Source organism: Chryseobacterium candidae, from assembly GCF_004916905.1.
GTDB classification, from domain to species: Bacteria; Bacteroidota; Bacteroidia; order Flavobacteriales; family Weeksellaceae; genus Chryseobacterium; species Chryseobacterium candidae.
The window spans coordinates 1-115343 of the sequence record NZ_SDLV01000003.1; the positions used below are offsets into that span (position 1 = coordinate 1).

The window sequence follows — 115343 nt, forward strand, 5'->3', positions numbered from 1 at the left end:
TAAACAGCTGGATAGCAAGGTGAAAAATTTTAAACATTTGTTTGGAAGATCAGGTGGGTGGGTTGGAGGGTGGGAGCGTTGGAGAGGGTGAGAGGGGGTGATTCCGGATGCAAGATGCGGGGTTTTGGTGCCGAATGATCAAAATATGGTCTATAGAATTATGAGAATAGCTTTTTTAAATTAATAACCTATATATAGGTTTTGGCTAAACCTGAATTAAGGGGTTCTTTTTTGCTAAACGGGATTCCTTCGACGAAGCTCAGGATTATACACCGCTCCTATTGAATAGGTATAAGGAACCACAGATGACACAGATGGACACAGATAAGATGTTTGCTTTTATATTATATATAGAGTAATAGGATTTAGCTCCTATACCCATAATTAATTAAAATGCTTAGCCTCAGCTCTGCAGGACACGGCTAATACTAACTGCTAAAAAAAGTCTTAGATATTATCCTGTCATATTACTTCCTTTAAGACTCTCGTAAAGAAGTTGGGATTCCTACGGAATGACACAATGGGAATAGAAATTTATGATCATTCCCCCGAAACCCACATCATCCATCATCCATCATCCATCATTCATCATTCATCATTTATCATTTATAACTCCCCCCCTAGCCCTGATAGAAATGGTTACCCCGCAGCTTGCGTGGGAGAGTCGGTGGGTTGGAGCCTGGGAGACCCTTCGACTTCGCTCTGGGTGACAGCCTGGGAGAGCATGGCGCGAGGAGTAGGAATGGAGAGCAGGAAAAAGATCCCCCAAAAAAAGTTGGAGAGTTGGAGAGGGTTCGGGAGTTGGAGGACAAGAGGGTTGAAGATAAAAGAGCGTAAGACGCCTGGTGATGGAAGAATAAAAAAAGAAATAGGAAATAGTGAGAGTGTTTCTGGGAGTAAAAAAACATTCCGTAAGAGTCCTGTATATAAGGGACTCCTACGGAATGGGATAAAACAAAGTTATATTTTTTAGTTCAGAACGTATGATGTTCCGTCTCTTCCGTCTTTTAATTCGATACCTTCTGCAAGCAATTTGTCTCTGATCTGATCTGAAAGCTCAAAGTTTTTGGATTTTCTTGCCTGATTTCTCAGTTCGATCAAAACTTTTAGGGTCTGATCAAGCTTTTCATTGTTATTCTCTTCCACGGTTTGTAATCCCAGAACGTCAAAGATAAATGCATTGAGTGTAGTTTTCAAATCTTCAAGATCTGCAGTTGAGATTGTTTCTTTACCATCATTTAAAGCAAAGATGTATTTCACTGCTTCAAACAGGTGGGCAATCAGTATTGGTGAATTGAAATCGTCTGTTAAAGCTTCATAGGCTTTATTTTTCCACTCTTTCAGGCTGAAACCGGATTGTTTTGAATCATCTGGAGTAATAGAATTCAATACTTTCACTGCTTCCATTAATCTGATGAATCCTTTTTCACTGGCCATCATGGCATCGTTTGAAATATCCAGAACGCTTCTGTAGTGCGCCTGCAGGAAGCAGAAACGTACAATTGAAGGGTGGAAAGGTTTTTCAAAGAAGTCATTATCTCCGGTAACCAACTGCATTGGAAGGATATAGTTCCCTGTAGATTTGCTCATACGCTGAGAATTCATCGTCAGCATATTGGCGTGCATCCAGTAATTTACCGGTGCGGCATCGTTACAAGCTTTCCCTTGTGCAATTTCACATTCGTGGTGAGGGAATTTAAGGTCCATTCCTCCTCCATGGATATCGAATGTTTCACCCAAATATTTTGTACTCATTGCAGTACATTCCAGATGCCATCCCGGGAAGCCTTCTCCCCAAGGGGAATTCCATCTCATGATGTGAGCAGGGGATGCTTTTTTCCATAATGCAAAATCCTGTGGGTTTTTCTTTTCACCCTGTCCGTCAAGGTCTCTGGTATTGGCGAAAAGCTCTTCTATATTACGTTTTGAAAGTTCACCATAGTTCAGTCCTCTTTTGTTGTATTCTAATACATCAAAGTATACTGAGCCGTTGCTTTCGTAAGCAAAGCCTCTTTCAATCAGTTTTTGCGTTAATTCTATCTGCTCTACAATATGTCCTGTTGCTGTAGGTTCGATGTTGGGTGGCAGCAGATTGAACATATCCAGTACTTTGTGGAAGTCTACAGTGTACTTCTGTACAATTTCCATAGGTTCCAGCTTTTCAAGTCTGGTCTGCTTTACGAATCTGTCGTTATCTACATTTCCATCATCGGTAAGGTGTCCAGCATCGGTAATATTTCTTACATATCTTACTTTATACCCCAAATGAGTCAGGGTACGGTAGATAAAATCGAAGGAAAGGAAGGTTCTTACATTTCCTAAATGCACATTGCTGTACACGGTAGGTCCGCAGACATACATCCCGATATTTCCTTCTAAGATGGGTTTAAATATTTCTTTTTCCGCTGTAAGGGAGTTATATATTTTTAATTGCATTTATTTTTAAGTTAAAAGATTTAATAGTTTTAAAGATTCAAAAAGTAGTTAAAAAATAATTCTGTCACAACAAATAATTGTTGCAATGAAGATTTTATCGGAAACTTTTTTAAATTTTATCATAATTAAATCGCTTTTAAATGATGCTGTAAATGGTCTACATAATCATTAATAATAAATTCCAACGTATACACCCTGGGTTCTGTTTTGGTAGTATCACAGGTTCTCTGTAATGCTTCATCCGGAATATTTTCCACGATGTGAACAATCTGATAGTTCAAAGACTTCCAAAGGTCAATAAGATCTGAAACAGGAACATTCTGATAGTTCTGAGCTTTTACCCAAAAATTCTGGTCGTATACAATATTTTCGTTCTCTTTATATTGTGTCACAACAAATCTACGGATATTTGTAAAAGCGCTGTCACAAAGATGACCAATAATTTCTTTTTTTGACCATTTTTCAGAAATCCCTTTATATGACCACTCTTCATCAGTGATGTTTTGAAATCTCTGAAGCTCGGCATCGATAATATTTCTAAGAATCCGGTAGTTCATGATTTAATAATCAAGCTTTGCGTGGCTTCCTACGTAATGTAAGAATTCCTGTCTTGTAATAGGGTTGGTTCTGAAAATACCACTTAGTTCCGCAGTAATTGTAGAACTTGCTGTATCTTTTATTCCTCTACAGTTGACGCAAAGGTGTTTGGCATCAATGATACAGGCTACATCTTTTGTTCCCAAAGCTTCTTTCAAGGCATCAACAATCTGCATGGTCAATCTTTCCTGAACCTGTGGTCTTTTTGCATAATAATCCACAATTCTGTTAATTTTTGAAAGACCTATTACTTCTCCATTGGAAATATAAGCAACATGCGCTCTTCCTATGATAGGTAAAAAGTGGTGTTCGCAGAAAGAGTATACCGTGATATCTTTTTCCACCAACATCTGGCGGTACTTGTATTTATTTGAGAAAGTGGAAATTCCTGGCTTATTTTCCGGAAGAAGTCCTCCGAAAATCTCATTCACATACATCTTGGCAACACGTCTTGGAGAGTCTTTCAGAGAATCATCTGTCATATCCATGCCCAGCGTTTCCATGATCTCGCCGAAAAGTTCAGTAATTTTTTCAATTTTTTCCTGTGGCGATTTATCAAAAGCATCTTTCCTTATAGGCGTATGTTCTTTTCCCGTGAAAATATCATCGTCGTTATCAGTAAAATCAACCATTTTTATTTAATTTGCAGCAAAAATACGGATAATATCTTTTTCTCTATTTCAAATGAGATGAAAAACATTATCCTTTATAGCCATTTCTGATTAAAAAGCCTATGATTATTGTCGAACAAGTACAAAACCAACTCCAAAAAAGGGAATTTCTGGAATTCCCTGCCCGCCTCTATCAACACGACAAAAATTATATACGTCCTTTGAATAAAAATATTGAGGAGATTTTTGACCCTGAAAAAAACAAATTCTTTAAAAACGGAGAATGTGAGAGATTTTTGTTTAAAAAAAATAACAAGACAGTTGGAAAAGTTGCTGTTTTTGTGAATGGATGCTATGAGCAAAAGCAGCCTACGGGAGGAATTGGTTTTTTCGACTGTATTAATGATCAGGAAACAGCCAATTTTATTTTTGACTATTGTAAAAACCGGCTTCAGGAAAAAGGAATGGAGGCAATGGACGGCCCTATCAATTTTGGGGAACGGGATAAATTCTGGGGACTTTTAACTGAAGGTTTTATAGAGCCTTTGTTTGGAATGAATTACAACTTCCCTTATTACAAGGATCTTTTTGAAAATTATGGATTTCAGATTTATTTTGAGCAGCTTTGTTTTACCAGACCTGTTTTTGCAGAAGTTTCAAGGATTTTTACCATTGCACATGAAAAGAACAGAAGAAATCCTGCCATTTCTGCTCAGCCTGTAAAAAAGAATAATCTGCCGAAATTTGCAAAGGACTTTACAGAAGTTTATAATAAAGCCTGGGCTTCCCATGGGGAAGGGAAACGTTTGGAAGAGGCAAAAGTTCTGAAAATGTTCAAGACGATGAAACCCATCATCAATGAACATATTTCATGGTTTGTCTATGAAAATGAGAAACCGATTGCAATGTGGATCAATATTCCTGACGTTAACCAATGGTCTAAATATCTGAATGGAAAGTTCGGAATTTTTGAAAAGCTCAAATTTTTGTTTTTAAAGCGTTTTAAAAAGAATGAAAAAATGGTGGGTCTCGTTTTCGGTGTGGTCCCTGAATGGCAGAAGAAAGGGATTGACGGGTATATGATCTGGGAAGGAACACAGCATTTAAGAAAGCATACGGATTTTACGATTACGGAGCTGCAGTGGATTGGGGACTTTAATCCAAAAATGATTAAAATTGCAGAGGCTCTTGATACTACTGTTACCCGAAAACTGGCTACTTACCGGTATTTGTTTGACAGGAATAAGGAGTTTGAGAGACATGAAATTCTTGGGTAAGTAAGATGGAGGCTGGAAGATGGGAGTTATTGAAGTGTGTTTATTAACTAAAAGCTTAGTTTACTTTTTCTAAATACTGTAAGCTATTTTACGCAGAGTTTTTATTTGTGGCTCTTATATTTTTGAGGTAGCAAAGGTTGAATCAACTTAATTGATTATTTCTAAGCGGTTGTATAGCCTGTGGTTTTCTTACTCTATTCTATTTTCTGTATCACAGATTATGATTAAAATAAAAACCCTGCTTTTTACAGCAGGGTTCCTTCATTTTGGTACTTTTATTAGAATAGCTCACCGGCTACTTTTTTAATATTATCACTTTTCCCCATTGAATAGAAGTGCAGAACAGGAACTCCAAAATCCAGCAATTCTCTGCATTGTGCAATGGCCCACTCAACTCCGATCTGCTTTACAGCTTCATTATTCTTCGCATTTTCTACCTCATTGATCAGTTCTTCGGGAAGATCTATTTTGAATACCTGAGGTAAGATTTTCAGGTGTTTCTTGGTCGCAATAGGTTTGATTCCCGGAATAATCGGAACTGTAATCCCTATTTCTCTTGCTTTCTGAACGAATTCAATATACTTTTTATTGTCAAAAAACATTTGGGTTACGATATAATCTGCTCCGGCATCTACTTTTTGTTTGAGCCACTTCAGGTCGTAATTCATGGAAGGGGCTTCCATATGCTTTTCGGGGTATCCGGCAACCCCGATGCAGAATTTGTTCAATTCATCACATACCTGTTCTTCGTTATGAAGGTATTTTCCTCTTCCGAGATCATTAATCTGCTCCACAAGATCCATCGCACTGGCATGACCTCCCTGAGTCGGTTCGAAATACTGATGTCCTTTCATGGCATCTCCCCTTAAAGCCATTACATTGTCTATCCCAAGGTACATACAATCTACCAGTAGATATTCTGTTTCTTCTTTTGTAAAACCTCCGCAAAGAAGATGTGGAACTGTGTCCACATTATATTTATGCTGGATTGCAGCACAAATTCCCAGTGTTCCGGGGCGCATTCTTGTAATACGGCGTTCCATCAGGCCATTTCCTTTATCTATATAAATATATTCTTCCCTTGAAGTGGTAACATCAATGAAAGGTGGTTTAAATTCCATCAAAGGATCTATATTGGTATAGAGATCTTCAATCCCGATTCCCTTCTGTGGCGGAACAACTTCTAAGGAGAATAAAGTTTTTCCATTTGCATTTTTAATGTGTTCTGTTATCTTCATGTCAATATTAATCTGCTAAATTGGGTGATAACCATTTTTTCGCTTCCTGAATGCTACAACCTCTTCTTTCTGCATAATCTTCAAGCTGGTCTTCTGTAATTTTTCCTAATCCGAAATATTTGGCATGCGGGCTTCCGAAATAATATCCGGAAACGGATGCTGTTGGGAACATGGCAAGGCTTTCTGTAAGGAAAACGCCTGTATTTTCTTCTACTTTTAATAAATCCCAGATGGTTTTCTTTTCCAAATGATCAGGGCAAGCCGGATAACCTGGGGCGGGACGGATTCCTTTATATTTTTCGGCAATAAGCTCTTCGTTGCTTAAGTTTTCCTGATTGGCATATCCCCAATATTCTGTTCGTACTTTTTTATGCAAAAATTCTGCATAGGCTTCTGCAAAACGGTCTGCCAGAGCTTTCACCATGATGGCATTGTAATCATCATTGGCTTTTTCATATTCTTCTGCCAATTCATCAGTTCCGAAACCTGTGGTCACACAAAATGCTCCTACATAATCGGTTTTACCTGAACTTTGAGGAGCGATGAAATCACTTAGCGCCAGATAATCTTTGCCTTTTGATCTCTGAGCCTGCTGTCTTAAGGTTAAAAACTTGGCCAGTTCATTATTATTTTCATCAAAAATCAGGATATCATCAGATACATTGGAATTGGCTTTAAAGATTCCGAAGATGGCTTTTGCTGTTAAAAGTTTCTCATCAAGAATTCTCTTCAGAATTACCTGAGCATCTTTGAACAGTTCTTTTGCCTGAGCTCCTACAACCTCATCTTCTAAGATATTCGGGTATTTCCCATGAAGATCCCAGCTTCTGAAGAACGGAGACCAGTCGATAAAAGGAAGAAGTTCTCTCAGATCCTGATTTTCTATTACCTTTATTCCAAGATTATTGGGTGTGAAAATTTCTTCATTTTCCCAGTCAATTTTAAAATTATTTTGTCTTGCTTCTTCAATGGAAACATAATCTTTATCTACCTGCCTGTTCAGGAACTTTTCTCTGAAATCGGAATAGTCATTCTTTAAATCTGAAACATATTCTTTATTCCTGTCGCCCAACAATGAACTTACTACGTTTACAGCTCGGGAAGCATCATTTACGTGAACAACAGCGTTTTTATATTTTAAATCGATTTTCACTGCGGTATGTGCTTTTGAAGTTGTTGCACCACCTATCAGCAAAGGAAAATCTAAATTTTGTCTTTCTAATTCTGAAGCGATATATACCATTTCATCCAAGCTTGGTGTAATCAGTCCGCTTAATCCAATAACATCTACTTTTTCTGCAATAGCGGTCTGGATAATCTTTTCAGCGGGAACCATCACACCGAGGTCTACGATTTCATAGTTGTTGCAACCCAAAACAACACTCACAATATTTTTACCGATATCATGAACGTCTCCTTTTACCGTTGCCATTAATATTTTTCCATTGGCAGGTTTCGAGCCGTCTTTTTCTGCTTCAATGTAAGGTTGTAAATAGGCCACTGCTTTTTTCATTACTCTCGCAGATTTCACTACCTGAGGTAAGAACATTTTCCCGCTTCCGAATAAATCCCCTACGACTCCCATTCCGGTCATCAGATTAATTTCGATCACATGAAGCGGTTTTGCAGCCAATTGTCTTGCTTCTTCTACATCTTCTTCGATAAAACGATCAATCCCTTTTACCAAAGCGTGGGTAATTCTTTCCTGTAATGGATTGTTTCGCCATTCCAGATCTTCGGTCTTTTCTTTCTTTACAGACTTGTGCTTTTCTGAATAGTCGAGAAGTCTTTCTGTAGCATCTTCTCGTTTATCCAGAATGACATCTTCTACCAGCTCCAGCAATTCTTTATTGATTTCATCATACACTTCCAGCATCGCAGGATTTACAATACCAATATTCATTCCTGCCTGAATGGCGTGATAAAGGAATACCGAGTGCATGGCTTCTCTTACGGTATCATTTCCACGGAAAGAGAAGGAGACGTTGCTCACTCCCCCACTTACGGATGCATAAGGAAGATTTTGTCTTACCCAGCGTGTCGCTTCAATAAAGTCGATGGCATTTCTTCTGTGCTCATCCATTCCTGTTGCCACCGGAAAGATATTTAAGTCGAAAATGATATCTTCTGCAGGGAAACCAATCTGATTGACCATAATATCATAGGAACGTTTTGAAATTTCAATTCTTCGTTCAAAACTGTCAGCCTGCCCTACCTCATCAAATGCCATAACAATGACTGCTGCTCCATATCTTTTAATAGCTTTGGCATGTTTTATAAATTCTTCCTCGCCTTCTTTTAAGCTGATAGAATTCACGACACATTTTCCCTGAGCTACCTGAAGACCAGCTTCCAGGATTTCCCATTTGGAAGAGTCTACCATGATTGGGATTCTTGCGATATCCGGTTCGGAGGCAATTAAGTTCAGGAATTTGATCATGGAAGCTTTTCCATCAATCAAACCATCATCAAAATTGACATCCAGAATCTGGGCACCTCCTTCTACCTGATGGCGGGCAATATCTAATGCTTCAGAGAATTTCTCCTCTTTAATGAGTCTTAAAAATTTTTTGGAACCGGCAACATTGGTCCTTTCACCAACGTTGATAAAATTACTTTCCGGGGTTATGATAAGAGGCTCAAGGCCTGATAATCTTAAATACTTCATTTTATTCTTCTAAAATATAGTAGGCGTTATTGGCATTCTGCCTCAATAAATCCCTGTGCTTGCTTAAAAGCTGCAGTCACTGAAAATTTCCCGTATGCTAAATAATATTCTTTAGCAAATTCCCAGCTTTCCTTGGTGAATACTGATCTACCAGGTCAGCAATCGCTTTGATGTGCTCCGGAGTTGTTCCGCAGCATCCTCCGATAATGTTGATCAGTCCTTTTTCCACATATTCTTTGATCTGCCTTGCCATATCTTCGGGAGTTTCATCATATTTTCCGAAGGCATTCGGTAAACCGGCATTCGGGTATGCTGAGACATAGAATTCTGAATTATGAGCCAGTGTTTCAAGATAAGGAGTCAGCTGATCTGCTCCCAACGCGCAGTTGAAACCTACACTTAATAAATTCAGGTGGGAAACCGAAATCAGGAAAGCTTCTGCCGTCTGCCCACTTAATGTTCTTCCGGATGCATCCGTAATCGTTCCTGAAACCATGATTGGAATTTTTATTCCTCTTTCGTCCTGTAATTCATCAATCGCAAATAAGGCAGCTTTTGCATTCAGGGTATCAAAGATGGTTTCTACCAGAAGGATATCTGAACCTCCGTCCAGCAAAGCTTCACACTGCTGTTTGTATGCCACTCTCAGTTCTTCAAAAGTGATGGCTCTGTATCCTGGATCATTAACGTCAGGGCTTAAACTAGCTGTTCTGTTTGTTGGTCCTATAGATCCGGCTACGAATCTCGGTTTGTCCGGATTTTTCGCGGTATACTCATCACAGGCTTTTCTGGCAATTTTTGCTGACTCATAGTTCAGTTCATATACCAGTTCTTCCATATGATAATCTGCCATTGCAATGGTAGTTCCTGAAAAGGTATTGGTTTCAATGATGTCTGCTCCTGCTTCCAGGTATTTTTTGTGAACTTCTTCAATCGCCTGAGGCTGCGTCAGAGAAAGCAGGTCATTATTTCCTTTTACAGGATGTTCCCAGTCTTTAAAACGCTCCCCGCGATAGTCTTCTTCTTCAAATTTGTATCTCTGAAGCATGGTTCCCATGGCACCGTCAAGAATCAAAATTCTTTCGGATAGCGCTTTATATAATTGTTCTGAATTTTTCATTTTCTATCAATTTGTAATAGTTTATAAATCCGCTGACCAGTTTTTTGCATAAGAGGATTTGTTTATTGATGATTTCAAAATCTTCTTTAGAAATATAATGCCGGTCTGAAGCAAAATGGAATTGAGTTTCCAGTTTACAGAGAGATTTTCCAGCAATATGCAGAAACTGTAAAGTATCTTCAGAAGCCTCTCTTCTACTTCCTTCCGTTATATTCAACGAAACTGAAGTTGCCATTCTTCTTATTGGAACCGTTAAAGCCAATAGCTCTTTTCTAGGAAAATTTGCAGTAAGGGCATAAGTTAAATGCACCAACTTTCTTCCTTCTCTCCAAATTGCTAATTCTGTGTAATCTCTATTCATTGAGTTCTTATAAACTGTTAACAATTAACTAATCTAAAGCCTGCTTCAAATCTGCAATGACATCCTCCACATTTTCCAGCCCTACTGAGCAACGAACCAACCCTGCAGTAATCCCTACTTCATTTCTTTCTTCGTCAGAAAGCTTGGAGTGCGTAGTGGATGCCGGATGCGTAACGATCGTTCTTGTATCACCTAAGTTGGCAGACAGCGAACACATTTGTATCTTATCTAAAAAGTTTCTTCCGCCTTCTATTCCTCCTTTTATTTCAAATGCTACAATGTTTCCTCCCAGCTTCATCTGCTTTTTGGCTACTTCATAATTTGGATGGGATTTCAGGAATGGATATTTTACTAATTCCACATTAGGATGGCTTTCTAAAAATTCGGCCACCTTCAAAGCATTTTCACAGTGTTTTTCTACACGGATTGCCAATGTTTCTAAACTTTTGGATAATACCCACGCATTAAAAGGAGATAATGCAGGTCCTGTATTTCTTGCGAAAAGATAAATTTCTCTGATCAGGTCTTCTTTTCCTACAGCTATTCCTCCTAAAACTCTTCCCTGCCCGTCAATCAGTTTCGTAGCTGAGTGTACCACAATATCTGCACCGTATTTGATTGGCTGCTGAAGATAAGGTGTTGCAAAACAGTTATCTACAATAAAAATAAGATTATGCTTTTTAGCGATCTGTCCGAAAAACTCAAGATCCAGAATTTCAATAGCCGGATTGGTAGGTGTTTCAAGATATAAGATCTTTGTATTGGGCTTAATGTATTGTTCAACATTTTCCGCATCTCCAGCTTTGAAATAAGAGGTTTCAATATTCCATTTCGGGAAATACTTGGTAAACAAAGTATGCGTAGACCCGAATACAGACTGACAGCTTACAATATGATCTCCGGCATTCAGCAATGCGGCAAATGTAGAATAGATGGCAGCCATCCCGGTTGCAAAGGCATATCCTGCTTCTGCGCCTTCCATTTTAGCAATTTTATCTGTAAACTCTGTTACGTTGGGATTAGAGAAACGGCTGTATAGGTTTTTAGGTTTTTCTTCAGCAAAGCTGGCTCTCATATCTTCCGCATCCTGAAATATAAAACTGGAAGTAAGATATAATGGTGTAGAATGCTCATCAAACTGAGATCTTTCCGTCTGGGTTCTTATTGCTGATGTTTCAAAATTTTCCATATAGTTTTAATTAATTTACCAATATAGCAGTCTGACAATGTACCAATTAAAATCTTCGCTTTGCTCAGAATAACGACACCAATTATTGGTAAACTGATACATTATTAGATTGTTACATTAAATATTATTTTGTTTCACTTACTCTTAAAATATCCCCGAATACACCTCTTGCCGTTACCTGTGCTCCGGCTCCGGCTCCCATGATAACAATTGGATTTTCTCCGTAACTTTCTGTATAAATTTCAAAGATTGAATCTGAACCTTTTAACTGACCTAAAGCGGAAGTTGCAGGAACTGAAATCAGTTTCACATCCAACTCGCCTTTATCTGTCTGCAGATCACCGTGCAGATCACCTACATATCTCAATACGTGTCCAGGTTCCTGATTTTCTTTTATCTTCTGGTATTCATCATCCAGTTCTTCCAGTCTTGAAAGGAATTCTGATTTTGAAACCTCCAATAAGCTTTCCGGAACCAGATTTTGGATATTGATATCTCCGAATTCATTGATTAAGTCTAATTCTCTCGCAAGAATCAATAGTTTTCTGGCTACATCATTTCCTGATAAGTCTTCTCTTGGATCCGGTTCTGTGTATCCTTTTTCCAGAGCTTCGTTGATGATGGTTGAAAATTTATCATCTCTTAAAGAAAAATTATTAAAAACATAGCTCAATGTTCCTGAGAATACGCCTTTAATTCTTGTAATATTCTCTCCTGAAAGGTGTAATAATTTGATGGTGTCAATTAACGGAAGACCTGCACCAACATTGGTTTCATATAGATAACGTCTGTTGTTTTTGCTCAACGTATATCTTAGTTTTCTGTATTCCTCAATGGGAAGCGTATTAAAAATTTTGTTGGAAGAAACGAGATCAAATCCGTTTTCTGCCAAAGCATGATAGTTTTTAACAAAATCTTTGCTGGCTGTGTTATCTACAACGATCAGGTTTTCCAGTTGATTTTCGTTCGAGAAATTAATCAGTTCTTCTACATTCGATGGATGTTCTGCGGTTAAAACCTCATCTTTCCAATTGGCATCAAATCCTTTTTTGTTGAAGGCAATTTTCTTAGAGTTGGCTACTGCGACTACTTTAAGATCAATTTTTTTACGTTTTTTAATTTCTTCTGCTGATTCAAGCACTTGTTCTATCAGGGTTTTTCCTACGTTTCCGTGACCAATGATAGCCAGATGAACTGTCTTTGGCTTTTTGAAAATTTCAGATTCTATGATATTTTTTGTTTTTTCATCCTGTGAAGAAGTCACTACGATATTGACTCTGTTTTCTCCTGCCACCTGATTTAAAAGCAATGGGAAAACATTGTTTCTTGCCAGTTCTGCAAAGACCTTATTAAAATCTTCTGCTACAAAACCAATCACAGAAACATTATTGATACTATAGATCTGGGAAACTTTTCCTGATTTTCTTTCTTCTTCAAATTCATCAATAAGACAGGCTACTGCTTTTTCTGCATCATTGGCGTGAACCAGAATAGAAATTCCGTTTTCTACGGCCTGCTGAGAAATTACACCTACACTGATGCGCGCTAAAGTAAGCGCTTTAAAAATACGTCCGTCAATCCCGATTTCTCCCAGGAAATCTTCTCCTTCAAATTTGACGATTGATCTGTTCTTCAAAAATTTTATTTCGTTAGCATTTTTCATTACTTCTGTAAAATGTTTTTAATGATATTATTTAATTGTTGATATTCCATTAGGAAGGCATCATGCCCGTGTATAGATTGGATCTCGTGATAAGAAACATCCTTATTTTTCTCTATTAAGTTTTCAAAACACATCCGGATTTCAGAAGCCGGGAAGAATAAGTCTGTATCTACGGAGATCATGTGCATTCGTGCCTGTATGTTCTCCAGTGCTTCTTCAGCAACGTTTATATTCATTAAGAGATGATTCATCAGCTTGTATGCTTTTAAACTAAACCTTTCGTTCAGTGCATTACCATGATAAACCAACCAGTCTTCTGATTCCAGGCGTTGTTTTTCCTGATTATATTGGTTTTGAAATCTGTCATTGAGTGACTGTGGAGTTCTGTAACACAGCATGGCATGAATTCTCGCTTTCTGTAATGGTTCTTCTTTATCATTCAATAAAAATTTCTGAACCAGACACTGCGCATGAAGCCAGTCGTGTGTTCTGTAATCACAGGCTATGGGAATAAATATTTCTGCGAGATCCGGCTGCTTGGCAAGCATTTCCCAGGCAATCCCTCCTCCCAGAGAGCCTCCGATAATGGCATATAAATTTTTGATATGTAAAGCTTCAAGTCCTTTCAGAAATATTGCGGCGATATCTGAAGGGGTGAAGTCTTCATAGTCTTCAATTAAAAAATCGTCATATCCGTTTCCGGGTATATTGAAACACAGAACAGTGTATTGATCAGTATCAACAATCTGGTTTTCTCCTACCAGCTGTTTCCACCAGCCTTTATCTCCGGATACATTTGAGTTTCCGGTAAGGGCGTGGTTGATTAAAATGACAGGGGCTGTAAACAGATCTTTCCCAAAAAGCTGATAGCTTAACGGGATATGGTATTCCTTTTGGGAATTTGTTTGATACGAAAGATTAATATAGTTTAGTTCTGTTTTCAATTCTATTAAATTTTAATACAATTGAAAATGCCACAGGAAATGGCTGAAAAGAACTTCAGTAAGTTATCTGTCCAAAATACTTTGGTAGAACGTAGCACCTTCTTTGCTTGCACAAAGGGTTGCTAAGGTTTCATAGGGTCTAATCCCTCAACCTTTCTTGATAACATTTTCAATATTTGAATGAACGAATGATGCAAAGGTAGTTCTTTTCTTTTAATTTCAAAAAAAAATTATTTTAATATTTAAAAAAGCCCTTAAACACAAGCATTTCAAGACTATATTAATAATTATTCAGATGAAAAAAATTGGAATTACTTGTCAAAAAAACTAACTTCGTGTGGAAAAATGATGAGATATGACCGCCGAAAAAGATAGATTACAAGATATCAAATGGAAAAACTGGGGACCTTATGTAAGTAACCGGCAGTGGGGAAATGTACGCGAAGATTATAGCCCGAACGGGAATGCCTGGAACTTTACCAATCATAATAATGCCGAAAGCTATGCCTACCGCTGGGGTGAAGAAGGCATTGCCGGTATTTCTGACGTAAAGCAGCTTTTGTGTTTTGCTCTTTCGTTCTGGAACAAGAAGGACAAAATGGTAAAAGAACGGTTCTTCGGATTGAGCAATCCTCAGGGGAACCATGGGGAAGACATCAAAGAAATCTTTTATTATCTGGATAATACGCCTACTCACAGCTATATGAAAATGGTGTATAAATATCCAATTAATGAATTTCCTTACGATGAGCTTGTTGCAGAAAACGGAAGACGCAGCAAAAAGCAACCGGAATATGAGATTTTCGATACCGGAATTTTCGATAATGATGAATATTTTGATATTTTCATTGAATACTGTAAAGCCGATCACAATGATATTCTTGCCAGAATAACAGTATGCAACCGAAGTCAGCATGAAGCTCCTATTCTGGTAGCTCCGACTGTATGGTTCAGAAACAACTGGAAATGGGGATACAATACGTATAAGGGAGAAATCAATGCATCTCCCGACGGAAGTATTAACATTGGACATGACAGCATTTCGATCAAGAAATTCTATTCCAGGAATTTAAACGCAGAAAGTGTATTTTGTGATAATGAAACCAATACGTCTAAACTTTACGGAGCTCCTGCTCCTGAAAATATGTATTTCAAAGACGGAATCAATAATTTCATTACTGATAAAACGAATACAGTAAATCCCGAAAAGCGGGGAACAAAAGCCTCTTTTCTGATTGATGAGCTTATCGGAGCCGGAGAATCAAAAGTTTTTGAATTCAGATTATGCCCTGAAGAGACCGATGAGCCTTTTGAAAACTTTGATGCCATTTTCAATACGCGGCAGGCTGAAGCTGAGGAATTTTATAAAGAAATTCAGAATGACACCGTAAACGAAGATGAAAGAAATGTACAGCGACAGGCTTTTGCCGGACTTCTCTGGAATAAACAGTTCTATCATTATAATATAGGAAAATGGCTGAAGGGTGATCCCAACTTTGAAGCACCAAGAAATTTCAACGAATATGTAAGAAATACAGAATGGAATCATCTCCATAATAAGGATATTATTTCTATGCCTGATAAATGGGAATATCCATGGTATGCAACATGGGATCTGGCATTTCACTGTGTTCCTTTTTCCATCATTGATGCTGAATTTGCCAAGGGACAGCTTTTGCTGCTTACAAAAGAATGGTACATGCATCCCAACGGACAGCTTCCTGCCTATGAATGGAATATGAGTGATGTGAACCCTCCTGTACATGCATGGTCATGCTTCCGGGTTTTTAAAATTGATGAAAAAAATAACGGAAAGCCGGATTTATTATTTTTAGAAAAAGTCTTCCAGAAATTGCTGCTTAATTTCACATGGTGGGTGAACCGGAAGGATAAAAAAGGGAAAAATATTTTTGGTGGCGGTTTCCTTGGTCTCGATAATATCGGAGCTTTTGACCGGAATATGGAACTAAAGGATGGCCAGCATCTGGAACAGGCAGACGGAACAAGCTGGATGGCGATGTATGCACTGAATATGATGCGTATTGCGATGGAACTTGCCCAATATTACAAGGTGTACGAAGATATGGCGATCAAATTTTTTGAACATTATCTTTATATCGCTGAAGCGATGGAAAATCTGGGTGAAGGCACAAAAGGTCTCTGGAATGAAGAAGACGGATTTTTCTATGATGTACTACAGCTCGGAAACGGAGACAGTGTTTCTTTAAAACTAAGAAGTATTGTAGGTTTAATCCCTATGTTTGCCGTTGAAATTGTAGATCATCATTTATTGGAAAAGATGCCGAATTTCAGGACCAGAATGGAATGGATCTTAAAAAATAAGCCGGAACTCACCAAGCTGGTTTCCCACTGGGACGAAGAAGGACAGGGAAGAAAACACCTGATGAGTATACTCCGCAAAAACAGACTGACAAAGGTATTGACCAGAATGCTTGATGAAAATGAGTTCCTGAGTTCTTACGGAATCCGTGCCATGTCTAAGGTATACGAAGAAAATCCGTTTGTATTCTCAGTACATGGAAAGGAAAACATGGTCTACTACACGCCGGCAGAAAGTGACAGCCGCATGTTTGGCGGAAACAGCAACTGGCGCGGACCCATTTGGTTTCCTATCAACTTTCTGATTGTAGAAAGTCTGCAACGTTTTCATTATTATTATGGAAACAGCCTGAAAGTAGAACTTCCAACAGGCAGCGGCGACAAGAGAAACCTTGATGAAGTGGCTCAAAATATCAGCAAAAGACTTTGTTCTATATTTTTAAAGGATGAACATGGGCAAAGGGCTTTCAATGGAGGGAATCCGAAATTCAATTATGATGAACATTTCAGAGATTATATTACCTTCTTTGAGTATTTCCATGGAGATAACGGCCGTGGCGTAGGGGCTTCCCACCAAACAGGATGGACCGCCACTGTAGCGAAACTGATAAAACCAAGACTCACCTTTTAATAAGCAATGAGTAATTGGTAATGAGTAATAAAAAAGAGGCTGTCTCAAAAGTGTCATTCTGAACGAAATGAAATGTAGTGAAGAATCTCATATGTTTGGTTATCAATGAGATTCTTCCTTCGTCAGAATGACAAAAGCCAGATTGTTTGACTTTTGAGACAGCCTCTTTGCTCTTTTATGTAAGAGATTAAATTTTTTCTCCGTTCAGATACACTTCGTATCCGATTTCTACATTCGGTTCCAACGTTTTGGATACGGAACAGTATTTTTCAAAAGAAAGTTCCGCAGCCTTTTGTGCTTTTTTAGGATCAATTTCTCCTTCCAGAAGAAATTTAACGGTAATTGATTTAAAAGGTTTTGCATCCTCTACCTGTACTCTTTCTCCTTCTACCTCTGCCTGAAAACTTTTGATCTCCTGACGCTGCTTCTTTAAAATAGAAACTACATCAATTCCGCTGCATCCTGCCACAGCCATGAGTACACTTTCCATCGGGGAAACTCCTTTGGCTCCCGGCTGGGAAGTATTATCCAAAAGAATGGAGTTTCCCTGAGCGTTGGTACATTCAAATAAAAAGTCGTCGTTTATTCTGTTAAGTGTAATTTTCATTATTTATTGCTTATTGCTTCTACAAAGTTATAAAATTCCTCTCGCTTTTATCTCCAGATATTTATTGATAACATCAATATTCAAATTTTCAGGAAGGGTATATACTGTATAGATTCCATATTTGCGGAGTTCCTGGATGATCAGTTTCTTTTCAAACTCAAATTTTTCAGCAATGATTTCGTCGTAGATTTCCTGCGTACTTTCAGGATTTTTGTTGATCAGCGTCTGCAGTTCGGAATTTTTAAAGAATATCACTACCAGCAAGTGGTTTTTAGCAATTCCGCGAAGATACTTCAGCTGCCGGTTCAGCCCGTCCAGGGTTTCAAAATTGGTAAAAAGCAGAATCAAGCTTCTTTGATTGATGGAATATTTTACGTCCTGATACAAACGGTTGAAATCACTTTCGAAAAAATCTGTTTTGATATTATAAAGAGCTTCAGAGATTTTCTTCAACTGTCCGGATTTATTATCTGCAGCAATTTTATTCTCCGCTTTTTTAGAAAATGTCATCATTCCGGCCCGGTCTCCTTTTCTTAAAATAATATGTGATAATGCCATCGTTGCATTGATGGAATAATCCAGTAAGCTTAATCCGTTGAAAGGCATTTTCATGGTTCGTCCTTTATCAATCAGCATAAAAATACGTTGTGATTTTTCATCCTGAAACTGGTTAACCATTAGACGATTCGTTTTGGAAGTGGCTTTCCAGTTGATCGTTCTGATATCATCTCCTGGTACATATTCTTTAATCTGCTCAAATTCCATGGTATGTCCCAGTTTTCTCACTCTCTTGATTCCGCCTAACAAAAATTCACTCTGAATGGCCATCAGCTCGTATTTTCTGAGATGAATAAAAGATGGATAAGAAGGAAGCATGGCATCTTTCTGGAAAATAAATCTTTTGGAGACGAATCCCAATGGTGAAGATGCATACACATTCAAACCTCCGAAATGATATTCTCCTCTTTCCTTGGGTTCTAATGAATATTGAAAAAATGTATTCGCTCCGGACGCAATCTGCTTCTCAATCAAGAAATCTCTTTTCTGAAACTGGAACGGAATTTCATCAATAATTTTAGTGGTTATGGTAAAGCTGTAATTGTTTTTAATATCAATTTTCACAAAGTTCTCATCTCCGTTAGAAAGCTTTTCCGGCAGAATTCTTTGAACCTGTAAGGCATTTTTTTGATTAAAAATCAACAAAAAATCTACCATTGCGGCCAGAAAACATAGCAGGAGTACGATATGGGCAGCCCACATCAGTACCGGAAAGAAAAATGCAAGGACATACAGAATCCCCACTCCGATGAGTGCAAAAAAGAAACGTGTATTAATGTATAAGTTTTTCATGGGTTGGGTTGCAGGTTGCAGATGAAAGGGTTTAGAAATTATAATCCAAACTCTTCTCTCTACTAACCTATCTCGGTATTTCTATTCCTTCTAAAATCTGGCGGATAATTTCATCTGCGGTAAGACCTTCCATCTCTCTTTCCGGAGATACGATTACTCTGTGCCTTAAAACAGCGTAGCTTGCTTCTTTAATATCTTCAGGAGTTACAAAATCTCTTCCTCGTAATGCCGCAAATGCCTTTGATGCCGTAAGAAGTGCTAATGAAGCTCTTGGGGAAGCCCCTAAATATAAGAATTGGTTTTCTCTTGTATTGATGATAATTTTCGCAATATATTCCATCAATTGGGCTTCCACAATGATTTCTTTTACCAGATGCTGATAGTTTTTCAATTGTTCAGCTGTAATAACGCGGTTGATTCCTTCTGTTTTATCCTCTTTTTTACTTTCGTGCTGATTTTTAATGATCGCGATTTCCTGTTCAAGATTAGGATATCCTACATTGATTTTGAATAGAAAACGGTCCAGCTGCGCTTCCGGAAGTCTATACGTTCCTTCATGTTCGATCGGATTTTGAGTAGCGATCACCAGGAAAGGCTCTTCCAGAGTATAACGTGTTCCATCCATTGTGATCTGTCTTTCTTCCATAACTTCAAATAATGCAGACTGTGTTTTTGCCGGCGATCTGTTGATCTCATCAATCAGGATGAAATTGGAGAAGATAGGCCCTTTTTTAAATTCAAATTCTGAGTTTTTCACATTGAATACGGATGTTCCCAAAATATCAGAAGGCATAAGATCCGGTGTAAACTGGATTCTGCTAAACCCTACATCAATGGTTTTGGCTAATAATTTCGCAGTGATTGTTTTCGCGACTCCCGGAACTCCTTCAATAAGAACGTGGCCGTTGGAAAGTAATGCGGCCAAAAGATGTTCAATCATCTTCTCCTGTCCTACGATCACTTTTCCGATCTCAGATTTTACTTTCTCCAGACTTGCACGAAGTTCTATCATATCGATTCTCGACTGAAACTGCTCTTCCTGTTTATTAAGATTGATAGCGCTTTGGTTTTCTATATTGGGGTTATCAAAGTTTTCCATAATAATTTTAATTTGTCTGTTTAACAATGCTTATCTACAATTAAATTTATGTTAACGAGCTTAGATTTTAGCATTGAAAACTTTTATATGGTTAGGTTATTCTATTGTTATATTATTTAAGTATTTCATCAAGGAGCTTATTGATCCTTGTAAGATCTTCTTTCATTACGCTGGCGTAAGGGTCCTGAGCTTTTTTGATAAGTGCCATAGCTTCATTGATCATTTCCATGGTTTTCCCGGTTTTCAAATGTAATTTTTTCGCAAATTCTTCATCTAAATGCTGGGTATCTATCAACAGATCCATTCTCACTTTGTTCAGAAAGTACTGAGCTTTCTTGGCCATCATATCATGAAAATCGCCTTCCTGAAGATACAGATTTCCAATGCTTTTCACAAAATCAAGGGAAGTATTTCTCAATGGTTCCGTTACAGGGACTATTCTTTGTTTTCTTTTTGCATTAAAGAAGATAAAAAGAATCAAGCCTCCTAAAAATATCCACCAAGCATATTTTAAAGCCGGATTTGACAATATAAATCTCATAAAAAACCGTGATTCAGAGCTTTTGTTTGAGATAAACCATAGGGTTTCCCTATCCTGAAGATATGAAAACACGTCCTGAGCGTATTTCACATTTCCGGGTTTCAGAAGATAATAATTCGTTAGAAAAAGTGGTTCCGCATGCGCATAGATGTATCCCTTACCAAACTTTACTTTGATAAAGTTCGCCTGATCTGTATTCTTTCTTTCTACCGTTTTTCCAAGTACTTCCACTCTGGGTTTAATGAATGAAAACCCTCTACCCGATGGGAATTTATCCAGCTTAATGAAATCATTCTGAAATTTTTTATCGGTAAGTTTCAATACATTTTCTTCTTCAAAAGAGATTTCAGAATCATAATATCCAATGCTGTCTGAAATTTCTTTAGGCATACGGGTCACCATCAGAAATGCGTCTGAGCCTTCAGATACCTGAGTCAGAATTTTATTCCAAGACTCTCTGTCAATATTATTTTCAATAACTACAATATTGTGAGGGGACTTTTTATGCTGGCTGTAGTATTCGTAGGGGATCTGCTCAATTTTTTTCAGATTATTTTTAAAAAGATCTTTAGCTTCATTATTAAAAACAAACAATCCAAAGGGAGACTTTTCATTGATATCAAAATTCTTCCGCCAGTCTGTTGTTTCTTTTTTGTTAACTTCAAGCAATGCCAGAACAATCATCACAATGACGAAAATTACAGCATATGTTTTGAAAGTTTTATTCATGGTTATTATTGTTATGGTTTAAATGCCTGATACTGATTTTTAAATTTCTGGTAGCTTTCTTCTTCAATATTGAACTCTCCGTACCAGACATAATCAAAAATATAAGACAGATTAGAGAAGTCATTTTTCAGATGAGGAGCTTTTAGCTCTGCGGCATAGTCCTTATTTGTTTTTTCAGGATTCCAATTAATCAGTTTCTTGTCACTCAGCTTTTTTAAGATAAACAGGAATTGGTAACGAACTGCAGAACGGTAATCTCCTGCAAGTTCAAATTTTGCGATACTTTCAGGAAAATTAATTTCGTGGATATTTTCATGAAGCTCCTGCACATTAAGCTCCAATTTTTTATTCTTTTTACCAAAAATAAAATTTCCGTCTTTGCCCATGATATATCTGATGATGAAATAAAGCAGAAACCCAACAAGAATAATGGCAAAGAGACGAATAAGAACAGTCGTAAGTTCCGCCGACTTATTGAGTGCTGTATCTCCAAAGATTTCCTGTATAATCTGATTAATCTTCCGCATCAGTTTTTGAAAGAAAGATTCTCTCGGTTTTGAAACGGAGTAATCAAATTCATTTCCTTTATATCTCGACGGAATGTTTTCTTTGAATGTTTTGGGGTACACCTCATTCTCCGATACCGGATATTTCATCAGTACAGAATCTGCACGAAGCATATTCCTGTAATGTCCGGTTGTATATAATGAATCTGCCAGATCATCAGAAACCGGAGCATCATCCTGAGCCTGAACAAGCCCAAGAGAGAAAAAAAACAGTATGAAAAAAAGAATTTTATTCATTGATTCCAATCGTATCTATTTCTGCCAATTCTACTTTCTGGTGAAGATCTGTTCTGCTGTCATAATACATTAATCCCGCATTCACATACATCAGATTAGATAGAAAAAATGAAAGCAACATGGAAACTCCGTAGAATACAAAAAAAATGATTCCGGCAGTTCCGGTAAAAGGATTCTGTTCAAAATTTCCGTCCGGTGTAGAGGTAAGAAGCGATCCGTAAAAAAACATCATCGGGATAAATGTGAATATAGATGTTGCCATGTAAATGATAATAAACATTACAAAGGCAGATCCCCAATATTTCCAGAACGGAGATTTTTCACTTCCATGCGGGTAAGAAAACTGAGAACGCAAAGAATAACTCAGACTTCCCCAGAAGCCTCTGTCCGAATTAAAATAATCATACATCAGAAAGGTAGTAAAATTAAATATTGTTGGATAAAGCAACAGGATGAGAAACAACCCGATAATAATAAAAATCAGGATATAAGAAAAACCTACCACGAATAAAATTGCCGGAGTAACAATAAAGATCATTCCCAGACACAGCTTTACAATTCTACCGGCATTGTTTTTAAAGTCGCCAAGAATTTCATCTGTCTTTATTTTTTCTGCTCCCTGTGCAATTCTTTTTAAGTAAAAAACTGGATACAGATAATTGACAATCATCAGAATCATAAAAAGCAGGAAAGTCAGTAATCCTACTGTAATCAGCATTCCGGAATTTTCTGCAAAATACTGTTCAAAATAATAGGTTTCTCCTCCAAGATTGGATCCGAATATCTGTGAAAAGAGCTCTTTATACCCGAAAATCACCACAGTTACCATTAAAATCAAAAGCAAACCATTGATCAGGATATAATTTTTAAAATAATTCTTCCCGTATAATTTGAAAAAATTGAAACTGTCACTGATGAAAGTTCCAAAATCTCTTTTTTTATAAAATTGCATCATGAATGTGTTTATTAGTTTTTTTATAGACAACTGACGGATATACAAAATAGTAGAATCCTATGATTGCCAGTGAGCCTAAAATAATGATCAGGTTCAAAAGCAGAGGCATCTTCAATGCGTGTCTGGTGACATAACCTTCTATAATCCCTGCACAAATAGTGAAAGGAACCGTACTCAAAAATATTTTAAATGAATCTTTAAATCCTTTTTTAAAAGAATTAAATCTCGAAAACGTTCTCGGAAACAAAATAGAAGCTCCCAGAATCAATCCGCACATGGCTTCCACTACCATGGCAAAAATTTCAAAGACTCCATGAAGCCATATTCCTCTTGCACTCTCTTTTAATGCTCCGTAATCATAGAAAAAGTATTGAAAAGATCCCAGCATCACACTATTCGAGAGCAATGCAAACAATGTTCCCACTCCTCCTGCAATGCCGTAGATATATAATTTTGCCCCTACCTGAATGTTATTAAAGATAATCCCGATTGTACTTCCCCAAGTGCTTCCACTCTGATACACTCCTACAGCATTGTTATTTTTAATATTTTCAATAGTTTCATTCACATACCCTTCACCCAAAATAATATTGACAAAATCTTTATCATAGATGGCAGAAAGTACTCCTATTGAGGTAAATAAAATAAAAAAGAGAAAGGCATACATCAGATATCTCCGGTACTGATACATCAACAACGGAACTTCTGTTTTAAAAAAATAAACCAGCCTGTTCTCCTCTACCCTTTTCGTTTTATAGATTTTCTGAAAAATCCGGGCAGATAAATGATTTAAATAAACAGTAGTGTTACTTTTAGGATAATACGTCTGGGCAAAAGAAAGATCGTTGATCAGGTTTATATACAGTGAAGACAGGTCATCAGGATTTTTTTTTATTTTCCCTTGAATAACCTGTTCGATTCCCAACCATTTTTCTTTATTTTGTTTAATGAAATAAACTTCTCTCATAATTATTAAGGCTAAAATAATAAAAAATATGTCTCAAATTGCGATAAATACCTCACAAAATGTAAATATTAACTTTAATATTGCAGGCGTAGGAGAAAGGATGCTTGCCTTTATTATTGATCTTCTGATCAGGATTGCCTACGTGGTAATTATCCTGTATCTGTTCTTCAATATTTTTGATTTGGGATATCTTTTAGAGGGTCTTGACAGCTGGTCAATACAGGCTGTATATCTTGTCCTTACCTTTCCTGTTTATATTTATCCCCTTGTAATGGAAAGCTTGATGGAAGGTCAGACTCCTGGTAAAAAGCTCATGAAAATCAAAGTAGTGAAGATTGACGGTTACCAGGCAAGCTTCGCTGATTATATGATCCGGTGGGTCTTCAGAATTGTAGATGTTTCATTTGCCGGAGTAGTAGGACTTATTTCTATGATTGTTTCTAAAAATAATCAGCGTTTGGGTGACATAGCTTCCGGAACAGCTGTTATTTCTCTAAAGAACAACATCAATATTTCTCATACAATCCTGGAGAATATCCATGAAAATTATATTCCTTCTTTCCCTCAGGTGATTGCTTTGAGTGATAACGACATGAGAATCATCAAAGATAATTATACCAAAGCTCTAAAAGTAGACGACCGCCAGATCATCAGTAAACTGTCTGAAAAAATCAAAAGCATTCTGAAACTGGAAATAGATCCCACTAAAATGACGGAAAGACAGTTCATCAATGTTATTATCAAAGATTACAACTATTATACAGGAAAAGACAATTAGTAGAGTTGATCGTCAATTTTGCTTCGCAAGTGAACGGTTAATTTAAAAATGTTGAAAAATTAACAGCAAAGCCTATTCTCTATTGCTTATTGCTTATTGCTTATTGCTTATTGCTTATTGCTTACGCAAAGCTCGGTGCAATTTTTGTATATTTATCATTAAAGTCCTGAATCATGAAATTTGAAAACAATAAATCCGGAAACGGCGGAGTTCTTACTTTAAACAATGAAACAAAAGAAGTAGGGAGACTTACCTATACAATTTTCCCTGAAGATCATAAATTCATTATTTCTTTTGTATTAGTACACCCTGAATTCGAAGGGAGAGGAATGGGAAAATTTTTAGTGGAAGAAGCCATCAAATTTGCCAGAGAAAACAATTGGAAAGTATATCCGCACTGTTCCTATGCAAGATCTGTGATGATGAGAATGAGTGATGTGGACGATATATTTTTAAAGAATTAAAACTTCGTTGAGCAGGATATCTTCAATATCATCCGGATAATCTACTTTTAGATGATGATCGGAAGCTACCCACTCCATAATTTCCTGAAGACTTAAAACCTTGGAATTGGGTATTCCCATTTTGTCAAGAGCACATGCATTGCATTCCTGTTCATATTGATTGTGGATAGGAATTACGAAAAGTTTTTTATCCATAAACAATGCTTCTGCCGGACTTTCAAAACCTGCGTTGCACAAAACCCCTTCACAGCCTTCAAAGTATTTCAAATACTGAGTTTCATCAATAGGAAATACTTCCACGTTTTTCACCCTTACCTGTACTTTGCTGTATTTTGAAAATACTTTCCACTCCACAGGAATTTTTCTTAAAACCTTAATAATATTCTCATCTGCAAAACTGGGAAGATAAACAAGATAATATCCCTGTTTATAAGGATTCAGATTTCTGATCTTTCTTCTGATTACAGGTTTTTTGATCTGTGGATGATAATTTTCAAAATGGAATCCTATTTTTCTTTCGCTGGGAACATAATATTTAAGAATAATTTCCCCCAGAAAATCTTTTTCCTTTGGTTTGGGGGTTTCAGGAAAACTCATGGAAGCCTGGTGGCTGAGTTCTATCATTGGCAGCTTTTTCAGCTTGGAAGCCCAACCTGTCAGAGGTTCATAATCATTAATAATTAAATCATACTGTGACAGTTCCAGCTCTCTGATTGTTTTAGCTGCTTCAAAGAATTTATTTTCGGTAAATGTTTTTCGGTAAGATAAGCCTCCTGTCTTATTATAGAGAAGAGAAATACCTTTGTATTGAAAATTAATATCAAAATCAGCCTTCAATTGCGATTGATGACCACTGATCAGGGTATCCACAGATGCATGTTTTTTGAGAAGAGGAATGATTTCCTGTGCTCGGGCGACATGCCCGTTTCCAGTACCCTGGAATGCATACAAAATCTTCATTTAGGAAAAGTTGGTTACAATCTTTAAAAGAGCTGAATTATCCATCTCCTGGATTTCTTCTGCTTCATCATCTTTCAGTAAATGTTTATGCTCATCATAATAAAAAATACTCCATTGTTTATCATGATACTCCAAAGCAGAAAGATTTTCTATCCAGTCACCGGAATTCAAATAAGTACAGGATCCTTTTTTATTAACTACCTCACGAATCTGAGGCTGGTGGATATGCCCGCACACCACATAATCATATTGGTTGTCAATAGCCAGCTCAGAAGCCGTCAATTCAAAATCTCCGATATATTTTACCGCTTTTTTCACATTGTTTTTGATCTTCTTTGAAAATGAGTATTTCTCTTTACCCATTTTTTCTAAGAACCAATTTACAACATTATTGATAATAATCAGAAGGTCATAACCTTTTCCGCCGAGTTTGGCGATCCATTTTGAGTGCTGGACGGATGCATCGAAAACATCCCCGTGAAAAATCCAGGTTTTTTTCTGATCGATATTCAGACAGATTTTATTACAGACTTTAAGTTTTCCCAGTTCAAAATCTGTGAACTTACGGAACATTTCGTCATGATTGCCTGTAATATAATAGACATCTGTGTTCTTGGTAGCTAATGAAAGAATCTTTCTGATTACTTTCAAATGAGGTTTAGGGAAGTAAGACTTTTTAAATTGCCAGATATCAATAATATCACCGTTTAAAACTAAAGTTTTAGGCTGGATAGAATTGAGGTATCTCAACAGTTCTTTAGCCTTACATCCATAAGTTCCCAAATGAACATCCGATATAACAACTAATTCAACGTTTCTTTTCATAGTTTTGTACAAAGAAACTAATTGAAAATTAACTGTATATGAATGCTATATTATTTTTTATAAAGAGTTCATCAGCTCTTCAGTAATTTCCATATTGTGATAAACGTTCTGCACATCATCATCCTCTTCGAAACGCTCAAGCATTTTCATATTCGCTTTGAACTGTTCTGCGTTTACTTCTTTTGTATTATTTGGAATTCTTTGAAGTTCTGCACTTTTTGCTTCAATTCCCAACGCATCCAATTTGTGAGATAAAGAACCAAAATCTTCAAAAGCTGTGGTAATCATTACTTCTTCTTCATCTTTTTCTACATCTTCTGCTCCTCCGTCAATCATTTCCATTTCGAAATCATCCCAATCCATTTTGATCTGAGCCAAATCTATTGTAAAAATTCCTTTTCTGTCGAAAATAAATGCTAATTCACCATTTTTACCAAGGTTACCGTCAAACTTGTTGAAGATAGCCCTTACGTTGGCTACAGTTCTTGTTGTATTGTTTGTAGTACATTCTACAAAAAATGCAACACCACCTTGTCCATAACCTTCATAAGTGATTTCTTCATAGTTTTCTGCATCTGCACCACTCGCTTTCTTAATGGCTCTTTCAACATTATCCTTAGGCATATTAGCCCCTTTTGCGTTCTGGATACATCTTCTCAACGCGGGATTGGATTCCGGATCTGTTCCACCTGCTTTTACAGCCAGTGCAATATCTTTTCCTATTTTAGAGAATGTCTTGGCCATTTTATCCCATCTGGCCATTTTAGAAGCTTTTCTATATTCAAATGCTCTTCCCATTTTAATTTTTAAATTTCCAACAAAATTACTCAAAAGTCAACAAAAAAAAAATACCTCCAATAAAATTGGAGGTATTCATTATTTAGAAAAATTAATTATTTTTTCTTTTTAGCTGGAGCTTTCTTAGCCGGAGCTTTCTTAGCACCTTTCTTAACAGCTTTTTTAGCTGGTTTAGCTACAGTTAAGTCATTTTTCTTGTAAGTATCCCACTCAGCACCTGAGATAGCTCTTACGATAACTTTTCTGTCTTTTTGTCTTTCAGCATCAGATGCAGTTGCAGGAACAGTAGCTTCCTGAGAACCAATACCGATAGATTTCAATGTTGCAGGGTTTACTCCTCTAGCTTCTAAAGCACTTACTACAGCAGCAGCTCTTTCTCTTGAAAGTTTCAAGTTGTAAGCAGCAGCACCTTTAGCATCTGTCATACCTACTACAACAAAGTTTTCAGCCGGAGCATCTTTGATGATCTTAGCAGCACTGTCTAATTTTTCGTTAGACTGAGGTCTGATTGTAGCTTTGTTGAAATCAAATAAGATATCTTTCAATGCTTCAGTAGCAACGATAGCTGTAGGATCTTTTGGTTTAGGACATCCGTTGTATTCTGGAAGACCTGGAACAGTAGGACAAGCATCATCTTTATCTAAGATACCGTCATTATCTGTATCTGGCCAAGGACAACCGTTGTTTTCTTTTGGACCTGCTACAGTAGGACAAGCATCATCTTTATCGATTACACCGTCACCGTCAGTATCTGGCCAAGGGCATCCGTTGTTTTCAACCGGACCAGCCACTTCTGGACATTGATCGTCTTTATCTGGAACTCCGTCACCGTCAGTATCAGGACATCCTTGGAATTCTGGTAAACCTGGAGTATCTGGACAAAGGTCATCTTTATCTAGGATACCATCCTTATCTCTGTCTCTGTTTCCGAATCTGAATAAGATAGAAGCAGAAGCCTGCCAGAAGTTAGCCACTGTAGAGTGGTCACCTGGAGTTGATACATAATCACCCTGAATACCAAGACCGAAGTTTTTAGTTACCCAGAAGTTAGCACCAGCACCTGTAGCCACAGTAAAGTGGTTAGCTTTACCGTTTTCATTACCATCCTTACCATTAACAACTGCTTCGATTGGATTACCGTTAGCGTCAACAGATGTTCTAGGGAAAGTAAGAGCTGTATAGTCATGTCTTAAGTAGTTAGCACCAACTCTTAAATATGGATCAAACCAAGATTCTTCGTTCCATAAAAGACCTGCAGCGTGAGCCTGGAAACCAAGACCTGTCATTAGGAAAAATTCTTTCCCCATGTTGAATCTTTTGTTTTCAACATTTCCAACAGAAGTTTGCCAGTCAATTACTAAACCTTTACCAATATTTCTAGCAACAGTTAGCTTAGATAGTGGAGGTGTAATAGAAAAGTTGTTCACATTGAACATACTTTTTGTCAAATTGTTAGCAGAGAACGTATTACTGAAGTTACTTCTTGCTGCTACGTGGTTTTCAGCATGAGCACCAACTCCGATTAACCACGGATTGTTGGTAGTCTGTGCGAAAACAGTAGAGGCAACAGTAAGCGCCAATGCTGAAATTCCTAATTTTAGATTTTTCATAGAATTAAATGATTAAATAATTGATAATGCAAAATAAATATAATTTTTCTTTATACACAAAGTTTTTCAAATGATTTTTAACTTTTCTTTAATATTCTGTCGAGGTTACGTTTATTTTCTCTATCTTTTATCGCCTCTCTTTTATCGAAAAGTTTTTTCCCTCTACCAAGCGCTATCAGCACCTTTGCTTTACCTCGGTCAGTGATGTATAATTTTAAAGGTACTATGGTATTCCCGGCATCCTTTAACTTTTTTTCAAGTTTTTGTAATTCTTTTTTGTGCAAGAGCAATTTCCGTTCCCTTTTTGTTTTATGATTGTAAAAAGTTCCCAATTTGTATTCATCAATCATCATGTTGATGATGTACAATTCCCCATCAATAAACTGACAGAAGGATTCTGTGATAGATGCTTTGGAAGAACGCAAAGATTTTATTTCTGTACCCGTCAAAACCATTCCGGCTTCATACTCTTCAAGAATTTCATATTCAAAACGGGCTCTTTTATTTAATATGCTAACTGTTTTCTCAATCTTCATCATTTTAAAATTTCGTTAATGGAATATATAAAAAATACCATACATTTAAAAACTTGACTACTATATTATTACAAAATACCCAAATTCTTTTCGTATTTTTGCGCCAAATTTACAAAACTATATGTTAACAGTATCTAACTTATCTTTACAATTCGGGAAAAGAGTTCTTTTTGACGAGGTAAATATTATGTTTACCAAAGGAAACTGCTACGGAATCATCGGAGCAAACGGTGCGGGAAAGTCTACATTCCTGAAAATACTAACAGGAAAGCAGGATCCTACAACAGGAAATGTATCTCTGGAACCGGGGAAAAGAATGTCAGTTTTGGAACAGGATCACTTTGCTTACGATCAGTTTACTGTTCTTGAAGCTGTTTTAAGAGGTAATAAGAAATTATTTGAGATAAAAGAGGAAATGGATGCGTTATACGCAAAAGAAGATTTCTCTGACGAAGACGGTATTAAAGCCGGGGAACTAGGTGTAATTTATGACGAAATGGGTGGATGGACTGCAGAATCTGATGCTCAGACCATGCTTTCTAACGTAGGAATCACAGATGATATGCACTGGCAGTTAATGAGTGAACTTGAGAACAAAGACAAAGTAAAAGTTCTTTTGGCTCAGGCACTTTTCGGAAATCCTGATGTATTGATTCTGGATGAGCCTACCAACGACCTTGATATTGACACCATCTCATGGCTTGAAGACTTCCTTGCTGATTATGAAAACACTGTAATCGTTGTATCTCACGACCGTCACTTCCTTGACACGGTTTGTACACACATCGGTGACCTGGATTATTCTAAGCTTAACCTATATACAGGGAACTACTCTTTCTGGTATCAGGCTTCTCAATTGGCAACAAGACAAAGAGCTCAGGCCAATAAGAAAGCAGAAGAGAAGAAAAAAGAACTTCAGGACTTCATTGCAAGATTCAGCTCTAACGTTGCTAAGGCAAAACAGGCAACTGCAAGAAAGAAAATGATCGACAAATTAAATATTGACGATATTAAGCCTTCTTCCAGAAGATATCCTGCTATTATTTTCGAGATGGAGAGAGAAGCTGGAGATCAGATTTTAGATGTAAAAGGTCTTGAAAAAACAAAAGACGGAGAATTATTATTCTCTAATATTGATTTAAATCTTAAAAAAGGAGATAAAGTAGCTGTACTTTCCAAAAACTCTTTAGCCATTACAGAATTCTTCGAAATTCTTGCCGGAAATGTTGAAGCGGACAAAGGTACGGTTGCATGGGGAGTAACGACCAACCAGTCTCACATGCCATTGGATAACACCAATTTCTTCCAGGAAGACATGAGTTTGGTTGACTGGTTGAGACAGTTTACAAAGAACGACGAAGAACGTCACGAAGAATTCGTAAGAGGATTCTTGGGAAGAATGCTATTCTCAGGGGATGAAGCGCTGAAATCCTGTAAAGTACTTTCAGGAGGTGAAAAAATGAGATGTATGTTCAGTAGAATGATGCTTCAAAAAGCAAATGTTCTTTTATTAGATGAACCTACCAACCACTTAGACCTTGAGAGTATCACTACTTTGAACAACTCTTTATCTAACTTCAAAGGAAATCTTTTACTGGCATCCCATGACCACGAAATGCTTTCAACAGTCTGTAACAGAATTATTGAACTGACTCCTACCGGAATCATCGATAGAGAAATGACTTATGACGAATACCTTGCTGATAAAAAGGTAAAAGAATTAAGAGAGAAAATGTATTCTTAATCTGAGCAACATTAAAATTTATATAAAAATACCTCAAAACAATGTTTTGAGGTATTTTCGTGTAAACAAATAAATAAAATAATTATTTCGTCAATTTTGCAGTAGGCAGAGTAACTGTTACCGGATCTTTATGTGCCAGATTTCATGACTGATTACAGCAAGCAATTCATTATTAATGACCATATTCATTAATGCAGATAACGTATTGATATCTTTATTTCTTAACTTTATAATTCAAATTTGGGTCATCCTGAAACTGGTATTTTCCAACAGTTTGTTCAGTCTTACATCGTATCGATCTTTAGTTCCTGCTACAGAATTATTTTTACCCATCCAGTCTAATGATTCTTTGGATAATTTAATTGCCATCTTCGTTGGTAAATGTAAATTTTCTACATCATTTGAAACCATTACTGCTGCTTTTCCAAGGTTAATTTTCTTTGTATTGATCGAATATGCAGCCTCCAGTAAAGAAGGCATAGAGTAATTCATTTCATAGTCATTTAAAATTTGAAACACGAAGGCAGCCCTATTTTAACAGTGATAATGTCAAAACTTCGTTTCAGTTCTTCATAGAATGCTATTTTTTTTCCTTATTTTTGTGAAATGAGTCAAAAATGGATTTACAAGCCTGAACCCGATGAGGAAGTTGTGGACAGACTAAGTTCGTCACTTGGTTTTGGTACTTTTGAATCTAAAATCCTCGTTCTAAGGGGAATTGACAATTATCAAAAGGCCAGAGAATTCTTCAAACCAAACCTCAACGATATCCACAACCCGTTTTTAATGGCAGATATGCAAAAAGCTGTAGAGCGTATAGCCACCGCCATTGAAAATGGTGAAAAAATATTGGTATATGGTGACTATGACGTGGACGGAACCACAGCGGTTGCCCTGATGTATCTTTACCTCAGCAAGATTGTTGAGAAAAAATATCTGGACTATTATATCCCGGACAGGAATTCTGAAGGGTATGGAATTTCTACTGAAGGAATTGATTTTGCCAAAGAAAATGGCTTTTCATTAATTATCGCTCTGGACTGTGGAATCAAGGCACTTGATATGATCAACTATGCCAGCAATCTTGGGATAGATTTTATTATCTGTGATCACCACCTTCCCGGTGATGAAATTCCTAACGCTGCGGCTGTGCTTGATCCTAAAAGAAGTGACTGCCGGTATCCTTTCAAAGAACTTTCAGGATGTGGTGTTGGTTTTAAGCTCTGCCAGGGACTTAATACCATTTATAAATTACCGGAAGCAGAATTATTTGAACTGACAGATCTTCTGGCAATCTCCATTGCTGCCGATATTGTTTCCATGACAGGAGAAAACAGGGTTCTGGCTAAAATGGGATTAAAAACCCTCAGAAAAACCAGAAATCTTGGTTTAAGATTATTGATTCCTGAGGATAAGCTTTCTCATTTTGAAATTTCCAATATCGTTTTTGAAATCGCTCCAAAAATTAATGCTGCCGGAAGAATTTCCCATGGTAAAGCAGCGGTGGAGCTTATGGTGTCTGACAACCTGAAGCATGCGAATCAGATTGTGAATGATATTATGAACCTCAACGATGAAAGGCGTGAGCTGGATATGAATTCCACCCTTTCCGCCCTGAATCAGATTATAGAATCCCAACAGGAAACCAAGCATACTACTATTGTTTATCATCCCGAATGGAATAAAGGAGTAATCGGGATTGTTGCCTCAAGACTTATTGAAACGTACTATAAACCTACACTGGTATTTACCGATGGTAATAATGGTGAGATGGTAGCTTCTGCAAGATCCGTTTCTGATTTTGATGTACATGAAGCTCTTGATCTGTGTTCTGAATATTTCCTTAAATTCGGAGGTCATCACGCTGCAGCGGGACTTTCAATGGAAAAGGATAAGTTTGAGGCTTTCAAAGAGAAATTTGAAAAAATAGTTTCTGAAAAAATCAAGGATCACCAGAAAGAGCCATCTATTACGATTGATACAGAGATTAAAGTGGATGAAATCAACAGAGAGTTTATCAATTTCCACAGAAAACTGGCTCCATTTGGACCTCATAATATGAAGCCTATTTTCACATTAACGAATCAGAAATTGTCGGGATATGTAAAAACGATGGGAAAAGATAATAATCATCTGAAATTTTATATCAAACAGGAATCTACGGGACGAAATATTGAATGTGTAGGGTTTAAATTGGGGCAGTTTGTTGATGATTTTAAGAATAAAAATTTCGACCTGGCTTTTACCCTGGAAGAAAACCACTGGAAAGGCAATGTCACTCACTATCTTAATATCAAGGACGTAAAATTTAGAGAGTAAGTAAGGTTACGGGATTTAGGTTGCAGATAATAAAAGCCTGAACAATATAAAGTTCTGTTCAAAAGATTGATATTCTAAACTACTGCTACCTGCTCTCCGCTACCTGTTAGCTAACAAAAAATGAAAAAAATCGGTTTATTTTTCGGATCATTTAATCCAATTCATATCGGACATCTTATTCTGGCTAATTATATCCTGGAAAACTCTGATATGGATGAGCTTTGGTTTGTGGTGAGCCCGCAAAATCCGTTTAAGGACAAAAAATCTTTACTGAATGACCATAACAGACTTGATATGGTACAGCTGGCAGTAAAGAATTATCCCAATATGAGGGCTTCCAATGTAGAGTTTTCTCTTCCGAAACCAAGCTATACCATTGATACACTCACTTATCTTCACGAGAAATATCCTGATTATTCTTTCAGCCTGATTATGGGAGAAGATAATCTGAAGAGTCTTCATAAATGGAAAAATTCTGATATCCTGATCAAAAATCATCATATTATTGTTTATCCTAGAGTATTTGAAGGTGAGAAAAAAGATTCGGATTATTTACAGCACGAAAATATATCCCTGATCAAGGCTCCGGTAATAGAGCTTTCGGCCACTGAAATCCGGAACATGGTTAAGAATGGTAAAAATGTAAGACCTATGCTGCCGCCAGAAGTTTTTGAATATTTGGATGGTAGTAGTTTTTATAAGTAATTTTGCAGTTCAGAAATGAGAGGCAAAACTTAAAAAGCCAGAGAAAGACTCTTACTTTTAACTCTCACATCATACTTTAAGAAATGGATTTCATCGAAAAATTTTTCTCAAAATATTCTCAGGAAAAAATCATCAAATGGTTTAAACAGATTTGTCTTGCTGAAGCCGTTTCCTGTCTTTTATTGTATGGTATTGCGATGATCTGGATCCGATATGATGAAAATTTATATTCTATTATCTTCATCAGTGTTATTGGCAGTTTGCACGGATTATTTTTTACGCTTTACCTTTTACTCTGCCTTCCTGCCAGAAAAATTTATAATTGGGATGATGAAGATTTTGTCTTTGCCTTATTGTCTGCATTCTTCCCCTTTGCAACGGTTTGGGTAGACAAAAAGCTCGCCAGATTCGACAGAGAATAAATAATATAAAGCAAGTGGCTGTCTCAAAAGTGTCATTCTGAACGAACTGAAATGTAGTGAAGAATCTCATATATTTGGTTATCAAGGAGATTATTCCTTCGTCAGAATGACAAAAGCCAGATTGTTTGACTTTTGAGACAGCCTCTTTTTTATTTTTACGGTTATTACAATCCCGTTTCGCATGTGTTTTTGTGTGAAGCATAATTCCTGAACTAAGGGAATACGTTCTATTACAGTTTATATTTTTAAAAAAAATCTTCATTATTTTTTTAACAAATGTAACATTTAACATCTTTCATTTGTCTTATTACACAGAAAGGTCAAGCAATCAATATTTCAACGTGAATTTTTATTAACTGATAATCAAATGATTACAATAATTCAAAAATATTTTTAAGTACTTTGTATTGCATAATACTAAATTTATTACATATCTTTGTAATGTTAAATAACAAACCATACAAGCTATTAATTAAAAAAGAATAATCATGAAGACTCAAATTCTTATTGCAGCACTATTTTTCGGTGGACTTATCACTGCCCAGCAGAAAAAAGACAGTTTGAAAGTAAATGCTATAGATGCAGTGACTCTCAAGAAGCAGGTTTTCAAAAAACAAGGTGACCGTTTGGTGTATGATGTAGCTTCTTCATCAATTGCTAAAGGAACAAACACTTTTAATCTTTTGAAACAAACACCGATGATTTCCAGTATTGACGGAAAAACGCTGAAGATTTTGGGAAAAAATGATGCAATCATCTACATCAACAATAAGAAAACCAACATGGATTCTGAAGCGTTGATTGAAATGCTGAAGTCTACTCCATCTGAGGACATCCAGAAAATTGAAGTGATTACAGTTCCGGGAAGTGAATTCCAGGTTGAATCCAAAGAAGGTGTCATCAATATTGTAATGAAAAAAAGCAAGAATAACGGTTACAACGGAACGTTGAAAATGCAGAATGAGCAGGCGTATTACAATAACCCTAATGCAGGAGCTTCTTTTAATTTCAGACAAGGTAAATGGTCTGGTAATTCCAATTTCAGAATGGGAAGCTGGACGGACAGACAAAGATATACACTTTCCAATGGAGATTCTACTTTCAAAAATGAATCATTTGGATTTAATGATGATCCTAATAAAAATTTTGGAGGAGGTTTCAATGTTGATTACGAGATCAATAAAAAACACAGTCTTGGATTCTCCTACAACATGAGATACAATAAAAGTTTCAATTCTGTACTGGATATTACCAACTGGCAAAACGAAGTATTAAATAACAGAACAGTCAATAACGAGGATGCACAAACCAGAAATCATTCTTTTAATTTGAATTATGAGATGAAAACGGATTCACTTGGAAGTAAGCTTACGTCAAACGTTTCTTACCTGTGGTTCAACAGGGATAAAGTAAGTTTCAATGAAAGTTTTCCTCTAACAAATGATACGATTAACAAATATTCTGCATTGCATCAGGCTGTTCCACAGATCATCAACAACTATGCTGCCAATATCGATTATCTGAAAAAGACGGCTAAAGGCGCAACGTGGTTAATGGGAATCAGTTACAACCACACCAATACAGATAACGATACCAAACAGGATAAATTGACAAAAGGAGAATTTATCATTGATCCCAACCAAACCAATCACTTCATTTATAAAGAAAATATATTGGGAATTTATCTGAACTATGAAAGAAAACTGACTGAGAAGATATCCGGAAAAATAGGAGCCCGTTACGAAATGACCAGAAGTACAGGTGATATTGTGGATAAAACAGGATTTGAAAGAAATTACAACAACCTTCTGCCTTATCTGAATTTAAATTACGCCATCAGTTCAGACCATAATTTGAGCTATACTTTTTCCAGCAGAATCAGAAGACCCAGATTCTGGGAGCTGAATCCTTCGAGAACGTACTTCACTCCTACCAATTATACGCAGAACAATCCATTTATACTGGCTTCCAAATATTATAATCAGGAGTTAAATTATATGTACAAGAATGCATTCTATGCCAATCTTAGTTTTAATATGGTGGAAGATGCAGCAGCTTCAGACCTGATTCCATTACAGGGAACGGTAACAGCTCCAAAAAAGGATGCTAAGGGGAAAATCATCAAGGATATCAAAGGAAATCCAATTATGGAAACTACAAGATTCTTAAGATATATCAGAACTAATTACGGTAAGAACAGGGAGATTGCTCTTACTCTTGGAATGAACAAATCCTGGTTCAAAGATATATGGACAACCAACTATTCTGTCAATTTAGGCTATGTTACCTACAAAGGCGGAGTATTTGAAGATCCTACTTCCATGCCGGTTCCGGGAGAAACTGAAGTTGTAGATCCTTATATCATTGATGTTAAAAACTATAATATGTCTGCAACCCTCAATAATGTCATCAGACTGTCTTCTAAAAAAGACTGGTTTCTGGGAGTGAATTACTTCTTTGCCAGCCAGACTGCCATGGAAGGAGGGATGATTGGGGCAAGACAAAGCTTTGATCTCAGCCTGAAAAAAATTGCAGGAGACTGGACGATTGTAGCGGAAGTAAGCGACCTGTTTAATCAAAGTTTTTACAGCATTAAAGGAGTACAGCCTAATGGAAAATTTAACAATATCACCAACTTCAATTATCCAAGGTTAATCAGCATCGGGGTTACTTACAATTTCGGAAATCAGAAACTTAAAAAAGCAAGGGAAATGAAATCAGCTAATGATGCTGTAAAATCAAGAACCTAATCTATAAAAACTTATATCACTATCCACTCTTAAATAAAACAAACATGAAACGTATAATTTTGTCAATGGCCATCATATTCGGTACTTGCGCACTCGCTCAGGAGAAAAAATCCGACACGGCAAAAACAAAAAATATAGAAGGAGTTACCATTACAAAACAGGTTTTCAAAAAACAAAGCGATCGTTTTGTATATGATGTGGCAGCTTCTCCCATAGCGAAAGGAAATACTACTTTTGATCTGCTAAAGCAGACGCCGTTATTATCTTCCACAGATGATAAAACATTGAAAATTGCTGGAAAAAATAATGCGCTGATCTATATCAACGGAAGAAAAAGCAATATGGATTCCGAATCTCTGGCTCAGTTCCTGAAAAATACTCCTGCTGAAAATATCCAGAAAATTGAAGTCATTACCGTTCCAGGAAGCGAATATCAGGTGGAATCATCTGATGGAATCATCAATATCGTTTTAAAGAAAAAAATGAGTGATGGTCTCAACGGAAACATGAGAATGTCTAATACTACCAATAAATATAACGGAAGCCAGGCGAGTTTCTCAGCCAACTACAGAAAAAACAAACTGGGAATAAGCGCCAGCCTTAGTGGTGGTGAAAATATAGAGGCACAAACGTATACGTTAAGAAATGGTACTGCCAAAACTTCTAATGAATCCGTAGGAGATGTTGACGATCCGAATAAAAACATCGGTGGTTATCTGAATATTGATTATCAAGTGAATGATAAAAGCAATCTCGCATTATCATGGAATACATGGGCCAATAAAAGTTATAATTCAACGGTAGATTTATTTAATACCATAAAAAAAACAAATACGGAATATACGTGGTCTAAAAACCGGGAAGATTCAAGATCTTATAACAATTCTGTGAATTTAAATTATGAATTAAAAACAGATTCACTGGGAAGTAAACTGAATGTAAATGCAGCCTACCTCAACTACAGAAGATTCCAGTCCACAGATAACCAGACTTTTGCTTCGGATATCAACAGAGAAGTAGGAAAAATAAAAACACAGGTATTCCAGGATCTTCCTCAGATTATTAATAATTTCTCCGGAATGGTGGATTATAATCAAAAGTTTAAAAATGATCTGACTGTATCTATAGGCGGAAATTATAATAAGACTAAGACAGATAATGATTCTAAAAACATAACTTATTCTTTTAATCCTGTAAAAGCACCGGATTCAAGACCCAACCATTTTATCTATGATGAAAACATCTACGGAATGTATCTTACCCTTGAGAAAAAGATTTCCGACAAACTTTCCGGAAAAATAGGTGCCCGATATGAGATCACCAACAGTCTTGGAACTTCTGATAACGCTCCCACAGAAGCTCTTAGAAGAATTGAAAGAAATTATAAAAACCTTCTTCCCTATCTAAGCCTGAATTATACAATTAATGATAAAAACAATATCTCCTATTCCTTCTCTAGCAGAATGAGAAGACCTAGTTTCTGGGAACTTAATCCGGTAAGGAACATTCTTACAGATGATAATTATACTCAGAATGACCCGTTTGTAAAGGCATCTTCTACCTATAATCAGGAGCTTACTTATATGTTCAAAAATTCATATTTCCTGATTTTAAACCACTCTTACATTCAGGATGTGATTACGCAGGTACCCCTTCAGGGATATCCGGTATCACCGGCTGGAAAGGAAGGCGAAAACCCGGCTTTAAGATATATCAGAACCAATTTTGGGAATAAACAGGAAATGTCCGCAATGGTAGGTATTCAAAAGTCATTTTTCAAGCAATACTGGACAACCAATTTCAATATCGGTGTACAGCATAATATTAACAATGGAAGCCTTGATACTGATCCTACTACAGGAGACCGATTTAAAGATGAAAAAGGTACTCATGGAAAATTTATTACGTACACCAATAAAACCAATTCTACCAGTCTTCTGATTCAAACCAACAACACCGTTCGTCTTGATAAAAAGAAAACATGGTTCTTCGGAGTTAATTACTTCTTTGTAGACAAGCAGCAGATTGAGCTTGGTTCTTTGAAAAACTTAATGAGTTTAGACCTTAGTCTTAAGAAAATGTGGAACGACTGGACTTTTGCAGTGAACGTAAATGATGTACTGAACACCAACATTGTTAAAATTGAAGATTTCCAGGAGAACGGAAATTACAATTACATCCATCAAAACCGCTACAACAGAAGTTTAACGGTAAGCCTTACCTACAATTTCGGAAACCAGAAAGTGAAAAAGGTAAGAGACATTGAAGGGGCGTCAGATGCCATCAAAAGCAGAACAAGATAGAGAATTTATCTTTCTTCATATTTAATTATTCTTACAGTATCCGCTGATTCTTTTCAGCGGATTTTTTATATTTAATCATTATGAAAAAAAATATAAAAATTATTTTGATCTCCCTCAGCCTCCTTTTTCTATGGACAGGCTGTAAAGAAAAAAAGATAGAATTGGGAAAAGATATCAGCTTTGATAAAGAGGAAAATATTCATTATGGAAATAATACTGAACAGGTTATGGATCTTTATATTCCACAAATCAAAACAACCAAAGAAAAAGATGTCTTTATCATGATTCATGGTGGAGGCTGGCGCAGTGGAAATAAATCACAGCTCACCTTCTTCACCCTTTCTCTAATGCAGAAGTTTCCTGATCATATTTTTGTTAATATGAACTACAGACTGGTTTCAGAAACAAATTATGGACTGCCTAATCAAATGAATGATATTAAAGAGGTTTCTGCTTTCTTAGAAAAAAAACTCAGGTACAATCCTAAGTTCATATTATTAGGAAACAGCGCCGGAGGGCATTTATCCATGCTATATGCTTATAAGTTTGACACAGATAAAAGGATAAAAGCAGTTGTTAATATTGTTGGCCCTGCTGATCTTTCCGATCCAGGTTTCAAAAATTATCAGGAATATTCTTTTGTAGAAAAAAGACTTGTAGATCCCCGTGTACAGAAAACGGGAACATCCCTAATAGATTTTGCAAGTCCTGTAAAATGGATCAGAGAAAGCTCCCCTCCTACTCTATCTTATTATGGAAATTCGGATCGTGTGATTCCTTCTACTCAAGAAAAAATCTTAGATTCAACTTTAAATAAAAACCATATTCTCCATGAGTCTTATCAATTTAATGGCGGGCATCTGGACTGGGATAAACACCCAAATGCTCAATTTCTTATTGATAAAATAGAAACATTTCTCAAAAAAGCAGATAAAAAATAACACGTTCTGATTTTTCAAAACGTGTTATTTTTTTATTTTAAAATTGAATTTTATTCTGACTTTGCAACGGCAGTCCTTTCAGAAACACCGTTGGCATTGAAGGCTTCAATCTGGAAATAGTAGGCATCTGTTCTGTCTGCTCCTGTAAAGAAATATTCATTCTTTCCGTAGACCATAATGCTTCCATACAATTTATCGGGAGTCTTTCCGAAATAGATTACATAGCCATCCGCTTCAGGGTTCTGCTGCCATTTCATCCAGATGCTTCTCCTTTCGCCGTATTTTTTCGGGTCCGCTCTTAAAGGCACAAAACCTTCCACTTTAGCAGGTTTTTTCCCGGCTCCTTTTCCAAACACTCTGAAACCGCTTAATGCGAATTTTCCTGTTGGCATTTTCAGGTTTTCCATTTTCAGGAAACGGGCTTTTGCAGGCTGTTCAAGCTCTACATAATCATGAGGAACGTCCTTTGTATTTTTGCTTTTATCCACAATTACATTCCATTTCTTGCCATCATTGGAACCGTAGATCTTGTACTGATGCATTTTCCCCAAGGTTTTCCCCATGAACTCAGCATCCTGATCCGCATAATTGATCTGAATGGCATTGATGGTGGAAACTTCCCCTAAATCCGTTTGAAACCATTCTCCGGAATTTCCGGTTTTAGCACTCCAATACGTTTTGATATCTTCATCTACTGCATAGTTGGGTTGATAACCTCCCAAAGTAGATGAAACCTGAACAGGTTTATTATAATTCAGCAGCATCCATCCTGCAAAAAGACCTTTTGTAAAATCTTTTCCCTGTGCATACTGTGGAAGATAAGTAGGATAATCTCCATAAGCTGTATTACAATACATCACGTCATCTTTATCAAACCCAGCCGGCCAGATTCCCAACCTTCTTTCAAAATTATTTTTGGTAGAAATAAAAATTGTGGAAACATGCCACCAGTTTTTATAATTGTCTTCAAATGTCGCTCCGTGGCCTGCTCCTCTGGCAAAACCGCCCGGTTTATAAGAGAACGGATTATGCTGCTGATATTCGAAGCCTTCCAAAGGGCTTTTGCTTACATATACCCCGTCAGAATATCCGCTGAACTCTGTTGCCGGAGCACCATACTGCATATAATATTTCCCGTTATGCTTTGTCATCCACGCTCCTTCTACAAAAGGCTGAAGAAAAACGTTGTCATTGTATTCCCCGAAACGTTCCCATCCATGGTCTTCCGGTTTTAATTTGATAATAGGTTTAACGAAACCTTCAGACTGAAGATTTTTCACTTTCACTTCTGTGCCCAGCAATGGCCATTCATTACTTGATCCCCAGTACAGATACAGTTTATTTTTATCTTCATCGTAGTGAAATGCCGGATCCCACGCTCCTACTTTTAAAGTATCCACTGCAATTTTCCAGTCGTCTTTGGTTGGGTTTGTACTTTTCCAGATCGGAAAATCCTGCTCCCATGTAGAACCATAGACATACAGCGTATCTCTCATGGCCCATACCGCCGGAGCATTCAGATCATGAATATATTTATTATCTCTTAAAAATTTTCTTTTCACAAATTTCCAGTCCAGCATATCATCACTGTACCAGTATCCTTCCTGATTGGTAGAAAAAAGAAACAGTTTATTCTTAAAATTAACAATTACCGGATCTGCCGTAGCACGGTGTTTCCCTTGTTTTGAAAAGACTTCGAAAGGCGTATAGCCATAATCTATGTTGATAGGATTGCAGAAAGTCTTCTGCTGGGCACCCACAATCATTCCGAGAAAAATTGCCAATGCCAGAAAATATTGTCTCATTTTTAGATTTTAAAGATTGAGACAAATTTAGGTAACTTTTTTGGGTTTTCTCCAAATAAAGCCATCCAGCAGATAATGAGTGAGCTGCGGAACAACCAACAGCGGAACCAGAAATTGAAACCATTTTTCTGAAACAATTATATTCAGGGAAAAGTGTTCGTTCCATACCAGAGTTTCCCATAAAAATTCTTCCAAGAAAGCAAAGCTTAAAAGAACGCCTATGAACAAAAGAATTCCTGAAAAAGATTTAAAAATCTGCATCCAATTCATCTGATGATTTTCTTTTTGTTGTATTTCTCTTATATAAATCAATGCGATGTAAGGAATTCCATGAGAAACTACATTCAGAAAAGTAAAAAGAAGATCGTTGTTAAAGTAGATAATTCCAAAATACCATGAAAGGAAAGTTCCGGTGATCAATGCTGTTTTCGGAATATTAATATTTTTTGTTTTAAAAGCTTCGACAACAGTTTTAATAATCCAGATGCTCAGGATTGTAAAATATAGTGCGGTAATCAGAGGAAGATAATCCGGAAGATTTTGAAGCCAGTCAAACTCATTGTTGACGAACCAGGTAAAGGCACGGGGCGTTTTAAACCAATACAGCATGGGATAAATAGTAGCAGTGTAAACAGCAACCTCATCTATTTTTTTGCTCCAGTTATTGGGTTCAAAGCGGGCGTAGATCCTCATAAATCCATATTGCTGGCGTATAAAATGAAAAACAGCAATCAAAGCCAAAACCGACCAGAACGTCAGACTTCCAAACTGGAACAGGATCATTCCCAATATCCAGCTCAGAACAGGAATTCCCAGATACAACAGCTTATTTCTCTGTACCTCTCCTTTTACAAAGTAAGTTTTGAACAGTGTGGAATATACATGAGCCACATCTACAAAAACGATCAGGAACAGCCATGTATAAAAGGAATAATGATTTTCCAGCCCCTGAATCTGTTTCTGAAAAAGAAAAATAATCAGCAGCACCAGAAAAGGTGGTGATAAAATAAACCACCAGTCTGTTTTTGCATTATGTATCCACGGCTGTTTCATTGTATTATTGTATCATTTGTCCTGCAGTCCGGATTCCCTGATAAAAGGCTTCTTCAAAAATAGATATTCCCGAAAGATCAGAATGGGCAAAGAAAATTTTTCCTTCCAAAGGTTCTTTCGCTGTTCGAGTTTCTTCTCCAAAAATCTGATTGGGAACAGGTGCAATCATGGCATGTCCTATTTTATGAAACTGCATTTCCAAAATGAAATCTTCTATCAGAGGATGCGCTTTCTTCAGATCATTTAGAACTAAATCTTTCAGTTCAGCATCTTTCATAGCGTAGAGCTTTTTTCTTGCTTTTCTACAATCTGCTGTTGAAAAACTTTTATAATGGGTAATTACTTTTTCGCCTAAGATCTGGTTCAGATTCTGGTGCTGGTCAAAGATATAACCCAATCCGGAAGTACCATAGATTACATTATCCCAGGCCAGTTCTTCATCTCCACCAAATTCATTCTTTAACGTAATGGTTGTTAAAAGCCAGGGCACGTAGTCAAATGATGATGCTTTCTGAAGATTAAAAATTCTTTCATTCACAAATTGAGGGGTTGCAAAAAGTACTTTATCCGCCATGATTTTCTTTGTTTTCTTCTGGGCATTATCAAAACTTAAGACCTCAACTTTATCATTGATTTTCACATCAAAAACCAGATTTTCAGACCTATATTTTCCTTCTGTATATTTTGAAAGATGCTTTGCCAATCGGGCATTTCCTTCCGGCCATGTGAATACCTGATCTTTATATTTCGTGCTCCAGTTATTTTTTCTGCCTGCAAAATAATGAATTCCTGCCCATGCTGAAACGTAATCAATTCCTAACCCGAAATCGTCTCTGCAGGAGTAATCCAGTAACCAAAGAAGTTCTTCGGAATGATAGTTATTTTCTTTGAGCCAGTCTTTGAAAATGATTTTCTCTAGTTTTAAAACCTCATCTTCACGGCTTGAATCATGAACGGGAATGGCAAACCAGTATTTCCCCTGTGGGTCTTTCTTTACACGCAATTCATCCATCAGCTTAAAAAAGCGGTTAAGCTCCTTCTGAGTTTCTCTTGAAATACCCCTTTGGGGAACAATATCGCTCTGCCAGGAGTTTTTATAGAAAAGTCTTTCCTGCTGTGGAAAAGTCATTTGATATTCATCAAGAACCGGCTCTCCATTATCTTCAGTTCCTAAACAGATTCCACATTCTTTTAGAAATTCGATGATTTCTGTATTTTCTTTATTGGGTAATGGCAGATAGTGTGCTCCCAAAGGGAATTTTGAAAAGGAATTCTGTCCATTGGAAGAATTTCCTCCCAGATGGTTTTCCATTTCAAGGAGCAGATAATCCTGTTCATTATTCTGACTGAAGAATCTGCATGCCGAAAGTCCGGAAATTCCACCCCCCACAACAAGATATCGGGTGTGGATAACTTCTGAAAACTGTGGAAAATCTTTGGCCCACAGTTTATGACCGAGAACATGATTAGTTCCGGTAATCTTCAGCAGCAATGATTTCACTTTCTTTCCACAATACTGCAAAAAGGGAAGCATAAGGCTACCTAAAAATATAGTTGTAAGAAAATCCTTTCTACTGTACTTTCCCCCACTCTTCATCGAAATAACGGACTAATATCTGGTTATCCAGACGGTTAACATCTACGTCTTTCAATTTCATATCTTTATTGAAATAAGACATCTGTGAAAAGTTGTAATCATAGTATTTCAAACCAGGGAGTTTTCTATAGATCCTGTTGTTGATGGGTTCAAAGGAAGCCATAGAAAATCCCCATTCCCCAAAAGACGGAACATAGGTGTGATAAGCTGCTGTGAAAGGAAAAATCTGGTTGATCGTTTTTTCGATGCACCAGAAAGATTTCGGAGCAAAATACGGAGAGGTGGTCTGAACCACAATCTTGGTATCAAGAGTTGTTAACCTCTCCAGTTCTTTATAAAATTGCAGGGAATATAATTTTCCTAAGCTGTAATTGGACGGATCCGGAAAGTCGATGATAATGACGTCAAATTTCTTTTTGCTGTCTTTTACCCAAATGTAAGCGTCTTTATTGATGATTTCCACTTTCGGATTGGAAAAAGAACTTTGGTTCAGCCTGCGCATGGTTTCATTGGTTTTGAAAAACTGGGTCATTTCACCATCCAAATCTACAAGGGTTACTTTTTTAACGTCTTTGTATTTCAATACTTCTCTGGCGGCAAAGCCATCACCTCCTCCAAGGATCAGAACATTATCAATATTTTTTGCCATAGACATTGCGGGATGTACCAAAGCTTCATGATAACGGTATTCATCCGTGGATGAAAACTGTAAGTTGTTATTTAAATATAAACGGAACTCGTGGGTATTTCTCGTTAAAACAATTCTTTGATAGGGTGAACTTTTGGTGTACACTACATTTTCTCCGTACAGTTTTTCTTCAGAGTAAGATAAAATCGTATCTGAGAAAAAGAAAAGACCTAACAGAAATGTAAATGCTGCAATAGATTTTACTTTGAGTGATAAAGGTTTTGACAATTCCTTTGTAAGGTAATAGCATAGAAATATCGCGATAGAGATATTAATCAGTCCAAAAAACAAAGGTGTTTTTACAATGCCCAGCTTTGGAATTAAAACCAACGGAAAAAGAATCGATGCCAGTAAAGCCCCGATATAATCGAATGCAAAGACGTTTGAAACTAAATCTTTAAACTGAACCCTGTCTTTCAGAATGTTCATCAGAAGCGGAATTTCCACTCCGACGAGACAGCCTGTGAAAAAGACAAAGAGATAGAGAACACTTTCAAAATGGGCAAGCGTATTAAACAGAATAAATAGCACCACAGAGCTTATTCCGCCAACGATTCCTACGAGGATTTCGATCTCAATGAATTTATCAATAAGATTTCCTTTGATGAATTTCGCAAGATAGGAACCTACTCCCATTGAAAATAGATACACCCCGATAATGAAGGAAAACTGCTTTACAGAGTCTCCTAAAAGATAGCTCGCCAGAGCCCCGGCCACCAGCTCATAAATCAGTCCACATGTAGCAATGACGAATACTGAAAACAATAAAAGCAGCTCAAGAGGAATCCTCTTCTTATCCATGAATTGCCGCGCTTATAATCATAGAAATTCCGATGATAAATGCCCCGAATACAATAGCCAATGCTATGTTTTTGTTCTGAGAGATCTCATGCCATGTTTTTTCCGGTGTAAGTTTTTCGATGATGAAATAGCAAACGAGAAGAATTGCGATTCCTAAGAATGAGTAAAGAACCGAGTTTAATATGGGTAAGAAATTGATGTTGTCCATAGTTTTTATATTTTTATTTGTGATAGTATCTGTAGAATCCTGCTCTGGAATGGCTTCTGGTAGTTCCGTCCCGGTATGTTTCCGTCTTGGCACAATCGCATACCTGATTTCCCTGATAAGTAAGGTATACAAACCAGATCATGAAAAAGCCTCCGATCAGACAGAGCATCCAGTTTTGTCTTATGTAATGTAAAATAGTAGTCATCATGATGTGGCATAAGGGGTATTTGAACTGTTTTTCCATTTATTAACATTAAAGAAATGCCTTCCTATCCACATAGCTATAAAGAGAGCAACCATTATGAATAAAATAAATCCGAAGTTCCAGAATGAAACGGGAAGCCAGGTTGCCTTGATCTTCACATCGTTATTGGATGCAATAACATCTGTAGTGAGTTTTAGCCCTTCAGCATTGATCAGAGAGTCTATTTTGGAAGTTCCGAAGGATGCTTTCACCAGTTTACCCAATTCTGTTGTATCTTTTTCTAAAGTCTTTCCGTCTATGAAAGTGGTAGATTGCGCTTTATAGATATCTGTTACATCCAAAATCCCGGATTTATCTCTGGAAATTAATACTTTTGAATCTGGCGACTGAAGACCGGAAAATGCGGGCAGTAATGATCCTTCTTTTTCTGCTGAAATAAGAAAATGATATTTTCCTGAGCTTACCCCGCAAAGGTTGAATTCTTCAGACTGGTTTCCTTCTGACCAGCTTTCGCCGTCTTCATAGCCGTGGTATTGTTCAATATCTTTGGAGGTATAAACAATTTCGTTGGTATTCTCATTCACAAGGCTTAGCTGAACATTGGCCCATGAATTGTCTACTGCTGAAAAGGCATTGACTTTTAATGGTGCTGAGCCTCCGGAAAGAGTAAAACTTTTGCTTACAAGTTCTTTATCCTTAACATCAGCAAAGTTGACCGACTGTTCAAAAACAGTTTCGTTTGTTCTTGAAATATAAACATACAGTTGAAGCAGGCAAATCATTAATGCAGCCACACAAAAGATGTTCACAGCCTGTTTCATATCAAAATAATAAGGCTGAACGATCCCGACTCCTGTATAATAGGGCATGTGAGCTATTTTAAAAGCTCTTTTTACCTCATATTTTGAAATGTGAACTCCATAAAAATACTGGCTTTTCCTACCGGTCTTCTCCTGAGAGATCATACGGGTTCCATTGACATATTCTTTGTAGGTCGCAACGCTGAAATCAAGGTGTTCATCAAAAAAACCGGAAGCAGCATAAATACTGCATGGAGTGTTTTCGTACCAGCGATAAGTTCGCCCGGCATAGGTTGGTAATTTCAAATTTTTACCTTTAAAATCATCAGGATGCATTGGGACCAGGAATATCCAATGCCCATCGCTTTCACTCAGGAAAGCATCATTTCCTTTGCTGTCTTTTAAAGAATATTCCCGCCAGAAAATACTGTTTCCGTATTTTTTGACAGTAATCGCAACAACCGTATATTCTACGCCGTCAATTTTTCCTTTCTGTCCGACATCTAACACAACGTTTTCTGTCGGTATTTTCAAATGTTTAGTCTTTTTGTTCCCGGCTACATCAATGAGATGGGAACAGGTCATACAAACGTATTCTTCAACAGGAAAGGTAAGATCTAATTTATTTTCGGCTTCGCATGCTGGGCAGACATAGTGCATTTTTATCTGTAAATTTTGTGTTTCTGAATGGTATTAGCTTTAAAATACTGAACCACTTCATCTGCAATCTGCTCTACTTTTGTAGTGTTATCCTGTGTATAATTACAGAGAAAAACATCAAAGGTAAGCTGTTTAAATTCCGGCCACGTGTGGATACAAAGGTGAGACTCTTTAAGGATCACGGCGGAAGTAAAGCTGTCATTTTCAAAAATATGATTGGTTACTCCTACAATTTCCACCTCTTTGGTTTTCAGAATTTCTTCTGTAAATGCCAGAAATCCTTTGCTGTCTAATAACAAATCTTCTGACTCAGTTTCCAAAGTCAGAAGAATATGTAAACCTTTACTTGATAATGGTTTCAATTAATTTTTTCGTAAATATATTATTTTTTTGGAAGAAAAACCTCAGCAAGCATACATCTTGCGCTTCCTCCACCATTTACTTCAATGGTATTCAGGTCTGAATAGATAATTTCGCAGTATTTTTCAATAGCTGCTACCTGTTCTGAAGACAAGGACTTGTAAGCAGTCTGGCTCATCACAAGGAATTTATTACCGTCTTTATTCTGAACCTGAAGCATATTTCCTGCAAACTGCTGCATCTGTTCTTCAGAAATTTCGATAATTTCTTTTCCTGAACCTTTAATCGTTTCCACTACTTTTTCTCTTTCCAGCTCATCATCAATACAATCAAGACAGATTACGACAAACTTGTCTGCCACACACATCATGACATTGGTGTGATAGATTGGAAGTCTTTCTGTTCCTACGGTCTGGAAAGAATGGAAAACAACGGGAGTAAATCCGTATTTTGTACAGAATTCTCTGAACAGTTTTTCATCCAGTCTCAAGGAAACCGAGCCGTAAGCAATTTTGTTATCATGATCAAAAATCATACTTCCTGTTCCTTCCAGAAAGTGTCCCTGAGTTTCGGAGAAAGACCAGTCATCTACCTCAACTACATCAAATCCCTGTTCCCGGATACTTTCAATAATATCTTCTCTTCGTTCCACTCTTCTGTTGGAAGCAAACATGGGATATAAAACCACTTTTCCATCCTTGTGAAAACTTACCCAGTTATTCGGAAAAATAGAATCCGGAGTATGGGGATCTAAAGTATCTTTTATAGTAATTACATTAATTCCTTTTTCTCTCAGCTTTCCAACAAAGGTATTGAACTCCGCCAATGCTTTTGACTGGATATCAGAACCCGTCTGTTCTACCTGAAAGTAATTATTTTTCGCTGTTTCAGCGTTGTAACCGAATGCAATCGGCTCTATCATTAATACTGTATCTGTTGTTTGCATTTTTTCTAAGTTTGAAGGTATTAGCGTATGAGTGTTTTCACAACGGTTTATAAATTATTTTCTTCCTTTCTAATCGGAGAAAATGAACACCATTTTTCAGACTGGCTCATCATATTAACTAACATTCCTATTATTTGGTTGTATTGTTTGTGCAAATTTTCATATTGCTCTTCATTCATATAATCGCAGGTAAAAGCAAACTGAAGCCATATCTGGGTTTCTCTTGCCTCTCCCTCTGAATCCGTAAGTTTAGCAACGAAGGATTTTTCATATTTTCTTTTTCCCCATACCTCACTGATATTGGCTGTTACAGATCTTGATGATCTTCTTATCTGATCTGTAAGAGAGTAAAGTTCTTCTTTCGGAAAAGATTTTGAGAGTTCATAAATCACCTGTGCTGTTTCAAATGATTGTTGATAAACTTTTAAGTCCTGATGAAATTTAATTGTCGACATACCCAAATATTTTTTTTTAAATTAAAAAAATATTTAAATCCACCAACACTATAACTTCCAGACCTTAAAAACACTTCCACTCTCAAATCCTAAAACACTTCTACCCAATTATTCTCTCACAAGCGGCATTGTAGAACATCTCAACAAGCCTCCCATTTTGGAGATTTCTCTGTAAGGAATTTCTTCAACAGTCATTCCCCACTCGTTTCTTAAATGGTTATTCATTCTGGTGAATGCTTTGTCTGAAACCACTACATCAGGGGAAATAGAGAAAATATTCGGGAACATTTCAAACATTTCTTCATCATTGATATGGAAGCAGTTTTCTTCGCCGAAAATATCGATGATTAAACGGTAATCACTTTCGTCTACGAATCCGTTTTTATAAATGATACATTTGTCTTCTCCTACCGGATTAAATGTACAATCCAGATGCAGAATACCTTCAAACGGAACTTTATCGTTTTTCTTCAGTTCCAGATCTATGATTCTTTTCTTTGGAAAATATTCTTTCAGGATTTCGATAGCATACTCGTTGGTTCTTGCCGTTTTATAGTTTCTGTAATCTTCACTGAAGCAGGTTCCTATGAAAAGAAAGTCATTCCATACAATTACATCTCCTCCTTCAATGTGTGCGGTTTCCGGAAGGTTGATAATCTTTCTCCATGCTACTTTTTCAAAAACACTTTTGTAGGCTTCCTGTTCGTCTGCTCTGTCTGCAATCACATTGGAAATGATCATCTTGTCATCAATCACAAAGGCTACATCTCTTGAAAAAACCTGATTGTAATCTTTGATGATACTAGGACGTAGAACTTCAACGCCATACTTTTTTAAAACCGCTTCAAAAGCGTTCATTTCATTGATAATATCCTCTTCTTTAGGATAAATGTTGTGTTCTATAGAGTAATATGACTTCGCGTCATAACTTTCCTCTAATGTGGGAACTGGTCCCAATGAATTAGGCTGGCCTAGAACTACTGACTTCAGCCTACCTGTTTCGTTTTTAATATTTAGTCTCATAAAGATTTATGCAATACTACAAATATAAGTAAAGGTCTCTATCTGGGAAACTTTTGGATTATTTTATGTATTAAATTTAATTTCTAAAATCAGCACTCTTCAATAAAATTTGCTTGTATATCCGGCCAACTGCAGTGAATAGTCCCAAAAACATCTACAACTTACTATTTTCCATCTACATAAGAATCAAAAAAAAGATAATTATATTATTTAATTTCCTATATTAGTGATATAATTTTCGCGAAATTATAAACAATAAAACGTAACTATTAACACCAAAAATCAAAGTCATGAACAAGAACAATCCGGTGCTGAAAAATGCACACAAATTAGGAAGAGATCAACAAAAATCTGTAATGGGAGGAGCTCCGATTTCAACTGGCAGAAGATGCTGCGAGTGGGACGATACAGGAAAATGTTATATCTGGACTTGCGACAGATGCCAATGTCCATAATAAAAAACGGAAACCTGCTTGAAAAAGCAGGTTTTCTTCTACTATTTTATAGATTTATTCACCTGATATTAAATCAAAAAAGCTAATATCAGATATTGTTTCTCTCACTATGTGACAAGTTTTCAAGCCTCCTCAATATCAATATCCGTAAGCGTTCTTCATGATCATCACCCCATTTCCCTAATGTGGCAATTACCGGAATCAATGTCTGTCCGAATTCCGTAAGCCTGTATTCTACTTTTGGTGGCACAACAGGATAAATTTTCTTAGTGACAAGATCATGTTCTTCCAGTTCTTTTAACTGAACATTCAATACTCTGCGGGAAGCATCAGGAATTTTCCGTTGTAATTCACTTGGCCTTTGAAATCCTTCATTAATAAACCATAGCAAACGGATCTTCCATTTGCCATAGAGCACTTCAGCAATCAGATCAAGACCGCAATTCAGATTGGGTGGGATTTTTCTTTCGTACATAAAACAAATGTAACACAATGAGATGAGATCACAATAGGGGATTAATTTATCCCTATGCGATTCGTAAGACCGTACTTGTAAGAGCCTGTCATACTCCTGAAATTTGTACAAAAAAGAAATCATGACAGAATCATTTCATTTTAACAACGAATTGTCAGGTAAAATTGCTTTGGTGACCGGAGGAACAAGAGGAACCGGAAAATCTATTGCCGAAAGATTACTCACTGCTGGTGCTACTGTAATTGTCACTGCAAGAAATCAGCCTGAAGAGATGAATAATCAACTTCATTTTATTTCAGGAGATCTCAGCCTGGCAAAAGGTACTGAAAAGCTGGTAAGAGAAGTGTTGTCTACTTTTGGCAAGCTTGATATTTTAATTAATACATTGGGTGGTTCAGAAACGCCAGGTGGTGGCTTCTCTGTTTTAAGTGATGAAGACTGGGAAAATACAATTCAGACCAATTTATTGGCACCCGTTCGTTTAGACAGAGGATTTCTGCCGCAAATGCTGGAACGAAAAACGGGAGTGATCATTCATATTGCCTCCATTCAGGGAAGGCTACCTTTATTTGATTCAACATTACCCTATGCTGCTGCCAAAGCCGGATTGATCAATTATAGTAAAGGTTTATCAAAAGAAGTTTCTCCAAAGGGAGTTCGTGTTCTTACCGTTTCTCCAGGCTGGATCATGACCTCATCTGCCATCCGAATGATGGAACGCATTGCTAAAAGTTCAGAAACTTCAATAGAAGAGGCTACTCAAAGTGTCATGGATGCGTTGGGTGGAATTCCCATTGGTAAACCTGCCCAGCCAGAAGATATTGCAGAGTTTGTTGGATTTTTAGTTTCTCCACGGGCACAATATCTAACCGGGACCGAATATGTAATAGATGGCGGCACTATTCCAACTGTTTAATCATTTAAAAATAACAATATGAACTTACCTAACATTTTACAGGAATTCTTGAAGGCGCAGGAACTTTTTGACAGTATTTCTTTCTCTAACTGTTTTTCTGAACAGGCATCCGTATTTGATGAAGGAAAAATATACACCGGAAAAGAGGAAATAAGACAATGGAATGAAAAATCCAATAATGAATACAAAACCTTGTTTGAGGTAAAAGATTTTTCGGTGAAGGATAATACAACCGTTTTAAGAATTAATATTTCCGGTTCTTTTGATGGAAGTCCGGCAATGCTGAATTTTCATTTCCGAACGAAGAACGATCTTATTATGGCTTTAGCTATTACTGAATAAGTTGTAAAAACAAAGAATCCCAAAGCAAGCTTTGGGATTCTTTTATATTGTAAGCAAATATTATCTGCTTGCGATGTCGATGTAGTTTCTTTCCTGAGCACCTTGGTAAACCTGTCTTGGTCTTCCGATCGGGTCTCCTTTCAGTCTCATTTCTTTCCACTGGGAAATCCATCCCGGAAGTCTTCCTAATGCAAACATTACGGTAAACATTTCTGTAGGAATTCCTAATGCTCTGTATATGATCCCTGAGTAGAAGTCTACGTTTGGATATAGTTTTCTTTCTACGAAGTATTCGTCTTCCAGCGCTACTCTTTCCAACTGCATTGCAATGTCAAGAGCTTTATCCTGGATGCCTAATGCTTTAAGGATATCGTCAGCAGCTTTCTTGATGATTTTCGCTCTTGGGTCGAAGTTTTTGTAAACTCTGTGTCCGAATCCCATTAGACGGAAGTTATCATTCTTATCTTTAGCTTTAGCAACATATTTAGATACGTCACCACCATCTTTCTCAATCATTTCAAGCATTTCGATTACAGCCTGGTTAGCACCACCGTGAAGTGGTCCCCAAAGTGCAGATACTCCGGCAGAGATAGAAGCGAAAAGGCCTGTGTGGGCAGAACCTACCATTCTTACTGTAGAAGTAGAACAGTTTTGTTCGTGGTCTGCGTGAAGGATTAATAATTTATCTAAAGCATTTACCACTACCGGATCGATTTCGAAATCAGCGTTTGGTAATCTGAAGGCCATTTTGTAGAAGTTCTCTACATAGTTCAGGTTGTTATCACCGTGGTTTAATGGTAAACCTTGAGTTTTTCTGTAAGTCCATGCACAAAGGTGAGAGAACTTAGCGATCATAAGCTCAGCAGCATGATCCATTTCTTCTTTAGAGTTTACGTTAACGGCTTTCGGGTTGAAAGCTGTCAAAGCAGAAGTTAAAGAAGACAAAACTCCCATAGGGTGAGCAGAACGAGGAAAAACATCAATGATTTTTTTCATTTCGTCTGCGATGAAGTTATATTGTTTAATATTGTTGTCGAATGAAGTAAACTGGTCCTGAGTAGGTAATTCTCCATGTAATAAAAGATACATTACTTCAGTGAAGTTAGATTTCTCAGCAATCTGCTCGATTGGATAACCTCTGTAGAATAATTCTCCTTTATCTCCGTCTAAGTAAGTGATGTCGCTAATAGTAGCCCCTGTATTTTTGTAACCTAAATCCAGAGTGATCAAACCTGTCTGGTCTCTTAATTTTGAAATATCAATCCCTCTGTCTCCGATAGTACTATCCACGATTGGATATTCATATGAATTACCGTCGTAATTCAATATTACTTTGTTGTCTGACATTATTTATTTATTTTTTTTAAATATACTACTTTCCATAAAATACGGCAAACAAAAATTATCGCTTGCCGTTATTTATAAATTCGATTATCTTTTAATTTTAAATGCTCCTAAACCCGGGAAAATTGCAGTTTCACCAAGTGCTTCTTCAATTCTTAACAGCTGGTTATATTTTGCCATTCTGTCTGATCTTGAAGCTGAACCTGTCTTGATCTGTCCACAGTTCATTGCTACTGCTAAATCAGCAATTGTAGAGTCTTCAGTTTCTCCTGATCTGTGAGACATCACTGAAGTAAACTTGTTATTCTGAGCCATCTGTACAGCAGCCATTGTTTCAGAAAGAGAACCAATCTGGTTTACTTTTACAAGGATTGAATTCGCAATGCCTTCGGTTACTCCTCTTGATAATCTGTCTACGTTGGTTACAAATAAATCATCACCTACCAGCTGTACTCTGTCACCGATTTTATCAGTTAACATTTTCCATCCTTCCCAGTCATCTTCCTGCATACCGTCTTCGATAGAGATAATAGGATATTTAGCAGCCAATTCTGCAAGGTAAGAAACCTGCTCTTCTCTTGATCTGTGAGCGCCTTTGTCTCCTTCGAATTTTCTGTAATCGTAGGTTCCGTCTTTATAGAATTCTGAAGCAGCACAGTCTAATGCCAGCATGATGTCGTCACCAGGCTTATAACCTGCTTTTTCGATCGCCTGAAGTAATGTATCCAAAGCATCTTCAGTTCCGTTGAAAGTAGGAGCAAAACCTCCTTCATCCCCTACTGCTGTAGAAAGACCTCTTCCTTTAAGGATCGATTTTAGGTTGTGGAAAATTTCAGTTCCTTTTCTCAAAGCGTGAGAGAAAGAATCTGCTTTTACCGGCATAATCATGAATTCCTGGAATGCAATAGGAGCATCTGAGTGAGATCCACCGTTAATTACATTCATCATTGGAACAGGAAGAGTGTTTGCGTTCACTCCGCCTACGTATTTATAAAGAGGCATTCCCAATTCTGCAGCTGCAGCTCTGGCTACCGCCAAAGAAACACCAAGAATAGCATTAGCACCAAGATTTCCTTTGTTAGGCGTTCCGTCAAGATCAATCATAATCTGATCGATATAGTTTTGTTCAAAAACCGGTTGCCCTACTAAATTCTCTGCAATTACTTCTTTTACATTTTCAACAGCTTTCAGGACTCCTTTTCCCTGATATTCCGAACCGCCGTCACGTAATTCTACCGCCTCGTGTTCACCTGTAGATGCTCCTGAAGGTACAGCTGCACGGCCCATTGCCCCGCTTTCTGTAAATACATCTACTTCAATGGTAGGATTTCCTCTGGAGTCTAAAATCTGTCTTGCTTCTATGTAAGAAATTGCACTCATTTTTTATTTTTTTTAGTTTAGACAAATTTAATCAAAATTTAACTTTCAGGGGTATTTCAGCGTATTTTTTTGAAATAAATCCGAGTTAAATTTTAGTTAATTTATATTATGATAATTCCCCATTTTAAAGCCAATAGGTCAGGAATTTAAAATGGGGCAATAATAAAGAAAACTCACCTTAAAAAGTGAGCTTTATTATACGTTTCATAAGTTACTTTTATTTTCTGGGAGAAGGAGATAAAAGACCTGCCAGGGCACCTATTGCTCCTGATGAAATAGTAGCAAAGATTGTTACCAACTGACTATCCGGTTTTTCTTTACTGTGAACGGAAAGAATAATAAGTCCTGCAATAATGGCGATCACCGCCAGCCCGAGCATAAGAACAATAATTCGGTAGATCCAATAATCGGTTTCTTTCGGATTTCTTATCTCTACACCTTTTATAGCTTCTACAGGGTTGGTTTTGAATTTCTCCTGAAGATCACTGTTGTTTTTTAAAGCACCTTCTAAGTCTTCGATGTCGTTAATAAGAGTTTTCATGGCTTTTAGTTTTATATATCAAATTTCCCTCTAAAAACCAGATATGTCAATTACACAAAAGGGTAATTTATACTGTTATTTTGAAAACCATACTGGTTCCGGGGTTTTCGGTTATGATGTCACATTCACCAGACAATTCGCTCATTCTTCGTTTCATATTTCTAAGACCATTACCTTGCTTATGTACCTCAGAAATCCCGATTCCATTATCTGATATTTTCATAGAGAAATTATTTCCTTCCTGTGAAAATGAAAGTTTCAAAATATTTGCATGACTGTGTTTGTACACATTATTAACAGCTTCTTTTAAACAGAGAAAAAGATTACGTCTCATTTCTGTGGAAATAGGCTTTTCTGCTATGATACCTTCATATTCTGACTGCACCACTATTTTCGTTTTCTTCAAAAAGTTTCCGGTATAAAGGATAGCATAGTCTACAAAGCTTCCCAGAGTGTCATTTCCTGAATTCAGGCTCCAAAGCATTTCTCTCATGGAGATATTCATTTCTTCAGAGGTTTTCAGAAGTTCATCGATATCGTTTTGCAGATCATCGTCTTCTGCTTTCTGTTTCAGAAATTCTGCCTGAAGTTTTAATGCTGAAATTCCGGCTCCGAGATCATCATGCATATCGTGGGAGATACGTTCTCTCTCCTGTTCCAGCATTTTTTGTTTTTCCAGTTCTTTCTGGAGGAGCTGGTTTTGGTACTCAGCTTCTTTGAGCTGTTGTTCTTTAAGATAAAGAAGTTGTTTTCGATTGTATGTTAGAACAACAAAGATGATAAACAATACAAACAGCATCACTACAATGATAGCCGTTATATATACGATCTTTATTTCTAATGGAAGATTTTTCATCGTTTGCAAAATAAACCTCGTAAGAATAATGAATATGCAATTATATTAATTATAGTAAACACATAAGATATTTCTTTTAAAAACTCAGGGTCTTTTTTATTAAATAAATACATCGGAAACATCCTAAAAATATAAAACATTGCCCAAAATAATAATGAACTGCTTATCCAAAAAAAACATAAATTCAAAATATTCTCTTCTTGATCTTTACTTGATATTTTCTTATAAAACCAAAACAAGGAAATGAAAAACAAAAAAATACAATATAAGTACCCTGTAATGATGGAATAATTAGTTTTGGAAATGAAAATAAATATTCCTCCCAATATAAAAAATAAAAGGGTGGTTACCTTAATTACGTATTTATCATTAATCTCTTTATTATAAATATATCCAAAATAAATTATACAGAACAGATCCAGATAATTATACATTCTTGCAGCTACAAAGCTTGCTTTTATTGTAAATAATATTTCAGTTATAATTGTAATTCCGAAATAAATCCAAAATAATTGTTTCCATAATTTCTTTTCAATTATGGAAACAGTAAAATTTGTAATAATTACAATATAGTATATTATATCAAGAATGATCATTTAGCACCCCGGAGGACAGAGTCCGTTTCTATCATAAGCACCTAAACCAGATATCGGGGTAAATTTATTCCCTTCGTAATAACCCAATATCATAATAAATGTTAGTCTGTGATTATAGTTTGCTTTAAAAGAAGTTCCATCATCCTTTACTACTTCAACCAAATCGTCTGAAATATGCATTGCCGGATGAAAAGAGATAACAAGATTCGGATACTTTGGTTTTAGTCTCACAAGTTCAGCATAAAAAGTATCATATAAGATAAATCTTTCGGTATTTGAAGTTGCTGGATCATGCCTACGAATAAGTGCATCTAATATTTTTTTAAGCCCATCATTATACGTCTTTTTATAGTTGTCAAATTCATCTCTAATGATTTTCTCTTTAGCTAATTTGTTATCTAAAATATAGTACTCATTTTTATTTTCATCTTCGTATAAAAAAACTAATCCATATTTATCTGCACCTATAAAAATTTTAACCTTTTTATTATTTTTAAATAAATCTGTGGCTACTTCATAGGATATGTGAAGAATTTCTTTATAAACTCCAGCAATATCATCTGACTTACTAAATGCATTTGTCATGTCCATGGCAGTTCCTGCATCAATTTCATGATTTGTACTTTGTTCTCGAATTTTATAATCATTCCAGTCAATTTCTGTACGCTCTATAAATTCACTAGAATTGAGCCTAGAAATTTCATCGTTACAGAATGATTTTATCTGACTTAACTCATCAACAGTTACAATTCCGTAATCCACGAGTTGGTGAATTCTCCCTGTTAGGTTTAATAAATCTTGTTTTTCACTCATAATTTCAGTTTTTAAAATGGTTAAACTTATTAATTGCCTCCACTTTGTTGTTTACGTGAAGTTTTCTGTAGATATTTCCGACGTGTTTTTTCACGGTATCAATGCTGATGAATTTCTGATCTGCGATTTCTTTGTAGAGAAGTCCCTGTGAAAGAAGTTCAAGAATTTCCTTTTCACGTTCGGTAAGTTCATCGAAACCCTTAATCTCAGGAAGTTTTTTCTCAAAATGCATAAGTACTCTTCGGGCAATAGAAAAACTCATAGGAGCGCCACCGTGGTATACGTCCCGGATGGAAGAAAGAATCTTGTCCATACTTTCTCCTTTTACAAGGTATCCCATAGCGCCAGCTTTTAAGGAATTAAAGATCTTTTCATCATCGTCAAAGCTGGTACACATGATGAACTGTGTATTGGGCATTTCTTTTCGCAGCTTTTCTATGATTTCGATTCCGAGCATATCCTGTAATTGGATATCCATCATCACTACATCCGGAGAAAAATCGGCTAGGTTTTTCATAGCATCATTCCCGTCAAAGAACTGAGCGATTACTCTCATGTCCTTCTGGTAATTGATGACCTTCTTCAACGCATTGTTGTAGTTTTTTTCGTCCTCTACTATGGCAATGGAAATGCTCATGACCTTTTTTGTTTGTAGCAAATTTCAACAGAAAACAATTTGAAATCAATTACACCTTTGTGTAATATTAGAGTTTGAGTTTGAAGTTATGTTCAGTCTTTTAGTTTTTACTAAATTTAATCATTTTTTCACTTTAAAAATAAGATTAATCAAAATATTTCACAATAAATTAAAATGAAAATCAAGAAGTTATAATTACAATTTTAAAATTAATTATTATTTCATAATCTGATCAAAGATAGGATGATCAATACTGCTTACGGTATTATGGAATTTGATCCACACAAAAATCTGAATCCGGTTCTTATCTTTCTTAAACCATATTCCAGGAACGTAAAGTGTCTGCTGATGACCTGCTGTAATATTCCAATATCTTCTTAAATTTTCTCATTTGATAAAAGAACCGCCTCTCTCTAATTTCAAAATTTTCTTTTTGCCTAGACCTAATGTTCAAGGAGAAAAATAAAAGAATTATGCATCAATATCGGTTAAAATTTCTCATATTGTAAGGCATGATTTTTGTAAAATTAAAGTATAAAATCATATTGAATATCAAATAATATAATCATGAAAAAAAGTCTTTTAGCACTAAGTGCTGTACTGGCACTAGTGGTAGTGAGCTGTAAAAAAAGTGAAAGCGGAAACAAAAGTGTTATCAAAACAGAAAGTTCAGAAACTGTGGTTACAGACCATAACGGAAAAATAGATTCGGTAACCCAAAGCTCCTCGACAGTGGATATCAACGGTCAGAAGACTGAGAAAACAGATTTTGTTTATAAAGCTACAGACGGAACGTTAGTAAAGGTAGTATTCAAAAATGATCCGAAGGAAAGTACAGTAGCCATTACCAGCAATAAGAAAACATTTACATTACCTAAATCAGAAACTAAAGGTGATGAAACGATTTACAAAAAAGATGATATGACTGCAAGAGTAAAAGGAGACAGTCTTCACCTTGAACAGGGTAATAATATTATTGAGTTGAAAAGAACAAAAATCTAAATAAAAAATGTCCTTCAATATTGAGGGACATTTCTATCGGGTACCTTCCCATTATTTCTCAATATACCTTTTCATCCATATTATGGAAAATAAAAAAACCATCCGAAAACGGATGGTTTTTATGTATATCTGAATGAATATTACTCTTCAGTTTTTTCTTCAGTAGTATCAGCTTTAGCTTCTTCTACTTTCTCTTCTACTGCTGGAGCTTCAGCAACTACTGCTTCAGCTTTTTTAGGTGCAGCAGATGATCTTCTGCTTCTTCTTGTAGCTTTTTTCTCCTCTGCATTCGGGTTGTAAAGCTCGTTGAAATCTACCAATTCGATAAGAGCAGTATCAGCAGCATCACCTGGTCTGAATCCTGTCTTGATGATTCTTGTATAACCACCGTTTCTTTCAGCGATTTTAGGAGCTACAGTTCTGAATAATTCAGCAACCGCAAATTTATTTTGAAGGTAAGAGAATACTACTCTTCTGTTGTGTGTAGTATCTTCTTTTGCTTTTGTTAATAGAGGCTCAACATATACTCTTAAAGCTTTAGCTTTAGCTACAGTAGTGTTGATTCTTTTATGCTCAATTAGAGAACAAGCCATATTAGAAAGTAAAGCACTTCTGTGAGAAGCTGTTCTTCCTAAGTGATTGAATTTTTTACCGTGTCTCATTATTAATTATTTATCAGCGTCTAACTTATATTTTGCAACGTCGAAACCGAAGTTAAGACCTTTTGAATGCACTAATTCTTCTAGTTCTGTCAAAGATTTTTTACCAAAATTTCTGAATTTCATCAAATCAGACTTACTGTAAGAAACCAATTCTCCAAGAGTTTCTACTTCAGCTGCTTTCAGACAGTTAAGGGCTCTTACAGAAAGATCCATATCTGCTAATTTAGACTTAAGAAGTTGTCTTGTGTGAAGAGTTTCTTCATCGTACTGGATAGATGCTTTTACAGCTTCAGTTTCAAGCGTGATTCTCTCATCAGAGAACAGCATGAAGTGATAAATTAATATCTTGGAAGCCTCAGTTAAAGCATTCTGAGGGCTGATAGACCCATCAGTTTCTATATCTAATACAAGTTTTTCGTAGTCTGTTTTTTGCTCTACACGATAATTTTCAATGCTATATTGTACTTTCTTGATCGGCGTAAAAATAGAGTCAATAGCAATAGTTCCTACAGGAGCATTGTTTGATTTATTTTGTTCAGAAGGAACATACCCTCTACCTTTTTCAATATTGAAAGTAATTTCGAAAGTTACATCACTGTTTAGGTTGCAGATCACCAAATCCGGGTTTAAAACCTCAAATCCGTTGATAGACTTTCCTAAATCACCAGCAGTAATAACCGTTTGACCTGAAACTTTAGCAACAACCTGCTCGTTAGCCTGGCCTTCTGCTGCAGCTTTTAATCTTACCTGCTTAAGGTTTAGAATAATTTCGGTAACGTCTTCGATTACTCCTGGAATAGTTGAAAATTCGTGCTCTACACCTTCTATTTTGATAGATGAAATAGCGTATCCTTCCAGAGAAGAAAGCAACACTCTTCTCAAAGCATTACCGATTGTAAGCCCGAAACCTGGTTCTAAAGGTCTGAATTCAAATTGACCTTTAAATTCATCAGAGTTAAGTAAAATTACTTTATCGGGTTTTATGAATTGTAAAATTGCCATATTATTGGGTTGAGCAAAAATTTGATTAAAAAATTATTTAGAGTAAAGTTCGACGATAAGGTTTTCCTTAATGTCCTCCGGAATCTGGATTCTTTCAGGAGCAGAAATGAAAGTTCCTTCTTTCTTCTCATCGTTGAATTGTAACCACTCATAGTTTGACTTAGAAGCCAATGCATTGGTAACAACTTCAAGAGACTTAGACTTTTCTCTTACAGTGATTACATCACCAGCTTTTACCAAGTAAGAAGGGATGTTAAGAATCTCTCCGTTCACAGTGATGTGTCTGTGAGAAACCAATTGTCTAGCACCAGATCTTGTTTTAGCAAAACCTAATCTGTATACTACGTTATCCAATCTTGATTCACAAAGTTGTAATAGAACTTCCCCTGTTACACCTTTACTTCTGTGTGCTTTGTCAAATAAGTTAGCAAACTGTCTTTCTAAAATACCGTAAGTATATTTAGCTTTTTGTTTTTCTGCCAACTGAACTGCATATTCTGATTTTTTAGCACCTCTTCTTTTGTTAGGACCGTGTTGTCCTGGCGGTTGGTTTTTTCTTTTTTCGAAGTTTTTATCATCTCCGTAGATTGCAGCACCAAACTTTCTAGCAATCTTAGTTTTAGGTCCAATATATCTTGCCATAATGGGTAAATTCTAAAAATTAAACTCTTCTTCTTTTTGGTGGTCTACATCCATTGTGTGGCATAGGAGTCACATCAATGATTTCGCTAACTTCAATTCCTGAATTGTGGATAGATCTGATAGCAGATTCTCTACCTGCACCCGGACCTTTCACAAACACCTTTACTCTTCTTAAACCAGCTTCGTGAGCTACAGCAGAGCAATTTTCAGCTGCCATCTGAGCAGCAAATGGAGTATTCTTTTTAGAACCTCTGAAACCCATTTTACCGGCAGAAGCCCAAGAGATAACCTCTCCGTTTTTATTTGTTAAAGAAATGATGATGTTATTGAAAGAAGCCTGAATATGAGCTTCACCAATAGCTTCAACTTTTACTTTTCTTTTCTTAACTACTTTAGTTTGTTTTGCCATAATTCCTAACGATTATTTACTAGCTTTTTTCTTGTTAGCAACAGTTTTTCTCTTTCCTTTTCGGGTTCTAGAGTTGTTTTTCGTTCTCTGGCCTCTTAAAGGTAATCCAAGTCTGTGACGTATTCCTCGTTGGCATCCTATGTCCATTAATCTCTTAATGTTCAATTGCACTTCAGATCTTAATTCTCCTTCTACTTTTACGTTTTCTGAGATATACGTTCTGATTGCAGCCAATTCATCGTCATTCCATTCGTTGACTTTTTTGTCTTCGCTGATACCGACAGCTTTAAGGATTTCAGAAGAAGTACTTCTTCCAACTCCATAGATGTAAGTTAAACCGATAACTCCTCTTTTGTTTTTTGGTAAATCAATACCTGCAATTCTCGCCATAATTTAATTAACCTTGTCTTTGTTTAAATTTTGGGTTCTTCTTGTTGATTACGAATAGTACACCTTTTCTGCGTACGATTTTGCAATCAGCGCTTCTTTTTTTAATTGATGCTCTTACTTTCATTTTGATAGTATTTATTTTTTAACAATAGCCAAATGAAATCCTAAGACTCCATTTGGCATTTGTTTAATATCTAAATGTGATTCTCCCTTTTGATAAATCATAAGGAGACATTTCTAGTTTCACCTTATCACCAGGTAAAAGTTTAATATAATGCATTCTCATTTTACCAGAAATATGAGCGATAAGAATATGCCCATTTTCTAGTTCTACACGGAACTGAGCGTTCGAAAGTGCTTCCGTTATAACGCCGTCTTGTTCAATATGTTTTTGTTTTGCCATAAATTAATATCCAGTCGTTCTTGATAATTTAGACTGCATTAAGCCATCATAATGATGGTTCAGCAGATATGTATTAATCTGTTGAACTGTATCTAAAATTACACCCACCATAATTAATAATGACGTTCCCCCGAAAAATAGGGCAAACGCATCTGTCTGAACAAAGGTTCCGTGCACAATTGCCGGAAGGATTGCAAAGATAGATAAAAATATTGCACCTGGCAAGGTAATTTTTGATAAAATATCATCTAAATAATCAGCCGTCTCTTTTCCTGGTCTTACTTTCGGTACTAAACCTCCATTTCTCTTCAAATCATCAGCCATTTGGTTTACCGGGATTGTAATTGCAGTATAGAAAAACGAGAAGATAATAATTAATAGCGCAAACAATACGTTGTACTGCCAGCTAAAAACATTCTTGAAACCTGCAAGAAAAGTATTAGACTCATCGAATTTTGTTAATAATCCTGGTACGAACATCAGTGCCTGAGCAAAGATAATCGGCATTACACCAGCAGCATTTACTTTCAATGGGATCCATTGTCTTGCTCCCTGCATAAGATTTCTGTTTACACCTCCTCTTGCTTGAGCTCTGCTTACATACTGAATGGGAATTTTTCTAACAGCTACTGATAAGATTACTGCTAAAAGAACTACCAACATCCAGAATAATACTTCAATAAGGATCATGATAGATCCCATTCCTCCTTTTCCGTTCTGCACGGCCATCTCCTGTACGAATGCCTCAGGTAATCTTGAAAGGATCCCCACCATAATAAGGATAGAGATACCATTTCCGATTCCTTTATCGGTAATCTTTTCACCCAGCCACATTGCGAATACTGAACCGGCAACCAAAATAACAATACTTGGCAACCAGAACATGATTGAATTTGGCTCTACATAGTATGCAGACTGGAACTGAGCATATGGTAAGAATAATTGAGTAATAGAAGTTAAGTAAGAAGGTGCCTGTACCAGACAAACTCCAATTGTTAACCATCTTGTAATTTGGTTCAATGTATTTCTACCTGACTCTCCATCTTTCTGAAGCTTCTGAAGATAAGGAATAGCCATCCCCATCAACTGAACAATAATAGAAGCAGAAATATAAGGCATGATTCCCAACGCCATTACGGAAGCGTGGCTGAAAGCTCCCCCCGTAAACGACGAAAGCAAGCCAAGGAGACCTGCTCCTTGCTTGTTACCGCCTTGATTTTTATAATGCTCTAAGAGATCTCCCACCTCTGCAAGGTTAATTGCAGGAAGCGAGATATAAGATGCGAATCTATACACAAGGATAATACCTAAAGTAAAGAGAATTTTATCTCTAAGTTCTTTAAGACTCCAAATATTTTTAAGTGTTTGTATAAATTCTTTCATTAGTAAGTATTATAAGGTAATTGCTTTTCCACCTGCTTTAGCAATAAGCTCTTCAGCAGATTTAGTGAATTTGTCAGCAGAGATTGAAACCGCAGATTTCAATTCTCCTCTACCCATAATTTTCACTAATTCGTTTTTAGAAACTATCCCGTTTGCTACTAAAACTTCTTTCGTGATATCTCCAGTGATGGATTTGTTCTCGATTAAAGTTTGAATAGTATCAAGGTTAACTCCTCTAAACTCTTTTCTGTTTACGTTTTTGAATCCGAATTTAGGTAATCTTCTTTGTAAAGGCATCTGTCCACCTTCGAAACCGATTTTTTGAGAATAACCAGCTCTAGCTTTCTGACCTTTGTGTCCTTTTGTTGAAGTACCTCCTTTTCCGCTACCCTGACCTCTACCAATTCTCTTTGAGTTGAAAGTAGATCCTGCAGCAGGTTGTATGTTATTTAAATTCATTTTAATTTCTCTTTTATAAAATTATTTTTGAACTTCAAGTAAGTGGCTTACTGCAGCGATCATTCCTAAGATTGAAGGAGTAGCTTCGTGCTCTACAACTTGGTGAAGTTTTTTTAATCCTAATGCTTCAAGCGTTCTCTTTTGGGTTTTTGTTCTACCAATAGCGCTTCTTACTTGCTTTACTTTAATTGTTGCCATTGCTTTAATTATTAACCGTTAAACACTTTACTTAGAGAAATTCCTCTCATTCTAGCGATTTCTTCAGGTCTTCTGATATCTAATAACGCTTTGAAAGTAGCTTTCACCACGTTGTGAGGGTTAGAAGATCCTTTAGATTTTGAAAGGATATCGTGAATACCAGCAGATTCCAATACCGCTCTTACCGCACCTCCGGCGATCAATCCTGTACCGTGAGAAGCAGGTCTTAGGAAGATATCTGCACCACCGTATCTGGCAGTAGTTTGGTGAGGGATAGTATGGTTCATTACAGGAACTTTAACAAGGTTTTTCTTAGCGTCTTCAACTGCTTTAGCAATTGCAGAAGCTACCTCTTTAGATTTTCCTAAACCGAAACCGATAACACCTTCTTCGTTTCCTACTACAACAATAGCAGAAAATCCGAAAGCTCTACCTCCTTTTGTTACTTTTGTTACTCTGTTAACAGCTACGAGACGATCTTTTAATTCTAATCCTCCCGGTTTTACTCTTTCTATATTATCTAGTCCTAACATATTTTCCGAAATTTAATGATTAGAATTTAAGTCCACCTTCTCTCGCTCCATCAGCAAGAGCTTTCACTCTACCATGGTAAACGAATCCGTTTCTGTCAAATACAATACTTTCAATTCCTGCAGCGATAGCTTTAGCAGCGATAGCTTTACCAACAGCAGCAGAAACTTCAGTCTTAGTACCTTTAGCGTCTACACCTTTTTCTCTAGAAGAGGCAGATACTAAAGTTTTACCATTTTTATCGTCGATTAACTGAGCGTAAATTTCCTTATTACTTTTATATACAGATAATCTTGGCAATTCAGAAGATCCAGAGATTTTCCCTCTTACTCTTCTTTTGATTCTTATTCTTTTTTCTAATTTACTTAATGCCATAATACTTATAATTTATTAAGCAGATTTACCAGCTTTACGTCTAACAATTTCTCCTACGAATCTTACACCTTTTCCTTTGTATGGCTCAGGCTTTCTGAAAGAACGGATCTTTGCAGTAACCATTCCTAGAAGTTGCTTGTCGTGAGACGCTAAAGTAATAATTGGGTTTTTACCTTTTTCAGTCAATGTATCAACTTTTACTTCACTTGGAAGTTCCAATACAATACCGTGAGAGAATCCTAAAGCTAACTCAAGTTTTTGACCTGAGTGAGAAGCTCTGTATCCTACCCCTACTAGTTCTAGTTTCTTTTCGAAACCTTCTGATACACCAACGATCATGTTAGCGATCAACGCTCTGTATAAACCGTGAAGCGCTTTGTGTTGCTTAGAATCAGATGGTCTGTTTACGTTAAGTTCACCATCTTTTTGTTCTAAAGTAATTCCTGCTGTAAGCTCCTGAGAAAGTTCTCCTTTAGCTCCTTTTACAGTTACTACACCGTTGTTTTCAGTGATTGTAACTCCTGCTGGAATTGTTATAATTGCTTTACCAATTCTTGACATTTTCCTGTGATTAAAAATTAATAAACATAGCAGATTACTTCACCGCCTACTTTCTCTTCTCTAGCTTTCTTGTCAGTCATTACTCCTTTAGAAGTAGAGATGATAGAAATACCCAAACCGTTTAGTACTCTTGGAAGCTCAGCTGAACCTTTGTACTGTCTCAAACCTGGTCTAGAAGCTCTTTGGATAGACTTGATAGCCGGTTTGTTAGTTTGCTTATCGTACTTTAAAGCGATTTTGATCACTCCCTGAACAGCGTTATCTTCAAACTTGTAGTTTAAGATATACCCTTGATCAAATAAGATCTTAGTAATCTCCTTTTTGATTTTCGATGCAGGAATTTCCACCACTTTGTGGCCTGCGCTTTGTGCGTTCCTTACTCTTGTTAGGAAATCTGAAATTGGATCTGTTACCATTTTTCTTTTATAAATTATTGGTTAAAGAACAATCAGTATTGAAAAGACTTGAAGATTAAAATATCAGACTTCAGAAATCTTCGGTCTGATATTTTTATTCTTTAGTATCCTGACAACTTAATTGTCCCGATTTTTAATTAGTAATTATTACCAACTAGCTTTTCTTACCCCTGGGATAAGACCGTTGTTTGCCATTTCTCTGAAAGTTACTCTGGAAATACCGAACGTTCTCATGTATCCTCTTGGTCTACCTGTTAGTTTACATCTGTTGTGTAATCTTACAGGAGAAGCATTTTTAGGCAATTTTTGAAGTCCTTCGTAATCACCAGCTTCTTTAAGAGCTTGTCTTTTAGCAGCGTATTTAGCAACCAGTGCTTCTCTTTTGCGCTCACGCGCTTTCATTGATTCTTTAGCCATTTCTTAGTTCTTTTTAAATGGTAAACCGAAGTGAGTTAATAATGCTTTAGCTTCTTTATCTGTTTTCGCAGTAGTAACGAAAGTGATGTCCATCCCCTGGATTTTTTTCACTTTGTCAATTACGATTTCAGGGAAGATAATCTGCTCAGTAATACCTAAGTTGTAGTTACCTCTACCATCGAAACCATCAGCTTTGATACCAGAGAAATCTCTGATACGTGGTAAAGCAGAAGCAGTAAGTCTGTCTAAGAATTCATACATCTGATTTCCTCTTAAAGTAACTTTTGCACCTACAGGCATACCTTTTCTCAATTTGAAAGCAGCTTCGTCTTTCTTAGAGATTGTACCAACAGCTTTTTGACCTGTGATATTTGTAAGCTCTTCTACAGCATAATCAATGATTTTTTTGTCTGCAGTAGCATCACCTAAACCTTGTGATACAACGATTTTCTCTAATTTAGGTACTTGCATTACTGACTTATACCCGAATTCTTCCATCATTGCAGGAACAATTGTCTCTTTATATGCTTTTTTGGGTCTTGCTATATATTCCATGTTAATTCAAATTATAAAGTTTCACCCGTTTTTTTGTTAATTCTTACTTTCTTATCTCCTTCGATTTTGTAACCGATTTTGATAGCTTTTCCGTCTTTACCAACTAAAGCTACGTTTGAGATATGAATAGAAGCTTCCTTTTCAGTAATTCCTCCCTGAGGATTAGAAGCTGAAGGCTTAACGTGTTTTTTAACGATGTTAAGTCCTGCAACGATTACTCTTGGGTCTCTACCTTCTTTCTTGATCACTTCAATAACTTCACCAGTCTTACCTTTGATATCTTTCTTACCAGTAGTAATGATGACGTTATCTCCTCTTTTTATTTTTAACTTTGACATTTCTTTTAAAAATTTTTAAAATTAAAGTACTTCAGGAGCTAATGAAATGATTTTCATATATTCTTTGTCTCTCAACTCACGAGCAACTGGTCCGAAAACACGCGTTCCTCTCATTTCTCCCGCTGCGTTTAGTAATACACAAGCATTGTCGTCGAATTTGATGTATGAACCATCTTTTCTTCTTACAGCTTTTTTAGTTCTTACTACTACAGCTTTAGATACCTGACCTTTTTTAGCGTTTCCAGATGGCGTAGAATCCTTGATCGTAACAACGATTTTATCACCAACTGAAGCATATCTTCTTCTGGTTCCTCCCAGAACTCTGATCACTAGTACTTCTTTAGCACCTGTGTTATCAGCAACTTTTAATCTTGATTCTGTTTGTAACATTATTACTTAGCTTTTTCAATGATTCTTACTAATCTCCATCTCTTGCTCTTGCTCAAAGGTCTAGTTTCCTGGATCAGAACTGTATCACCTTCTGTGCATTCGTTGTTCTCGTCGTGTGCAGTATATTTTTTCGTTTTCAAAACGAATTTACCGTACATCGGGTGCTTTACTCTTGTAGTTTCGCTAACAACAATAGTTTTTTCCATTTTATTGCTGGAAACCACTCCGATTCTTTCTTTTCTTAAATTTCTATCCATTGTAAAATGAAATTATTGTTTGTTAGTTAACTCAGTATTTAGTCTAGCGATTGTTTTTCTCAAATCTCTGATTTGAATCGGGTTTTCAATTGGGCTGATTGCATGAGCCAATTTCAATTTAGAATATTGAGCTTTTGCTTCAGTTAATTGAGCTTGAATATCACCCGCGCTTAAATTTTTAATATCAGCTTTTTTCATTGTATTCAAAGATTAAAGAGGTTTAACAAAATCGTTAGCAACGATGAATTTAGTAACTACTGGTAATTTTTGTGCAGCAAGTCTTAAAGCTTCCTTAGCGATATCGTAAGGCACACCTCCAACTTCGAACATAATTTTACCTGGTTTTACTACAGCTACCCAGTATTCAACAGCACCTTTACCTTTACCCATACGTACTTCCGCTGGTTTCTTAGTAATTGGCTTATCCGGGAAGATTTTGATCCATAGTTGACCTTCTCTCTTCATATATCTTGTCGCAGCGATACGAGCTGCTTCAATCTGTCTTGCAGTGATCCAAGCTCCTTCCGTTGCTTTGATCCCAAAAGTTCCGTATGCAAGTTGACTACCTCTTTGGGCATTCCCCTTCATCTTCATCTTATGAACTCTACGGAATTTGGTTCTTTTTGGTTGTAACATAATTTCTAAATTTTAGATTTTAGATTTTAGATTTTAGATTTTTTTTATTTTAAAAAAGTAACGGTAATTTAAAATTCAAAATTTCTAATCTAAAATTTTAATTATTATTGTTATTGTTGTTGTTTTTTCTAGGTCTTCTGTTGTCTCTGTCTCCTCCTCTGTTTCCTCTGTCTGACTGACCTCCTTTTTTCTGTTGTCCCACTAGTGGAGAAAGTTCTCTTTTACCGTAAACTTCACCTTTCATGATCCAAACTTTTACCCCTAGTCTACCGTAAGTAGTGTGAGCTTCTGCCCAGTGGTAATCGATATCAGCTCTGAAAGTTGACAATGGAATTCTTCCTTCTTTGAAAGATTCTGATCTTGCCATCTCAGCTCCGTTTAATCTACCGGAGATTTGAACTTTGATACCTTCAGCACCCATTCTCATAGTACTTGCCATTGCCATTTTAACAGCTCTTCTGTAAGAAATTCTGTTTTCAATTTGCTTAGAAATACTATCAGCAACTAATACAGCGTCTAATTCAGGTCTTTTGATTTCGAAAATGTTGATTTGAATATCCTTACCAGTCAATTTCTTCAACTCTTCTTTCAATTTATCAACTTCCTGACCTCCTTTCCCGATGATAAGTCCCGGTCTAGCAGTAGTAATAGTTACTGTAACTAATTTTAAAGTTCTTTCAATATAAATTTTTGAAATACCACCTTTAGATAATCTAGCTTCAAGGTATCTTCTGATTTTGTAGTCTTCAGCGATTCTGTCTCCATAATCGTTTCCACCAAACCAGTTAGAATCCCATCCTCTGATGATACCTAATCTGTTACCAATTGGATTTGTCTTCTGTCCCATACCTTGATTAATTTTCTTTGTTACCTAAGATTAATGTAACGTGGTTAGATCTTTTTCTGATTCTATACCCTCTACCTTGTGGAGCTGGTCTTAGTCTCTTCAATTGTCTTGCACTATCCACAAATATTTCTTTAACGATAAGGTTTGCTTCCTCAATGTCAGCACCTTCGTTTTTTACTTGCCAGTTAGCCATAGCAGAAAGAAGTAATTTCTCTAACTTGTTAGAAGCATCCTTCTTAGAATATTTTAGGATATAAAGTGCTTTGTCTACCTGCTCTCCTCTAATGATATCAGCAACTAATCTCATTTTTCTTGGAGAAGACGGGCAATTATTTAATGAAGCTTTTACAACGTCTTTGTTAGCTTCTTTTCTTGCGATTGAACTATCTTGTTTTCTTGATCCCATGATTATCTGCTTCCTTTGTTTTTGTTACCACCATGACCTCTGAAAGATCTTGTTGGAGAAAATTCGCCTAACTTGTGACCAACCATGTTTTCTGTAACATAAACAGGGATAAAAGATTTCCCGTTGTGTACAGCAATAGTTTGTCCTACGAAGTCCGGAGAGATCATAGATGCTCTAGACCAAGTTTTGATAACTGTCTTCTTACCAGACTCTATATTTGCCTGAACCTTCTTATCTAAAGTATGATGAATGAACGGTCCTTTTTTAAGTGATCTTGCCATAATTATTTTCTTTTAGATACGATGTAACGGTTAGACACTTTGTTTTTCTTTCTAGTTTTGTAACCTTTAGCCGGTTTACCGTTTCTAGATCTTGGGTGACCTCCTGAAGAACGTCCTTCACCACCACCCATTGGGTGATCTACCGGGTTCATTACAACCGCTCTTGTTCTTGGTCTTCTACCTAACCATCTGCTTCTACCAGCCTTACCTGATACAGTTAATTGGTGATCTGAGTTGGAAACAGAACCAATCATTGCCATACATTCAGTAAGGATCATTCTTGATTCTCCTGAAGGTAACTTGATGATTGCATATTTCCCATCTCTGGAAGTTAATTGAGCTGAAGAACCAGCACTTCTTGCTAAAATTGCACCTTGTCCAGGCTTCATTTCAACACAAGAGATTACAGTACCCAATGGAATATTTTTCAATTTCATTGCGTTACCTACGTTTGGTTCAACGCTTTCTCCTGATACTACTTTCTGATCAACTTTGATACCGTTTGGAGCGATGATATATCTCTTCTCTCCGTCTACGTACTCTAATAAAGCGATAAATGCAGTTCTGTTTGGATCGTATTCTACAGATTTTACAGTGGCTTCAACGTTTGCTTTGTTTCTTTTGAAGTCAATAATTCTGTATTTCTTTTTGTGTCCACCTCCGGTGTAACGCATGGTCATTTTACCTGTTTGGTTACGTCCACCTGACTTTTTAATACCAACTGTTAGAGATTTCTCTGGTTTGTTGGTAGTAATTTCCTCAAAATTGTTTACAATTCTGAATCTCTGTCCCGGGGTGATAGGTTTTAATTTTCTAACAGACATTACTATTATTTATAATTAATAATTAATTTACAGCAAAAATATCGATAACCTCACCTTCAGCAAGTTTGATTACCGCTTTTTTCAATTTATTTGTCTTTCCTACTTGAAGACCTTTTTTAGTGTATTTTGAAGAAACCTTCGGAGCATAAATCATTGTGTTAACGTCTGCTACTTTTACACCGTAAGCCGCTTCAACAGCTTTTTTGATCTCGATTTTATTCGCCTTAGGATTCACTAAGAAAGAATAAGAACCTCTTAAATCTGTAAGGTAATTAGCCTTTTCTGAAATAACTGGTTTAATAATAACTGACATGATTTATTTCTTTAAATTTTCCTGGAATTTTTCAACTGCACCTTCAAAGAAAATAATCTCACCAGCGTTTACTAAATCGTAAGAACTGATCTCGTTGAAGTTCATTACTTTAGTTTTAGGCAAGTTTCTTGAAGATAAATATACATTCTTGTTAGCTTCAGGAAGAACGAATAAAGATTTTTTACCGTTAAGTTCCAATGCATTCAATACATTGATGAAATCTTTAGTCTTAGGAGCATCAAAGCTCACATCTTCTAAAACTTTAATGCTGTTGTCTCTCATTTTCTGAGATAAAACAGATTTCTTAGCTAATCTCTTAAGAGCTTTGTTCAATTTGAATCTGTAGTCTCTTGGTTTTGGTCCGAATACTCTACCTCCACCTCTGAATACCGGAGATTTGATATCACCGTATCTAGCAGATCCTGATCCTTTTTGCTTCTTAAGCTTTTTAGTAGAAGCCGTAATTTCGCTTCTTTCTTTTGCTTTATGAGTACCTTGTCTTTGAGCAGCAAGATACTGTTTAACTTCTAAGTAAACCGCGTGCTGATTTGGCTCAATTCCGAATACTGTTTCGTCTAGAGTTACTTTTCTTCCGGTCTCTTTTCCTGATGTATTTAATACTACTAGTTCCATTTTCTGATAATTACATAAGAATTTTTAGCTCCCGGAACAGCACCTTTTACTACTAAAAGATTTTGTTCTTGATCAACTTTTAACACTTGAAGGTTTTGAACAGTTACCTGCTTACCTCCCATTCTTCCAGCCATTCTCATCCCTTTGAATACTCTTGAAGGGTCTGAACCAGCACCGATAGAACCTGGAGCTCTAAGTCTGTTGTGCTGACCATGAGTTGCCTGCATTACACCTCCAAATCCGTGTCTTTTAACAACACCCTGGAAGCCTTTACCTTTTGAAGTCCCTGTTACGTCAACATATTCACCTTCAGCGAATAAATCAACTTTTACTTCTTCTCCTACTTTTACTTCATCAACGAATTCTCTGTAGAATTCAACTAATTTAGCTTTAGGAGCAGAACCAGCCTTTTTAAAATGGCCAGCTAACGCTTTACCAACGTTCTTCTCACTCTTGTCATCGAAACCTAACTGAACAGCTTTATAACCGTCTTTTTCTAAGGTTCTGACCTGTAAAACCGAGCATGGACCAGCTTGAATAACTGTACAAGGAATGTTTTTCCCTTCTTCGTTAAACAAAGATGTCATACCGATTTTTTTACCAATAATACCTGACATTGTTTATATTATAATAAAATTTATCCTTTATTTTTCCCATTTTTCGGAGGTCTGAAGCAATTTCTACTTTTGATATAGGCATACTACGCCCCTAAAATGAGTGTGCAAATTTATGAATAATTTTGTAACTGACAAATATTTTGACTAAAATATTTTGATTTTTAATCAATTAGATGATTTTGAAAAAATTCAGAACAAAATTCCCAACAATTTATTTTGATTTTTAAAAAGAAATTAAGATGAAGACCTTACTGCGTGATCACCTTCACCCCCACTTCTTCCAGCCCAGCTCTATCCTCAGCACAAATACCACTATCTGTTATAAGATAATCCACCTGATCCAATGCCGCTATCTTTCCGAATCCTTTCTTATTCAATTTTGAAGAATCCGCAAGAATCACCGTCTGATCAGCACACTCCATCATAATCTGATTCAAATGAGCTTCTGCAGCATTAGAAGTACTGATTCCGAACTCAGGATCAATTCCATCTACTCCCAGAAAAAGTTTATTACATGAAAATTGTTTTAGAATTCCTTCTGAAATAGAACCCACTATAGAAGTAGAGCTTTTTCGCACTTCACCTCCCAGCTGTATAATATTAATGTTGGGATTATTGCAAAGTTCAATAGCAACCCGTAAAGAAGAGGTCAATACCGTAAGCGGTCCAAAATTCACCAGCATCCTGGCAAGATAATGCATGGTTGTTCCGGATGCCAGTATAATGCAGTCATTTTCCTGAATCAATGACAGCGCTGCTTTTGCTATAACCTGCTTTGCTTCTACATTGATACTCTCTTTCTCCCCAACATTTTTTTCATAAGCATATCTTACCTGCTTACTCGCTCCTCCATGATTCCTGAAAAGAAGCCCCAGACTTTCGAGATAGTTCAGATCCTTTCGGATCGTAACCGAAGAAACATTGAGCTTTTCACATAGATCCTGAACAAGCACATATCCTTTCTCATTAAGCTCTTTAAGTATTTCATCCTGCCTTGGTAATAGCTTTTCCATTTTATTCGTTTCATCAAAATTATCGATTTTTTCCGACATGCTAAAATTTCATTTATTTTCTTTTTGCTTTCATTTTTAATTTATATATTTGAAAACGAAACATAAACGAAACATTTATGAAACGAAACGAAGAACTCAATAAATTAACCCAAGTAAAAGAATGGGACTTTATAGTCATAGGAGGAGGAGCCAGTGGTTTAGGTTCAGCATTAGATGCAGTAAGCAGAGGATTCAAAACATTATTGCTAGAATCTTATGACTTTGCAAAAGCAACATCCAGCAGAAGTACCAAACTGGTACACGGCGGAGTTAGATATCTCGCTCAGGGAGATGTCGGATTGGTAAAAGAAGCATTGAAGGAAAGAGGATTACTAGCAAAGAACGCTGCTCATATCGTAAAAAATCAGTCTTTCATCATTCCAAACTATACATGGTGGGGAGGAATTTACTATAAAATAGGATTATCTGTTTATGACTTTCTTGCCGGAAAACTGAGCCTGGGTAAAACGAAATACATCAGCAAAGCGAAAACAGTTGAAAAGCTTCCCACTATTGAACAAAATCACTTAATGAGTGGTGTTGTTTACCAGGACGGACAGTTTGACGATGCCCGACTTGCAATCAACCTTACCCAAACTATTATTGAAAAAGGGGGAAGTGCTGTTAACTATGTAAAAGTAACTAACCTTTTGAAAGATGCTTCCGATAAAGTAATAGGTGTAGTTGCAGAAGACCAGTTTTCTAAGCAGCAATATCAGATACACGGTAAAGTAGTCATCAACGCTACCGGCGTATTTACGAATGACATTCTTAATATGAACAACCCTAAGCATGGTAAACTTGTAGTACCAAGCCAGGGAATTCACCTTGTGCTGGATAAATCCTTCCTGAAAAGTGATGATGCTATCATGATCCCTAAAACATCAGATGGCAGGGTTTTATTTGTTGTTCCGTGGCATGACAGGGCTTTAGTAGGAACCACAGATACTCTTTTAAAGGATGAAAGCTTTGAACCCCGTGCACTGGAAGAAGAAATCAGCTTTGTTTTAAACACAGCAAGACAATATTTAGCAAAAAAGCCCACGCGTGAAGATGTAAAATCTGTTTTCGCAGGTCTTCGTCCGCTTGCAGCTCCTAAAGACGGAAGCAAAAGCACAAAAGAGGTTTCCCGAAGCCACAAAGTCATTACTTCAGAGACAGGATTAGTTTCTATTATCGGAGGAAAATGGACTACCTACCGTAAAATGGCAGAAGACACCGTAGACGAAGCTATTAAAGTTCACAGATTGGGAAATACCCCATCAAAAACAGAACATCTTTCTATCCATGGAAATGTAAAACCCGAACAGGTAGACAGAACCAATCATCTGTACGTGTACGGCTCTGATATTCCAGCCATCAGAAAATTACAGGAAAGTAACCCGCGTTATGCTCAAAAGATCCACCCGGATCACCCTTTCACGGTAGCAGAAGTGGTATGGGCTGTAAGAGCAGAAATGGCAGAAACCATTGAAGATATTCTGGCAAGAAGAGTACGCTTACTGTTCCTCGATGCAAGAGCTGCTATAGACAGCGCTCATAATGTAGCAAGAATCATTGCTGAAGAGAAAGGTTATTCTGAAGAATGGTCTCAGCAGCAGGAAAATGAATTTATTGAACTGGCAAAAGGATATTTATTAACACCTTATTCCCCTAAAGTTATCAACCTAAATTAGCACTATATACATGAATGAAAAGCTTATCCTCGCTCTAGATCAGGGAACAACTTCCTCCAGAGCGATTCTCTTCAACCATAGTGGAGAAATTAAGTATGTATCTCAGAAAGATTTCAGACAGATATTTCCTACTCCGGGTTGGGTAGAACACGACCCCAATGAAATCTGGTCTTCACAGATATCCGTAGCCGCAGAAGTTATTGCAAAAGCAGGTATCTCCGGACTGGAAGTTGCCGCTATCGGAATTACCAACCAACGTGAAACTACCATCGTCTGGGATAAAGAAACAGGTGAACCTGTCTACAATGCTATTGTATGGCAGGACCGCAGAACTTCAAAGTATTGTGACGAACTGAAAGAACAGGGGCATACAGAAACAATCAAAGAAAAAACAGGACTTGTTCTGGATGCTTACTTTTCAGCAACCAAGTTAAAATGGATCCTGGACAATGTAGAGGGAGCAAGACAAAAAGCTGAAGAAGGAAAACTATGTTTCGGAACAGTTGATACATGGCTTGTATGGAAACTGACCCGTGGAAAAATGTTTATCACAGACGTTTCCAATGCGAGCAGAACAATGCTTCTGAATATTCATACTTTAGAATGGGATAATGATTTATTAGAATTATTCAACATCCCTAAAAACATTCTCCCCGAAGTAAAGCAAAGCAGCGAAATATACGGAGAGACTGCTACTACTCTATTCTCTACCAAAATTCCTATTGCAGGTATTGCCGGTGACCAGCAGGCTGCCTTATTCGGACAGATGTGTACCACTCCCGGAATGGTAAAAAACACTTACGGAACAGGATGTTTCTTATTAATGAATACAGGAACGGAAGCCGTTTCTTCCAAAAACAATCTTCTAACAACCGTAGCCTGGAAAATCAATGGAGAAGTCAACTATGCTCTTGAAGGAAGTGTATTCGTAGGAGGCGCTGCTATTCAATGGCTGAGAGACGGCCTTAAGCTTATTCATTCTTCTGATGAAATCAATAAACTGGCAGCTTCTGTACCAGATAACGGTGGCGTTTACTTTGTCCCTGCGCTGACAGGTCTTGGCGCTCCTTACTGGGATCAGTACGCCCGTGGAACAATTGTAGGAATCACCCGAGGAACAACTGATGCACATATTGCAAGAGCCACCCTGGAAGGAATTGCATTTCAGGTTTATGAAATTGTAAAAGCGATGGAAGCAGATTCAGGAAGAGCAAGTCTTGAATTAAGAGTAGACGGCGGTGCTTCTGCCAGCGATCTTCTGATGCAGATACAGTCTGACCTGTTCGGTTTCAAAACCACAAGACCTAAAACACTTGAAACAACAGCATTAGGAGCAGCTTATCTTGCCGGACTAGCTGTAGGATACTGGAAAAGCATTGACGAAATCCAGGAACAATGGATTGTAGACAAAGATTTCCATCCTCAATTAAACAGAGAACAAGTGGATAAAATGACCCACTTCTGGAAGAAAGCTGTAAAAAGCGCTCAAAGCTGGATAGAAGATTAACTCACTTATCAAAAAAAAACTTATATGACCCCATTTATTGCAGAAGTTATCGGAACGATGCTTCTTATACTGTTAGGCAACGGTGTTGTAGCCAATGTTGTCTTAAAAGATACGAAAGGAAATAATTCCGGATGGATTGTTATCACTACCGCATGGGCACTGGCCGTATTTGTGGGGGTAACCGTTGCAGGGCCAATAAGTGGGGCCCATCTGAATCCGGCTGTAACCATTGGTCTTGCAACTGCAGGAAAGTTTTCGTGGGATCTGGTTCCCTCTTATATTGCAGCCCAAATGATCGGCGGAATGCTGGGTGCATTTTTAGTATGGCTGTTTCATAAAGATCATTTTGCCATCACGGAAGATGAAGGCGCAAAACTGGCATGTTTCAGTACAGGCCCGGCGATCAGAAAAACATCATCCAATCTTATCAGTGAGATTATCGGAACATTTGTACTGGTATTCTGTGTCTTCTATTTTGCCAATCCAAGCATTACTTTACAGGCAGATCCAACGGCTAAAGTAGGATTAGGTTCTATTGGAGCAATCCCCGTTACATTTGTAGTCTGGGCAATAGGCTTATCTCTTGGAGGAACTACCGGATATGCCATTAACCCGGCAAGAGATCTTGCACCAAGAATTATGCATGCCATTTTACCTGTAAAAGGAAGCAGTGACTGGAGCTACGCGTGGATTCCGGTAGTAGGTCCGATTACAGGAGCTATTATCGCAGCAGTACTATATGGATTTTTAAAATAAACACATGATGAGAAAAATCTTAAAAGGGATCTTCTTTCTTGTTTTAGGAACAGGAAAGCTACTTTCACAGGAAAATACTGAACCCAAGGCAACGAAAGAAGGAAGACTTGATTTTACGGCCAACATTCAGAACAATCACTTATGGAGAGGTCTTATTATTACTGATAAACCTGTTGTAATGGGAAATCTGTCGTATGCCCTGGATGAAGAGAAAAAATGGAAGGTAGGAATCTGGGGAGCATCTGCACTGGCGGATGATAAAGACAACACCCATTATAAAGAGATCAATTATTATATTCAATATTCTGACGGTCGTTTTTATATTGGGTTATGGGATCTTTATAACTCCAGGAACATCAATACTGCAGTAGCTGCAGATGATATTTTCAGTTATTCACAGAGAAGAACTGCTCATATTATTGATTTAAGAACCAACTATACTTTCGGGCCGTCATTTCCGATCAATATTGAAGCTGATATCATGCTGTACGGAGGAGCCAATGCAGGAGAAGTTATTCTTGAAGCTGACGGAAGCTACAAAAAGAACAGATATTCTACCTATGTGCAGGCAAGCTATCCTGTTATTAAGGGACAGAAAGTAAATCTGGATGCATTTGTAGGAGCCGGATTTGCTCTCAATGACAAAACGTTTTTATACGGCAATGGCCAAAACAGCTTTGACATCGTAAATGTAGGCGTAAAAGCCGGAAAAACTGTTAAGATTACGGATCATTACAGTCTTCCGGTATCCATGATGGCCATGTGGAATCCATCCAATAAGTTTGCAAGGATTCAGCTTGCAGCCACCGTTTTTTAATCTGATTTTAACTCAATGATAAAAAGCCACTTCTTTAAGGAGTGGTTTTGTTTTGATGAAACACCTTCCAGCCAAAGAAAGTAAACCGTTTTGCAACTCCATTATCCAGGCCTTCTATTTGATAATTTACAACAACCGTGTTTTTACAGTGAATGTTTTCCTTAAAAATCTTTACTTTTGAAAAAAATATCTATGAAAAAGTTTTTCAGTGTAATGATTCTGTGCATCAGTATTTTTACATGGGCACAGCAGACAGAAGTTCCATTTATTGGATACAGAGCTTTTGATATTATGAAAGGATATAGCGGTACTGGTACTCCTCATTATTATCTGGATCTAAAAAACAATGGTGATGTGCATTTTGGATACGTCCAGGTGAATCAGGCGAGCGGAGAAGAAACAACGGAGGAAATCAATGCCGGAAAATATGCTCCGAATAAGGTAATGAAAGTGGTCTTTAAAAAATATGAGGAAACATTTTTCGTGAAATTTGATAAAGATAAAATCTACCTTACCGATGAAAAAGGAAACGTTAAGAATCTTGAAGGCTGCTGCTCATCCACTGAGAGCATCAATAAAGAAACCTGTACATGCGAAAGCGAATTTTTAAAGTAGTACAATAATATACAAAGAAAGCCATTCCATCCGGGGTGGTTTTTTTGTTGTGAGATATCATCCTGAAATTGCAAAAGGATACTATGATAATTTTCCGTCTGCAAAAACTTTATACATTTGTTACAGTTCATCTTCATATAGTCGAGTCTCATGTTCCAATCACCGGGATTTTACGGTATATATTCTGCCAAAATATCTTTAATTTTGAAAAGTCATTTTCACCGATGAAAAATTTAAAAATTTTATTTCTATTTCTTTTGTTCCTTATTGCGTCATGCAACAGGAAAGAGAATCATCCTTACACTTTTTATTACTGGAAAACCAAACTGAAGCTTGATAATGCAGAAAAGAAAGCATTGGATAAAGCAACAGTTCCTTATTTGTACACCAGATTCTTTGATGTAGATAAAGTGAACGGAAAATTTCAGCCGGTAGCAGTGATTACCAAAGACCAGAGTTTTCAGACAGGCAAGAATATCGTTCCTACGGTTTTTATTACTAATCAGACCTTGTTGGATATCTCTGCAGAAGAGATCCGATTTCTGGCAGAAAGCATTCAACTTTTAATTCAAAAGAAAGCAGAAGAATATCACCTGAAAACCAATAATGAAATTCAGATCGACTGCGACTGGACCGCCGGAACACGAAATGATTATTTTAAATTTCTGAAAGAACTCAAAAGAATTTCCGGAAAAGAAATTACCTGTACCCTTCGTCTTCATCAGGTGAAAGACAAAAAGCAGACCGGAATTCCTCCCGTCGGGAAAGTATACCTGATGTGCTACTCTACTTCGTCACCTCTTGAAAACTCTGATAAGAATTCTATTCTGGATGTTAATATTCTGAAAAGTTATCTTTCGAAAATAGAAGATTATCCTGTCAAAAATATTGAAGTGGCACTTCCGATTTATTCGTGGGGAATTGTTACCAATCATTTGGGTAAACATAAACTGATTAATGCATTATCCAAAAAAGATCTGGAAAACCCTGATTTTAAAAAAATATCTGACCAGGAAATTGAAGTGTTGAAAGATGGCTTCTATTTCGGAAGTTATTTGAATAAGGGCTTCAAAATAAAGACAGAGGAAATATCCGAAGAACAAGTTAATGACGTTATTGAGTTTTTACAGAAAAAAATCCCACGTTTTAATATTATTTATTATCAATTAGATAGTAAATTTGTGTCAGACCGGAAATTTTAATCTCTAAGAGATAGAGGCACACTTGCCAGAACACTACATCATACAATATTAAAAACTAAAAAAACACTGCACACCCTATGAAAAAGTATATTCTTTCACTTGCGGTTGTATCACTTTTCTATACACAATCTGATGCCTGCGCGTGGTCAGATCCTGATTATGATTACTTCAACCTTTTTACGCAAACCATTATCAAGGACAAGGCTTATCTTCCTTTTCTGCATAATTACTCAAGCAGGTTTTATGGAGGATATAACTCAGCACTGATTCCTGATGACAATGTGGAAACCTGGAAAAAGTTCTTCAACAATCAGCTGAGCTATTCTGAAACCCAGAATCTGGTGTATAAAATAAGCATGAACGACCTGAATGCTTTAAAGAACGGAAATCCTTCCAACCCTCTTTTACAAAAACTGGGCACCGGCTTTTACCAGAAATATAAGGAAGGAATTGATTATCTGATTGAGGCCAAGTATCTTGAGCCTTTTATGAGCATCAATTATATAGAAAGTGAAAACTCATTCTATTACGACAGAGATACGAGCAGAAAAAATGCTACAGCTCTTGATTACAATAAAACGATCGCTGCTTTAACCTCGTTATACAATGCGGCGAGAAATCCTGAAATCAAACAGCGTTACGGATATCAGCTGGTACGCCTGAATCATTATACAAGAAATTACGATTCTGCCGTGCAGGCTTTCAAGACCTATGTTGCTCCCATCAAACTAAAAGGAACAGTTTACTTCATGTCTCTGGACCAGCTGGCAGGAGCACAAAGAGGACTGGAAATGAACAGTGATGCCAACTGGAACTTCTTTCAGGTATTTATGAACAGCAAAGACCGTAAGGAATCTGCTTTTGTCTCGATGAAACTTTCAGACACCGCATCTTTCAGCAATATTCTGAAAAGAGCCAATACGAATGAAGAAAAAAATATGGCTTATTTCCTGTTAGGATACGAGGAATTCAACAATCCTGTTCCGATGATGGAAAAGATGTATGAAATTGATCCTGATTCCGAAATTCTGAAGGTAATGGCCGCCAGAAGTATCAACGAACTTGAAAGAAGTTATCTGCCTACCTATTACTATACTTCCGATGCTCAAAAAGCAGCTAAGAAAGAAAATTCAACGGATAATTCCACAAAAGATAAATCTACAGATCAAACAAAAACTGAAGTAAAGGAAGAAAAACTTTCTTTCTGGCAGAAAATTGTAAGATTCTTTAAAAATCTTTTCGGAGGTTCGAAATCTGACAAAACTGGCGATAATGCTAAAGCTGACCAGAGTGATGACGAACTGTTCAGCAACCCGGACAGAATCCCTTTCTACACCAGACCAGATTATTATTATGACGAGAAAACACAGGACTTCCTGGACAGCCTTGAAAAGTTCACAGATAAAACAAAAGAAAAGTCTAAAGACGAATACTGGCAGATTGCAGATGCTTATCTTAAGTTTTTAAAGAAAGATTATAAACAAAGTTCTGAAATTCTGAATGACATTAAAACGACCAATCCGGAATATCTGGAAGAAATCAAAAGAATGAAAGTTCTGAATGATATTGTTTCCCAGCCGAAAATTGATGCCGAATATGAAGATCATCTGATGAAAGACTATGCGGAATACTTCGTAGAGAAAAAGGTAGAAAAAGATACAACAGCTGCAGCTCAATTCGATTATTATGGCGAAGTACCTTCTACGGCAGATTTCCTTAAGGATGTTATTGCGAACCGTTACTTCCTTCAGGGTGAAGACGGAAAATCATTCCTGATGAATAATAAGCTTTCGGACCTGCAGTACAACCCGAATTCCAGTCTGGTAAAAAGCGTGGAAGAGTTTTACAGAAAGCCAAATAAAACCCAATTTGAGCAGCAGATCATCGCGAAAAACATGGACAGTGTAGGTAATATTGATGCCTTTTTCAGTACTATTTATGGAGACAGAGCGATGAGACTTGCCGATTTTGAAAAGGCGAAATCTTATTATGAAAAAGCAAAAAGCTTTGCTGGCATTCCAAGACAGAATTATGAATGGACAGAAAAGAATGGCCAGACCATCACTCCAAAACAATATACTCCTGCAGAATACAACGGATTTAAAAATATCTCCAATCTTGTCTTCGGACATAATGTGTGGGAAAGTTTCGGAAGCCCCGATACCGAAAGTATGAAAGCAGAAAATTATACAGATTTCCCTTTCATCAAAACAAGTATGGATAAACTTGAGCTGGCAGATGCATTGATTCAACTGAAAAAGATTGGAAATGGCACAGGTGAAAAGGCTGCAAAAGCCAATCAGCTTATCGGAAACTTATTGTACAATACTTCTATTTTAGGATATTACCGTCAGTTGTTCGTTATGGATATCGACAACAGCAACGGAGGCAAATATGATTTCTGGAATACGGACAGAAAGAATCCTTACAAGTATTATTATAAAAACTTCCTTGATACTTCTTATATTGAACCAGATAATTTTGACCTGTCAATCAATTATTATCAAAAAGCACTTAAGCTTTCCAATAATAAAGAGGAAAAAGCAAGAATCTTATTCCAGATGGCAAGTGCTGAACAGGGTAAATATTATCAGTATGAAGCAAAAGCACCAAAAGATTTTGATTATTCTGATCCGAAATGGTCTGAAAAAGAAGATGCCCGCCAAAAGGAAATGGACAATCTAAAAAACCAGAAGTACAGAACCTATTTTGCTCAGCTGAAAGCTCAGTATTCCGATACCGAGACAACAAAGAACTTAATGGGAAGCTGTAGTTATTTTAATTATTTTATGAGATAATCTTTTAGATATAAAAATAAAAAAGGAATCAATTAGATTCCTTTTTTTGTTTCTTTTTCTGCAGCCATTCTTCATGTTTTCTTTTGAAGAACTCATATTTATAGTCATGATTTCTTTCCGCAGCATCAATAGAATGGGAAGTATGAATATCTGCATCTTTTTTGGCAAGCTCTCCCAGCCTTTCATAGTAGATATGGAGCTGATCCAGTTCTGCTTCTGTAAGGTCTTCAATATCCACAATACGATTGCTTGCTTTTTCGTGAGCCGCAATAAGTTCATTGAGTTTAATCTGTATGGCTTTGGAGTCTTTGTTCTGAGCTTTCTGAATCAGGAATACCATCAAAAAAGTAATGATTGTAGTTCCGGTATTGATTACCAGCTGCCAGGTTTCGGAATAATCAAAAAAAGGTCCGGTTACCGCCCATAGTACTACGATAAGAAAAGCTCCTATGAAGGCATATGGGCTTCCTGTAAATTTTACAGCCCAGTTTGAAAATTTCTCAAAAAAGCTATGGTTCATTTTTCCCATCATCGTTGTTTTATAGATTGATTAAATGTATAAAATTAACAGGAATCAGGGATAATAAATACTGACAAAAAAAACATTAAAACAGAAGTCTGTCTTAATGTTTTTTAATTAAAATTGATATGAATGATTGAAGTTATGTTATTTGATTTTCCCTGGGAAACGGTATTCCAGGTTTTGTTTTTCTTCTGCTATGATACTTTTTCCGATTTGAGCAGGTGAAAAAGTTTTGGGATACAATGTATTATTCCAATGATCTTTCCAGGGAGAAATATTACCCCAAGAGTATATGCTTATGGGATTTGTATAATGTTTTTCAATATTTTCCCTGGCTGTTTTCAGTTCTTCTTCGGATAAATGTTCTTCGGAACATGAGACTAAACCGGCTAGGGCAATCAATGATAAGACTAGTGTTTTGATAATTTTCATACTATTTTTTTGTGTTAGAATTTATAGTTTACCTGTACAGCAAAGTTTCTTGGCTGAATCTGATCAATATATCCTCCTCTGAAATAAGAACTGTATCCTACACTATCAAAGATATTGTTAAAGAACACTCTTATTCCCATTCCATTTTTCAGTGAATATCCTGCCTGAGCATCCACTGTGGTATATTCCGGCATATCGAAAGGTTTATCTCCAGGTTTCACACTGTTCAGGTGACCTGCTGTAAATGTCTTCTGAGTCCATTCGTCAACCGGTCTTTTTCCAACATAATAAATTCCTGCTCCTATATCAAGTCCCGATAAAGTACCCTTATTGAATTTATAATTCAACCACCCGTTTGCGGTGTGTTTAGGAGCGTTCATGGGAGCGGATCCGTTCATATAAGCAGGGCTGTCCTGGTATTGAGCATCCAGATATGCCCATCCTGACATCACCTGAAGGTTTGGAAGAATTCTTCCGATCAATTCTACTTCCACTCCTTTTCTTCTAAGATTTCCTGCAAGGCCATACATCGTTTGTTTGTTGATGACAACAGGGTTATAGTTTTCGTCAAGAATAGTGAAAGACAGGTGATCAGTTTTAATGTCAAATACTGTAACATTAAATCTTAAACGCTCATTAAACCAGTCTGATTTAATACCAGCTTCCCACTGTTTAGTCATTGATGGGCCTACTCTTCCTCCATCTAAAAGGAAGTTATTGGAAGATCTTAAAGAGGTTGTAGTGGTATATGATCCAAATACATTAACGTTTGGAAGTGGTGAAACAATCAATCCGAAATTAGGATTCCATGTATCTACAGACTCATTGGCAGATCCGTTCAGTCTGCTGTAACGAAGTCCTAAATGTGCCTTTACATATTTCCCGATAGTCATCACATCCTGAGCCATTGCACCGATACTTGGAGTTAAAATAGCATTTGATCTTCCCAGATTTTTATAGATGACATTTACCGGAAGCTGATTTGGAATGCTTCCGTTTACTACGTCAAAAATATCAAGTGGATTAGCCGCATAGGTTATGTTTCCTATTTTTGTGGCACGTGCAGTAATTAAATTACCGGGTGCGATTGAGTTTTTATATGCTTCGTAGGTTGTAGATGAAGTTTCAGTTTCTCTCCAGTCAAAACCAACCTGGAATGTATGGTTGATAAACCCTGTTTTTATCTGTTCTCCGATGAAGTCTAACTGTAATACTCTATTGATATCTTCACCCTGTGATTTTCCAATGGTACGTTGTCTGATATTATAGTTGGTTTCACCTGCGGGTAATGATACGGATGAAGCTTCAGAGTCTGTATTACTAACAGAATTAACGAAAGCAGCTCTCACTTTTAATTTATCCGTAAGGTTACGTACAATCGTAGTGGCAAAGTTGAAAGTCTCAGCTTTTGAATAATCGGATGCATATCCTAAGAACTTACCTTTGGGCATATGATACAATGCTTCTACAGTTCCCGGAGCAAGATTTATTGTTCCTCTGTCCGGCGTCCTTTTATCATGAAGATAATCCATTTCCACATTAATGTATGTTTTATCATCCGGACGGAAAGCTATTGATGGATTTACGTAGATTCTTTCTCCCTTTACATGGCTTCTGAATGAATTGTTATTCTGATAGGCACCATTGAATCTTACAGCAACTTTGCCCTGAGAATCCAATACTCTCTGGAAATCTACCGTAGGTCTGTAAAAATCCCAGCTTCCGTAACGGAATCCTACATTGGTCTGGTCAATAAACTGTGGTCTTTTTGTTACAACATTGATAACTCCTCCTGCAGATCCCAATCCATTTCCTATTCCCTGGCCAATGGCAGCAGATCCTTTGATTACCTGAATACTTTCCACTCCCTGCATATCTGTAATCATCCCTGCAGTACGGAAATCTGAATCCAGCTGAACACCGTTTTTCAGTACGGGAACGCCACGATATCCTCTTATGGACATACTCTCGTTTCCTCCACCATAACTAGAAAATAGAGTTACTCCCGGAACGTTTTTGGCAACATCAGTGACTGTAAGTGCTCCTAATTCTTCAATTGCTTTATGGGAAATTACTGAAATACTCTGAATCTGGTCTCTGGTTTTCAAAGGCAATCTCGTGATTGCATCAAGACCTTGCGGCTGTTTCTTTTTTTCACCAAATAATTCTACTTCTTCAATTTTCTTGTGTTTAATTGAATCATTTACTGTCTGTGCATTGGCCAGAACTCCACCCAATACAAGCAGAGAAAAGGATACTACTTTATTCATCTGATAATTTTTTACAAAATTATTATTTTTATTAATTCTAAATAAATAAAGAAGTGTGACATATGTCACCATGAAAAGCCCTGTTAATATCAGATCATTAATCCAATAAGATGACTCATTACAATCATCAAACAGATCTGATCTATTATTAAGACAAATCCTTTAAAGCTTCTTTATGATTACAGAAATTTCAATTCAAAAAAGCAGATTTAATGCATTACAAACCTGCCTTTTTGCTATTGATGTAGTTATATAAAATAGCATATACATAAAAAAATCCGTTCCTAAAAAGGAACGGATTGTATAATCATTGCAAAGTATGCATTTATCACACTTTAATTTCAACGTCTACACCTGAAGGAAGTTCTAATTTCATTAGAGCATCAACAGTTTTAGAAGAAGAAGAGTAGATATCCATTAGTCTCTTGTGAGCTGAAAGTTGGAACTGCTCTCTTGCTTTCTTGTTTACGTGCGGAGATCTCAATACTGTGAAGATTCTCTTATTCGTTGGCAATGGAATTGGACCGTTTACAACAGCACCAGTAGCCTTTACCGTTTTTACGATTTTCTCAGCAGACTTGTCTACCAAGTTGTAATCGTAAGATTTTAGTTTTATTCTGATTCTTTGTGACATTTCTTTAATTTAAAAATTAACCTTTTGCTTTAGCTATGATTTCTTCAGCAACGTTTTGTGGAGTAGCCTGGTACTTCTCTAATTCCATAGAAGAAGTAGCTCTTCCTGATGAAAGTGTTCTTAGAGTCGTTACATATCCAAACATTTCAGAAAGTGGAACAGAACCTTTGATTACAACAGCACCGTTTTTCTCTTCCTGACCACTGATAGTACCTCTTCTTTTGTTAAGGTCACCAATGATGTTACCCATATATTCTTCCGGAGTTACAACTTCCAGTTTCATAATAGGCTCCATAATTACTGGCTTAGCAGCACGTCCCGCTTCTTTAAATCCTAATTTAGCAGCCATTTCAAATGAAAGAGCATCAGAATCCACTGCGTGGAAAGATCCATCTTTAAGAGTAACTTTAATACCTTCAACTTCGAAACCAGCCAATGGACCGTTCTTCATTGCAGCTTTAAATCCTTTTTCAATAGCAGGAACAAATTCTCTAGGAACGTTACCACCTTTGATCTCATTGATGAATTCTAAACCAACTTTACCTTCGTCTGCAGGTCCTAGTTCAAATACAATGTCAGCAAATTTACCTTTACCACCAGATTGTTTTTTGTAAACTTCTCTGTGTTGAGCAACTTTTGTTAAGTTTTCTTTGTACTCTACCTGAGGTTGTCCCTGGTTTACTTCAACTTTGAACTCTCTCTTCATACGGTCAACAATGATATCTAAGTGAAGCTCACCCATACCAGAGATAATCGTTTGTCCAGAAGCTTCGTCAGTTCTAACAGTAAACGTAGGATCTTCTTCTGCCAGTTTAGCTAAAGCGTTACCCATTTTATCCTGGTCAGCTTTGGTTTTAGGCTCAACAGCGATACCGATTACCGGATCAGGGAAAACCATCGATTCAAGAACGATTGGATTTTTCTCATCACACATCGTATCACCAGTTTTGATAGACTTGAATCCTACCGCTGCACCAATATCACCAGCTTCAATATATTCTACCGGGTTTTGCTTGTTAGCGTGCATCTGATAGATTCTTGAGATTCTTTCTTTATCTCCTGAACGAGAGTTCAAGATGTAAGAACCTGCATCCAGTCTTCCAGAGTAAGCTCTGAAGAATGCTAATCTTCCCACAAACGGGTCAGTAGCAATCTTAAATGCAAGAGCTGCGAAAGGCTCATCTACAGATGGCTTTCTTGTGATTTCAGCGTCTGTTCTTGGATCAGTACCTTTGATATCATCCTTATCTAATGGAGAAGGCAAGTATTTACATACTGCATCCAACATAAACTGTACTCCTTTGTTCTTGAATGAAGAACCACAAGTCATTGGGATAATAGATAAATCGATAGTAGCAGCTCTCAATGCAGCATTGATTTCTTCTTCTGTAATTGAATCCGGATCTTCAAAGAATTTCTCCATCAAAGTTTCGTCATATTCAGAAACAGCTTCTACTAGTTTCTCTCTATATTCAAGAACTTCATCTTTCATATCTTCAGGAATTGGCACTACTTCGAAAGTAGCTCCTTGTCCTGCTTCATCCCAGATGATCGCTCTGTTTTTAATTAAGTCAACAACACCTTTGAAATCTTCTTCAGCACCGATTGGTAAAACGATTGGAACTGCGTTAGATCCTAACATTTCTTTAACCTGGTTTACCACGTTAAGGAAGTCAGCACCTTGTCTGTCCATTTTGTTTACGAATCCCATTCTTGCAACTTTGTAGTTGTCAGCAAGTCTCCAGTTTGTTTCAGACTGAGGCTCTACTCCATCTACTGCAGAGAATAAGAATACCAATCCATCCAATACTCTTAAAGATCTGTTTACCTCTACTGTGAAGTCAACGTGTCCCGGTGTATCAATGATGTTGAAGTGGTAAGGTTTAGTTTCTGGTAAAGCTTTTCCTTGATCTGTTGGAAAGTTCCAAGAACAAGTGGTAGCTGCAGAAGTAATAGTAATACCTCTTTCTGCTTCCTGCTCCATCCAGTCCATTGTAGAAGCACCATCGTGAACCTCTCCAATTTTGTGGTTTACCCCTGTATAGAATAGAATCCTTTCTGTAGTGGTAGTCTTACCTGCATCAATGTGAGCAGCGATACCAATATTTCTTGTGTATTTAAGATCTCTTCCCATTTCAGATTAGAATTTGAAGTGTGAGAAAGCCTTGTTAGCTTCCGCCATTTTGTGAGTATCAGATTTCTTTTTGAAAGCAGCACCTTCTTCTCTTGAAGCAGCTACAACTTCGTTAGCTAATTTCAAAGCCATAGACTTATCATTTCTAGCTTTAGAATATTTGATTAACCATTTCATTGCCATAGAAATCTTTCTATCAGCTCTGATTGGCATAGGGATCTGGAAGTTTGCTCCACCTACTCTTCTGGAACGTACTTCTACGTGAGGCATTACATTTGTAAGTGCATCTTTCCAGATTTCAAGTGCAGTTTTTTCGTTATCTCCTTTTTTAGTTTCTACGATATCTAATGCATCATAGAAAATTTTGAATGCGATTGACTTCTTACCGTCAAGCATTAAGTTGTTTACGAATCTCGTTACCAATTGATCATTAAATTTCGGATCTGGTAACAACGGTCTTTTTTTCGCTTTTGTCTTTCTCATTGCTTTTGTACCTTATTTAATGATTATTTTTTCTTTCCTTTTGCAGGAGCAGCAGCTGCTTGTCCTGGTTTAGGTCTCTTAGCTCCGTACTTAGATCTTCTCTGTGTTCTTCCATTTACACCAGCGGTGTCTAATGCACCTCTTACGATGTGGTAACGTACTCCCGGTAGGTCTTTCACCCTTCCGCCTCTAACCAATACTATCGAGTGCTCCTGAAGATTGTGTCCTTCGCCCGGGATATAGGCATTCACTTCTTTACCGTTAGAAAGTCTTACCCTTGCTACTTTTCTAAGTGCAGAGTTAGGTTTCTTAGGTGTAGTTGTATATACTCTCGTACATACACCACGTCTTTGTGGACAAGAATCTAGGGCAGCCGATTTGCTCTTCTTGGCAAGCGTGGCTCTTCCTTTTCTTACTAATTGTTGAATAGTAGGCATTTAATTGCTTTTTATTTTAGGGTGCAAAAATAGTAATATTTTTTTAATCTACAAGCACTTATATAAAAATTAAAATCAAATACTTACATAAAAATAAAAGACGTTTCAATATAACAATCCGGAAAATATAATATACATGAGGAAAAGGGGAAAAAATATACTTTTTTCAAGCTTAAAAAAAATAGTATTAAATAATTATGAAATTTATTGATTCCTGATTTTCAATATTTTTTCCTTTAAAATAGATTCCGGAGATCAGATCAGATGTATTTAAAACTTTCTTATCCTGTAGAATTTAAACTTCAATTTTAATTCTACATAAGATAGCTTTGGATCCATTCAATCATGGTATCGTGCTGAAGATGCAAGAGAACCAATAAATAAAAAACACCGGAAAAAATAAGATACGAAGATTTTATTGCGTTATTATTAAATGATATAACTCCGGAATCATTTCTTTTTAACAGCAATGTAAAAACAATAAATAATAATGTGGAATAAATATAATTCCATCTCATCCAATCAATTCCGAGATAATATAAAGGAGTAACCCAAAGAAGACAGATCACATTACAGAAAAGATAGTTATAAAATGATTCTTTTTTAAACAGATAAACATAGAGTCCCATTTGAAATACCATGATAAGAAGCTCAATAGCATGAACCAGAAATGATAATTTATACTGAAGAACATAATTAAAATCAAAATAATATTCCATATCAAAAATATTCTCTTTCTGAAAAACTACCCCTCTGCTTTTCAAAATAGATAAACTTTCTCCTTCGTTCACATTTCCACCAAAAAAATAGATAATCCCCATAGTGGCAAAAGCAGCTACTGTAATAGACAGGAAATATTTAATATTAATTTTCTGCCACTTGGAATAATTAATCCATAATAAAAACGGAAAGAAAAAAAATCCTGCCTCGTGTATGAAAAGAAAAATGACATAAAAAATCCATAATAACGCATCATTAAGCTTAGATTTTTTTACAAAAGAATACCAAAGCATTATAAGAATCAGTATGACTTCTCTTCTGCCAGCATTTCTCACAGTCAATGCAGGAAATAAAAGAATATAAGGAGAGGCCATTATGGCCAGATAAAAAAGATCAACTTTATATTTTTTCAAATATAAAAGTGTCCCATACAGAATTCCTGAAAGACACATGATCTGAAGAATAAAGATTTGAAATTGTAATTTCAGTCCCGTTATATCCTGTATATAAAAAAACATTTCTCCCAAAAGACCTCTTCTTTTAAAACCGCCATCTGTATAGTTGATCAGCCAATCAGAAAGAGTCCAGGCTGAAAATGGTTCATCAGCCTTAAGATATAATGCTATAAAAACACCTATATAAATCAGTACAATTACAATACTGAAATATTTAACCAGTGATCTTTCTTTATTTTCAGGCATATTGATGAGAGTATCGAAAAACATAAGAGTATATAATTTCTGAGGTATATTTTAGATAAGCACAATATTAATATTTCCAAACTATATTTAAAAACTTTCTTATAGTTATGATCTATTAATAACCAAGAGAGTTCGGCACGATATTTCGTAAATTTGAAGTATACAAAATGACAAACCATCAATCACATCAACAAAGTTTCATCCTATACTGAACCGAAGCAGTGATTGTATCTAATCTTAAAAAAATAAATATATACATATGAAAAATGCTAGTATCATTGGCCTTAAAGAAGCCGATTGCAAAAAGATTTCAGAAAAATTAAACGTTTTATTGGCTAACTATTCTGTATTCTATCAGAACACAAGAGGTTCACACTGGAATATTAAAGGAGAGCAGTTCTTTACCCTTCATCCGAAGTTTGAGGAATTGTATAACAGCCTGGTTTTAAAAATTGATGAGATTGCAGAAAGAATCCTTACGTTAGGAGCTACGCCTGCACATAATTATTCAGATTACCTGAAAGTAGCAACTATTAAAGAAAGCAAAGAAGTAACGGATGGTACTAAAAGTGTTGAGCAGATTCTCAATTCATTCAAAGTGGTAATTGATCTGCAGAGAGAACTTCTGGACATTACAGATGAAGCGGGAGACGAAGGTACCAATTCGCAAATGAGCGACTATATTACCGAGCAGGAGAAAGAAGTTTGGATGTACAATTCTTATCTTGGAAAATAACTCCATCATGGAAATATTTCAAAAAAATCGCCTTACATTTAGGCGATTTTATTTTTTATTTTTATATTTGCGTTAAAATTACACATATTATGAGCGACGTAAGGTTAAACTCTATCCTTGATAATGATTTCTATAAAATAACCATGCAGAATGCTGTGGTAAAGCTATTCCCGAGTTCTATTGTAAAATATGAATTTATCAACAGAGGGAAACACCACTTTCCGGAGGGGTTTGACGTTGCTTTAAGAGAAGCTGTCAATAAAATGGCCGAACTTAAACTTTCGAAAGATGAAAAAAAGTTCATGGCAAGAACATGTCCTTATATAGATCTGCCCTACCTCGATTTTTTAGAAGGTTATCATTATGACCCCTCTGAAGTAAAAATTCATCAGGAAGGAGGTGATCTTTCCGTCATCGTGGAAGGACTATGGTACAGAACGATACTTTGGGAGGTTCCATTGCTTGCATTGATCAGCGAACTTCATTATGAAATGAACCACTTGGAAAGAGATTCCAACGAAGTGGTCATGAGTAAAACAATAGAAAAAGCGGACTCGTTGGGCAGGCTTGGAGTAACGTTTGCAGAATTCGGGACAAGAAGAAGACACTCTTACAAGGTACAGAATCTGGTAATGGAAGCTTTAACCCAGAAAAAAGAATCTACTTTTATCGGAAGCTCAAACGTTCATTTTGCGATGAAGTATGGTGTAAAACCCATCGGAACACATGCTCATGAATGGTTTATGTTCCATGCTGCCGAATATGGATTCAAAATGGCCAACGAATTGGCACTGGAACACTGGGTAGATGTATACAGAGGAGATCTTGGAGTAGCCCTGTCTGATACTTATACTACAGATGTATTCTTCCAGCAGTTTGATAAAAAATTTGCCAAGCTTTTTGACGGCGTGCGCCATGACAGTGGTGATGCTTTGGAATTTGCAGATAAAACCATTGCCCACTATCAAAATAATGGGATAAACCCAATGTTTAAATATATTATTTTTTCCGATGCTCTTAATCTTGAAAAAGTAGAGGAAATTACCAATTATTGCAGAGGAAAAATAGGCATATCGTTCGGGATCGGAACCAATCTCACCAATGATGTGGGGTTAAAACCCATGAATATCGTAATGAAACTCATCGGCGTACAGGCTCCCAATAAAGAATGGATTCCTACAGTAAAACTTTCCGATGAACATGGTAAATATACCGGAGATCCAAAGATGATCGAACTGGCGAAAGAATTTTTAAGAATAAAAGATTAACCATAAAAGCGCAAAATGATGAAAAAAATAGCAATCCTGTGCGTAGTTTCTCTTTCTGTAATTTCATGTACCATTTATACAAAAGGTGAAGATGGTAAACCTGGAGTTCCTGCAAAATCAGCTAATGCAGAAACTTCATCAAAGAAAGATGAAAAACCAAAATTCAATCAGGAACTGGCAACCTCTTTAGGAGCCGATAAATATGGGATGAAACCTTATACAATCGTTATGCTGACCTCAGGTTCCGTTAAGATTGAAGACAAAGCCAAAATGGGCGAGCTTATGAAAGGTCACATGGCTAATATCGGTAAACTGGCAGATGAAGGTAAAATTGTTGTGGCCGGGCCTTTCCTTGAAAAAAATAAGGAAAACTACCGCGGTATGTTTATTTTCAATACCAAATCTAAAGAAGAAGCAGAGCAATGGGTAAAAACAGATCCTGCACTTCAGGCTGGCGTTTTCAGTTATGAAATTTTCCCTTGGTATGGTTCTGCTGCCCTGCCTTTATACCTTAAGCATCATGATGAAATTTCGAAAGAAAATCCTTAGATAATTAATCCCCACCTATTCAAATGTAAAATTAGTAATTTCAACCAAAAAGAGCAAAATACTCAAAACTATTTAAATTAAGATCAAAAACACAATTAAATTACTTGTCAAATGTAAATAATAATAAATATTTGGTTTTATAACAAAATAGTATTATATTGGTAAATAAAACTTTTACCAATATGAAAAAATTACTATTCTTGAGCTTTACGGCGCTCTCTATAATGGGCAGCGCTCAGATTTTAGTCACAGAAAGTTTTGAAAACGGAACTTATCCTGGTTTTACAATTACTGGTGGATACACCGCAACTCCTACTACCTATATTGTAGGGAATTGTGACGGCGCAATATCCATAGGTGCTGAATCATACGGCTCCAATACTGCCAACAGAACTATAAACCTGTTATATACCAAACCGGCAAGTGTAACTGCCAATGGAAAAAAAATTGATATTTCTTTTTCATATTCAACAATTGCTTATGATACTTCAAGTTTGATCGGAGGAAATATTAACGTGGAATACTCTACAGACGGCGGTACCACATATACACCGGTTAGTACTCCTATTACATTAACTTCGGCCGCCCAAACCTGCGCTTCATATACAGGTACAATCCCTGAAAGTGCCAATGTAAACGGAAATTTTATACTCCGAATTCAAACAGTAGGTACTACGGGAACTACTTATGATTTTTACAGTTTTATAGATAATGTAAAAATTAAACAGGAGGTTACTGCCACACCTGCATGTACCACTATAAGTGCTCCTGTAAATGGTGCAACCGGAGCATCTGTACGTCAGCAGATTTCCTGGGCAGCAACAGCCGGAGCAGAATCCTATAAAATTAAAGTAGGTACTACTTCAGGTGCCTCCAATATCTATAGTGGAACCACATTTAACACATTCTATACTCCTACAGCATCAAGTGCTTTTCCTCAAAATACAACATTATATGCAACTGTAACTCCTACCAATGCTTTAGGAGATGCTACAGGATGTCCGGAAATTTCATTCACAACCGGAGCTAATCCTTTTGCTCCTTATTGTGGCCCTCTTCTTGCTAAACTTGGTGTATATCCTATATCCAATGTTGTTTTCAGTGATATGACAAACGCCTCCAGCGCTACTGCAAATACAGGTAACGGCCAGGAAAACTTCACCAATAAAATAGCCAGCGTTATAAGAGGTACTTCTTATCCTATAAGTATGACAGGTACTTCAGTTGGCACCACCAACCGATTTGGATTTACTGTATTCATAGACTGGAATCAAAACGGAAGTTTTGCTGATGCTGGTGAATCTTACTTTGTTACTTCCGATTTTGCAGGAGGTACCGGCACACCTTTAACTGTTAATAAAACTATCGCTGTTCCCGCTACTGCCACTTTAGGGAACACCAGAATGAGAATTAAATATCATTTTAACAGCTCAACAACTTCCGTAAGAACAGAATTATCTAATCCATGTGCGGATCTTAGCCAAGGCCAGGCAGAAGACTACACCATAAGTGTTCAGGACGTACTTTCTACTTCAGACATCAACCTGAACAAGAAAACAGAGATCTCTGTTTACCCTAATCCATTTAAAGATGTACTTAGAATTTCTGATACTAAAGGCGTAAAATCTATTATAGTGAGTGATGTTTCTGGCAGACAGATCAAAACCCTTAGCCCAAGCAATGAACTGAATCTTTCTGAACTGAATTCAGGACTATACCTGATCAATCTTCATATGGAAGATGGAACTGTAAAAGCGATTAAAGCAATTAAAAAGTAAAGTTCTAAGAAATTTTATAATAATAAAAAGGTTATCCCAAAATGAGATAACCTTTTTTACTTACATAATGATTAGATAAAATGATCCCTCTTGAAAAAGATTATTATAATTTAAAAGCATTATAACAAAGAGAAATATCTTGCTTCAATAAATGAATTAATTTAATGATTTTAGCACTTAAGCAGCTTATTTTAAATAAGTTAATCAGAAACCAAACTAATTAAGAATTAATCTCATGAAAAAAATGAACTTTACAAAGCTTTCAAGAACAGAACTGAAAGATGTATTCGGCGGAACATTGTATCCGGCAGAGTGTCCGGGAGGATGCCATGGTGAAGCTATGATCAGATGTCCTGACGGCACAACCAATATGACTAATTTTATATGCATGGGCGGAACCTGCCAACCTGCAGCAATGTGCAGGCCATTGATTCTTGAACCTTTTCCTTATCCGGCTATAATAACGCCGTAATCTGAACAAATAATACATAAAGTGAGCTTTCAGGCTCACTTTTTTAGTATCTTTAAATAAAACAAAACCATCATGAAAACCATTGAGGAAGTTCTTAAAAGACTGGATGAAATCATCATCTGGTGTAAAGAAAATCAAAGTCCGGCTGGATATTTTGCCTGTACCTACAGAATTATGACCGCACAGGTTCTGAAAGGTATTCAACAGAAAAAATTTGAAGACAATCCGAGGATGACTTTGCTTGACATTGCATTTGCACAGAGGTATCTTCAGGCATGGGACAGCTACAGCAAAGGAGAAAAATGCACCAATTCCTGGTATATTGCTTTTGAAGCGGCTAAAAACAAAAATCTGCTGATATTACAGCATATATTTCTGGGAATGAATGCACACATCAATCTGGATCTGGGTATTTCTGCTGCTTCCATCATGCCTTACCGGAAAATAAACCCCTTGAAAAAAGATTTTGAAAATATTAATAATGTTATCGCTTCCATCAATCAGAATGTACAAAATTCACTGAATAAGATATGTTATCCTGTAGATCTTATTGACAAACTTTCCAATGGAAAGGATAATGCCGTTCTTGATTTTGCTATTTCAAAAGCAAGAGATACTTCATGGGCAACGGCAGTCATTGCCTCCAACACTCCCAATTTCTTACGGGAATCTGTGATTGGCATTGTAGATTATGCAGCAGCAAAAGTTGCTACCCAAATCCTGAATCCGAAGATCTTAGCTCCTGCTCTTTTAAAGGAACTTAAAAAATGTGAAAGCAGCGATGTGGTGAAAAATATTGAGATTCTGGAGTCTACAAAAACTTCATAAAAAAGGCCGGGATCTTCCTCACGGATCCCGGCCTCATAATGAACAAAATGAAAGAAACTATAGTGCTTCCTTATGCTTTTTGCGATAGGCATAATGGAAAATAATAGGCAGTACAGTAAATGACAGCAGCATACAGATAATTAATCCTCCAACAATCATAATGGCTAACGGTTTCTGAATTTCAGAACCCATTCCGTTGGACATCGCTGCGGGAAGAAGTCCCATAGAACCCATCAGGGCAATCATCACCACCGGGCGGATTCTGCTTTTCACTCCCAGCGCTATGGATTCTTTGAGTGACATTCTGTTTTGCAGATTCTCTTTCATAACTCCGATCAGAACGATACCGTCTATGGTAGCCACTCCAAACAGGATGATAAACCCAATTCCCGCTGAGATCCCGAAGATGGTTCCTGTAAACCACAGGGACAAGAATCCTCCAATGAAAGCAAATGCCAGGGTAATGGATGAAATCAGCGTATCTTTTATGTTTCCGAAGTTAAAGTATAGCAGCATCAGAATAAGAACTAAAGAAATCGGTACTACCATAGCCAGCTGTTTTGCGGCTCTTTCTTTACTTTCAAATTCTCCGGCCCACGTCATTTTATGCTTTTTCGGAAGCTTCACTTCCTGATCTACTTTCGCTTTGGCTTCCTGAATGGTACTTCCCAGATCACGCCCTTCAATATTAAATCCAACTCCGATATATCTGCTGTTTCCTTCACGATAAATAAATGACGGTCCGGTGTGATAATCAATGGTTGCAATTTCCTTCAACGGAACTTTTTTATTGTCCTGAGTCGGGATGAGAATATTTCCCATCTTTTCAGGTGTATCTCTGTAATCTTTTTCAAATCTGAGCATTACGTCAAACATTCTTTCCTGTTCGTAAAACTTGGTGGCAGCCTGCCCTCCGATTGTCATTTCAATGACCGCCTGTGCATCTGCTGTGGACACCCCATATTTTGCCATTTTGGAATCATGAAGTTGTATTCTCAGCTCAGGAAGTCCGATATTTTTAAAAACATTCACATCGGATATTCCCGGAACTGTTCTGATGGAATTGGCTACTTTATTGGCATAATTTTCCAGCTCAAATAAATCATTTCCAAAAATTTTAATGACCAGCGGTGCTTTTACTCCCGCTACATATTCTTCCACATTATCCTGTATCGGCTGGCTGAATCCAAAATTGATACCCGGAAATTTCTCAAGAGAGACTCTCATTTCTTCTAGGAGTTCTTCTTTGGATATTTTTTTCTTCCATTTATTTTCCGGCTTCAGCTGAATATTAAATTCGATATTAAAAAATCCGGTGGGATCTGTTCCGTCATTGGGGCGGCCTGTCTGGGTCATGACAAATTGTACTTCATCATATTTCATGAGAATCTCCTTCATTTCTTTGGTTAACCTAACAGATTCATCCAGATTGACACTGTTGGGAAGGGTTGCTCTTACATAGATGGCACCTTCGTTCAGTTTGGGTAAAAATTCAGATCCGTAATTGGAGAATCTCCAGCCACAAACGGCAAGCAAGGCAACGAAACCAATAATGAATCCTTTTTTGTGACGATCACTGAATTCGTAGATTCTATAAATATTAACTCTGAAGAATCTCGAAATAAAGTTTTCTTTCTCTTCAATATTTTTAGTCAACAGCAGTTTACACATTGCCGGAACATAGGTCAAACTTAAAATCAATGATCCCAATAATGCATATCCCAGTGTAAATGCCAAAGGAGAGAACATTTTTCCTTCCACTTTCTGGAAAGAGAAAATCGGCATCAGCGCAACGATAAGAATCAGCAGGGCAAAGAAAATATAGCTTGCTACGCTTCCTGCACTTTTCTTGATGATTCCCAGTTTTGAAATTTTATTGAATCTCCGCAGCCCTATCTTTTTCGCTTTAAGCTCGAGGGCGACAAAGACGTGTTCGACAATAACCAGTGTTCCTTCCAGAAGCAGCCCAAAGTCCAGTGCTCCCATGGAAATCAGGTTGGCCGGCAGACCCTGAATTTTCAGCATAATAATAGCAAACAGAAAAGCCAAAGGAATTACTGATGCTACGATGAAAGTAGTTCTCCAGTTGTAAAGGAAAATAAATACAATGACGGAAACCAGAATGATTCCTTCAATAAGGTTTTTGGAAACGGTATGAACGGTAGTGTTCACAAGCTCCGTACGGTCAATGATCGGAACAATCTGTACATCACCGGGAAGCTCTCCGCCATTCAGTTCTTCTATTCTGTCTTTCAGCCTTGCAATGACTTCGCTTGGATTTTCACCACGAAGCATAATCACAATTCCTTGTACAACATCATTTTCTTTGTTGTATCCTACCTGTCCTAATCTCGGTTTTGCAGAAACTTTTACTTCGGCAACGTGCTTTACCAAAATAGGCGTAGAACCTTTTACCTCGATCTGAATATTTTCTATATCTTCTTTTTTCTCCAAAAGACCGATCCCCCGCACTACATAAGCCTGATCACCTTTTGCCACTACATCTCCTCCTACATTGATATTACTCTTCGAAACCGCTTCATACACATCCAGGGGGGAAAGGTCGTAATTGTGTAATTCCGTAGGATTAATTTTTATTTCATATGTTTTTTCTTCTCCGCCAAAGCTCACCACATCTGCCACACCGGGAACGGCCAGCAATTCTCTTTCTACCACCCAATCCTGAATGGCTGTCACTTCTTTGATCGGAAGCTTACTCTTGATAATATACCGGTAAATTTCTCCTGTAGCACCAGAGGGAGGTTCAATGCTGTACTCTGCTCCGGCAGGAAGTTCTACATTTCCGAGTTTATTGGAAGCATATTGCTGGGCATAAAAATCATTGACATGGTCATCAAAAATAACCGTCACCACAGATAATCCGAATAAGGAAATAGAACGTACCGAAGTTTTATTCGGGATGGCATTCATTTCCTTTGAAATGGGTAATGTGACAAATTTTTCTATTTCCTCAGCACTTCTTCCCGGCCATTGGGTAATCACTCTTACCCTTGTATTGGTAACATCCGGAAATGCTTCAATGGGTGTATGTATGTAGGAATAGATTCCTCCAGCCAGCAATAGAAAAGTTCCCAAAAGAACAATCAATGAGTTTTTTAACGAGAAGGAAACTATATTCTGTACAAATTTTCGCATTACTTCGTGGAATTATTTAATTGGTTTTTCAGATTTTCATAGATCAGCAGTCCGTTGGAAGCAATAACATTTTCACCCGGTTTTAAATTGCCTTCTACATAGATATATTGACTGTTGGAAGCAATCTCCGTGACGGGTCTTATCTCAAGCTCACAATCCTTTTTATAAACCACGACATAGCTTTGGTTATTATCAAAGATTAAAGCTTTTGCAGGAATTGCCAATGCGCTTTTGTTTTGTGAGTTGATGGGTAATACAACATCCGCGGACATTCCCGGCCTCAGTTTCATTCCATTATTATCCATAATGATTTTGGCTTTGAGTACCCTTTCGTTTTCATTGAAAACCTGGGAAACGGTATTAATCTTACCTGAAAAACTGTCATCAGGATAAGCAAGTGTTTTTACCACAACCGGCTGATCTGCATAAACGTGTCTCATATTGGTGGCATATACATTGGCCATTACCCAGACTTTATCCAGGTTGGAAATGGTAAACAGCTGATCTCCTCCTGCGGTAACAGGCATTCCTTTGGAAATATTCTTCGAAATAACATATCCGTCTGCAGGGGCTTTGATCTGAATCGTACTTCCTCCTGCAGAATAAAGCTGCATATTTTTCTGTGTCTTGGAAATATTGGACTGTAATATCGCAACTTCGGAACGCGCTTCCTGCAAATCTTTCTGAGAGGCAATATCATCTTTATACATAGCTTCTACAGAGGAAAGTTTTCTTTTCGCAACAGCCAGCTGTGCCTGTAAGGTCTGCGTATCATCCTGCATTTCATTAACAGCTGTACTTTTTACACTGGCCAGCGTCTGTCCCTTTTTTACATAGTCACCAAGAGAAAAATAGGTATCCATCACCACTCCATCCACAAGGCTCACAAAAGGAACTGTTTTATCAGAATTACTTTCTACTTCTCCGGTAAGTGTAATACTTTCTTCTATGGGAAGCATTTCTGCCTTAGCCAGTTTAATCTCTTTTTTAAGTTCTTTGCTGATGCAATAAGCTTTTTCAGGTTCTTTATTTTCTACTTTTCCGGCACAGCCTGTAAAAATAATGAGGGCAGACAGGTAAGCTGCAGCGCTGTATTTAGTAATATTTTTGTTCATAGCTTATAAATCTTGTCCTACAACATACTGCAGGTTTTCGTAGTATTGATTCAATTCTTTTTTAGTATCCAGGATGATCATTTTATTTCCGATGTAGGTATCCAGAAAATCCATGTACTCCAGCATGCTGATATTTCTGAGTCTGAAGTTTTTTTCGTGGCTTACCAGCAAACCATCGAGTGTAGCTTCATAATTGTCATCAATTTCTTCCGAAACCTGTTGTGTTCTGATATAGTTTCTGAAGACAGAGACAATTTCATTCTCAGACTTCAGCATGTTTTTGCGGGTCTCAAGCTTGCTTTTCTCAATCTCAAGCTTCGCTTCCTGGATATTGCCTTTATTGCGGTCGAAAATGGGCAGATCAACAGAAACTCCCAACCCTATAAAGTCTTTCATAATATTTCCTCCCCGGTCATAGCCTATAGAAACTGCAACATCGGGAGTCTTCATGGCGTTTTGAATTTCCAGATTTTTAGCAGCATGTTTTTCTTTATTCTTCGAGATCATGATGTCGGGACGATTTTCTTTGGCCTTTTCCATCCATTGAGTTACTTCCAGCTCTGATAGTTGTTTTTCGGGCATAACAAATGAATCTGAAATCTCCAGATAGGTTTGGGAAGGCAGCATCAATAAGGCTTTAAGCTCTACCTGCTGATCTTCAATTTCCTGCTTCAATGAAACCAGCTTCTTTTTAAATTCAATTTCCTGTGCTTTTAAGCGGACATATTCAGCTTTACTGATATTCCCAAGGTTTAATTGATTATTATAGGATTTTGTTAATTTCTCAATGGAAGCAATCTGCCCCTGATAGATTTTCTGTTGTTCCTGATTGTAAAGAATTTCAGTAATGGTATTTCTGAGCGTCTTCTTAAGTTCACGTAAAACTTCCTGCAGTTCATACTTCTCACCTTCCACTTCTATTTTCTGAAGTTCGATATTTTTCCTTCTTTTACCTGCAGTCTGAATCACCTGTTCTATCTCGGCAGAAATCTGAGTACTTTTTCCCCAGTTTCCGATGAGCGCAGGCTGCTCTTCGATATCATAGGTTCTCCATAGATTGACTTCACTGATACTCAATGTAGGGTTAGGCCAGTATTTAGCCTGAACAGCTCTTGCCTCGGCTTGTGAAATTTCAAGCTTCTGCGCAATAAGGTCAAGGTTTTTAGCAAGAAAAATAGTTTCAGCCTCCTTTCTGCTGATTTTCATAGTGTCTGAAATCTGTGCAGAAAAGAAACTGAAACAGGGAATATAAAATAGGGTAAAAAATAGCTTCTTCAAAGTCTTTTTATTTAAGACCACAAAGCTATTTGTCTTATATTAGAGGGAATTGTAAAGAAAATTAAAATTCGGTTAGTTCAACATTAGAGTTTGATTAGAACTTTTTTAAAACACTAATAACACAAATATTTTCACTAATGACACGATTATGAATAAGCCGGAAATTCAAGAAGCACATTAGTCCCGACATGAACAGCAGAATCTATTTTCATGACAATATGATGATGATCAAAAATACTTTTAGAAAGGGATAATCCAATCCCACTGCCTTTTACCGTATCTACATTTTTTCCTCTGTAGAACGTTTCAGCTATTTTCACAAGATCATCAGCCGGAATTCCTCTTCCTTCATCTCTGACCTCAATATTCAGCTGATTGCTTTTTTCTGATAATGTGATCACTATAGGTTTGTCATAGGAATATTTGATGGCATTTTCTACAATATTATATAATGCAAGGTAGAGAAGTGTCTCGTTTCCCGGGAATTCCAATAAAGCAGGTTTTGTTACCTGAAGCTGTATTTTGATAGATGAATTGTTTTCTTTTGCTTTGGTTTCTAATTTTTCATAAATTTTCCAGATCAGCTCATCTACTCTCATGAGTTTGTGAGAAGACTCCAGTTTTGTCATTCCGGACATCAGCAAAAGATTGTTGAGAATATTTTCAATCTCATACACGTTTTCCAATGACTGCCTTGCCACTTCTTTATATTCTTCCGGTGTACGGTCTTTTTGGGCAAAGACTTCCAGGTTTCCGGATATTGCCGCTAAGGGCGTTTTGAATTCATGAGAAACATAATTGATAAAGTTCTGCTGCAGAAGCACATTTTCAGAAATTCTGCCCAGCAGTTTATTATAAGATTTAATAAGATCTTCAATCTCATCATTGGTATTCGTGGAAGTAATAATTGCCGTAGAGATATTATTATATTCCACTTTATTGATGCGTTCCACTACATTGGAAATAGGTTTATAAACCACCTTAGAAAGATATCTGCTCAGAAAATAAATCGCAAGCAGACCAATGACCAATACCGAAAGCATGATAATAGCCAGTCTCAGGATCTGCGACTGGAAAGAATCGTTGGAAGATTTCACGAAAACCACAAAATCTCCCTGATTGTCCGGATAAAAAATCCCGTAATAGAATTGATTATCAGACATAAACTGTATTCCTTTGTTGTTTCTGACAGCCTGTAAATGGGACAGTTTTATATTCTTATCGTTCAGATTATGTCCAAAAGTAACTTCATTATTCTGATTATAAACTGCTACCCTGTTATTCTGAATCAGATGGTTGTATTCTTTTTTGATCTGGGCATGTCTGTCTTTGGGAAGCTCATCTTTTTCAAGATAATAAATAGCAGAAATTAACGCCGTATTCCGCAGCTTTTCAAAATAGAAAATCTTGGTACTGTCATAATAGGCAAAAAATATCACCGCAGATGTAATGATAGAAACAATGCCGAATGAAAGGCTTGAAATAAGGGTAAATCTGTTTCTGAGCGTCATTTTCAGTCTTTGATCAAATAACCGGTTCCTTTTACCGTATGAATAATTTTATGTTCTGTCTCATCAATCTTATTACGCACATAGGAAATGTAAACATCTACTACATTCGTTGTATTATCAAAATCAATTCCCCAGACTTTATGCAAAATCTGGGTTCTGCTCAATACCTTATTTTTATTCTCCATCAGGAAAGTAAAAAGTTTGTATTCCGTAGGGGAAAATTCTATTTCTTTACCGTTCTGAGTTACTTTATGGAGATCCGTATCAATGGTGATATTGCCGCATGATAAAAGCTGATCGTCTTTCTGATAACTTAATTTATTTCTTCTGGTTAACGCTTTAATTCTTGAAATCAGTTCTTCAAAATGGAAAGGTTTTGATAAATAATCATCAGCGCCCATGTCCAGCATTTTGATTTTATCATCAGGACTGTTCAAGGCACTTAAAACCAAAATCGGAGTATAATTTCCTTTAAATCTGATAATCTGTGTAAGCTGCATTCCATCCAGTCCGGGAAGCATGATATCCATTAAAATAATATCAAAATCATAGGTATGAAGAAGTTCACGCGCCTTTTCCCCGGAATCTGCCAGGGTTGTAATATAGCCAGCCTCGGAAAGGCCTTTTATCAGGAAATTACTGATTCTTTGATCATCTTCTACCAACAAAATATTCATAAGTTTCTGAAATTTCCCATAAATATAGGTATTCTAATTAAGAAAGGAAGCTGGAGGCTGGAAGAGAGAAGTAATGAAGCTATGCCAAATAGTCTCAGACATTTCATCAATCTTTTAAAATTCTAAAACAAACAATAAGTATTGTTCATACAGCTTCCAGCCTTTTTTCATAATTTTGGAAGATGGAGATGATCTATTTAATTATTGGGTTGGTTGCCGGTGGTGTACTGGGAGCAATTATTTTATATTTTGCACTGAAATCGTCAATGGTTTCCAGAAGTTCTTATGATGCACTGAATACCTTATCTATTAAAAATCAATCTGATCTGGAAAATTCCAATCTGAAAATTCAGGAGCTTCATCAGAATATCAGTAAAGAGAAAGAAGCCAATATGCTTCAGCAGGATCTTTTGGATGATCTGAAAAATGAATTTTCTAAAATATCCGCCGAATATTCTTCTTTAAACATCCAGTTTCAGGAGTTAAAACAAATCAATCAGAGACAGACTTCTCAGATAGAAACCCACATTCTTGAAAAACAGACTCTTTTTGCTAAAAACTCTGAGCTTTCTGCTAAAAACGAAAGTCTCCAACAATCACTTGACACCCAGAAAGAAGAAATTATCAAGATTCAGGAAGAGTCTAAACTTCAGTTCGAAAACCTCGCGAATAAAATTTTAGAAGAAAAGACAGAAAAGTTTACAACTCTCAATCAAAATAACTTAAAAAATATCCTTGACCCTTTTCAGGAGAAAATTGCAGACTTAAAAAACAAAGTTAACGAAGCCTATGAAAAGGAAAATAAAGAACGTTTCTCCCTGGCAGAAAAAGTAAAAGAACTGGCAGAACTGAACCAGCAGATTTCCGAAGATGCCAAGAAACTTACCCGTGCACTGAAAGGAGAAAGTAAAACACAAGGAAACTGGGGCGAGATGATTCTGGAAAGTATTCTTGAAAAATCGGGACTGGTAAAAGGAAGAGAATATTTCCTGGAGCATGAATTACGCGATGAAGACAACAAAGCTTTATTCTCCGAATTTTCCGGAAAGAAAATGCGACCTGATGCCGTTGTAAAATATCCGGACGAAAGAAATGTCATCATTGATTCTAAAGTGTCACTGACTGCTTTTACCGAATTGGTAGACGAAACCGACGCCGATGTTTATGCCATAAAACTGAGCCAGCACCTTGGATCTATCAAGAATCATATTAATCAGTTAAGTCAAAAAGCATACGATGACTATGGAAAATCATTGGATTTTGTGATGATGTTCATTCCTAGTGAGCCTGCTTATATTGCTGCAATGCAGGCGGATCAGAATCTTTGGAACTATGCCTATGAAAGAAGAATCCTTCTCCTTAATCCAAGCAATCTGATCACCTCTCTTAAGCTGATTGCCGATCTTTGGAAACGCGAATATCAGAACCGAAATTCTATTGAAATCGCTGAACGAGGAGCCAGACTTTATGATAAATTCGTAGGCTTCGTAGAAAACCTGGAAAAGGTAGGACGAAATCTGGATCAGGCTAAAAATGTATACAATGATGCTTACAAACAGCTTCATACCGGAAATGACAACCTGGTGATCCAGACTCAGAAATTGAAATCATTAGGCATTAAAAATAAAAAAGATCTGCCTCAAAGTCTTATTGACAACAGCAGTTTCACAGAAACATCAGAAAGCTAAACCTCAGAAAAGCTATTCCCTTAGTTATTGGAAGCAGTATTCTTCTGAGCAAGCTATGTTCGGAATAAAATGGCTATTAATTGACTTTATGACCATTCTTATCTTTTTTTAAATGGAAAAATAAACTCCATTTGAGACTACTCGGAAAACCATTTTTGTTAAAACCAGAGAAGTTCAATCATAAATTTTGCATAATTTTGCAGCATGTTGATAGAAAGTTTTCAAAACGATAAAATAAAAAATGTCACTAAGCTTCTTACTGACAACAGGTTTCGTAAAAAATCAAAAGTTTTTGTAGTAGAAGGACAGCAGGAAAATGAAAGAGCCATGCAGTATGATTTTGAGCCGCTGGAGTTCTTTATCTCTGAAAATATCTTTAAAGGAACTCTTCCCGATGGAAAAATCCATTATGTAAGTGAGAAGGTATATGAAAAAATCGCTTACAGAGGAAGTTCCGAAGGAATTATCGGCATTTACCATACCAAAGAAAATTCACTTTCATCATTTGTTCCTAAAAAAGATTCTACGGTAATTATTGTTGAAGGTGTAGAAAAGCCAGGAAATCTTGGTGCTATTTTAAGAAGCTGTGAAGCTTTTGGAGTGGATGCACTGATTGTTGCTGACGGAAAAACTGATTTCTACAATCCTAATGTAATCAGATCCAGTGTTGGCTGCCTTTTCGGGATGGAAGTATATCAGGCTGAAAACGAAGAAACATTGGAATTCCTTCAAAAAAACAGTTTTAATATCTATACAACGATTATGGACGAAAGTGCTGAAGATCTTTATAAGAGAGATTTCAGACAGCGTTCTGCGGTATTATTCGGTACGGAACATTCCGGACTGAGTGATTTCTGGATCGGAAAAGGAAAAAACACGCTTATTCCTATGGCAGGAAGTATTGATTCATTAAATCTGAGTAATGCTGTGGCTATTACGTGTTATGAATCTCTGAAGCAAAAGAAGGGATAGACTATTGGTCTTATTTTTTATAGTAAAGAGATTACTTCACCTGCGGCCCGCAAATGACTAAACATAAAAAAACCGTTTCACTGGGTGAAACGGTTCTTTTATTGTTAAGCGTATGCTAGAATTATTTCTTAGCAGCATCAGCAGCTCCTTTAGCAGCATCAGCAGCACCTTTAGCAGCATCAGCAGCACCTTTAGCAGCATCTTTAGCAACTTCAGCACCAGCAGCAGTAGTAGCAGCAGCAGCATCTTTAGTAGCTTCTACAGCAGTAGTTGCAGCAGAATCAACAACTTTAGCAGCTGAATCAGAAACTACAGCAGCAGAATCAGCTACAGTAGCAGCAGCAGAATCAGTTGTACCTTCAGTAGCAGTAGCTTCAGTTTTTTTACAAGCAACTAGAGAGATTGCAGCGATAGCAGCTACGAATAATGACTTTTTCATAATAAATTAAATTTAATTTTGTTAATATTGTTTTATAAAATTTTCTTCTGTTCTGTTATTTGAACAAGACAAAGGTAGAGCAGTTAGAAAGTTTGTCTATGAAAAATAATTGTAATACCTTTGTAAAATAGTTTTACAAAAAAACATAGCTGATAATCAATAATTTAATTATTTTTTGAAAAATTGACAGATTTAGATCTATTACACTTTGAACAGCTAAAAAAGGATGTTCAGGGTCAATACTTAAAAGAATATACCCCTTCGCAGGATGACATATCCAAGTGGAAGGGTATAGATATTATATATTTTCAGGAAGACCTTCGAAAAAAAGCGAAAGGTAACATTAGTGAAAAGTCATTTTACACTTATTTTAAAACTTCACCGGTTACTAAATTACCAAGGATAGATATGCTCAATTTATTGAGTATTTATGCGGGTTATGACTCCTGGTATGAGTTCAAAAAGCAACATCTTTTTGCCGGCGAATTGCTGCAGGAAAATGAAAATTTTGATGAAGAAGATATGGATGAACTTGAAAAAACAGTTTCTTCAGCTCCCGAACTACCAAAAACTGAATTTCAGCCTAAAAAAGTTGAAATAAGCACCCAGGAAAACACTGATTTACAAAAATCAAATACTGAAAGTCAGACATTTACAAAAAACAAAGCGACAACAAATGAGATTGAAATTTCAGCTGTTCCGCCTAAGAAAAATTTCTTCAAAAAGAACGCCTGGGCACTTGTCACTTCAGTTTTGATTACCATTACCGGTCTTTTAGGATTTAAAGATGTACTTTTTTCGAAAACTTATAAATATTGTTTCATTGATAAGGACAGAGGAGTTTCTGTGATCAATACCTTAGAAATAATGGTGGTGAAAGAAAACGAATCTCCGTTGATGTATAAAATAAAGCCCGGCGAGTGCTTCTATTATTCCAGCAAAGATAAAAATCTAAAAATGCGAATCAGTGCTCCTTTCTACGAGCCTCTGGAGGTCAACAGAAGCCTTGAAAATGCCCCTGAAGAAGAAAAAATAGAACTAAAGCCGGATGATTATAAGATGGCTGTGTATTATTTCTCTATAAAAGACATCAAAGGAGGGAATCCGGATGAGCAGGTTGCTCTTATTAAGCAGAAAAGAAATCAGCTGGAAAACCTGATCAGCAGCAATGCAGTCATTTATCAGGTGTATGATAATGACACTTATGGCATTGAAAGGCTGGATAAACAGAAGTATATCACTCTGGTAACCACGCCAACAACCTCTCTGAAAAACCTGAATGTAATAGAAATGAAAAAGGATATCAAAGGTAAAATTGTATCCATCAAATTTAAAATTGCTACCACAGATGAAAAGAATAAGTAATTTTTTAATTTTCACCGTGCTTCTGACTTTAGTTATTGCCTGTAATAATAAAACCTCAGAGGTAAGCGACCTCGATAAACTACGAAACAGCAACAATGAAAAAAGCTATCCTGCCGTACAGATGGATAGCATGCAGGCTATCAACTCCATCACCAAACAAAAAGTTCAGGAGCTTCTTGACCTGTCTACCCTCTATCTTAGTGGAAACAGGAATACGGAAATAGATACTGTCATTTATTCTCAGATGGAAAGTTATTTTCACAAACCGGATTCTCTGACATTTAAAAGACTGCTGAAGGAACTGGACAGCATGAAAGCAAAAACAGCGAAAGTCAGCAATCTGAATGTATATAAAGAGTTTTATAAAAAAGATACATTAGACTACGCCAAGTTCAATGTGGAGTATTTTGATAATAAAAACAAGTCGCTGGGAAGCTTTGAAAAGAATGCACAATACATCTTATTGTCTACATCAAAGCTTAAAAAAGAATTTAAATTCTACTTTTTAGATTTTTATTCCAAGCCGCTCAAGAAAGACAGTACGTCTGTAGGAGTAACCAGATAGTCCAGAGGAATATCATTTTCCCAGACATCATCCACATATTCATCGGGGTCAAAATAATTGACTCCGATTTTTTTTGTCTCGGAAGAAATGCTTTGAAACAAGCCGTCATAGAATCCTTTACCGTATCCTACCCGATTTCCTTTTTTATCACAGTATAATAAAGGTGTAATCACATAATGAAAGTAATTTTCCCCTGAATCATCATTAGAAACAGGTTCTGAAATCCCCCAACTGTTGGTTTCAAAAACAGTATCTTCAAAAATTTCAATAGCAATCAGCTTATCAGCTACAATTTTAGGCACATAAACCCGGATATTCTGTGCTAAAAAATAATCAATGAATATTTGGGTATCAATTTCCATTCTTGCCGGAATCGGGATAAAAACATGCACTTTCTCCGATTCTTTCGGATTGAAATACTGAATGAAATTTTCAAAAATCTTTTGAGATAACAGGAAAGCCTCATCGGTAGACAAGGCCTTTCTTTTTTGGATATATTTTTTTCTAAGTTCAGCTTTCAGCATAATGATTAAGTAATTCTTACAGAAATAATTTTCACAGGACAGGCGTTTGCCGCTTTCTCCAAATGTTCAAATGCTTCCTGATCAGATGTTTTTAAAGTATAGAAGCCCTTTTTATCTACCGTCTTAAGCAATACTGATTTGCCATCTTTTTTAGACATTCTAAAATATTCCGGAGCGAATTCAACACAGTAATTACAACCAATACATTTATCTCTTTGTAGTGTAGCAATGACCATTACGCTTTAACAATTTTATATAATTTGTCACTTGCCCGTACACGGAAATTGGTAGGGAAAGTAATCACATCAGACTTTGTTGCCTTTTCAGCTCCTTCCTTCTTATCAACGATCATACTTTCGATGATCATTTCCTGTGATCCTGTAGTGGGCCCCTGTATAAGTACATTGTCTCCTACGGAAATATCATAGGCTTCAACCACAAACTCTGCAATATTGGCTTTCGGATAGAAATGCCGCCCTTTTCCTATATAAACTTTCTTTTGTGTTGCACTGGAACCTGAGTTCGAAGACCAGTCACCCAGCTCCTGGCCAAGATAATATCCACTCCAGAAACCTCTATTGTATACGGTTTCCAGAAGTTTCATCCATTCATCAACTTTTTCCTGAGAAAATGTTCCTTCAGCAATACTGTCAATTGCTTCTCTATAACATTTTGTAACTGTTGCTACATATTCAGGTGCTCTTCCTCTTCCTTCTATCTTTAAGACTTTTACGCCGGCATCTACAATCTGATTCAGAAAACCAATGGTACAAAGGTCTTTGGGAGACATCATATATTCATTATCAAGTTCAATTTCAAAACCTGATTCCTGATCAATCACAGTATATTTTTTTCGGCAGTTCTGTTTGCATGCGCCTCTGTTTGCAGAAGAATTATGAGAATGCAGGCTTAGATAACACTTCCCGGATACGGCCATACATAAGGCACCATGCCCGAAAATTTCCACTTCAACAAGATTACCGGAAGGTCCTTTCACCTGATCTTTTTCAATCTGAGTACAGATTTTTTTGATCTGGCTGATACTTAATTCACGGCTCATCACCATTGTATCAGCAAAAAGAGCATAGAATTTTACGGTTTCAATATTGGTTATATTAATCTGCGTAGAAATATGCACCTCCATGCCAATTTGTCTTGCATAAGAGATTACAGCCTGATCCATTGCAATTACAGCTGTAAGACCAGCTTCTTTAGCTTTATCTAAAAGTGTTCTGACGATAGACAGATCATGATCATATATGATGGTGTTAAGGGTAAGATAGGTTCTTACTCCTTTTTCAGCACATCTTCTGGCGATTTCCGGCAGATCATCAATGGTAAAATTCATTGTTGCTCTTGCACGCATGTTGAGTTGCTCAACACCAAAATAGACAGAGTCAGCCCCATTATCTATAGCTGCCTGAAGTGATATGAAATCTCCTGCAGGAGACATCAATTCTATTGTTCCGCTTTTTGTCATTTTGAGTCCGGAATTACTAAGTTATTAAACAGAAATAATTTATTGAAAGTTCGGAATTATGCATTTTGTACAATTCTGTACAGCTTATCAGATAAGCGAACTCTGAATGGTAATGCAAAAGTAATCTGATCTCCTATATTTGCTGTTTCACAAGGACCTCCGTTAGCATAGATTTCAGTAATAGTAACCTCCTGCTCTCCTGTTGTAGGACCTGAAATTAATACTTTATCTCCAACTGACAGATCTTTATGCTCAATTAAAAACTGCGCAATTTTTGATTTTGAATAGTAATGCTCTGCTTTACCTATCAATTCTTTTTTAACAGCAATCTTCTGGCGGATATTTTTTGTTTCGGCTTTTGCTAAAGGCTTATCAGTTAAATCTCCTGAGTTTTTAAATTTCAGGGCATCGGATTTTCCTTTTCTGAATACTTTATTTCCAACCTGTAACCCTTTTCTTAGTTTCACCTGTTCTTCCCAAGGTAAATGGATGGTATCCAGACATTCTGCAGAACAGCAGTTTTCCATCGCTGCTTTACAATCATCACATTGGATAAACAATAGATGACAGGCATCATTGGCACAATTGGTATGATTATCACAAGGTTTTCCGCACTGATGGCATTGTGCAATAATATCGTCTGTGATTCTCTCTCCTAAGCGGTGGTCAAATACGAAGTTTTTACCGATGAATTTACTTTTTATTCCTTCTTCTTTGATCTGGCGTGTATATTCAATGATACCTCCTTCCAGTTGATATACATTTTTGAATCCCTGATGTTTGAAGTAAGCACTTGCTTTTTCACAACGGATTCCTCCGGTACAATACATCAGCAGGTTTTTATCTTCTTTAAAATCCTGCAGCTGTTCGTTAATAATAGGTAAACTTTCTCTGAAGTTTTCCACATCCGGAGTAATTGCTCCTTCAAAATGCCCAACTTCACTTTCGTAGTGATTTCTGAAATCTACAACAATGGTATTGGGATCTTCCAGCATATTATT

General features: G+C 36.7%; 120 protein-coding genes, 1 pseudogene and 1 riboswitch (1 of these 122 running past the window's edge). Of the genes and pseudogenes, 32 read left to right on the top strand and 89 right to left on the bottom strand.

All coding sequences use genetic code 11. The features are described from left to right. Positions 1-969 precede the first annotated feature (969 nt). The 3 genes from cysS to folE all read right to left on the bottom strand — a co-directional run bounded on the left by cysS (position 970) and on the right by folE (position 3665). Complete coding sequence (gene cysS / locus EK417_RS00725; RefSeq protein ID WP_076596941.1) at positions 970-2436, bottom strand: cysteine--tRNA ligase; 1467 nt, start codon at positions 2434-2436, stop codon at positions 970-972. A 125-nt stretch (positions 2437-2561) separates the two neighbouring features. Then, a complete protein-coding gene (locus EK417_RS00730; RefSeq protein WP_076596942.1) occupies positions 2562-2993 on the bottom strand; it encodes a DinB family protein in 432 nt (143 codons plus the stop codon). 3 nt (positions 2994-2996) lie between these two features. Next, on the bottom strand, positions 2997-3665 hold the full coding sequence (gene folE / locus EK417_RS00735; RefSeq protein ID WP_047376638.1) for a GTP cyclohydrolase I FolE: 669 nt from the start codon (positions 3663-3665) through the stop codon (positions 2997-2999). A gap of 101 nt (positions 3666-3766) precedes the next feature. Between folE and EK417_RS00740 the strand changes: the two genes are divergently transcribed. After that, positions 3767-4921, top strand: a complete 1155-nt coding sequence (locus tag EK417_RS00740) for a hypothetical protein (RefSeq protein ID WP_136521070.1) — start codon at positions 3767-3769, stop codon at positions 4919-4921. Positions 4922-5199: 278 nt separating this feature from the next. Here EK417_RS00740 and metF read toward each other — a convergent pair whose 3' ends face one another. The 7 genes from metF to EK417_RS21755 all read right to left on the bottom strand — a co-directional run bounded on the left by metF (position 5200) and on the right by EK417_RS21755 (position 14104). After that, positions 5200-6159, bottom strand: coding sequence for a methylenetetrahydrofolate reductase [NAD(P)H] (gene metF, locus EK417_RS00745; protein ID WP_076596945.1), 960 nt, complete (start codon positions 6157-6159; stop codon positions 5200-5202). Between the two features lie 7 nt (positions 6160-6166). Then, on the bottom strand, positions 6167-8827 hold the full coding sequence (metH, locus tag EK417_RS00750; protein WP_076596946.1) for a methionine synthase: 2661 nt from the start codon (positions 8825-8827) through the stop codon (positions 6167-6169). A gap of 97 nt (positions 8828-8924) precedes the next feature. Further along, positions 8925-9947: a homocysteine S-methyltransferase family protein gene (locus EK417_RS00760; protein WP_076596947.1), complete on the bottom strand. Its 1023-nt coding sequence runs from the start codon at positions 9945-9947 to the stop codon at positions 8925-8927. Then, positions 9922-10308, bottom strand: a complete 387-nt coding sequence (locus EK417_RS00765; RefSeq protein WP_110366392.1) for a four helix bundle protein — start codon at positions 10306-10308, stop codon at positions 9922-9924. Before EK417_RS00765 ends, EK417_RS00760 begins: the two co-directional genes overlap by 26 nt. Before the next feature lie 28 nt (positions 10309-10336). Continuing rightward, on the bottom strand, positions 10337-11497 hold the full coding sequence (locus EK417_RS00770) for an O-succinylhomoserine sulfhydrylase (protein ID WP_076596949.1): 1161 nt from the start codon (positions 11495-11497) through the stop codon (positions 10337-10339). Between the two features lie 124 nt (positions 11498-11621). After that, entirely contained in the window at positions 11622-13160 is a 1539-nt protein-coding gene (locus EK417_RS21750; RefSeq protein ID WP_110366393.1) for an ACT domain-containing protein, read from the bottom strand. Then, entirely contained in the window at positions 13160-14104 is a 945-nt protein-coding gene (locus EK417_RS21755; RefSeq protein ID WP_136521071.1) for an alpha/beta fold hydrolase, read from the bottom strand. The genes EK417_RS21750 and EK417_RS21755 overlap by 1 nt, the downstream gene beginning before the upstream one ends. Positions 14105-14164: 60 nt before the next feature. After that, positions 14165-14271: riboswitch (SAM riboswitch) on the bottom strand. A gap of 188 nt (positions 14272-14459) precedes the next feature. Here EK417_RS21755 and EK417_RS00785 point away from each other — a divergent pair. Then, complete coding sequence (locus tag EK417_RS00785) at positions 14460-17075, top strand: MGH1-like glycoside hydrolase domain-containing protein (RefSeq protein ID WP_110366395.1); 2616 nt, start codon at positions 14460-14462, stop codon at positions 17073-17075. Positions 17076-17262: 187 nt separating this feature from the next. Here the strand turns inward: EK417_RS00785 and EK417_RS00790 are convergent, their stop codons facing one another. From EK417_RS00790 to EK417_RS00820, 7 genes are all read right to left on the bottom strand, one after another. Further along, positions 17263-17682: an OsmC family protein gene (locus EK417_RS00790; protein WP_110366396.1), complete on the bottom strand. Its 420-nt coding sequence runs from the start codon at positions 17680-17682 to the stop codon at positions 17263-17265. Positions 17683-17709: 27 nt separating this feature from the next. Beyond that, entirely contained in the window at positions 17710-19032 is a 1323-nt protein-coding gene (locus EK417_RS00795) for a DUF58 domain-containing protein (protein WP_136521072.1), read from the bottom strand. A gap of 67 nt (positions 19033-19099) precedes the next feature. After that, positions 19100-20131 (bottom strand): AAA family ATPase, encoded by a 1032-nt coding sequence (locus EK417_RS00800; RefSeq protein WP_181446063.1) that lies wholly within the window; start codon positions 20129-20131, stop codon positions 19100-19102. Between the two features lie 112 nt (positions 20132-20243). Beyond that, a complete protein-coding gene (locus tag EK417_RS00805) occupies positions 20244-21401 on the bottom strand; it encodes a DUF4350 family protein (protein ID WP_136521073.1) in 1158 nt (385 codons plus the stop codon). A gap of 11 nt (positions 21402-21412) precedes the next feature. Continuing rightward, positions 21413-22204 carry a DUF4129 domain-containing protein gene (locus EK417_RS00810; protein WP_136521074.1) on the bottom strand — a complete coding sequence of 264 codons (792 nt, stop codon included), beginning with the start codon at positions 22202-22204 and terminating at the stop codon, positions 21413-21415. Next, the gene (locus EK417_RS00815; RefSeq protein WP_228457863.1) at positions 22197-23156 is read right to left on the bottom strand and encodes a DUF4013 domain-containing protein; all 960 of its coding nucleotides are present in this window, start codon (positions 23154-23156) and stop codon (positions 22197-22199) included. Before EK417_RS00815 ends, EK417_RS00810 begins: the two co-directional genes overlap by 8 nt. Continuing rightward, a complete protein-coding gene (locus EK417_RS00820; protein ID WP_136521075.1) occupies positions 23143-24126 on the bottom strand; it encodes a stage II sporulation protein M in 984 nt (327 codons plus the stop codon). The genes EK417_RS00815 and EK417_RS00820 overlap by 14 nt, the downstream gene beginning before the upstream one ends. A 28-nt stretch (positions 24127-24154) precedes the next feature. Between EK417_RS00820 and EK417_RS00825 the strand changes: the two genes are divergently transcribed. Both EK417_RS00825 and EK417_RS00830 read left to right on the top strand, forming a co-directional pair. Continuing rightward, on the top strand, positions 24155-24904 hold the full coding sequence (locus tag EK417_RS00825) for an RDD family protein (RefSeq protein ID WP_076596960.1): 750 nt from the start codon (positions 24155-24157) through the stop codon (positions 24902-24904). 173 nt (positions 24905-25077) lie between these two features. Next, positions 25078-25368: a GNAT family N-acetyltransferase gene (locus tag EK417_RS00830; RefSeq protein WP_062673684.1), complete on the top strand. Its 291-nt coding sequence runs from the start codon at positions 25078-25080 to the stop codon at positions 25366-25368. Here the strand turns inward: EK417_RS00830 and EK417_RS00835 are convergent. The 5 genes from EK417_RS00835 to smpB form a co-directional block, all read right to left on the bottom strand. Further along, positions 25357-26328, bottom strand: a complete 972-nt coding sequence (locus EK417_RS00835) for a glycosyltransferase family protein (protein WP_136521076.1) — start codon at positions 26326-26328, stop codon at positions 25357-25359. The genes EK417_RS00830 and EK417_RS00835 overlap by 12 nt on opposite strands. Next, positions 26329-27153, bottom strand: a complete 825-nt coding sequence (locus EK417_RS00840; protein WP_110366403.1) for a UDP-2,3-diacylglucosamine diphosphatase — start codon at positions 27151-27153, stop codon at positions 26329-26331. Positions 27154-27210: 57 nt separating this feature from the next. Then, the gene (locus EK417_RS00845) at positions 27211-27951 is read right to left on the bottom strand and encodes a YebC/PmpR family DNA-binding transcriptional regulator (RefSeq protein ID WP_076596963.1); all 741 of its coding nucleotides are present in this window, start codon (positions 27949-27951) and stop codon (positions 27211-27213) included. A gap of 95 nt (positions 27952-28046) precedes the next feature. Next, positions 28047-29561, bottom strand: coding sequence for an OmpA family protein (locus EK417_RS00850; protein WP_136521077.1), 1515 nt, complete (start codon positions 29559-29561; stop codon positions 28047-28049). Between the two features lie 77 nt (positions 29562-29638). Next, complete coding sequence (smpB, locus tag EK417_RS00855) at positions 29639-30097, bottom strand: SsrA-binding protein SmpB (RefSeq protein ID WP_076597029.1); 459 nt, start codon at positions 30095-30097, stop codon at positions 29639-29641. Between the two features lie 121 nt (positions 30098-30218). On the opposite strand from smpB, the gene EK417_RS00860 reads away from it, so the two are divergent. After that, positions 30219-31841 carry an ABC-F family ATP-binding cassette domain-containing protein gene (locus EK417_RS00860; RefSeq protein WP_076596965.1) on the top strand — a complete coding sequence of 541 codons (1623 nt, stop codon included), beginning with the start codon at positions 30219-30221 and terminating at the stop codon, positions 31839-31841. 117 nt (positions 31842-31958) lie between these two features. Here EK417_RS00860 and EK417_RS21500 read toward each other — a convergent pair whose 3' ends face one another. Beyond that, entirely contained in the window at positions 31959-32075 is a 117-nt protein-coding gene (locus EK417_RS21500) for a M48 family metalloprotease (RefSeq protein WP_317043158.1), read from the bottom strand. Then, entirely contained in the window at positions 32076-32333 is a 258-nt protein-coding gene (locus tag EK417_RS00865) for a hypothetical protein (RefSeq protein ID WP_228457864.1), read from the bottom strand. A gap of 114 nt (positions 32334-32447) precedes the next feature. On the opposite strand from EK417_RS00865, the gene recJ reads away from it, so the two are divergent. The 6 genes from recJ to EK417_RS00895 all read left to right on the top strand — a co-directional run bounded on the left by recJ (position 32448) and on the right by EK417_RS00895 (position 41281). Further along, on the top strand, positions 32448-34160 hold the full coding sequence (gene recJ / locus EK417_RS00870; protein ID WP_076596967.1) for a single-stranded-DNA-specific exonuclease RecJ: 1713 nt from the start codon (positions 32448-32450) through the stop codon (positions 34158-34160). Positions 34161-34280: 120 nt separating this feature from the next. Next, positions 34281-34865, top strand: coding sequence for a nicotinate (nicotinamide) nucleotide adenylyltransferase (nadD, locus tag EK417_RS00875; protein ID WP_076596968.1), 585 nt, complete (start codon positions 34281-34283; stop codon positions 34863-34865). A gap of 83 nt (positions 34866-34948) precedes the next feature. Continuing rightward, the gene (locus tag EK417_RS00880; protein WP_076596969.1) at positions 34949-35287 is read left to right on the top strand and encodes a DUF3817 domain-containing protein; all 339 of its coding nucleotides are present in this window, start codon (positions 34949-34951) and stop codon (positions 35285-35287) included. A gap of 488 nt (positions 35288-35775) precedes the next feature. Next, complete coding sequence (locus EK417_RS00885) at positions 35776-38037, top strand: outer membrane beta-barrel family protein (RefSeq protein WP_136521078.1); 2262 nt, start codon at positions 35776-35778, stop codon at positions 38035-38037. 44 nt (positions 38038-38081) lie between these two features. After that, positions 38082-40340 (top strand): TonB-dependent receptor domain-containing protein, encoded by a 2259-nt coding sequence (locus tag EK417_RS00890; protein WP_136521079.1) that lies wholly within the window; start codon positions 38082-38084, stop codon positions 40338-40340. 80 nt (positions 40341-40420) lie between these two features. Then, complete coding sequence (locus EK417_RS00895) at positions 40421-41281, top strand: alpha/beta hydrolase (protein WP_110366409.1); 861 nt, start codon at positions 40421-40423, stop codon at positions 41279-41281. 50 nt (positions 41282-41331) lie between these two features. Here EK417_RS00895 and EK417_RS00900 read toward each other — a convergent pair whose 3' ends face one another. From EK417_RS00900 to EK417_RS00950, 11 genes are all read right to left on the bottom strand, one after another. Then, a complete protein-coding gene (locus EK417_RS00900) occupies positions 41332-43086 on the bottom strand; it encodes a discoidin domain-containing protein (protein WP_110366410.1) in 1755 nt (584 codons plus the stop codon). A 27-nt stretch (positions 43087-43113) separates the two neighbouring features. Next, a complete protein-coding gene (locus tag EK417_RS00905) occupies positions 43114-44139 on the bottom strand; it encodes a hypothetical protein (protein ID WP_136521080.1) in 1026 nt (341 codons plus the stop codon). A 4-nt stretch (positions 44140-44143) separates the two neighbouring features. Beyond that, positions 44144-45673, bottom strand: coding sequence for an NAD(P)-binding protein (locus EK417_RS00910; RefSeq protein WP_228457865.1), 1530 nt, complete (start codon positions 45671-45673; stop codon positions 44144-44146). A 37-nt stretch (positions 45674-45710) separates the two neighbouring features. Continuing rightward, positions 45711-47225, bottom strand: a complete 1515-nt coding sequence (locus EK417_RS00915) for a polyamine aminopropyltransferase (RefSeq protein WP_136521082.1) — start codon at positions 47223-47225, stop codon at positions 45711-45713. After that, positions 47218-47433, bottom strand: a complete 216-nt coding sequence (locus tag EK417_RS00920; RefSeq protein ID WP_076596977.1) for a DUF350 domain-containing protein — start codon at positions 47431-47433, stop codon at positions 47218-47220. Before EK417_RS00920 ends, EK417_RS00915 begins: the two co-directional genes overlap by 8 nt. Positions 47434-47446: 13 nt before the next feature. Then, positions 47447-47641, bottom strand: coding sequence for a hypothetical protein (locus tag EK417_RS00925; protein ID WP_076596978.1), 195 nt, complete (start codon positions 47639-47641; stop codon positions 47447-47449). After that, positions 47638-49098, bottom strand: coding sequence for a DUF4178 domain-containing protein (locus tag EK417_RS00930; protein ID WP_136521083.1), 1461 nt, complete (start codon positions 49096-49098; stop codon positions 47638-47640). Before EK417_RS00930 ends, EK417_RS00925 begins: the two co-directional genes overlap by 4 nt. A gap of 2 nt (positions 49099-49100) precedes the next feature. Beyond that, positions 49101-49460 (bottom strand): S-adenosylmethionine decarboxylase family protein, encoded by a 360-nt coding sequence (locus EK417_RS00935; RefSeq protein ID WP_110366415.1) that lies wholly within the window; start codon positions 49458-49460, stop codon positions 49101-49103. A 20-nt stretch (positions 49461-49480) separates the two neighbouring features. Continuing rightward, on the bottom strand, positions 49481-50404 hold the full coding sequence (gene ctlX / locus EK417_RS00940; RefSeq protein WP_076596981.1) for a citrulline utilization hydrolase CtlX: 924 nt from the start codon (positions 50402-50404) through the stop codon (positions 49481-49483). A gap of 47 nt (positions 50405-50451) precedes the next feature. Then, on the bottom strand, positions 50452-50859 hold the full coding sequence (locus tag EK417_RS00945; protein WP_136521084.1) for a four helix bundle protein: 408 nt from the start codon (positions 50857-50859) through the stop codon (positions 50452-50454). Positions 50860-50967: 108 nt separating this feature from the next. Next, complete coding sequence (locus EK417_RS00950; RefSeq protein WP_076596983.1) at positions 50968-51882, bottom strand: dimethylarginine dimethylaminohydrolase family protein; 915 nt, start codon at positions 51880-51882, stop codon at positions 50968-50970. A gap of 290 nt (positions 51883-52172) precedes the next feature. On the opposite strand from EK417_RS00950, the gene EK417_RS20950 reads away from it, so the two are divergent. Further along, the gene (locus EK417_RS20950) at positions 52173-52337 is read left to right on the top strand and encodes a hypothetical protein (protein WP_168801913.1); all 165 of its coding nucleotides are present in this window, start codon (positions 52173-52175) and stop codon (positions 52335-52337) included. Between the two features lie 88 nt (positions 52338-52425). On the opposite strand, the gene EK417_RS00955 is transcribed toward EK417_RS20950, so the two are convergent. Next, positions 52426-52812 (bottom strand): winged helix-turn-helix transcriptional regulator, encoded by a 387-nt coding sequence (locus EK417_RS00955; RefSeq protein ID WP_076596984.1) that lies wholly within the window; start codon positions 52810-52812, stop codon positions 52426-52428. 121 nt (positions 52813-52933) lie between these two features. Here EK417_RS00955 and EK417_RS00960 point away from each other — a divergent pair, with 121 nt between their 5' ends. After that, positions 52934-53728 carry an SDR family oxidoreductase gene (locus EK417_RS00960; RefSeq protein WP_136521085.1) on the top strand — a complete coding sequence of 265 codons (795 nt, stop codon included), beginning with the start codon at positions 52934-52936 and terminating at the stop codon, positions 53726-53728. Positions 53729-53746: 18 nt separating this feature from the next. Beyond that, on the top strand, positions 53747-54070 hold the full coding sequence (locus EK417_RS00965) for a nuclear transport factor 2 family protein (RefSeq protein ID WP_110366418.1): 324 nt from the start codon (positions 53747-53749) through the stop codon (positions 54068-54070). 60 nt (positions 54071-54130) lie between these two features. Here the strand turns inward: EK417_RS00965 and EK417_RS00970 are convergent, their stop codons facing one another. From EK417_RS00970 to EK417_RS00995, 6 genes are all read right to left on the bottom strand, one after another. Next, a complete protein-coding gene (locus EK417_RS00970) occupies positions 54131-55417 on the bottom strand; it encodes a citrate synthase (protein ID WP_076596987.1) in 1287 nt (428 codons plus the stop codon). An 84-nt stretch (positions 55418-55501) separates the two neighbouring features. Then, a complete protein-coding gene (eno, locus tag EK417_RS00975) occupies positions 55502-56794 on the bottom strand; it encodes a phosphopyruvate hydratase (RefSeq protein ID WP_076596988.1) in 1293 nt (430 codons plus the stop codon). A 217-nt stretch (positions 56795-57011) separates the two neighbouring features. After that, positions 57012-57335, bottom strand: a complete 324-nt coding sequence (locus EK417_RS00980) for a hypothetical protein (RefSeq protein WP_076596989.1) — start codon at positions 57333-57335, stop codon at positions 57012-57014. A gap of 67 nt (positions 57336-57402) precedes the next feature. Then, complete coding sequence (locus EK417_RS00985; RefSeq protein WP_136521086.1) at positions 57403-58191, bottom strand: sensor histidine kinase; 789 nt, start codon at positions 58189-58191, stop codon at positions 57403-57405. Between the two features lie 596 nt (positions 58192-58787). Then, on the bottom strand, positions 58788-59600 hold the full coding sequence (locus EK417_RS00990) for a hypothetical protein (protein ID WP_110366422.1): 813 nt from the start codon (positions 59598-59600) through the stop codon (positions 58788-58790). Positions 59601-59604: 4 nt separating this feature from the next. Next, complete coding sequence (locus EK417_RS00995) at positions 59605-60237, bottom strand: response regulator (RefSeq protein WP_136521087.1); 633 nt, start codon at positions 60235-60237, stop codon at positions 59605-59607. 567 nt (positions 60238-60804) lie between these two features. Between EK417_RS00995 and EK417_RS01000 the strand changes: the two genes are divergently transcribed. Then, complete coding sequence (locus EK417_RS01000) at positions 60805-61239, top strand: hypothetical protein (RefSeq protein ID WP_076596993.1); 435 nt, start codon at positions 60805-60807, stop codon at positions 61237-61239. Between the two features lie 140 nt (positions 61240-61379). Here EK417_RS01000 and rplQ read toward each other — a convergent pair whose 3' ends face one another. The 29 genes from rplQ to EK417_RS01145 form a co-directional block, all read right to left on the bottom strand. Then, positions 61380-61901 (bottom strand): 50S ribosomal protein L17, encoded by a 522-nt coding sequence (rplQ, locus tag EK417_RS01005; RefSeq protein WP_066695984.1) that lies wholly within the window; start codon positions 61899-61901, stop codon positions 61380-61382. Positions 61902-61907: 6 nt separating this feature from the next. After that, entirely contained in the window at positions 61908-62903 is a 996-nt protein-coding gene (locus tag EK417_RS01010; RefSeq protein ID WP_047376582.1) for a DNA-directed RNA polymerase subunit alpha, read from the bottom strand. 33 nt (positions 62904-62936) lie between these two features. After that, the gene (rpsD, locus tag EK417_RS01015) at positions 62937-63545 is read right to left on the bottom strand and encodes a 30S ribosomal protein S4 (protein WP_076596994.1); all 609 of its coding nucleotides are present in this window, start codon (positions 63543-63545) and stop codon (positions 62937-62939) included. 19 nt (positions 63546-63564) lie between these two features. Beyond that, a complete protein-coding gene (gene rpsK, locus EK417_RS01020) occupies positions 63565-63954 on the bottom strand; it encodes a 30S ribosomal protein S11 (RefSeq protein WP_002983263.1) in 390 nt (129 codons plus the stop codon). Positions 63955-63966: 12 nt separating this feature from the next. Next, positions 63967-64344 (bottom strand): 30S ribosomal protein S13, encoded by a 378-nt coding sequence (rpsM, locus tag EK417_RS01025; protein WP_136521088.1) that lies wholly within the window; start codon positions 64342-64344, stop codon positions 63967-63969. A gap of 7 nt (positions 64345-64351) precedes the next feature. Beyond that, on the bottom strand, positions 64352-64468 hold the full coding sequence (gene rpmJ, locus EK417_RS01030; protein ID WP_007839480.1) for a 50S ribosomal protein L36: 117 nt from the start codon (positions 64466-64468) through the stop codon (positions 64352-64354). Positions 64469-64531: 63 nt separating this feature from the next. Then, positions 64532-64747, bottom strand: a complete 216-nt coding sequence (infA, locus tag EK417_RS01035; protein WP_027381317.1) for a translation initiation factor IF-1 — start codon at positions 64745-64747, stop codon at positions 64532-64534. 3 nt (positions 64748-64750) lie between these two features. Beyond that, the gene (gene secY, locus EK417_RS01040; protein ID WP_062673613.1) at positions 64751-66130 is read right to left on the bottom strand and encodes a preprotein translocase subunit SecY; all 1380 of its coding nucleotides are present in this window, start codon (positions 66128-66130) and stop codon (positions 64751-64753) included. A 9-nt stretch (positions 66131-66139) separates the two neighbouring features. Then, complete coding sequence (rplO, locus tag EK417_RS01045; RefSeq protein ID WP_034694692.1) at positions 66140-66589, bottom strand: 50S ribosomal protein L15; 450 nt, start codon at positions 66587-66589, stop codon at positions 66140-66142. A 21-nt stretch (positions 66590-66610) separates the two neighbouring features. Continuing rightward, complete coding sequence (rpmD, locus tag EK417_RS01050) at positions 66611-66787, bottom strand: 50S ribosomal protein L30 (protein ID WP_029297759.1); 177 nt, start codon at positions 66785-66787, stop codon at positions 66611-66613. 11 nt (positions 66788-66798) lie between these two features. Then, positions 66799-67320, bottom strand: coding sequence for a 30S ribosomal protein S5 (rpsE, locus tag EK417_RS01055; RefSeq protein ID WP_002983245.1), 522 nt, complete (start codon positions 67318-67320; stop codon positions 66799-66801). Between the two features lie 19 nt (positions 67321-67339). Next, positions 67340-67693, bottom strand: a complete 354-nt coding sequence (gene rplR, locus EK417_RS01060) for a 50S ribosomal protein L18 (RefSeq protein ID WP_002983242.1) — start codon at positions 67691-67693, stop codon at positions 67340-67342. A 15-nt stretch (positions 67694-67708) separates the two neighbouring features. Further along, entirely contained in the window at positions 67709-68254 is a 546-nt protein-coding gene (gene rplF, locus EK417_RS01065; RefSeq protein WP_076596995.1) for a 50S ribosomal protein L6, read from the bottom strand. A 17-nt stretch (positions 68255-68271) separates the two neighbouring features. Beyond that, a complete protein-coding gene (gene rpsH / locus EK417_RS01070) occupies positions 68272-68670 on the bottom strand; it encodes a 30S ribosomal protein S8 (protein ID WP_002983236.1) in 399 nt (132 codons plus the stop codon). Positions 68671-68817: 147 nt separating this feature from the next. After that, on the bottom strand, positions 68818-69087 hold the full coding sequence (gene rpsN, locus EK417_RS01075; protein WP_002983233.1) for a 30S ribosomal protein S14: 270 nt from the start codon (positions 69085-69087) through the stop codon (positions 68818-68820). Positions 69088-69090: 3 nt separating this feature from the next. After that, a complete protein-coding gene (gene rplE, locus EK417_RS01080; protein WP_034694682.1) occupies positions 69091-69642 on the bottom strand; it encodes a 50S ribosomal protein L5 in 552 nt (183 codons plus the stop codon). A gap of 11 nt (positions 69643-69653) precedes the next feature. Beyond that, entirely contained in the window at positions 69654-69980 is a 327-nt protein-coding gene (gene rplX, locus EK417_RS01085) for a 50S ribosomal protein L24 (RefSeq protein WP_047427597.1), read from the bottom strand. A 21-nt stretch (positions 69981-70001) separates the two neighbouring features. Beyond that, a complete protein-coding gene (gene rplN, locus EK417_RS01090; RefSeq protein ID WP_002983226.1) occupies positions 70002-70370 on the bottom strand; it encodes a 50S ribosomal protein L14 in 369 nt (122 codons plus the stop codon). Between the two features lie 2 nt (positions 70371-70372). Next, positions 70373-70627: a 30S ribosomal protein S17 gene (gene rpsQ / locus EK417_RS01095; protein WP_027371715.1), complete on the bottom strand. Its 255-nt coding sequence runs from the start codon at positions 70625-70627 to the stop codon at positions 70373-70375. Positions 70628-70639: 12 nt separating this feature from the next. Continuing rightward, positions 70640-70825: a 50S ribosomal protein L29 gene (gene rpmC / locus EK417_RS01100; protein ID WP_027381309.1), complete on the bottom strand. Its 186-nt coding sequence runs from the start codon at positions 70823-70825 to the stop codon at positions 70640-70642. A gap of 12 nt (positions 70826-70837) precedes the next feature. Continuing rightward, positions 70838-71263, bottom strand: a complete 426-nt coding sequence (rplP, locus tag EK417_RS01105; RefSeq protein ID WP_076596996.1) for a 50S ribosomal protein L16 — start codon at positions 71261-71263, stop codon at positions 70838-70840. A gap of 97 nt (positions 71264-71360) precedes the next feature. Beyond that, positions 71361-72110 (bottom strand): 30S ribosomal protein S3, encoded by a 750-nt coding sequence (gene rpsC / locus EK417_RS01110; RefSeq protein ID WP_034694675.1) that lies wholly within the window; start codon positions 72108-72110, stop codon positions 71361-71363. A gap of 7 nt (positions 72111-72117) precedes the next feature. Continuing rightward, positions 72118-72516: a 50S ribosomal protein L22 gene (gene rplV, locus EK417_RS01115; protein ID WP_002983214.1), complete on the bottom strand. Its 399-nt coding sequence runs from the start codon at positions 72514-72516 to the stop codon at positions 72118-72120. Positions 72517-72518: 2 nt separating this feature from the next. Next, positions 72519-72797, bottom strand: coding sequence for a 30S ribosomal protein S19 (gene rpsS, locus EK417_RS01120; protein WP_002983209.1), 279 nt, complete (start codon positions 72795-72797; stop codon positions 72519-72521). 2 nt (positions 72798-72799) lie between these two features. Beyond that, a complete protein-coding gene (gene rplB, locus EK417_RS01125) occupies positions 72800-73621 on the bottom strand; it encodes a 50S ribosomal protein L2 (RefSeq protein ID WP_136521089.1) in 822 nt (273 codons plus the stop codon). A 22-nt stretch (positions 73622-73643) separates the two neighbouring features. Beyond that, entirely contained in the window at positions 73644-73934 is a 291-nt protein-coding gene (gene rplW / locus EK417_RS01130; RefSeq protein ID WP_002983204.1) for a 50S ribosomal protein L23, read from the bottom strand. Between the two features lie 3 nt (positions 73935-73937). Next, entirely contained in the window at positions 73938-74567 is a 630-nt protein-coding gene (rplD, locus tag EK417_RS01135) for a 50S ribosomal protein L4 (protein ID WP_034694672.1), read from the bottom strand. Continuing rightward, positions 74558-75184, bottom strand: coding sequence for a 50S ribosomal protein L3 (rplC, locus tag EK417_RS01140; RefSeq protein ID WP_002983195.1), 627 nt, complete (start codon positions 75182-75184; stop codon positions 74558-74560). Before rplC ends, rplD begins: the two co-directional genes overlap by 10 nt. A 248-nt stretch (positions 75185-75432) precedes the next feature. Beyond that, positions 75433-76197 (bottom strand): DeoR/GlpR family DNA-binding transcription regulator, encoded by a 765-nt coding sequence (locus tag EK417_RS01145; protein WP_076597031.1) that lies wholly within the window; start codon positions 76195-76197, stop codon positions 75433-75435. 116 nt (positions 76198-76313) lie between these two features. On the opposite strand from EK417_RS01145, the gene EK417_RS01150 reads away from it, so the two are divergent. From EK417_RS01150 to EK417_RS01180, 7 genes and pseudogenes are all read left to right on the top strand, one after another. Further along, entirely contained in the window at positions 76314-77912 is a 1599-nt protein-coding gene (locus EK417_RS01150) for a glycerol-3-phosphate dehydrogenase/oxidase (RefSeq protein WP_136521090.1), read from the top strand. 10 nt (positions 77913-77922) lie between these two features. Then, positions 77923-79419 (top strand): glycerol kinase GlpK, encoded by a 1497-nt coding sequence (glpK, locus tag EK417_RS01155; protein WP_136521091.1) that lies wholly within the window; start codon positions 77923-77925, stop codon positions 79417-79419. Between the two features lie 21 nt (positions 79420-79440). Next, positions 79441-80175: pseudogene (locus EK417_RS01160) on the top strand (MIP/aquaporin family protein); the annotation flags it as partial. Between the two features lie 4 nt (positions 80176-80179). Next, entirely contained in the window at positions 80180-80992 is an 813-nt protein-coding gene (locus EK417_RS01165; RefSeq protein ID WP_110366426.1) for a hypothetical protein, read from the top strand. Positions 80993-81184: 192 nt separating this feature from the next. Continuing rightward, positions 81185-81607, top strand: coding sequence for a hypothetical protein (locus tag EK417_RS01170; protein ID WP_110366597.1), 423 nt, complete (start codon positions 81185-81187; stop codon positions 81605-81607). Positions 81608-81831: 224 nt separating this feature from the next. Then, positions 81832-82809 (top strand): hypothetical protein, encoded by a 978-nt coding sequence (locus tag EK417_RS01175; protein WP_136521093.1) that lies wholly within the window; start codon positions 81832-81834, stop codon positions 82807-82809. A 77-nt stretch (positions 82810-82886) separates the two neighbouring features. After that, on the top strand, positions 82887-85607 hold the full coding sequence (locus tag EK417_RS01180) for a hypothetical protein (RefSeq protein WP_136521094.1): 2721 nt from the start codon (positions 82887-82889) through the stop codon (positions 85605-85607). A gap of 28 nt (positions 85608-85635) precedes the next feature. On the opposite strand, the gene EK417_RS01185 is transcribed toward EK417_RS01180, so the two are convergent. The 8 genes from EK417_RS01185 to EK417_RS01220 all read right to left on the bottom strand — a co-directional run bounded on the left by EK417_RS01185 (position 85636) and on the right by EK417_RS01220 (position 93965). Continuing rightward, positions 85636-86139 carry a low affinity iron permease family protein gene (locus EK417_RS01185; protein ID WP_438830134.1) on the bottom strand — a complete coding sequence of 168 codons (504 nt, stop codon included), beginning with the start codon at positions 86137-86139 and terminating at the stop codon, positions 85636-85638. Positions 86140-86274: 135 nt separating this feature from the next. Then, entirely contained in the window at positions 86275-86562 is a 288-nt protein-coding gene (locus EK417_RS01190) for a hypothetical protein (protein ID WP_136521095.1), read from the bottom strand. 14 nt (positions 86563-86576) lie between these two features. Beyond that, positions 86577-88832 (bottom strand): TonB-dependent siderophore receptor, encoded by a 2256-nt coding sequence (locus EK417_RS01195; protein WP_136521096.1) that lies wholly within the window; start codon positions 88830-88832, stop codon positions 86577-86579. 328 nt (positions 88833-89160) lie between these two features. Then, positions 89161-89466: a 30S ribosomal protein S10 gene (rpsJ, locus tag EK417_RS01200; RefSeq protein WP_002661363.1), complete on the bottom strand. Its 306-nt coding sequence runs from the start codon at positions 89464-89466 to the stop codon at positions 89161-89163. Positions 89467-89482: 16 nt separating this feature from the next. After that, a complete protein-coding gene (gene fusA / locus EK417_RS01205; protein ID WP_076597006.1) occupies positions 89483-91600 on the bottom strand; it encodes an elongation factor G in 2118 nt (705 codons plus the stop codon). 6 nt (positions 91601-91606) lie between these two features. Continuing rightward, complete coding sequence (gene rpsG / locus EK417_RS01210) at positions 91607-92083, bottom strand: 30S ribosomal protein S7 (RefSeq protein ID WP_062673583.1); 477 nt, start codon at positions 92081-92083, stop codon at positions 91607-91609. Between the two features lie 23 nt (positions 92084-92106). Continuing rightward, complete coding sequence (gene rpsL / locus EK417_RS01215) at positions 92107-92520, bottom strand: 30S ribosomal protein S12 (RefSeq protein ID WP_002983146.1); 414 nt, start codon at positions 92518-92520, stop codon at positions 92107-92109. Between the two features lie 314 nt (positions 92521-92834). Beyond that, positions 92835-93965, bottom strand: a complete 1131-nt coding sequence (locus tag EK417_RS01220; protein WP_136521097.1) for a hypothetical protein — start codon at positions 93963-93965, stop codon at positions 92835-92837. A gap of 235 nt (positions 93966-94200) precedes the next feature. On the opposite strand from EK417_RS01220, the gene EK417_RS01225 reads away from it, so the two are divergent. The 6 genes from EK417_RS01225 to EK417_RS01250 all read left to right on the top strand — a co-directional run bounded on the left by EK417_RS01225 (position 94201) and on the right by EK417_RS01250 (position 99572). Then, entirely contained in the window at positions 94201-94677 is a 477-nt protein-coding gene (locus tag EK417_RS01225) for a Dps family protein (RefSeq protein ID WP_110366432.1), read from the top strand. 89 nt (positions 94678-94766) lie between these two features. Beyond that, positions 94767-95945 (top strand): nicotinate phosphoribosyltransferase, encoded by a 1179-nt coding sequence (gene pncB, locus EK417_RS01230; protein WP_076597009.1) that lies wholly within the window; start codon positions 94767-94769, stop codon positions 95943-95945. A 15-nt stretch (positions 95946-95960) separates the two neighbouring features. Further along, positions 95961-96494 carry a YciI family protein gene (locus EK417_RS01235; RefSeq protein WP_228457866.1) on the top strand — a complete coding sequence of 178 codons (534 nt, stop codon included), beginning with the start codon at positions 95961-95963 and terminating at the stop codon, positions 96492-96494. 182 nt (positions 96495-96676) lie between these two features. Next, complete coding sequence (locus EK417_RS01240) at positions 96677-98272, top strand: GEVED domain-containing protein (protein ID WP_136521098.1); 1596 nt, start codon at positions 96677-96679, stop codon at positions 98270-98272. 235 nt (positions 98273-98507) lie between these two features. Then, entirely contained in the window at positions 98508-98744 is a 237-nt protein-coding gene (locus EK417_RS01245) for a hypothetical protein (RefSeq protein WP_136521099.1), read from the top strand. A 72-nt stretch (positions 98745-98816) separates the two neighbouring features. Continuing rightward, complete coding sequence (locus tag EK417_RS01250; RefSeq protein ID WP_136521100.1) at positions 98817-99572, top strand: DUF5995 family protein; 756 nt, start codon at positions 98817-98819, stop codon at positions 99570-99572. Positions 99573-99629: 57 nt separating this feature from the next. Here the strand turns inward: EK417_RS01250 and EK417_RS01255 are convergent, their stop codons facing one another. From EK417_RS01255 to EK417_RS01275, 5 genes are all read right to left on the bottom strand, one after another. Further along, positions 99630-102728, bottom strand: a complete 3099-nt coding sequence (locus tag EK417_RS01255) for an efflux RND transporter permease subunit (protein ID WP_136521101.1) — start codon at positions 102726-102728, stop codon at positions 99630-99632. Then, on the bottom strand, positions 102728-103843 hold the full coding sequence (locus EK417_RS01260) for an efflux RND transporter periplasmic adaptor subunit (protein ID WP_076597014.1): 1116 nt from the start codon (positions 103841-103843) through the stop codon (positions 102728-102730). The genes EK417_RS01255 and EK417_RS01260 overlap by 1 nt, the downstream gene beginning before the upstream one ends. Positions 103844-103846: 3 nt before the next feature. After that, positions 103847-105121 carry a TolC family protein gene (locus EK417_RS01265; RefSeq protein ID WP_228457867.1) on the bottom strand — a complete coding sequence of 425 codons (1275 nt, stop codon included), beginning with the start codon at positions 105119-105121 and terminating at the stop codon, positions 103847-103849. Positions 105122-105267: 146 nt separating this feature from the next. Next, a complete protein-coding gene (locus tag EK417_RS01270) occupies positions 105268-106632 on the bottom strand; it encodes a HAMP domain-containing sensor histidine kinase (protein WP_136521103.1) in 1365 nt (454 codons plus the stop codon). Between the two features lie 2 nt (positions 106633-106634). Further along, entirely contained in the window at positions 106635-107309 is a 675-nt protein-coding gene (locus EK417_RS01275) for a response regulator transcription factor (RefSeq protein ID WP_076597035.1), read from the bottom strand. A gap of 182 nt (positions 107310-107491) precedes the next feature. Here EK417_RS01275 and EK417_RS01280 point away from each other — a divergent pair, with 182 nt between their 5' ends. Both EK417_RS01280 and EK417_RS01285 read left to right on the top strand, forming a co-directional pair. Continuing rightward, entirely contained in the window at positions 107492-108997 is a 1506-nt protein-coding gene (locus tag EK417_RS01280) for a DNA recombination protein RmuC (protein ID WP_136521104.1), read from the top strand. 204 nt (positions 108998-109201) lie between these two features. Beyond that, positions 109202-109969 carry a TrmH family RNA methyltransferase gene (locus EK417_RS01285; RefSeq protein ID WP_110366440.1) on the top strand — a complete coding sequence of 256 codons (768 nt, stop codon included), beginning with the start codon at positions 109202-109204 and terminating at the stop codon, positions 109967-109969. A gap of 121 nt (positions 109970-110090) precedes the next feature. Here EK417_RS01285 and EK417_RS01290 read toward each other — a convergent pair whose 3' ends face one another. Further along, the gene (locus EK417_RS01290) at positions 110091-110408 is read right to left on the bottom strand and encodes a hypothetical protein (RefSeq protein ID WP_136521105.1); all 318 of its coding nucleotides are present in this window, start codon (positions 110406-110408) and stop codon (positions 110091-110093) included. Positions 110409-110591: 183 nt separating this feature from the next. Between EK417_RS01290 and EK417_RS01295 the strand changes: the two genes are divergently transcribed. Continuing rightward, positions 110592-111773, top strand: coding sequence for a hypothetical protein (locus EK417_RS01295; protein WP_136521106.1), 1182 nt, complete (start codon positions 110592-110594; stop codon positions 111771-111773). Further along, entirely contained in the window at positions 111757-112338 is a 582-nt protein-coding gene (locus EK417_RS01300) for a hypothetical protein (protein WP_110366442.1), read from the top strand. Before EK417_RS01295 ends, EK417_RS01300 begins: the two co-directional genes overlap by 17 nt. On the opposite strand, the gene EK417_RS01305 is transcribed toward EK417_RS01300, so the two are convergent. The 4 genes in view from EK417_RS01305 to trhO are tightly spaced (at most 56 nt apart) and all read right to left on the bottom strand, a layout consistent with a single transcriptional unit that may run on beyond the window. Then, on the bottom strand, positions 112287-112862 hold the full coding sequence (locus EK417_RS01305; protein WP_136521107.1) for a 5-formyltetrahydrofolate cyclo-ligase: 576 nt from the start codon (positions 112860-112862) through the stop codon (positions 112287-112289). The two genes, EK417_RS01300 and EK417_RS01305, sit on opposite strands and share 52 nt — an antisense overlap. A gap of 5 nt (positions 112863-112867) precedes the next feature. After that, the gene (locus EK417_RS01310; protein WP_076597023.1) at positions 112868-113098 is read right to left on the bottom strand and encodes a ferredoxin; all 231 of its coding nucleotides are present in this window, start codon (positions 113096-113098) and stop codon (positions 112868-112870) included. Next, a complete protein-coding gene (locus tag EK417_RS01315; protein WP_136521108.1) occupies positions 113098-114342 on the bottom strand; it encodes a peptidase U32 family protein in 1245 nt (414 codons plus the stop codon). The genes EK417_RS01310 and EK417_RS01315 overlap by 1 nt, the downstream gene beginning before the upstream one ends. A gap of 56 nt (positions 114343-114398) precedes the next feature. Beyond that, positions 114399-115343, bottom strand: the 3' portion of a protein-coding gene (gene trhO, locus EK417_RS01320) for an oxygen-dependent tRNA uridine(34) hydroxylase TrhO (protein WP_136521109.1). 417 nt of this gene lie beyond the right edge of the window; only the last 945 of its 1362 coding nucleotides appear in the window; its start codon lies beyond the right edge, outside the window — the gene reads right to left on this strand; the stop codon is at positions 114399-114401.

Excerpts from the sequence above, each read along its gene's own strand:
- EK417_RS00920 (WP_076596977.1), bottom strand. The coding sequence starts at position 47,433 with ATGGACAACATCAATTTCTTACCCATATTAAACTCGGTTCTTTACTCA.
- EK417_RS00885 (WP_136521078.1), top strand. The coding sequence starts at position 35,776 with ATGAAGACTCAAATTCTTATTGCAGCACTATTTTTCGGTGGACTTATC.
- EK417_RS01285 (WP_110366440.1), top strand. The coding sequence starts at position 109,202 with ATGTTGATAGAAAGTTTTCAAAACGATAAAATAAAAAATGTCACTAAG.
- EK417_RS00965 (WP_110366418.1), top strand. The coding sequence starts at position 53,747 with ATGAACTTACCTAACATTTTACAGGAATTCTTGAAGGCGCAGGAACTT.
- rpsH (WP_002983236.1), bottom strand. The coding sequence starts at position 68,670 with ATGGTAACAGATCCAATTTCAGATTTCCTAACAAGAGTAAGGAACGCA.
- EK417_RS00805 (WP_136521073.1), bottom strand. The coding sequence starts at position 21,401 with ATGAATAAAACTTTCAAAACATATGCTGTAATTTTCGTCATTGTGATG.
- rplD (WP_034694672.1), bottom strand. The coding sequence starts at position 74,567 with ATGGAACTAGTAGTATTAAATACATCAGGAAAAGAGACCGGAAGAAAA.
- rpsS (WP_002983209.1), bottom strand. The coding sequence starts at position 72,797 with ATGGCAAGATCACTTAAAAAAGGACCGTTCATTCATCATACTTTAGAT.
- rpsK (WP_002983263.1), bottom strand. The coding sequence starts at position 63,954 with ATGGCAAAACAAACTAAAGTAGTTAAGAAAAGAAAAGTAAAAGTTGAA.
- EK417_RS00960 (WP_136521085.1), top strand. The coding sequence starts at position 52,934 with ATGACAGAATCATTTCATTTTAACAACGAATTGTCAGGTAAAATTGCT.
- EK417_RS00950 (WP_076596983.1), bottom strand. The coding sequence starts at position 51,882 with ATGAGACTAAATATTAAAAACGAAACAGGTAGGCTGAAGTCAGTAGTT.
- nadD (WP_076596968.1), top strand. The coding sequence starts at position 34,281 with ATGAAAAAAATCGGTTTATTTTTCGGATCATTTAATCCAATTCATATC.
- rplO (WP_034694692.1), bottom strand. The coding sequence starts at position 66,589 with ATGAATTTAAATAACATACAACCTGCTGCAGGATCTACTTTCAACTCA.
- EK417_RS01170 (WP_110366597.1), top strand. The coding sequence starts at position 81,185 with ATGAAAAAGTTTTTCAGTGTAATGATTCTGTGCATCAGTATTTTTACA.
- EK417_RS00890 (WP_136521079.1), top strand. The coding sequence starts at position 38,082 with ATGAAACGTATAATTTTGTCAATGGCCATCATATTCGGTACTTGCGCA.
- EK417_RS00770 (WP_076596949.1), bottom strand. The coding sequence starts at position 11,497 with ATGGAAAATTTTGAAACATCAGCAATAAGAACCCAGACGGAAAGATCT.
- EK417_RS00970 (WP_076596987.1), bottom strand. The coding sequence starts at position 55,417 with ATGTCAGACAACAAAGTAATATTGAATTACGACGGTAATTCATATGAA.
- EK417_RS00910 (WP_228457865.1), bottom strand. The coding sequence starts at position 45,673 with ATGCTTCCCTTTTTGCAGTATTGTGGAAAGAAAGTGAAATCATTGCTG.
- EK417_RS00810 (WP_136521074.1), bottom strand. The coding sequence starts at position 22,204 with ATGAATAAAATTCTTTTTTTCATACTGTTTTTTTTCTCTCTTGGGCTT.
- EK417_RS01195 (WP_136521096.1), bottom strand. The coding sequence starts at position 88,832 with ATGAATAAAGTAGTATCCTTTTCTCTGCTTGTATTGGGTGGAGTTCTG.
- EK417_RS00915 (WP_136521082.1), bottom strand. The coding sequence starts at position 47,225 with ATGGATAAGAAGAGGATTCCTCTTGAGCTGCTTTTATTGTTTTCAGTA.
- EK417_RS01305 (WP_136521107.1), bottom strand. The coding sequence starts at position 112,862 with ATGCTGAAAGCTGAACTTAGAAAAAAATATATCCAAAAAAGAAAGGCC.
- EK417_RS01250 (WP_136521100.1), top strand. The coding sequence starts at position 98,817 with ATGAAAACCATTGAGGAAGTTCTTAAAAGACTGGATGAAATCATCATC.
- EK417_RS01300 (WP_110366442.1), top strand. The coding sequence starts at position 111,757 with ATGAAAAGAATAAGTAATTTTTTAATTTTCACCGTGCTTCTGACTTTA.
- EK417_RS01165 (WP_110366426.1), top strand. The coding sequence starts at position 80,180 with ATGATGAGAAAAATCTTAAAAGGGATCTTCTTTCTTGTTTTAGGAACA.
- ctlX (WP_076596981.1), bottom strand. The coding sequence starts at position 50,404 with ATGCAAACAACAGATACAGTATTAATGATAGAGCCGATTGCATTCGGT.
- rplX (WP_047427597.1), bottom strand. The coding sequence starts at position 69,980 with ATGTCAAAGTTAAAAATAAAAAGAGGAGATAACGTCATCATTACTACT.
- secY (WP_062673613.1), bottom strand. The coding sequence starts at position 66,130 with ATGAAAGAATTTATACAAACACTTAAAAATATTTGGAGTCTTAAAGAA.
- EK417_RS00865 (WP_228457864.1), bottom strand. The coding sequence starts at position 32,333 with ATGAATTACTCTATGCCTTCTTTACTGGAGGCTGCATATTCGATCAAT.
- EK417_RS00795 (WP_136521072.1), bottom strand. The coding sequence starts at position 19,032 with ATGAAAAACTTATACATTAATACACGTTTCTTTTTTGCACTCATCGGA.
- EK417_RS00990 (WP_110366422.1), bottom strand. The coding sequence starts at position 59,600 with ATGAGTGAAAAACAAGATTTATTAAACCTAACAGGGAGAATTCACCAA.
- EK417_RS00815 (WP_228457863.1), bottom strand. The coding sequence starts at position 23,156 with ATGCAATTTTATAAAAAAAGAGATTTTGGAACTTTCATCAGTGACAGT.
- EK417_RS00845 (WP_076596963.1), bottom strand. The coding sequence starts at position 27,951 with ATGGGAAGAGCATTTGAATATAGAAAAGCTTCTAAAATGGCCAGATGG.
- rpmJ (WP_007839480.1), bottom strand. The coding sequence starts at position 64,468 with ATGAAAGTAAGAGCATCAATTAAAAAAAGAAGCGCTGATTGCAAAATC.
- rplB (WP_136521089.1), bottom strand. The coding sequence starts at position 73,621 with ATGTCTGTTAGAAAATTAAAACCTATCACCCCGGGACAGAGATTCAGA.
- EK417_RS01185 (WP_438830134.1), bottom strand. The coding sequence starts at position 86,139 with ATGATGGGAAAAATGAACCATAGCTTTTTTGAGAAATTTTCAAACTGG.
- EK417_RS01290 (WP_136521105.1), bottom strand. The coding sequence starts at position 110,408 with ATGAAAAAGTCATTATTCGTAGCTGCTATCGCTGCAATCTCTCTAGTT.
- fusA (WP_076597006.1), bottom strand. The coding sequence starts at position 91,600 with ATGGGAAGAGATCTTAAATACACAAGAAATATTGGTATCGCTGCTCAC.
- EK417_RS00820 (WP_136521075.1), bottom strand. The coding sequence starts at position 24,126 with ATGAGAGAAGTTTATTTCATTAAACAAAATAAAGAAAAATGGTTGGGA.
- EK417_RS00925 (WP_076596978.1), bottom strand. The coding sequence starts at position 47,641 with ATGATGACTACTATTTTACATTACATAAGACAAAACTGGATGCTCTGT.
- EK417_RS00905 (WP_136521080.1), bottom strand. The coding sequence starts at position 44,139 with ATGAAACAGCCGTGGATACATAATGCAAAAACAGACTGGTGGTTTATT.
- EK417_RS20950 (WP_168801913.1), top strand. The coding sequence starts at position 52,173 with ATGAACAAGAACAATCCGGTGCTGAAAAATGCACACAAATTAGGAAGA.
- infA (WP_027381317.1), bottom strand. The coding sequence starts at position 64,747 with ATGGCAAAACAAAAACATATTGAACAAGACGGCGTTATAACGGAAGCA.
- rpmD (WP_029297759.1), bottom strand. The coding sequence starts at position 66,787 with ATGGCAACAATTAAAGTAAAGCAAGTAAGAAGCGCTATTGGTAGAACA.
- EK417_RS01255 (WP_136521101.1), bottom strand. The coding sequence starts at position 102,728 with ATGCGAAAATTTGTACAGAATATAGTTTCCTTCTCGTTAAAAAACTCA.
- EK417_RS21750 (WP_110366393.1), bottom strand. The coding sequence starts at position 13,160 with ATGAAAAATGCTAACGAAATAAAATTTTTGAAGAACAGATCAATCGTC.
- EK417_RS01145 (WP_076597031.1), bottom strand. The coding sequence starts at position 76,197 with ATGGAAAAGCTATTACCAAGGCAGGATGAAATACTTAAAGAGCTTAAT.
- rpsG (WP_062673583.1), bottom strand. The coding sequence starts at position 92,083 with ATGAGAAAGACAAAAGCGAAAAAAAGACCGTTGTTACCAGATCCGAAA.
- EK417_RS00840 (WP_110366403.1), bottom strand. The coding sequence starts at position 27,153 with ATGAAAAGAAACGTTGAATTAGTTGTTATATCGGATGTTCATTTGGGA.
- rplW (WP_002983204.1), bottom strand. The coding sequence starts at position 73,934 with ATGTCAGTTATTATTAAACCAGTTATTTCAGAAAAGGCTAATTACCTT.
- EK417_RS01260 (WP_076597014.1), bottom strand. The coding sequence starts at position 103,843 with ATGAACAAAAATATTACTAAATACAGCGCTGCAGCTTACCTGTCTGCC.
- rpsE (WP_002983245.1), bottom strand. The coding sequence starts at position 67,320 with ATGTTAGGACTAGATAATATAGAAAGAGTAAAACCGGGAGGATTAGAA.
- EK417_RS00850 (WP_136521077.1), bottom strand. The coding sequence starts at position 29,561 with ATGAAAAATCTAAAATTAGGAATTTCAGCATTGGCGCTTACTGTTGCC.
- EK417_RS00955 (WP_076596984.1), bottom strand. The coding sequence starts at position 52,812 with ATGTACGAAAGAAAAATCCCACCCAATCTGAATTGCGGTCTTGATCTG.
- rpsJ (WP_002661363.1), bottom strand. The coding sequence starts at position 89,466 with ATGTCACAAAGAATCAGAATAAAACTAAAATCTTACGATTACAACTTG.
- rpsN (WP_002983233.1), bottom strand. The coding sequence starts at position 69,087 with ATGGCTAAAGAATCAATGAAAGCGCGTGAGCGCAAAAGAGAAGCACTG.
- EK417_RS00760 (WP_076596947.1), bottom strand. The coding sequence starts at position 9,947 with ATGAAAAATTCAGAACAATTATATAAAGCGCTATCCGAAAGAATTTTG.
- EK417_RS01180 (WP_136521094.1), top strand. The coding sequence starts at position 82,887 with ATGAAAAAGTATATTCTTTCACTTGCGGTTGTATCACTTTTCTATACA.
- EK417_RS00765 (WP_110366392.1), bottom strand. The coding sequence starts at position 10,308 with ATGAATAGAGATTACACAGAATTAGCAATTTGGAGAGAAGGAAGAAAG.
- rpsC (WP_034694675.1), bottom strand. The coding sequence starts at position 72,110 with ATGGGACAGAAGACAAATCCAATTGGTAACAGATTAGGTATCATCAGA.
- EK417_RS01190 (WP_136521095.1), bottom strand. The coding sequence starts at position 86,562 with ATGAAAATTATCAAAACACTAGTCTTATCATTGATTGCCCTAGCCGGT.
- EK417_RS01220 (WP_136521097.1), bottom strand. The coding sequence starts at position 93,965 with ATGTTTTTCGATACTCTCATCAATATGCCTGAAAATAAAGAAAGATCA.
- EK417_RS01235 (WP_228457866.1), top strand. The coding sequence starts at position 95,961 with ATGATGAAAAAAATAGCAATCCTGTGCGTAGTTTCTCTTTCTGTAATT.
- rplR (WP_002983242.1), bottom strand. The coding sequence starts at position 67,693 with ATGGCATTAAGTAAATTAGAAAAAAGAATAAGAATCAAAAGAAGAGTA.
- EK417_RS01225 (WP_110366432.1), top strand. The coding sequence starts at position 94,201 with ATGAAAAATGCTAGTATCATTGGCCTTAAAGAAGCCGATTGCAAAAAG.
- rplC (WP_002983195.1), bottom strand. The coding sequence starts at position 75,184 with ATGTCAGGTATTATTGGTAAAAAAATCGGTATGACATCTTTGTTTAAC.
- eno (WP_076596988.1), bottom strand. The coding sequence starts at position 56,794 with ATGAGTGCAATTTCTTACATAGAAGCAAGACAGATTTTAGACTCCAGA.
- EK417_RS01240 (WP_136521098.1), top strand. The coding sequence starts at position 96,677 with ATGAAAAAATTACTATTCTTGAGCTTTACGGCGCTCTCTATAATGGGC.
- glpK (WP_136521091.1), top strand. The coding sequence starts at position 77,923 with ATGAATGAAAAGCTTATCCTCGCTCTAGATCAGGGAACAACTTCCTCC.
- EK417_RS00790 (WP_110366396.1), bottom strand. The coding sequence starts at position 17,682 with ATGAAAATTACACTTAACAGAATAAACGACGACTTTTTATTTGAATGT.
- EK417_RS00900 (WP_110366410.1), bottom strand. The coding sequence starts at position 43,086 with ATGAGACAATATTTTCTGGCATTGGCAATTTTTCTCGGAATGATTGTG.
- EK417_RS00730 (WP_076596942.1), bottom strand. The coding sequence starts at position 2,993 with ATGAACTACCGGATTCTTAGAAATATTATCGATGCCGAGCTTCAGAGA.
- EK417_RS01275 (WP_076597035.1), bottom strand. The coding sequence starts at position 107,309 with ATGAATATTTTGTTGGTAGAAGATGATCAAAGAATCAGTAATTTCCTG.
- folE (WP_047376638.1), bottom strand. The coding sequence starts at position 3,665 with ATGGTTGATTTTACTGATAACGACGATGATATTTTCACGGGAAAAGAA.
- rpsQ (WP_027371715.1), bottom strand. The coding sequence starts at position 70,627 with ATGGATAGAAATTTAAGAAAAGAAAGAATCGGAGTGGTTTCCAGCAAT.
- EK417_RS01315 (WP_136521108.1), bottom strand. The coding sequence starts at position 114,342 with ATGACAAAAAGCGGAACAATAGAATTGATGTCTCCTGCAGGAGATTTC.
- rplQ (WP_066695984.1), bottom strand. The coding sequence starts at position 61,901 with ATGAGACACGGTAAAAAATTCAATCACTTAGGAAGAACAGCTTCTCAC.
- EK417_RS00945 (WP_136521084.1), bottom strand. The coding sequence starts at position 50,859 with ATGTCGACAATTAAATTTCATCAGGACTTAAAAGTTTATCAACAATCA.
- rplV (WP_002983214.1), bottom strand. The coding sequence starts at position 72,516 with ATGGGATCAAGAAAACAAGATAGTTCAATCGCAAGAAAAGAAGCTAAC.
- EK417_RS00980 (WP_076596989.1), bottom strand. The coding sequence starts at position 57,335 with ATGAAAACTCTTATTAACGACATCGAAGACTTAGAAGGTGCTTTAAAA.
- EK417_RS00880 (WP_076596969.1), top strand. The coding sequence starts at position 34,949 with ATGGATTTCATCGAAAAATTTTTCTCAAAATATTCTCAGGAAAAAATC.
- EK417_RS01175 (WP_136521093.1), top strand. The coding sequence starts at position 81,832 with ATGAAAAATTTAAAAATTTTATTTCTATTTCTTTTGTTCCTTATTGCG.
- EK417_RS01280 (WP_136521104.1), top strand. The coding sequence starts at position 107,492 with ATGGAGATGATCTATTTAATTATTGGGTTGGTTGCCGGTGGTGTACTG.
- rplF (WP_076596995.1), bottom strand. The coding sequence starts at position 68,254 with ATGTCAAGAATTGGTAAAGCAATTATAACAATTCCAGCAGGAGTTACA.
- pncB (WP_076597009.1), top strand. The coding sequence starts at position 94,767 with ATGAGCGACGTAAGGTTAAACTCTATCCTTGATAATGATTTCTATAAA.
- EK417_RS01010 (WP_047376582.1), bottom strand. The coding sequence starts at position 62,903 with ATGGCAATTTTACAATTCATAAAACCCGATAAAGTAATTTTACTTAAC.
- rplN (WP_002983226.1), bottom strand. The coding sequence starts at position 70,370 with ATGTTACAAACAGAATCAAGATTAAAAGTTGCTGATAACACAGGTGCT.
- metF (WP_076596945.1), bottom strand. The coding sequence starts at position 6,159 with ATGAAGATAACAGAACACATTAAAAATGCAAATGGAAAAACTTTATTC.
- smpB (WP_076597029.1), bottom strand. The coding sequence starts at position 30,097 with ATGAAGATTGAGAAAACAGTTAGCATATTAAATAAAAGAGCCCGTTTT.
- EK417_RS01000 (WP_076596993.1), top strand. The coding sequence starts at position 60,805 with ATGAAAAAAAGTCTTTTAGCACTAAGTGCTGTACTGGCACTAGTGGTA.
- EK417_RS00835 (WP_136521076.1), bottom strand. The coding sequence starts at position 26,328 with ATGAAGATTTTGTATGCATTCCAGGGTACTGGAAACGGGCATGTCGCC.
- metH (WP_076596946.1), bottom strand. The coding sequence starts at position 8,827 with ATGAAGTATTTAAGATTATCAGGCCTTGAGCCTCTTATCATAACCCCG.
- rplP (WP_076596996.1), bottom strand. The coding sequence starts at position 71,263 with ATGTTACAACCAAAAAGAACCAAATTCCGTAGAGTTCATAAGATGAAG.
- rpsD (WP_076596994.1), bottom strand. The coding sequence starts at position 63,545 with ATGGCAAGATATATTGGACCTAAAACTAAGATTGCTAGAAAGTTTGGT.
- EK417_RS00800 (WP_181446063.1), bottom strand. The coding sequence starts at position 20,131 with ATGGAAAACTTTGATAACCCCAATATAGAAAACCAAAGCGCTATCAAT.
- EK417_RS01150 (WP_136521090.1), top strand. The coding sequence starts at position 76,314 with ATGAAACGAAACGAAGAACTCAATAAATTAACCCAAGTAAAAGAATGG.
- EK417_RS00995 (WP_136521087.1), bottom strand. The coding sequence starts at position 60,237 with ATGAGCATTTCCATTGCCATAGTAGAGGACGAAAAAAACTACAACAAT.
- rpsL (WP_002983146.1), bottom strand. The coding sequence starts at position 92,520 with ATGCCTACTATTCAACAATTAGTAAGAAAAGGAAGAGCCACGCTTGCC.
- EK417_RS00785 (WP_110366395.1), top strand. The coding sequence starts at position 14,460 with ATGACCGCCGAAAAAGATAGATTACAAGATATCAAATGGAAAAACTGG.
- EK417_RS00985 (WP_136521086.1), bottom strand. The coding sequence starts at position 58,191 with ATGAAAAATCTTCCATTAGAAATAAAGATCGTATATATAACGGCTATC.
- rplE (WP_034694682.1), bottom strand. The coding sequence starts at position 69,642 with ATGGAATATATAGCAAGACCCAAAAAAGCATATAAAGAGACAATTGTT.
- EK417_RS01310 (WP_076597023.1), bottom strand. The coding sequence starts at position 113,098 with ATGGTCATTGCTACACTACAAAGAGATAAATGTATTGGTTGTAATTAC.
- EK417_RS01270 (WP_136521103.1), bottom strand. The coding sequence starts at position 106,632 with ATGACGCTCAGAAACAGATTTACCCTTATTTCAAGCCTTTCATTCGGC.
- recJ (WP_076596967.1), top strand. The coding sequence starts at position 32,448 with ATGAGTCAAAAATGGATTTACAAGCCTGAACCCGATGAGGAAGTTGTG.
- EK417_RS00895 (WP_110366409.1), top strand. The coding sequence starts at position 40,421 with ATGAAAAAAAATATAAAAATTATTTTGATCTCCCTCAGCCTCCTTTTT.
- EK417_RS00860 (WP_076596965.1), top strand. The coding sequence starts at position 30,219 with ATGTTAACAGTATCTAACTTATCTTTACAATTCGGGAAAAGAGTTCTT.
- EK417_RS00930 (WP_136521083.1), bottom strand. The coding sequence starts at position 49,098 with ATGCACTATGTCTGCCCAGCATGCGAAGCCGAAAATAAATTAGATCTT.
- rpmC (WP_027381309.1), bottom strand. The coding sequence starts at position 70,825 with ATGAAAAAAGCTGATATTAAAAATTTAAGCGCGGGTGATATTCAAGCT.
- EK417_RS00830 (WP_062673684.1), top strand. The coding sequence starts at position 25,078 with ATGAAATTTGAAAACAATAAATCCGGAAACGGCGGAGTTCTTACTTTA.
- cysS (WP_076596941.1), bottom strand. The coding sequence starts at position 2,436 with ATGCAATTAAAAATATATAACTCCCTTACAGCGGAAAAAGAAATATTT.
- EK417_RS00740 (WP_136521070.1), top strand. The coding sequence starts at position 3,767 with ATGATTATTGTCGAACAAGTACAAAACCAACTCCAAAAAAGGGAATTT.
- rpsM (WP_136521088.1), bottom strand. The coding sequence starts at position 64,344 with ATGGCGAGAATTGCAGGTATTGATTTACCAAAAAACAAAAGAGGAGTT.
- EK417_RS00825 (WP_076596960.1), top strand. The coding sequence starts at position 24,155 with ATGTCTCAAATTGCGATAAATACCTCACAAAATGTAAATATTAACTTT.
- EK417_RS01245 (WP_136521099.1), top strand. The coding sequence starts at position 98,508 with ATGAAAAAAATGAACTTTACAAAGCTTTCAAGAACAGAACTGAAAGAT.